The sequence below is a fragment of the Nonomuraea sp. B19D2 genome, assembly GCF_040137845.1.
GTDB lineage: Bacteria > Actinomycetota > Actinomycetes > Streptosporangiales > Streptosporangiaceae > Nonomuraea.
The window spans coordinates 55270-166474 of the sequence record NZ_JBEFAK010000005.1; the positions used below are offsets into that span (position 1 = coordinate 55270).

Consider the following 111205-nt stretch of genomic DNA (forward strand, 5'->3'; position numbering starts at 1 on the left):
CCCGAGCCGCTCGGCGTGCCCGAGGTCGAGCGCCTCGCGGATGCTGGCGGCGCCGGCCGCCTCGCCCGCGTGGTGCACCAGGTGCAGCCCGGCGTCCCTGGCCGCCTCGAACACCTCCGCGAACGGCGCCAGCGGGTAGGCCTCGTCACCGGCCAGCCCCAGGCCGATCACCCGGTCGTAGCGGCCGGCCAGCTTGAGCGTCTGCCACAGCCGCTCCACCGGCCGCCGCCTGGAGTGGTCGAGCAGCACCCGGCACTCGATCCCGAACCTGGCCTCGCCCTCGGCCAGCCCGTCGAGCACCGCCTCCAGCGGCATCTCCGGCTCCCCCACCCGCTCACCGTGGGAGGCGGCGGTGAAGGTCACCTCCACGTAGCGGGTGCCCTGGGCGGCCTCGTCCTCGCAGAACTCCACCGCGATCCGCCGGAAGTGCTCGGCCGTGCGCAGCAGCGAGCGCACCCGCGCCCGCTCGTCGGCGAACTCCCTGAAGGTCCCGAACATCTCCGCCCGCTCTGACGTGCCGCCCAGCTCGCGCACGGTCTCGGGCCGTACGGTGCTCTCCAGGTGAACGTGCAGGTGGGCCTTGGGCAGCGTCCGTACGTCTCTCACTCCCGACACATTAAAGGGCGGGCCCCGCCGTATGCATTCGGATATTCACCGAAACCTCCGGAGGAAGCCCGGTCCTTCAGGGCCGGGAGGGATCCGGACCCCCTGCGAAGCAGGTCAGCTGAGTTTGGTGACGCGGATCTTCGACTGCTTGTGCGGTCCCTGCTCCCAGTCCGCCATGAACGTCGCCCGCAGCCCGTGCCTGCCGGCCAGGGCCACGAGCGTCTCGGTGCGGTAGTAGAAGTCCTCCCGCAGCACCTGGTGCTCCCTTCCCTCGGTCCGGTCGAAGGTGAAGTCGAACCACGCGTCCGGCTTCATGACCCGCCCCACGTGAGCGAAGCATTCCTCGATGACGTGCAGCGGCGAGTGGGAGAACACGCTGTGCGCGTGCACGACGTCGAAGTGCTCGTCGGGCAGGAACGCGAACCGCAGATCGCGTACGGGCGTGAGATGGGGCAGCTTGTCGTGCAGCCCGTGCTGGACGATCGTGTCCTGGGCGGCCATGAGGATGTCGGGCGAGATGTCGATGCCGTAGTAGTTTCCGGCGTGCAGGTAGTCGATGAACAGCCGCCCGGCACGCAGGTTGCCGCACCCGATCTCCAGCATCCGGCATTCCGGCTTGAGCCCGTGCCCGACCAGGTAGTCGAACTGCATGCGGCCCAGCGCCAGCCACCGTTTGTGGTTGTGCGAGCCGACCGCGCCCTCGGGATCGCGCGCGGTGTCGGACTTCATGACGGCACGGTAGTAGGAGATGTGGTCACGCGTACGCAGCCGGTACCACGTGTCGCGTGCCAGCCGCCGGAGGTGGGGCGCGATCTTGTCCGGGTGCTTGACCGCGTAGCCGACCTGGTGGACGAGGCTCGAACGGGAGCGTTTCACGTCTGGGAATCTAGGCATCGCCTGGGGCCCTCCACCCGCACTTGGCCACAGTCTTGAGTCTCCGTTTGCGCAGCCTTTCAGACTGGCGGGTCAGCTCAGGTAGTCGCGCAGGGCCAGGGAGCGGGACGGGTGGCGGAGCTTGGACATGGTCTTGGCCTCGATCTGCCGGATGCGCTCCCGGGTGACGCCGTAGACGCGGCCGATCTCGTCGAGCGTCCTCGGCTTGCCGTCGGCCAGGCCGTACCGCATGCTGATCACGCCCGCCTCGCGCTCGGACAGCTGGTCGAGCAGGGCGTGCAGCTGCTGCTGGAGCAGGGTGAAGGAGACCGCGTCCGCCGGGGAGACGGCCTCGGTGTCCTCGATGAGGTCGCCGAACTCGCTGTCGCCTTCCTCGCCCAGCGGCATGCTCAGGGAGATCGGCTCGCGGCCGTAGCCCTGGACCTCGATGACCCTGTCGACGTCGAGCTCGGTCTCCTTGGCGATCTCCTCCGGCGTGGGCTCGCGGCCGAGGTCGCTCTGCAGCCGGCGCTCCATCCGCGCCACCTTGTTGATGAGCTCCACCATGTGCACGGGGATGCGGATCGTCCGGGCCTGATCGGCCATGGCCCTGGTGATGGCCTGCTTGATCCACCACGTCGCGTACGTGGAGAACTTGTAGCCGAGCCGGTAGTCGAACTTCTCGATCGTCCGGATCAGCCCCAGGTTGCCCTCCTGGATCAGGTCGAGGAAGAGCATGCCGCGGCCGGTGTAGCGCTTGGCGATGGAGACGACCAGCCGCAGGTTGGCCTCCAGCATGCGGCGCTTGGCCAGCTCACCGTCGTCGGCGATCCACTCCAGATCGGCGCGCAGCTCGGCGGGCAGGCACGGCTCGGTGTCGAGCCGCTCCCTGGCGAACAGGCCGGCCTCGATGCGCTTGGCCAGCTCGATCTCCTGCTCGGCGGTGAGCAGCGGCACGCGCCCGATCTCCTTCAGGTATGCCTTGACCGAGTCGGCACCGACGGCCGTGCCACCGTCGGCGACGTTGTCGTCGAGTTCGAGAACCTCTGCTGCTTCGGACAAAACACTCTCCTCGCTCGCTTTGGACACACGACGTATGAACGTGGGCCGGACCTAAACCATGGAGACTCGGGCCATCGCCACCTTGGGTCTGTTTCGAGGGACGGAAAACACGGGAGACCAGGTGGGCCTCCCCTGACCACGCTACCCAACAGTTCCTAGAACGTGACTTCGACGGGGATGGCGATTCGCCGCAACGACGATTACGCCGCCCGCCGACCCACCACGCTCACCGCGTCCATCAGCGGGGTAACGACTCCACGTAATCGGCTGCCTCGGTCATCAGGCGGCGCCAGACGGCCTCGTCCGCCACCGGCAGCGCCACCCACTCCCGCATCCGCCGCGCCCCCATCACCATCGCCTCGGCCGTGCCCTCCCCCACCAGCTCCCCCGCCCGAGCGGCCGGGAGCTTGAGCACCACGCCACCCTTGGCTTTGGAGAAGAACGCGTAAACCTTGCCGTTGACCTTGAGGCCCTCGGCGTGGAACATGCGCCCCAGGCTCACCTCGGGCCGGGCGAGGTGCTCCATGATCAGGTCGTCGTAGAGCTCCTGGGCGGTAGCCATGTGATGCTCCCTTCCTCGACACCCCCGAACGCCATCAGGCGCGCCCCCTCTACCGCCAGCTCCTCCGTCACGCCGTCGGACAGCGGGTGGAAGGGCTCGATCGTCAGCACGCCGTTCTTAAGGTCCCACATGCCACCGACAGTTCCGTCGACGAGGAAGGTGGGGTAGATGACGGCTCCCACGCAGATCGCCTTGCGCTGCTCGGGGGTCATCAGGCGGCCGCGGTCGTGGAAGGCGACGATGAGGTTGTCGAACCAGGGCAGGAAGCGTACGGGAGCGGGCACGTCCTCGGCGGTGAGCGGAGCATCAGGCAGGTCATAAAGGACACGGCCCTCGGTGTCATGAAATTTCCGTAAAAACGGCATCGACTCCACCACGGATCGCAGCCGCGTCAACCCCGACCACATCTGCACGTCCATGACGCTCGCCGGCCCGAACGCCGCCAGGTACCGCACCACCAGCCGCTCCACGGACGGCGACGCCTCCAGCGGCCGCCCGAGCCACTCCTCGGCCAGCGTGAACGGCGTGGCCCCGCCCGTGCCCCAGATGCCGTTCGGCGGCGTGTGCACGACCGGCACCAGCGCCTGCGCCGACCACGCCAGCGCCGTCGGATCCACCGAGGGCCACCGCTCGCGCAGCAGGTCGCGCAGCTGCGGCCGGGTGAGCGTACGCCCGGCCAGGTGCTTGCGGGCGAGCCCGGTCAGCTCGTCCAGGTCGACGTCCCGCATCACCCGCCCGAACGCCGCCTGCCTGCTACGTGCGAGCACCACCTGCACCAGCGGCCGGATCCACAGGTAATCCTCGGCCGGCGCCAGATGCTGGGTCCCGCGCAGCAACGACCCCCGCACCACCTGCTTCCCGTACAGCAGCGCGGACAGGTCGGACTGGGTGAAGGAGGCCAGCCGCGACCACAGCCCGATGTACGGCGCGTCGATCTCCTGTCCCTGCACGGCGACCAGGCGCTCGATGGCCGCCAGCGGGGACAGCGGCGAGCGGCGGAGCAGGAGCTGGCGGTCGAGGGTGGTACGGGCGAGGACCCGGCGGTTGAGGATCATGCGAGCAGCGTACGAACCAATGCGGCAAGAAAGCTTCCGCATTGCGCGGCTCATCGAGACCGGTCAGGCCCCGTCCACGACCTCGAGGGACGGGGCCGCGTCGGGCTCGGCGAAGGCCAGCAACCGCAGCCCCTCCTCCTCGAGCAGGGCCGGCGAGGTCGAGGTGAACGGGCTGATGAGCAGCTTGGCCCGCTTCCCCGTGCGCTTGATCTGCCACGTCCCGGCCGCGAAGCCGTCCACCAGGTAGACCGCCTTGATCCGGAGGTTCTTGGTGGCGACCAGGCCCTTGTACTCCTCGGCCAGCACGCGGGTCCGGTCGGCGTGGCCCAGGATCAGCGTGTCGAAGTCGGGCAGGAACCGCACGGGCGCGGGCACGTCGCCGCCCGGCCTGGGCGCTCCCGGCAGGTCGTACAGCTCCCTGCCTGTGAAGTCCGTGAGCCTTTCCAGGTCCATGCCGGACATGATCCGCTTGAGGCCGCCCAGCCCGGACCAGGTCTGCACGTCGGCGGGCGTGGCCGGGCCGAACGCGGCGAGGTAGCGCTCGATCAGCGTCTCCACGCCGGCGGGTTCCAGGTCGATGCCGGGCAGGCCGAAGGCGGACTCGCGCGGGAAGCTCCACCGGTCCTCGGTCGGCACCATGATCAGCGGGGTGAGCATGCGTACGGCGTACCCGAGCGCCCGGTCGTACGCGCCGGGGAACTCCTCCAGCAGCCGGGGCCGCAGCTCGTTGAAGGTCATCGGCCCCGCCGCCAGCAGCCGGTCGGCGGCGGCCACGACGGCGTCGAAGTCGATCCCCTCGAAGCGACGGGCCGCGGCCGCCAGCACGGGCGCCACCACCGGCCGGAACGCGGCGAAGTCCGCGGCCGTCACCAGGTGCAGCGTGGCCCGCCACATGGTGGCCCGCACGAGCGTGCGCGCGTGCAGCGCCGCGTGCAGGTCGTCACGCGCGAAGCCCGCCAGCCTGGACCACACGCCGAGGTACGCGGGCCGCGGCTCCTGCGCCTGCAGCCCCACCAGCCGGTGCACGACGTCCGCCACGTCACCCTTGTGCCGGTCGAGAAGGTGCTGGCGGGCCAAAGTGGCCCGGTTGAGGTCTCTGAGGGTGAGCATTTACATATCATGCCTTTCCCCACCGAATCGGTACGTTCGTCCTACCCGGCGCTGGCCGACGGCTTCGCCTACCTCGACGGCGCGGCCGGCACCCAGACCCCTCAATCGGTGCTGGACGCCATCTCCGCCGCCTACCGGACTGGCATCGGCAACGTCGGCGGGGCCTTCCCCGCCAGCCACCGCTCCGACGCCATCGTGGCGGGCTGCCGCGCCGCCGTGGCCGACCTGGTCGGCGGCCACCCGGACGGCGTGATATTCGGCCCGAACATGACCACCCTGACGTACCGGCTGGCCAGGGCCATCGCGGGCCCGGGCGACGAGGTGGTCGTCTCCAGGCTCGACCACGACGCGAACGTGCGCCCGTGGACGCAGACCGGGGCCACCGTCCGCTGGGCCGAGGTGGACCCGGTCACCGGGGAGCTGCCGGTCGAGCAGTACGCGGAGCTGATCGGCGAGCGTACCCGGGTGGTCGCGGTGACGGCGGCCAGCAACATCCTCGGCACCCGACCCGACGTGCCCGCCATCGCGGAGCTGGCGCACCGGGCGGGCGCGCTGATGTACGTGGACGGCGTGCACGCCACCCCGCACGGTCCGGTGGACATGCGCGCGCTCGGCGCCGACTTCTACGCCACGAGCGCCTACAAGTGGTCGGGGCCGCACATCGGCGCGGTCGTGGCCGATCCGGCGCTGCTGGAGACGATCAGGCCAGACAAGCTGGCCTCCTCCCCTGACACGGTGCCGGAGCGGTTCGAGACGGGGACGGCGGCCTTCGCCGACCTGGCCGGGGTGACGGCGGCGGTGTACCACCTGGCCGCCATGGTGCCCGGCACGGGCACCCGTCGCGAGCGCCTGCTGGCCTCGATGGCCGCGGTGGAGGAGCACGAGCTGGGGCTGTTCGCGGTGCTGATCGAAGGGCTGGAGACGATGCCGCACGTCACGGTGTACGGCAAGCCGGCCAGGCGGACCGCCACGGCCTACTTCAACGTGGCCGGGCGCACCCCGCGCCAGGTGGCCGAGCACCTGGCCGGGCTGGGGGTGAATGTCTGGAACGGCCACAACTACGCCTGGGAGCTGACCGGCGCGCTCGGCATCCGCCACTCGGGCGGTGCGGTCCGAGCGGGACTGGTCCACTACAACGACCGCTCCGACGTGGACCGGCTGCTCGACGGGGTGGCCCAATTGGCCTGAGCAAGGTGGGACCCCACCCGGCGGCGGCTGGGTGGGGTCCCGTTCAGGGCCACACCCGGCGGCGGCAGGGTGGGGCCCCGTCTAGGGGCGGGAGGTTACCTGGGCGCGGTGCAGCTGTTGAAGCCCGAGTTGTAACCGTCCGAGAAGCCCATCTGGTAGTCGTTGCTACCTGTGAACTTGAGGTTGTACGGCTTGTTGGCCGAGCAGGCGGCTCGACCCTCGATGTAACCGGTCTCCCTACCCCGGTCGTACTGCCGCTGCCGCTGCCGCTCCCGCGGGGGCTGGCTCACGTGCGTGCTCGTCTGCGCGCCGATCACAGTCGTCTCTGCGAGGGTCTGCGCGGCCGAGGCCGGTGAGGCCGCGACCGGTGTGAGTGCGACAGCGGTGATAAGCGCTGGACCAGCCAGCATCAGGCTCTTCTTGATGCGCATCCTGGTCTCCCTTCCGGTCACCACCCAGACTGGCCGGGCCCGTGTCACCACGCCGTGATGGCGGCGTGACGGTGGCGTCACCGGGGCCCGCTCAGCGGCCGCGCGCCGGCCGCAGACCCGCGACCAGGTCGCACAATCGGGGAGTCGGCTGGAGGCCGAGCTCGGTGTGGAGATTTCGCTGGTAGAGCTGGAAGTGGCGCAGAGCCTCCGCCTGGTTACCCTCCGCGAGATGGGCCTCGATGAGCGCGGCGCACGCGCTTTCCCGCAGGGGCTCGGCGTGCGCGGCCACGTTCGCGGCCGTCACCGCCTCGGCGAACCGCCCCTGCCGGACGAAGATCCCCGACAGCGCCTCCAGTGCGTGCAGCCGCAACTGGTGCCACTCGTCCGCGGCGGCGAGGACCCATTCCTCGTACCAGCCGGGCAGCAGGCCGTCGGACAGCACCTCGACGGACTGCGCGCTGACCTCGGGCTCCCCGAGCTCGGCGGCGGGGTCGAGCAGGCGCTGCGCCAGCGATCGGGCCTCTTCGAAGTCCACGCCGGTCTCCGCGCACAGCCCTATCTCGCTCGCTCCGACCTCGAGCATCCGCCGTCCGGCGTCGTCGAGGCGGGCCAGCGCGGAACGCAGGTTGGCCTGCGCGCGCTTCTCCGGCGCGTCGGGCCAGAGCGTGGTCGCCATCATGCTCCGGGGAACCGTCCTGCGGCTGATGGCGAGGAACGCGAGCAGGCGTTCTGACCCGCTGGAGACCGCGAGCTGCTCGCCTCCGGCCAGCAGCCGGAAGCCGCCCAGAAGCGTCAGACGAAAAGGTCGCTCCACCATCTTCCGGTCCCCTCGTGGTGCGGGATCAGTCGGGGAGCCGTTCTTCACTTACCCTCCGTCCGCCGGAATGAACGGCGGCCCTCCGGTGCCTGCGGCGATCCGCACGACCGCGCGAGTGGGACCTCGGCATTGTTTGCCTGCCCGACAAGGGCTGCCAAACAATCTGGCCGCCACGATCCTGCTGGCACAGGCCGCCGGTGGGAGCGGTCCGCGACGCCGCCTGCGACCACCGCCGCACCCACATCGTCGGATACTTCCTGATCGCCGGAGAGGCGGTTCGGAGTGATCATGTAGTTGACGGCTGGATGGTGATTGTGATCATCTCGACGGCCCATAGGCCGGAGGCAGGGCCCCCTGATCCGTCGGTGGCCGGGTCGGCGGCGGAGTTCGTGGTGAAACTGCGCGAGCTCAAAGCGTGGGCGGGGCTGACCTATCGGGACCTGGAAGCGCGTGCCCGGGCTGCGGGTGATTCCCTGCCGTACACCACGCTGTCGTCGGCTCTGGGCCGCAAGACCTTGCCGCGGGAGCGGCTGGTTACGGCGTTTGTCCGGGCGTGCGGCATCGATCAACAATCGACTTCAGTATGGGTGGCGGCGCTGCGTCGCCTGTCGATGGAGGCCGCTGCGCCGCGCGCCGGGCGGGTGTCGTGGCCTGCCGCGCGGGAAGATGAGCGGTCGGCAGGCGCACACGGACGGCTGGGGCAGGGCGCTGTCAATCGCCTCAGGGCGGTGACCGGCGTGTTTCAGTCGATAGGTGACAGGTACGGCGGGCATGCCGTCGTCGATCAGATGCTGAGCAATCATGAGCGCGCCAGCCGTTTTCTCACCACCGGGAATGGCTCTCTGGATGATCGCCGGCGGCTCCTTGCCGCTCTGGCTTTTGACGCCGCAGGCACCGCGTTCAGCTGCTTTGATGCCGGACGATTGCCGGCCGCGCTGCGATTGTATGAGCGAGCCCTGGAACTGGCCGAGAGCGCGGGCTCGGTCGATGTACAGGTTTGTGCCCTGATGGATCTGGCGTTCGTCCCGGTCCGCTTCGATGCCACGGCCGGCGATCTACGCCACGCGGCGCAGGCGGCCGAGCGCGCCTGCCAGCTCGCCGAGGGTCTCGGATCCGCACGGGTCCGGGCCGCCTGCGCGGCCCGGGAAGCTTACGCGAGCGCCCGGCTTCACGATCGGCGTGGTTTCGAGCGGGCGATGGGCCGCGCCGTGACCGCGCTGGAGCGCGGGTACGACGACAATGACCCGCCCTGGCTCATGTGGTTCACCGAGTCCACCATGCATTGCACCCTCTCCGAGGGATGGGCTGCCCTCGGCGAACACGACAAGGCCCTCGATCATGCCGAGCGGGCTGTGGGTGTTGCGGACGCTCACCATGATGCCCACTACGTGCGCTGCGCCACTTGGCGCTGGCTCGAGCTGGCGCTTGCCCGCGTCGCCGCAGGGGAACCGGATCAGGGTTGCCACGATGCGCTCACCGGACTCCGACTCAGCCGGCCGGTCATCCTGTCTGAACTGAACGTGCGATTGGCCGCTCAGTTCGCCACGGCCATCAGCGGCTTCCGCACGCGCACCACCCGGGATTTCCTCGCTCAGCACCATCACATTGCCGGCCCATGGACATAAGCATGCGACAGAACTGACTGGAACTCCAGGAGCACGCCATCCGCAACGCCTCCGGCGCACGGAACGTGCAACTCCCCACTTTTTCGTACAAGTTCGTACAGCATAAATCCTTGACTCAATGCGATGGACCAGCAAACAATGTTCGTGATCCACTCAGGCCATATTCGCTTCAGTCCGGCGAATTGATTAGCGGCCGTCGCGGACAAGGAGTGGCAGTGGGCTACGTTGTCGTAGGTTGCCAATTGCTGATCGGCCTGGTATTCCTCGTCGCTTCCGTGAGTAAGCTGCGCAGCGGCAGAGCGTTCGCCGAATTCAACGATGTTCTCCTGGAGGTGCGAGCCCTGACGCCTGCCTGGGTACGGCCGGTCGCGTTGTCATTGACGCTGAGCGAACTGGCTGTTGCCGCGCTCCTCATTGTTCCGTTCATCACAGGATTGCCCGAAGGAGCACGATGGCACCTGGCGGCCGGCGGCGGTTTTGCCATTGCCGTGGCACTGTTAATTGCCTTTACCGCATATATTTTCACGGCGTTGCGACGCGAAGTGCGGGCCTCTTGCCGGTGTTTCGCCCTCAGCTCGGCACCGCTCGGTGTGCCCCATATGGTGCGCAACGGCCTGCTCGCCGCGGCAGCCCTCACAGGACTGCTCGCACCGAGGTCCCCGGATGCACTCGATCCGGCAGGGCTTGTGGTCACCGCGACGGTGAGCGTGGTCCTCGCCGTGCTCGTGATGGTTTTCGACGAGATCGTGTCATTGTTCGCGCCGGCCGGCCTCGCCGCCCGGGGCGTGCCGCCGACCAACTGAGGAGGATGGAGATGCCCTACGTCGTCGCCGCAACAGTGGCGGTCGGTCTGTTGTGTTTCATCGATCTGGTGCTCACCGTCGGCGTCATCAGGCGCTTGCGGGAGCATACCCAGCTGCTCGCCCAGGGCGCGGGAGCGCCGATTCCCTTCAAGGACATGACCCTGCCGGTGGGGGCGTCTCCACCGCCCTACTCGGCGTTGACCATTGACGGCCGGCACGTGTCTCTGAGTGCTCAACGCGGACCCACCGTGGTCGGATTCTTCATGCCAGGGTGCGACGCATGCGAGGAAGAGATTCCCGAATATCTCCGCTATGCCGCCGAATTGCCGGACGGCCAGGCCGACGTTTGGGCCTTCGTCATCGCCGACGAGGACGACGAGGCGGCGGAGGTGAAGGCTCAGCAGCTGGCAACGGGTGCGCGAGTCATCCGGGAGACCGACAAAGGCCCGGCGACGGCGGCATTCGCCGTACGCGCCTTCCCCGCCTTCTGCGTGGTGAGCGAGGATCGTGCCGTCACGGCCACGGCGGGAAGGGTCGCCGACCTGCCGAAGCCTTCCGGCGGACCAGCCGATAACCGCCGCCACGCCACCACCGGCCTCTAGCAGCGCACCGGATTCCGTCATGCTGACTCAGGCGATCATTACCGCGGCAGGCACCGGCCTCCTCCTGATTCTCGCCGTGATGACGCTACGAGCCCGGTTCGTGATCGTCACGGTCGATGGTGACAGCATGGCCCCCCTCCTCCGCCCGGGCGACCAGCTCGTCGTCCGCAGGAGGGGCTTGGACCGGATCCGCGCCGGAGACATCGTCGTCCTTGAACCGCCTGACTCACGCGGGGGCGCCGGCCGATCCGAGTCCGTGGGCCTGCGGGGACGGCATTGGGTCATCAAGCGAGCCGCAGCGCTGCCCGGAGAACCGGTGCCGGAGGGGCTGACCTATGCCCCCGACGTGCCCCGGGAAGCCATCGTGCCCGCCGGCCGGCTTTTCGTCCTCGGGGACAACCCGATCAACAGCATCGACTCACGCGCCTACGGAAGCGTACCGGGCCGCGACGTCCTGGGAGTCGTCATACACGTCCGGGCCTTTCGCCGAGAACGATCGAACGCCGCCTCACGTACCCGTCCATAGCGATGCGTGAACGCGCCCGTACGACCCTTGCCGCAATCCAGTGTCACCTACGAAAAGGAAGGAGTGGAATGGTAAGAGTAATCGCCTCCCTAGGCGATCGACTGCTCGGACTTCTCGTCCCGAAGGTCGTCGGCCAGGCCGCCGCATGCAACTCCGCCAATTGCGACAGAGGTGTCGGAGCATGCTGCGGCGGCAAGCGGACGAGAACGTGCTGCTACCAGAGCGGGCACGACGTCTGGTGCTACTGCGGCTGCCGAACCGGCTGCTGGGACTGCGCAATCGGCTGCTGACGAACCAGGCCGATGCGTGAACGCGCCCGTACGACCCTTGCCGCAATCTGGTGTCACCTACGAAAAGGAAGGAGTGGAATGGTAAGAGTAATCGCCTCCCTGGGCGACCGACTGCTCGGACTTCTCGTCCCGAAGGTCGTCGGCCAGGCCGCCTCATGCACCTCCGCCAATTGCGACAGAGGTATCGGAGGATGCTGCGCCAAGCGGAAGAGAAGGTGCTGCTACAAGAGCGGGCAGGACGTCTGGTGCTACTGCGGCTGCCAGGTCTTCGGCGACGACTGCACATCCGCCTGACGAGCAACCAGGCCCGATGTTGACGCCCAAGCCGGGGCAGCTCTCGGCAGAGTATGCCCCGGCCTCCTCTTGGACCATCATGATTCGCATAGCCGTTGTCGCAGCAGGCCTGGCTTCCCGGGCCGCGCTGTTTCACCTGACGCTGTATGGGCTGCTCGTCGTCATCATGGCCGCCGTCCCGGTCGCCACCGCCTGGCTGATCAAACTCATCCTGGACCGGCTTGGCGGGTCGGTGTTCGGCCCGGGCCTCTACTGGCTAGGAGCCGGCCTCGCGATCATCGGATTGATCACCGCACTGCTGCCGAAGGCGGTTCAGTATCTCCGGGGAGAGATGGAGCGCAGGACCGCCCTGCTGGCTCAGGACCGGCTCTACACCGCGGTCGGGGGGTTTCCCGGTCTCGGACGATTCGAGGATCCGCGCTTTCTCGACCGGCTGCGGCTCGCTGAACAAGCCGCCGCCAGAACCTCTGGCCAGTTGTTCGACGGCCTGCTCGGAGTCACCGCCGGAGCTCTGACGACCGGTGGATTCATCGCCTCTCTTGCCGTGCTGGACCCAGCCGTCACCGGCGCACTACTCCTCTCCATGATCCCGATTCTGCTCGCCGAGATCTCGCTCAGCCGGAGCCGGGCGAGGATGTTGTGGTCGGTGAGTCCCACCGAGCGACGGGAACTGTTCTACGGCTGGTTGCTGAGCAACGTTGACGCGGCCAAGGAAGTCCGGTTGTTCGGGGCCGGCACATTTCTGCGGAAGCGAATGCTGGCCGAACGGCAGGCGGCGAATGCGGCGAAACGCCGTATGGATCGGCGGGAACTCGTCATCCAGAGCACGTTGAGCTGGCTCAGCGCCACGGTCGCGGGCGGAGGCTTGCTTCTGGCCATCCACGCAGCCGGCCAGGGGAAGCTGACAGCAGGCGACATCGCGCTGTTCATCGCCGCGGTGGCCGGCACCCAGGCATCCTTGACGAACATAGTTTCCGAGATCGCTACGGCACACCATGCCTTGCTGCTGTTCGGCTATTACCGAGACATCGTCAGCACGGAACCGGACCTCAAGTCTCCTGCCCAGCCTCTGCCGCTGCCTGTTCTCAGCCAAGGCATCAGGTTCCGTGACGTCTGGTTTCGCTACAGCCCGGATCATCCCTGGGCGCTGCGCGGCGTCGACCTGTTCGTTCCACACGGCCGGGCAATCGGGCTGGTGGGACCCAATGGAGCGGGTAAGAGCACCTTGGTCAAGCTGCTGTGTCGCTTCTACGATCCCGAACGAGGCGTAATCCTTTGGGACGGAGTCGACATCCGTGATGTTCCGGTGGACGAACTGCGCACCCGGATCTGCGCCGTCTTCCAGGACTACATGTGCTACGACCTGACTGCCGCCGAGAACATCGCCATCGGCGACGTCCGGGCACTGGGCGATCGACCCAGCATCGAGCAGGCGGCGCGGAACGCCGGCATCCACCGCCGGCTCGCCGAGCTGCCCCACAGCTACGACACCATGTTGAGCCGCACCCATCTCAGCGCCTTGGAAAACGCCGAAACCGGAGTGCTGCTGTCCGAAGGGCAGTGGCAGCGGCTGGCACTCGCCCGCGGGCTTCTACGGGAAGGACGCGAGCTGATGATCCTGGATGAGCCGAGTTCCGGCTTGGACGCCGAGGCAGAGCATGAGATCCACATCCAGCTACGTGAGCACCGGCACGGCCAGACCAGCCTGCTGATCTCCCATCGCCTGGGAACGATCCGCACCGCCGATCACATCGTGGTGCTGGCCGACGGAAGGGTTGCAGAAGAGGGCACACACGAGCAGCTCATGGCGTCAGGTGGCATGTACGAGCGACTGTTCAGTCTGCAGGCCGAGGGCTACCAGCCCGGCAATTCGGGCGAGACCGATGACGCGGAGTCCGACCTGCGGCAACAGCCGGTACCGCGGAACCGGTCTACCACCATGTGATGTCGCGCGGTGATGGTGACGCTGCCGGTGGCGTTCGGAAGCGCGAGGGCGCCCGCGGTCCAGGTCGGCGTGGTCGTGCCGTCGGCGTTGCGGGTCTACGAGGCGCCGCCACAGCCACCTCGGCAAACGCTCAGGCCTGATCGCGGTGCCGGTCGACTACTCGGCGAGCCTGGAGCTGACCGACAAGCTGGGCGAGCTCACCGGCCCCTTCTGATCGGGTTCAAAGGCTCAGCGCCACGATCCCCGCGCCGAGGATGAAGTCGAGGACCATGCAGAACTCCGCCAGCGACCGCGCCACGACCTGCTTGGCCCGCCAGACAAGCACGTCCTGTACGGCGTGGCCGATCAGCGCCGCCGCGACCAGGAAGCCGCCGGCCTGGGGCGACAGGGTCAGCGCGAGCACGGCCGCCCCGCCGAAGACCAGCATGGCCGGGACCTGCGCCGCCGTCAGCAACGGCTGGCGCAACAGCCCGCCCGCCAGTCCGAGGACGATGAGGGAGATCGCGCCGCCGATCAGGCCGGGCCAGGGATCGATGCCGAGCTTGTCCAGCACCACCCACGCCACGGTGCTGACGATGAACAGGGCCCAGACCGTGCCGGGCTTGCCGAGCACCGCCGTACCGAGGTAGATGAGCGCTGCCAGGAAGACGACGAACCCCAGGCTGCGGCCGTCCTCGAAGTCCAGGAGGCTTAAGGTGGCGAAGCCCAGCCCGAGCAGGGTGGGCCAGCGATGGGCGATGGCCGGCAGCGTGCGGGAAGGCGCAGAAGATCGGGTCATGCGCCAAGTGTCGCCGGTGGGCCACCGGCGACACAGATCTCGCGCGCTCGAGGTCCGGATTCTTGGTGACCAGGTCCCGAAAGGCACGGCGGCTCGGCGGCGGTGCGGGCCGTAAGATCGGCGAGGTGAGCCTGCCCGCCGTCCCCGAGGTGCTGGCGCCGCCGGTCGAGCCGGCGCGCGACCCCTACCACGTCTATCTCGACTCGCTCACCAGCCCCGAGTCGCGCCGCACGATGCGCGGCTGCCTCGACCGGCTGGCCCGGCTGCTCACCGGCGACGAGAGCGCCACGGGCGCGGGCCAGCCGTGGCATTTGCTGCGGTACGAGCACACGGTCCGCATCCGTACGATGCTCACGGACCAGGGCTGGTCGGCGGCCTACGTGAACAAGCACCTGGTGGCGCTGCGGCGCGTGTTGAAGGAGGCGTGGCGGCTGGGCCAGACCAGCGCCGAGGACTTCGCCCGCGCCTCCGACCTGGCCCCGGTACGCCAGAGCCGCCTGCCCATCGGGCACCACGTGCCGCCCGAGGTGGTCGGGGCGGCCCTGTCAGCCTGTGACGACTCGCCGGCGGGAGTGCGGGACGCGGCGCTGATCGCCGTCCTCTACTCCACCGGCTGCCGGCGCGCCGAGCTCGGGGGCCTGTCGCTGGCCGACTACGACCCGGGCAGCCGGTCGCTGCGGGTGCGCGGCAAGCGCGACAAGGAGCGCCTCGTCTATCTCACCGCCGACGCGATCGGGCTGGTGGAGCGGTGGCTGGCGATCCGGGGGAACTCGCCTGGGGCGCTGTTCAGCCCGATCAGCAAGGTGGGCCGGCTGCGCATGCGCGACGGGCGGCCTGTGGGGCTGACCGGGCAGGGCATCGCCGACATCCTGGCCCGCCGCCTGGCCGAGGCGGGGGCGTCCCGGCGTACCGCGCACGACTTCCGGCGCACGTTCATCGGCGAGCTGCTGGACGCCGGGGTGGACCTGGCCACGGCCCAAGCCCTGGTCGGCCACTCCTCCCCCGCCACGACGGCCCGCTACGACCGCCGCCCGGAGAAGACGCGCCGCGACGCCGTCGACCGCCTCCGCCTTCCCGCCCCCCGCCCCCTGTCCTGAGGATCACACCCCTCGCGCGCCCGTCCCACCACCTGTCGGCTGAGGAGGCCAGGGGAGACAGTGCGCCTCCCCCGCCGTTGGCGGACGAGGTGGGCGGGCGGGTGGAGTCGTGGCGATCGGGCGGGGCGGGCGGTGGGTCAGCCGGCGAGGTGGGGAAGCACGCCGGTGTTGTGGAGACGGTCGCGGGCGGCGGCGATGGCCTCGTCGGTCGTGGCGAACACCTGCCCCGCCCGGTCGAGCCGGGCCAGCACCCCGAGGGCCTGCAGCGGCTGGTGGTGGCGGTCCGGGATGCCCGAGACGTACACGCTGATGCCGCGCCGCTCGAGCCGCTCGATCGCGTTCCCCAGGACCAGCGCGCCGCTGGCGTCGATGGTGGTGACGCGGGACATGCGCAGCACCACCACGGACACGTCCGTCACCTCAGACAGCTCCATCAGCAACCGGTGGGCCGCGGCGAAGAACAGCGGCCCCGCCAGGCGGTAGGTGACGATGTGCTCGGCGAGCTGCGCGTGCTCGTCCTCCGTGTGATGGGGCTGCAGATCGTGGCGGAGCGGCTCCGCGTCGAGGCGCGCGTTGCGTGCCATGGCGCGCAGGGCGAGCGCCCCCGCCACCACCAGGCCGAGGATGACGGCGAGCACCGTGTCGAGCGTCAGCGTGGCGACGGCCGTCAGCACCAGCACCGCGGCGTCGCCCCGGGTGGACCTGAACATGCCCCTGACCGTGTCGACCTCCACCATGCGCACCGACGTGGCCAGCAGCACCCCGGCCAGCGCGGCCAGCGGGATCTTGGCGACCAGCCCGGCCGCGGTGTAGACGATCGCGGCCAGGATCGCCGCGTGGGCCAGCGCGGCCAGCCGGGACTGGGCGCCGGAGCGGACGTTCACCGCGGTGCGCACGATGGCGCCCGTGCCGGGCATGCCGCCGAACAGCGGGGTGACGAGGTTGGCCACGCCCTGACCGAACAGCTCCCTGTCGGGGTCGTGCCGGTGCCCGCTGCTCAGCCCGTCGGCGACGGAGGCCGACAGCAGCGACTCCAGCGCGGCCAGGGCGGCCACCGCGACGGCCGGGGCGATCAGGGCGGGCAGCGCGCCCGGGTCCAGGAACCCCAGCGACGGCGCGGGCAGGCCGGCCGGCAGGTCGCCGATCCTGGCCAGCGGCAGCCCGGTCAGCTCGGCGACCACGGTGACGACGGCCACGGCGAGCAGCGCGAAGGGCAGGCTCGGCCGCACGCGCGCGGCCAGCAGCACCGCCGCGGCCACCGCCACGGCGACGAGCATGGCCCACCAGTGCGGCCGGCCGAGGAAGTCGAGGACGGCGTGCCAGGCCACGATCGCGACCTTGTGGCTGTCCTCCGGCTCGACGCCGAGCGCGTGGGGCACCTGCTGCAGGCCGATCACGCAGGCGATGCCGACGGTGAACCCCGCCACGACCGGGGCGGGGACCAGGGCCATGCAGCGGCCGGCGCCCGTCAGCGCGAGCATGACGAGCAGCAGCCCGGCCAGCACGCCGACGGTGAGGACACCGGTGGCGCCGTGGGTGTCCATGATCGGCATGAGCATCACCGTCATGGCGCCGCTCGTGCCCGACACCTGCAGGTCGGAGCCGCCGAACAGGGCCGCCAGCGACCCGGCGACCACGGCCGTGGCCAGCCCGGACGCGGCGCCGAGCCCCGAGGACACGCCGAACCCGAGGGCCAGCGGCAGTGCGACGACCGCCACCGTGAGCCCGGCGAGCAGATCCTGGCGGGGACGGCGGCACATGGCGGCCAGCGCCGCGCGCTCCGGCAGCACGGCCCGCAGCCGCCCCCAGGCGAAGGTCAGCGTGCCCGTCACGTTACGTCACCTCTTGGTGCCAGTCTGTGACCGGCCATGAGCGTGAAGCGTCGTCTCACTGTCACTCCCTTGAGTAAAGCCCGCCCCGCAATGCCCCAAATTGCAGCTTTCTGCAATTGGTCAAGCGGTTGTCACCGTATGAATTACACCCCTTCTCAGCTGCCTAAACGGGATGTTCGCGAGGCGAGAAACGGGAAGTTCACGCGCCGGCGGAAAGGAGCGAGAAGGCACGCTCGGCCGCCCGCACCGCCTCCTGCTCCACCTCCGCCAGCGGCCGCCCCTCCGCCAGCAGGTCCACGTTGCGCCGGGCCAGCACCCGCTGGGCGGCCAGCACCTGCCCGGCGACCAGATCGGCAGTCAGGTCGTCGGTCGTCTCCGCGAGCGCCTCGGCCAGGGCCCGCTCGTCCAGCGACATGTGCTGGAACAGCCGGGCGGCCAGGCTGGGCGTGGAGAACACCATCCGGTTGTAGGCCAGCACCTCCGGATCGTCACTGAGCCCCGTGACGGGGTCATGCCTGGCGAGCCCGTCGAGAAAGTGGCGGCGCAGCGCCTCCAGCGGCCGCTCCCCTGGCTCCCGCCGCCGCACGACGCGGGCGGCCTCGCCCTGATGGTCGGCGATCCGGTGCAGCACGAGGTCTTCCTTGGTCGGGAAGTACTTGAACAGCGTCGGCTTCGACACCCCCGCCGCCGCCGCGATCTCCGTCACGGGCACCTCGTCGAAGCCGCGCTCCAGGAAGAGCGTGATGGCCGCCGCCGAAATGGCCTCGTGGACGCGCTGCCGCTGGAGCTCTCGTAGTCCCGTCATGAGCACACCCTAGCAAAAGTGTTAACCTGGTTAATCTCTTAACCGAGTTAACACTTTGCGGGGAGGTGCGAGTGGGCACGCTCGACGACGAGAGGCAGTACGTCGAACGCTGCAAGGCCGGTCTGCGCAGGATGCTCGAAGGCGCGCGCGACAACGTGATCGTCGGTGAGACCGTGGCCGGCGACCGCTACAGCGCCGAGCGGCTGGGACGCCAACTCAAGAGCCTGGCCAAGGAGCTGAGCGAGGCGCCCGACGGGCCGCCGTTCTTCGGCCGGCTGGACTTCGGCCGGGGCTCGGCCGAGCACGGCGGGCGCGCGTACCACATCGGCAGACGGCACATCACCGGCGAGCACGGAGGCCCGCCCGTGGTGATCGACTGGCGTGCGCCGGTCGCGCGGGCGTTCTACCGGGCCAGCGCCCGCGACCCGCAGGGCGTCGCGGTGCGCCGCCGCTTCGGCTGGTCGGGGACGACGCTGACGAGCTTCGAGGACGAACGGCTCGAGCAGGGCGAGGAAGGCAGGTCGCGCATCCTGGCCGCCGAGATCGAACGCCCCCGCGTCGGCCCCATGCGCGACATCGTGGCCACCATCCAGCCGGAGCAGGACGACCTCGTACGCACCGGACTGGACGCCTCGATCTGCGTCCAGGGCGCGCCGGGCACCGGCAAGACGGCGGTCGGGCTGCACCGGGCGGCGTACCTGCTGTACGCGCACCGGCAGCGGCTCGAACGCTCCGGCGTGCTGGTGCTCGGCCCCAACCGGGCCTTTCTCGGCTACATCTCCGCCGTGCTGCCCGCGCTCGGCGAGATGGACGTCGAGCAGACCACTCTGGAGCGCCTGCTCGCCACCGTCCCCGTCACCGCCGTGGACAGCGAGGCCGCCGCGATGATCAAGCACGACGTCCGGATGGCGGAGGTCCTGCGCAAGGCCCTGTACGAGCGGATCAGCAAACCGGTGGAGCCGGTGGCGGTGCCCGACGGCTCCTACCGGTGGCGGGTGCCGGAGGACGAGCTGCGCCGCATCGTGGACGACACGCGCCGCGAGTCGCTGCCGTACGGGGTGGGCCGGGAGCGGGTCCTGGCCAGGGTGGTCTCCGCGATCCGCCGCCAGGCGGAGGCCAGGGGGCGGACGGCCGACGCGGCCTGGACCCGCAAGATCGCCCGCGGCGTCACCCCGTTCCTGGACGCCGTCTGGCCCGCCGTCAAACCGGAAGAGGTCCTGTACGGGGTCCTGCGGGGCGAGGCGGTCGCAGGGGTGCTGACGGACGCCGAGTGGGCGGCCATCACCTGGGCCAGGCCGCCCCGCAGCGTCAAGAGCGCCAAGTGGACGGCCGCCGATCTCGTGCTGCTCGACGAGATCGCCGGCCTCATCGAGCGCCCGCGCGGCTACGGCCACGTCATCCTCGACGAGGCCCAGGACCTGTCGCCCATGGAGTGCCGGGCCGTGGCCAGGCGCAGTGAGCACGGTTCGCTCACCGTGCTCGGCGACCTGGCCCAGGGCACCACGCCCTGGGCGGCCTCCTCGTGGCCGGAGCGCATGGCGCTGCTGGGCAAGCCGGCGGGCCAGGTCATCGCCCTGACCACCGGCTTCAGGGTGCCCGCTGCCGTGGTCGAGCTGGCCAACACCCTTCTGGCGGCGCTGGCCGTCCAGGTGCCCGCGACCCGCTCGTACCGCTCGGACGGCCGCCTGCGCGTCACCCACGTGACCGGGCTGGAGAAGGGAGTGGTGGCGGCGGCGCGCGAGGCGCTGGCGTTCGAGGGGTCGGTCGGGGTGATCGCGGCGGACGCCGACGTCGAGGCGCTCACGTCCGCACTCTGGGACGAGGGCATGGACGTGGACGGCCGCCTGAGCGTGCAGCCCGCCTCGCTGGTCAAGGGCCTGGAGTACGACCACGTGATCGTGGCCGAGCCCGCCGCCATCGCCGCGGCCGAGCGGCGCGGCCTGAACCGCCTGTACGTCGCACTCACCCGCGCCGTCTCCCGGCTGGACGTCGTACACGCCAGAGCTCTGCCGCCCCAGCTTTCCCGCCCGGCAGAAGCCAGTTGAATTCCCTACATATCCCGGTACGTCGGCTCGACAGGACGGGCGCCTTCGGTGTGTGATGTTGTTCACGTCTCGAGAGGAGCCCGTCAGTGACCTCTTCGCAGGATCCGTCCCAGGGCGACGACGCGCCGCACGCGCGCGACGAGCAGTGGCCGCAGCCGCCGCCATACCCGCCGCCGCCTCCCCAGAAGCAACCACCGAGCAACCAGGTCCTGTCGATCATCGGGTTCGTCTGCGCGGCGGTGGCCGTGCTGTTCATCCCGATCCTGTTCGGGCTGGCCGGCATCGTGCTCGGCGTCGTCGGCCACACGCGGGGCGAGCCCCTGGGCAAGTGGGCCGCCGTCGCCGCCGGCGTGGGGATGGTCCTGGGGATCGTGCTCGGCGCCATCATCGTGAGCAGCATGTCGACCTGACGTCGACCGCCTCGGGGCTGCCGCCCTGAGTTCAGTGCGCCCGGAGCCCGGGCCGCCGCATGGACGAGCCCGGGCACGGCGGGTTCCGGGGCCCGCCGGACACCTCAGGTGGCGGCGAGGTCGACCGTGGGAGACAGCCGGTTGACGTGCTCCTCCCCATGTATGAATGGGGAGGATTCTCATGGCCGTCATGCGGCCACCCCCTGCGGGGCGGTGCGGTTAGTCCCGCCATGAGGTGCTTGACTCGGCGGTCCCGCTCGTCACGGCGTCGGGGATTTGGCACCCTCCCCGAACATGGTCTGGCCGGGCGCGACCGTAAGCAGGTTGGTCCCGAGCTTGTCGAGCTGGCGCAGGAGCTGCTCGCGGGCGGAGGACGAGATCCGCGTTAGCCCCTGTAAGCGCTCCAGCGCGGGGGCGCCGTGCGATCCTTGAGGTGTGCTGTCGCCGATCGATCAACTGCGCGAGCAGATCAAGTCCCATCTGACCGCCTTCGACCGGCGGGAGGTCCCGCCCACCGGCGGGGTGCGCAGGGCCGCCGTCACCGTGTGCGTGCTGGAGGACGCCGAGCGGGTCCCGTACACGGTCCTGATCAAGCGGGCCGCCCGCGGCCGCAATCCCGGGCAGTGGGCGCTGCCCGGCGGGCGGCTCGACGACGGGGAGCGGCCGGTGGACGCGGCGCTGCGCGAACTGGAGGAGGAGACGGGCGTCACCGGGGTCGAGGTGGCCGGGCTGCTCGACGACTTCGTCACCGACTCGGGGTTCGTGATCACGCCGGTGGTGGCGTTCGGCGGCACGCAGGAGCCGGTGGCGGACCCCCGTGAGGTGGCCTCGGTGCACGCCGTGCCGCTGGAGTGGTTCCTGAGGCCCGGGGTGCCACGCTGGCAGGGGGAGCTGCTGCAGATGCCGCTGGGGCCTGCCATCGTGGTGCACGCACCGACTGGGGCAATTTTGTGGCAGTTCGCGGAGGTTGCGCTTCGTGGCCGCGAGCAGCGGGTCTTCGACGTGGTTCAGCCCCGCTGGACGAGAACCTGACCGAATCTTGGGGCCCGATGGAATAGCGATCGCCGGATGTCGGTTAGCATCAAAAGGCCGATGTGGTCTGTGTCCCCCGGGCCGCAAATTACCGCCTTCACGGAATACCGTTCGGCTGGAGCCGTGTTGTGCATCTCGCCGAGGAGGCGACCGCCACATCGGCCTAGACGGCTTTTCCCAGGCGTCCCGCCCTCGGGCGGGACGCCTGCTTTATGGTGGGGTGGCCGACCGCCCGATGATCAGGAGAGCTCGTTGCTGTACGAAGTGGTCAAGTTCGCCGCCGCGCCGCTCGCCCAGGCGATGTGCCGGCCGCACATCTCCGGCGCGGTGCATGTGCCCAGGAGCGGGCCCGCGATCCTGGCCGCCAACCACCTCTCGGTGCTCGACTCGTTCCTGCTGCCGGCGCTGCTGCCGCGGCACGTGACGTTCACCGCGAAGAACGAGTACTTCGAGGGCAACCCCGTCTCCGGGTTCTTCATGCGGCTGGGCGGCAGCCTGCCGATCGACCGGGAGAGCGCGCACGCCGCGCAGGCCATGCTCGACGCCGCCGCCGAGCTGCTGGAGCGGGGCGAGCTGTTCGGCATCCACCCGGAGGGCACCCGCTCCCCCGACGGCCGCCTCTACCGCGGCAAGGTCGGGGTGGCCTGGCTGGCGCTCAAGACGGGCGCGCCGGTGCTGCCGGTGGCGCTCACCGGCACCGAGAAGGTGCTGCCTCTCGGCTCGAAGGTGCCCAGGCCCGCGCGGATCGGCATCTCCATCGGGGCGCCCATGCGGTTCGAGGGCGACCACACCAAGGCCCGCGACCGGCGGCAGGTGACCGACGAGATCATGGCGGCCATCCAGAAGCTGTCCGGCCAGGAATACGTGCCGGCCTACGCCGCCAGCGTCAAGGCAGCCAACGGACAGTCCTAATGTCGTCGAGGGTCAGGGGGATCTAGTGGCGCGGGGTCGTACCATCGCGATCGTGTCCGGCGCCGTCGTGCTCGCGGTGGGGGCCGCGGCCGGTGGCGCGTACTACGTGCTGCACACGAGGGGCACACCGGCTGAGACGGCGCAGCGTTTCGCCGCCGCGTGGCAGGCGGGCGACAAGGCCGCCATGACGGCCCTGCTGGCCAAGCCGCAGCAGCTCAGCGCGTACGACCAGCAACGCAGCGCGCTCGCGGTCGAGTCCACCGCGATCCAGCTCGGCAAGATCACCGAGATCGACGACCGGGCCCGCGCCCCCTACACCGCGACCCTCACCCTCAAGAACATCGGCAAGTGGTCCTACCAGGGTCAGATCGAACTCATGGTGGCCGACCGCACCTGGAAGGTGGACTGGAAGCCCACGACGCTGCATCCGTCGATGACGGCGGGAGCCACCTTCGGGATCAAGACACGCTGGCCCGACCGGGCCGAGATCACCGACGCCGACGGCGGCCGGATCGACACCGGCACGGTCGGCGGGTCGGTGCAGCAGCTGGTCGGCTACCTCGACAAGGCCGGCAAGAAGGACGTGACCCGGCTCGGCTCCTCCTACAAGGTCGGCCAGGCCATCGGACGCGACGGGCTGCAGGAGACGTTCCAGAAGCAGCTGGCGGGCACGCCCACCACCGAGATCCAGCTCGGCGACAAGACACTGCAGACCATCGAGGGCACCGACGGCAAGCCCGTGCAGACCACGCTCGACCCCCACGCGCAGGCCGCGGCGGTGGGGGCGGTCAAGGACATGAAGAAACTCACCTCGATGGTGGCGATCAAGCCGTCCACGGGCGAGATCCTGGCCGTGGTGAACAACCAGGGCGGCTTCAACCGGGCGCTGGACGGCCGCTACCCGCCCGGCTCGACGTTCAAGGCGGTCACGGCGATCGGCCTGCTCGCGGCCGGGATGACCCCTCAGGACACGGTGACGTGCCCGATGTACTCGACCGTCGGCGGCCTGAAGATCCGCAATTCCGACAAGGAGGCGTTCGGGTCCCTGTCGTTCCTCGACTCGTTCGCACACTCGTGCAACACCACGTTCGCGCCGCTGGCCCAGCAGAAGCTGGGCGCCGGCAAGCTGCTCGATGCGGCCGAGGACGTGGGCTTCAACCAGCCGCTGAACATCGGGGTGCCGGCCACCAAGGCCAGCTTCCCCAGGGCCCAGTCCGACGCCGAGCTGGCCGCGGAGGCGTTCGGGCAGGCCAGGATCACGGCCAGCCCGCTGACGATGGCCTCGGTGGCCGCCGCCATCGCCGACGGCACCTGGCGGCCGCCGACGCTCGTGCCCTCGCTGAAGCAGAAGGCCACGGAGCGGCAGCTGCCCGACGGGGTGAAGGAGCAGCTGCACGAGATGATGGCGGCCGTGGTGTCCAAGGGCACGGCCAAGGCGGCGGGGCTGCCCGCCGGCACGCACGGCAAGACCGGCACAGCCGAGTACGGCACCGGCGACGACCTGAACACCCACGCCTGGTTCATCGGGTTCAAGGGCGACGTGGCGTTCGCGGTGGTCGTGGAGGGCGGCAGCGCGGGCGGCAAGGTCGCGGCGCCTGTGGCGGCGGCGTTCCTCAAGGGGCTGTGAGACTCTCCTGCTCGGTACCTTCCGGGGTCTGCGCGGGCGGCCGGCCGGCGTGAGGTGAGCCCGCGCCGGTGCTGGGCAGGGGTCGATTGTGCGGGGAATCGGTGCCGAGGAGTACGCGGCGCGGCAGGAGGCGATGAGGCGGCGGGCCGCGCGGGAGGGCTTCCACGGGGTCGTGGCCTGGTCCAGGGGCGGATCCGGGCAGGACCGTTATGCCGACGTCCACCACCTCACGGGCTTCTACCAGCACCAGCCCTTCGTCCCCGACGCTCCTGGCCACTGGCGGGCGCGGGGCCACGCGGCCGTCGTGCTGCCGGTGGACGTTCCCCCGGCGATCTCGAACGGCCACGCGGCCCGTACCGGCTGGGAGGGCCACGGTCGTGTCGCGGCCATGCTGATCACCGACTCCGGGAATCTCCAGGAGCCGCGGCCGGTGGCACGCGTGCGGGTCGCGGCCGACCTCGTGGACGCGCTCGCCGAGCAGATCAGGGCCTGGATCCGGCCCGGCAAGGTCGCGTTGATCGGCTGCGAGGCGATGACCGCGCCCTGGTGGTGCCGCCTGCGCTCGGTCCTGCCCGGCCACGAGCTGGTGTGCGCCGACGAGCTGGCCTGGGAGGCGCGCCGGATCAAGAGCCCGGCCGAGCTGGACCTGCTGCGCGCCTCCGGAGCGCTGGGCGTGCGCGCGATGGCCGCCGCCCGGGACGCCGCCGCGCCGGACGCCACGGAGGCCGACGTGGCGGCCGCCGCCGTCGCCGAGATCATCCGGGCGGGCGGCGCCTACTACGGCATGGGCATCTCGTCCGGCGCCGAGTCCCACACGTTCGCCGCCTCCGATCCCGCCCCCTACTCCGCCGACCGGCGGCTCGCGGCGGGCGACCTGCTCAGGATCGACCTGTACGGGTCGGTGCACGGCTACCTGTTCGAGCTGGCCCGTACGTGGGTCGTCGGCGAGGAGCCGACCACGGAGCAGCGGCGGCTGCTCGACGCGGTCCGCGACAGCGTCCTGGCCGGGATCGAGCTGCTGCGGCCCGGCCGGCCCTTCGGCGAGGTGGCGCGCCGGTGCCAGCAGGTGTTCGAACGGTCGGCGTTCGCTACCCACCACGGGCTGCCCGAACCTGAGATGCACGGGGGCTGGGGGCACGGGCTGGGGCTGTCGTTCGAACCGCCGTGGATCATCGAGGACGGGCCGCACGCGGGCGAGCGGGCCGAGGCCGGGATGTGCCTGGCTCTGGAGCGCAGGCTCGCGGTCCATTCGGTGGGCGGGGCCGGGTACGAGGAGGACGTCATCGTCACGGACGCGGGACCGGAGCTCACCACAGTAAGCCACCGCGCCCCCGAACCGGCCGCACGCCGGCCGTGAAACCGGCCTCCCGGCACAAGCCCCGCCGTGGGTTCTCATCCGAAGTGGCGAGTTCTCAGCCCTACGGCGAGGTACGGCTGGATGTGGCCGAGCGTCTGCCGCCCGGCGGCGCTACTCAGGCTCCGTGGGCCGGCAGCCCGGAGTAGCTTCACGATCAGACATGGGAGAGGGGCGTCGGAGCCCAGCCGGCAGACGCGTTCGGGCGGTGGCGGGCTGTGGCGGGCCGCCTCATGGCCTCATGCCGTCGGGGAACCCGGTCCAGCGCAGGTCTGCAGGGAGATGACTCATGTCGTTGAACATCACGAGTGTCGGCGGCAGGCCGGTGCGGTAGTCGATGACCGTCAGTGCGGCGTTGGCGCTGTTCAGGCCGAGCCACCGCGATGGCGGCGCGTCCATGGCGTGCCGCACCAGCCACGCGATCTGGTAGGCGTGCGTCACCAGAACCTCGTGGGTGTCGCGCCGGGTTCCTGTCGCGGTTGTGTCGGGGACCTTGGCGAACCGGGCGACCAAGGCGTCGGCAAGTTTCCGGCCCGAGGCCGCCTCGGCGCCGTCGTAGCCGTCGAAGAAGCCGTCCCAGGACGGTGGTGTTTCGGCCGCGGGAGGAACGTAGGGCACATGGTCGATGAGTTCGGCGGCCTCGGCGACGGGCGCGTTGTGCAGGTGGCGGGCGAGTTCGTGCGCGCTGGCCATGGCGCGCGGCAGCGGAGAGTGCCACACGGCGTCGACGGGAAGGCCGGCGAGCCGTTCGCCCAGCAGGCCCGCCTGCCGGCGACCGATGTCGGTGAGGTTCCCGAAGGCGTCGGCCGCGCCGTGGCGTACCAGGTAGAGGTGTCGCGTGGTCATGAGCAACCGGGGCGCGGTGCCCGCGTGGGCCCGCTTCCCGTCTCCTTTCGATCGTGGGTGACGTGGGGGTGAGTGCGGCTGTTCGATGCGGCGGAGGGCGAGGAGGCCGTGCGCCGCCGGATGGGTGGAGTCCATGCCGTGGCGGTCGCCGGTACTCGTGCTTCGTCGGCGGTGTGTGGCTCGCGGGTGATGGCTTGTCAGCCGGAAAGGCAGAGGATTGGTCACGCATCGGCCGCCGTGACGGTGCCGGTGGTGCCGTCGATGGTGACGGTGGCGTCGTCGTGGAGTCTGCTCGTCGCGTTCGGGATGCCGAGGACCGCGGGGATGCCGTGCTCGCGAGCGACGATCGCGGCGTGGGAGAGCACGCCTCCGGTTTCGGTGATGACGCCGGCCGCGATGCGCAGCAGCGGCGTCCAGGCGGGGTCGGTGAAGGGGCAGACGATGATGTCGCCGGGGCGCGCGCGGGTGAAGTCGCGGGGACCGCGGATGATCCTCGCGGTCCCTGTCACGACTCCGTGGCTGCCGGGCGTTCCGGTCAGCGTGGGCGCGGCAGCCGGGGCGGGGCCGGCAGGCGAAGGCCACGCCAGGGGTACGGCAGCCGGGGTGGTACCGGCAGACGCCGGCCAATCCGGGGGTGCGGCGGTGACCGGCCGTGCCTGCAGGATCCAGGTACGGCCGTCGGCGATCGCCCACTCGACGTCCTGCGGTCCGCCGCGTACGGCGGCGATCTCCTTGCCAAGCTCGGCGAGCAGTTTGGCGGTCGCGTCGTCGATTGCCGGCCGGTCGCGGGCACGGGTGGGCACGTCGGACATGACGAGCTGCCTGCCGCGCCGGTCGAGGCGGGTCCGTTTGTGCGCGACCGTGCGGGTGACCGACCCGTCCTCGGCGACGCGGTAGGCGTCAGGGGTGACCGTGCCGCCGACGATGCTGGGGCCGAGCCCCCAGGACGCCTCGATCCGGGTCGCGTCGTGCGGGTCCGCGGGGGTGAACATGACCCCGGACACCTCGGCGTCCAGATGGCGTTGCACGAGGACGGCCATGACGAGATCGTCGAAGGGCCGGCCGCCGCGGCCGGAGGCGCCCCGGTAGTCGATGGCGCGCGACGTGAACAGCGAGGCCCAGCAGGCGCGGATGGCGTCGGTGACCGCGCCGGCCCCACGCACGGCGAGAAAGCTGTCGTGCTGCCCGGCCGCCGACGCCTGGCCGGTGTCCTCATGCGCGGCGGATGATCTCACCGCGACGGGCGGATCGCCGAGCTCGTCGAGCGCGCGTCCGAGCGCGCCGATCACGGTGGCGTGGACCGGGCGGGCCTCGATCGCCCGCCGCACGGCGCCGAGGTGGCCCGGCTCGCCGGCGAACCGCTCGAGGTCCAGGTCGCGGACGGCGGCGCGGTAAGCGGCGAACGGCACGACGAAGCCGCCGGGAACCGGCAGTCCCGCGCGAAGCAGCGCACCGAGCGCACCGGCCTTGCCCCCGCACGTATCGGCGGCAGCCGACATGAGGGGTACGATCATCCACTTCGCCTTTCAACGAAACATTGACAACAATTTCTTGATTGTGAATCATGAACGGCATGTCACGCAAGCAGGACCTGACGCACACCGGGCGCGCAGACCACGCCCAGGCCGACCGCGAGCACGACGCGAGCCAACGCCTTCTGCGCCTGGGCGCGGACGCGCTCGACACCCGCCCATGGCGCCCCTCGCCGGCCTTGCCGTCGGCGGTCGACCTTGTCCAATTCGCCGTCTGGCGCAACGCCGACCTGGACCCGGAGGACGTCCTGAGCGCGCTGGCCCTCCTGCCCGCCGCACGCGCCGAAGTCGAAGGACTCGAATCCGCCCTGCTGTTCATTGCCCGCAGCGCCGGACTGACCTGGGCACAGATAGCGCACCAGATGGGATTCAACTCCCCGCAGGCGTGCCAGCAGCACTACACCCGCCTGACAGCGCGGCAGGACGCCGGCTCGTGACGCGCGACTCCCCTCCCGACCTGCTGGTCCTGCACGCGGTGCGCATCCTCGGGTTCGCGGACACCCCGCTGATCGCCAAGCGGTACGAGCTCGACGCGGCCCAGACCGAAGAGCTGCTGCACTACGCCGAGGCACGCGGCTGGGCCGGACACGCCGCCTTCGCCGGCACCGCGGGCTGGTCGCTGACCGAACCGGGCCGGGCCGAGAACGAGCGCCAGCTCGCGGCCGAGCTCGCACGCGTCGGCGGCGCCGAGGAGGTCCGTGACGTCTACCGCGAGTTCCTCCCGCTGAACGCCCTCCTGCTCCGCGCCTGCACCGACTGGCAACTCCGGCCCACCGCGGGCGACCGGCTCGCCGTCAACGACCACTCCGATTTCGCCTGGGACGCCCGAATCCTCTACGAGCTCGCCGGCATCTCCCGCGCCCTCACGCCACTGGCCGACCGGCTCGGGAGCATCCTGACCCGGTTGCGCGGATACGACACCCGATTCGCCGCGGCCCTGGCGCGCGCCCGAGCCGGGGAAAGCGCCTGGGTGGACCGCACCGACGTCGACTCCTGCCATCGTGTCTGGTTCCAGCTCCACGAAGACCTCATTGCCACGCTCGGCCTCGACCGGCACGCGCAACCATGACCGCGTCGCAGGCGTACGTCCGCTCAGCTCCCTGGCCAGAGGTTTGCCGAGTTCACCTGATAAATGGGACGGGACACCCGCCGCCGCGGTCCGTCCTCACAGCGAGTCGGTGGAGACACCGATCGAGGAGTGTCATGACCGTCATCCTGTCCGTGGAGCCCACTGCGTCCGCGCCTGCGTTGCGCCTGCGACCGTGGAGAGGTGAGGACGCGGTGGCCCTCATGGCGGCTCATCGTGATCCACTTCTGCGCCGCTGGCTGACCGCCTCTCTGGTCAGCGAGGCGGACGCCCGCCGATGGATCGATGATCAGAATGAAGGGTGGCTCGCAGGCGTCCGATTCAGCTTCGCCGTACTGGAGCGCAGCAGCGGCAAAAGCGAAGCCGACCAGCCAGTCGGCCACGTCGTGGTCAAGGGAGGCGTCGATCCCGCGGACGCCTCAGCGGAGGTGGGTTACTGGACCTCGGCTCAGGTCCGAGGCCGGGGAATCGCTTCGCGCGCCCTCGAGGCCATATCGCGGTGGGCGCTCGGCCCGCAGTGCGTGATGCCTCTGACACGCCTCAATCTGCTTCATGCCGTGGACAACCATGCCTCTTGCCGCGTGGCAGAGAAATGCCGATACGTCCTCCGCTCCGTACTCCCCGCTCAACCCCCCGCCTTCCCAACCGAGGGGCACCTGCACGTACGCACGAACGCGGCGGCTGGATCCGTGAGTGTGGAGTAGCAGCGTCCCGCTTCCCGGAATCCGCCATTCCACATGAGACAGCAAGACCAGTGATCGTCCTGAATGCGAATGGCGAACCCGGTCCGGCCCCACGCCCGTTCCGGACACCCGCTCTGGCCTTGATCGGCAACCGCATGCCAAGCTGAAGGCGTTTCCGCCGTTTCCACCAGTTGATCGCGGAGCTGGCGGGCAACTCGATGGCGCTGCACGCGTTGGAGCGGATCTGGGACCAGATCCAAGTGTGCACGTTGCGTTCACTCGCGCCGCCGTCGCGGCCCGCGCACACGTACTCGACACCCGTACCATCACCACCAGCGATGAGGAGCGATCATGACCCGCCAGCACACCTATCCGGTCGTCGTGACCTGGACCGGCAACAAGGGCACCGGCACCAGCGGCTACCGCGACTACAGCCGTGAGCACGAGCTGACCGCCGAGGGCCCGCAGGCCATCGCGGCCAGCTCCGACCCCGCCTTCCGCGGCGACCCGTCGCGCTGGAACCCCGAGCAGTTGCTGGTCGGTTCGCTCTCGCAGTGCCACATGTTGTCGTATCTGCACAAGTGCTCCGTCGCCGGCGTCGTCGTCACCGAGTACGTCGACAACGCGGTCGGCACCATGGCCGAGACGGCGGACGGCGGCCACTTCACCGAGGTGGTGCTGCGCCCGGCGGTCACCGTGGCGTCGCCCGACATGGTGGACGCCGCCGTCAAGCTGCACGAAGACGCCCATAGCGTGTGCTTCATCGCCAGTTCCGTGAATTTCCCGGTACGCCACGAGCCGACCATCCGCAGTGAGGGCCAGGACGCCGCGGCCTCGTGAGCCGAGGCCGCGCACGGCATCCCTGAACCGGCGGGGCAATCCCGCGGCGGCGGGACCTCACACGGTTTGCGAGGCGAGACCTCACGCCGCACCAGGCCGCATGCCCCTGCCGGGCCTCACGCGGTGGTCGCCTCCTGGAGGGGGAAGTGGCACGCGGCCGCGTGCGGCGAGTCGTTGCCGGACGGCTCGAGAGGCGGCGCCTCCTGGGCGCAGATGTCCTGCGCCTTCCAGCAGCGGGTCCGGAACCGGCAACCCGACGGCGGGTGGAGCGGGGAGGGCACCTCGCCCTTGAGCAGGATCCGTTCGCGCCGTCCCTCAGGGTTGATGTCGAGCACCGGCGCCGCGGACATCAGCGCGGCGGTGTAGGGATGGCGCGGCTGGTCGAACACCTGCTTCGTCGGCCCGGTCTCGACGATCTTGCCGAGGTACATGACCGAGACGCGGTCGGCGACGTGCCGGACGACGGACAGGTCGTGAGAGATGAAGATGTACGACACGCCCAGCCTGGCCTGCAGATCGGTGAGCAGGTTGAGCACCTGCGCCTGGACCGACAGGTCGAGCGCGGACACCGGCTCGTCGCACACGATGACGTCCGGTCCGAGGGCGAGCGCTCGGGCGATTCCCAGCCGCTGGCGCTGCCCGCCGGACAACTCCTGCGGATACCGGCGGGCGTCGCTTGCCCGCAACCCCACCATCTCGAGGAGTTCGGCCACCCGCTTGCCGCGCTCCTTCACCGGCACCAGGTCCCGGTGGGTGCGCCACGGCTCGGCGACGATGTCCTCGGCGGACAGCCGGGCGTTCAGTGACGCGAACGGGTCCTGGAACACCATCTGGACCCGGCGGCGCCACTTGAGCAGTTCCTTGCCGCGCAGCTCGAACGGGTCCGTGCCCTCGAACCTGACGTGGCCCTGATCTGGGCGCTCCAGCATGAGCAGTATCCGGGCGAGGGTCGACTTGCCGCAGCCGGACTCGCCGACCAGGCCCAACGTCTCGCCTCGCGCCAACCGCAGGTCGACTCCGTCGATCGCGCGCAGGCGCCTGCGGCCGGTCACGTGGAAGGTCTTCGTCAGCCCCGCCACCTGCAGCAGCGGGACGGCGGCCTGCTGCACAGCGGGCGCCGACGTGGCGGGCTCAGTCATCCGTCAGCTCCTTCCAGTGGTGGCAGGCGGACAGGCGGCCCGGTCCTGTCTCGACGAGGACGGGGCGCTGATCCGCGCACACGTCGGTGGCCATCGGGCAGCGCGCGCGGAAGGCGCAGCCCGAGGGCACCGAGTGCAGGTCGGGCGGGCTGCCGGGGATGGACTTCAGGATGGTGCCGCGCGCCACCTCCGCGGGCATCGAGTCGAGCAGCCCTCGGGTGTACGGGTGGCGTGGCCGGGAGAACACCTCCGCCACCCGGCCGGTCTCGACGATGCTGCCCGCGTACATGACGGCGACGTGGTCGGCCTGCTCGGCCACGACGGCGAGGTCATGGGTGATCAGGATCAGCGCCGTCTGCTGCTCGGTGCGCAGCTCCCGCAGCAGTTCCATGATCTGGGCCTGCACGGTGACGTCGAGGGCCGTGGTCGGTTCGTCGGCGAGCAGGACCTTGGGGTGGAGGGCGACCGCCAGCGCGATGAGCAGCCGCTGGCGCATCCCGCCGGAGAACTGGTGCGGATAGGCGCCGGCCCGGGCGCCCGGCTCGGGGATGCCGACCCGCTCCATCAGTTCGACGGCCCGCTTCCTGGCCGCGCGGCGGGACAGGCGCTCATGGATCCGGAACGGCTCGGCGAGCTGGGCGCCGACCGTCTGGACGGGATTGAGCGCGGTGAGCGCGTCCTGGAACACGATGGCCAGGCCGGGCCCGGCCAGCCGCCGGCGCTCCTGCGGGGTCAGGGTCAGCAGGTCGGTCCCCTCCAGGCGCACGGCGCCGCCCGCCACATGCGCCACCGGGTCGAGCAGGCCGGCGATGGCCTGCGCGGTCATGCTCTTGCCGCAGCCCGACTCGCCGAGCAGGGCCAACGTCTCGCCGGAGCGGACGGAGAAGCTGACCTCCCGCACGGCGCGTACCGTCCCGGATGGGGTACGGATGTCGACCGCCAGCCGATCCACCTCCAGCGCCGGGGTCACGGCTTCACCTCCTTGACGCGGCGGGAGCGGGGCAGGGTGAGCCGCCACCGCTGTCCGGGGTCCATGGCCAGGCGGGCCCAGGACGCGAGCACGGTCGCCGACACGGTGGTCACCACGATGGCGAGCCCCGGGAAGACGGCGATCCACCAGGCGCTCTGCAGCACCTGCCGGCCCTGGGCGACCATCAGGCCCCAGCTCATGTCGGGGGGCTGGATGCCGATGCCCAGGAAGCTCAGCGACGATTCGGTCAGCATCACGAAACAGAAGTCCAACGTTGCGACGGTGAACAGGGTGGGCAGCACGGTCGGCGCCACGTGCCTGCCGATGATCGCCCAGCTCCTGGTGCCGAACGTGCGCGCCGCGTCGACGAACAGCCGGCTCTGCAGCTCGGCCGACTCCGCGCGGGCGGCCCGCAGGTAGATCGGGATCCGGGCGATCGCCAGGACCAGGATGATGTTCCCGGCGCTTGGCGAGAAGACGTACAGCACGACCACGGCCAGCAGCAGCGAGGGGAAGCTGAGGATGACGTCGGCGATGCGCATGGAGACGTTCTCCCGCCACCCCCGGTGGTAGCCGGCCCACATTCCCCAGATCGACCCGATGACGAGCGAGATCACCACGGCCGGGATCGCCACGGAGAGCGTCGTACGGCTGGCCACGATGAGCCGGGCGAGCACGCTGCGCCCGAGCGAGTCGCTGCCGAGCACGAACGCCCAGCCGTCGTCGAGGCTGAACGGCGGCCGGTTGGCCGCCCGCAGGTTCTGTCCCACGGCCAGATCGCTGAGCAGCATCGGCCCCACGAGGGCGGAGGCGGCCACGATCAGCAGGATCACCGCCGCCACGCAGGCGAACCGGTCCCGCAGCAGCAGTCGCCACCAGCCGGTACGCCGGGCGAGGGGCGTGTCGACGAGGGTCATGCCGTCACCCCCTGACGCACACGCGAGTCGAGAAGCGCGTAACAGGCGTCGATGACGATGTTGAGCGCGAAGATGGTGACCGCGGTCACCAGGACCGCGGCCTGCAGCACCGCGAAGTCGCGCTGCAGGATCGAGGTGATCATCAGCTTGCCGATGCCCGGCCAGCCGAAGATGGTCTCGACGACCACGGCCCCATTGACCAGCCCGACCGCGAGGTCGCCGGCCACGGTGAGCGCCGGAGGGGCGGCGTTGCGCAGCGCGTGGCCGAAGACCACCCGCAGCTCTCCCGCGCCCTTGCTCCGGGCGACCTTGATGTACGGGGCCGACAGCGCGGAGACCATCGCCCCGCGCACCACCTGCACCAGCACGCCGAACGGCCGGACCAGCAAGGTGACCACCGGCAGCACCCACGCGGCCGCGCCTTGCGTGCCCGACGTGGGCAGCCAGCCGAGGGCCACGGCGAAGACCAGGACACCCATGATGGCGAACCAGAAGTCCGGCATGCTCGCCGCGGTGGTCGAGGTGAAGCTGGCGATCCGGTCGGCCAGGGAGTTCGGGCGGTAGGCCGCCCAGCTTCCGACGACGACCGCACCGAGGATCGCCAGGACCATCGTGGTGCCCGCCAGCTGCAGTGTCGCCGGGAACGCCCGCAGCACGGCCGCGGCGGCGGGTTCGGCGGTCCGCAGCGACTCGCCGAAGTCGAGCCGGACCACCTGAGCCAGGTAGTCGCCGAACTGGACGAGCAGCGGCTGGTCGAATCCGTGCCGGGCGGCGAACTCCGCCCGCATCTCCGGGGTGGCGCTGAGTGGCAGGTAGAGGTTCGCCGGGTCGCCGGTGAGGCGGGCCAGGCAGAACACCCCGAGGATCACGACGACCAGCGGGATCGCACTTGATGTGATGCGACGCCGCAGGAAGGTCAGCACAACTGCTCCTCTCAGCCGGCCGGGTGCATCTCGGCGAGACGCATCTCGTCGTTCGTGGCGGCGTTGGGCTGGTAGGTGACCTTCTTCGACAGGGCCAGGATGCCCGTCATGTGTGCGAGGACCGCGTCACGTACGACGTCCTTGCCCTGGTACTCCAGCGCCTTGGCGAACGCCGCCTGGCGCTCCTCGCCCGAGGCCTGCTCGGCGGTGGAGATCAGCTCGTCCAGTTCCTTGGTGCCGTAGCTGCTCTGCGCGCCCTTGGTGCCGTAGATCTGGCCCATCGTGAAGGCCGCGTCGCCGGCCTGGTTGCCGTGCTGAGCCTGCAGCAGGGTGGGGCCGGCGTCCTTGGGGAACGGCGCCAGCAGGTACTCCAGCCAGGCGTTCACGTCGAGCATCTGGATCTTCACCGAGAGCCCGGCCTGCGTCAGCGCGTTCTGCACGACCTCCATCGCCTCGGCGGCCTTGGGGTAGATCCCGTTCCTGCCGATGATCGTGATGGGCGTGTCCGTGGGGACGCCGTCGGCCTTGGCGTCCGCGATCAGCTTCTTGGCCTGCGCCATGTCGTACGGCCAGGGCTGGATGGCGGAGCTGTGACCGGTCACGCCTTCGGGGACGAGCTGGCCGGCCGGCTTGCCGAGCCCGGCGAACACGGAGGCGACGAGTCCGTTCTTGTCGATGGCGTAGTTGATCGCCTGCCGCACGCGGATGTCGTTGAGCGGCGCCTTGCCGGCGTCGATGCGCAGGTAGGAGGTCTCGTTGTTGGGGAACTCCACGGCGGCTTCGCCCGCGCCGTCCTCGGGGGCCAGGCCGATGGCGACGTCCGCCTCGTCGCTCTGGATCATGGCCGCCCGGATGCTGCCTTCGGCGCGCCAGACGTACTCCGCCGCGGCGAATTCCGGTGCCTTGCCCCAGTAACCGACATACCGCTCCAGCCGCAGGCTGCGCCCGGAGTCCCACTTGGCGATCTTGTACGGGCCGGTGCCGACGGGCTCGCGTACCTTGCCGGTCATGCTCGTCGTGGCCGGCACGATCTCGATGAAGGACAGCCGCAGCGGCAGGATCGGGTCCGGCTTGGCCGTCTTCACCTTGAGGGTCGCCTCATCCGCGGCCGTCGCCGTGAGCTCGATGCCGCCGAAGACGTAGCCCTTCACGTTGCAGTCGATCTTGGAGGCGACGGTGCGCTCGATGGAGAAGGCGGCCGCCTTGGCGTCGAACGCCGTGCCGTCGTGGAACTTCACGCCCTTGCGCAGGGTGAAGGTCCACTCGGTCGGCGAGTCCTGCTTCCACTCCGTGGCCAGCGCCGGCTGGAGCTGTCCGGTGCCGGGGTCGCGCTCGGTGAGCGCCTCGGTGATGTTGGCCCGGGTGACGCGCCCCGTCGCGGTGAGCGAGGCGTCGCACGGCTCCAGCGTCGGCGGCTCCTCGGGCAGCACGATGCGGACGGTGCTGGCCGCCGCGCCGGACGAGGGCTCAGGACCGCTGTTCGCGACCGAGCAGGCGCCTGCTGACAACATGGCGCCCAGCGCCAAGAGGGCGGAGGCTGCCTGGCGGCGGCGGGGAGTGATGGTGGTGATCATGGTACCTCCGAAATCGCCTGCTACCGGTGCCGGAGCAGGCCGTGGTGCTATGCGACAGGCGTCGCGCCGAGGGCGGCCAGGCCGCGGTCGATGATGCGGGCGAGCTGCTCGCGTTGCTCAGGAGTGAGCTCCGCCAGCGGCGCGCGGACGGGTCCGGCGGAGCGGCCGCGGATGTCCGACCCGGCCTTGACGAGGGAGACGGCGTAGCCGGGGTCCTCCGGCGCAGCGCGGCGAGCGGGGCGAAGACCTCGGCGAGCTCGGCCACCGCCGCGGGAGAGTGAGGCGGCGGCCCGCGGAGCGGTGGGGGATATCAACAGCAACCTCTTGTCTACATATGGAGACAGCGTCTATATTTGTAGCCGAGACATTAAGTTGATGTTTCCGTGAACGTCAAGAGTGTGAGCAATGGCGCAACACATCCCGGATCCATCACCCCAGCTCATCGGCACCGGAGGAGGCGTCAGGAGCGTCAAGTCAGCCGAGCGGACCATCGCGGTGCTCGAATACCTGAGCTCCGCCACGCATGCGTGCTCGCTGCGCGAGGTGGCCACCGACCTCGGCCTGCCCCGGGCCAGCGCGTACGCGCTGCTCACGACGCTGGTGAACACCGGCTGGGTCGAGGCCGACGGCGCCGGCCGCTATCGGATCGGCATCCGCGCGCTCCGCGCCGGCGCGGCGTACGTCGAACGGGACGACGTCGTCCAGCGGGCACAGCCCGTGATGAACCTGCTGAACGACGAGCTCGGCGAGACCGTGCACCTGGCCCGGCTCGACGGCGCGGAGATCGTGTACCTGGCCACCAACATCTCCCGGCACTCCCTCGCCGTCGTCTCCCGGCCCGGCCGTCGCCTGCCGTCATGGGCGACCGGGCTCGGCAAGGCGATCCTCGCCGGGCACCCCTGGCGGGAGGTCGACGAGCTCCTGCCGGAGAACCTGGAGCCGCGTACCGTCAACACCATCACCGACCGGACGGCCCTGCGTGCCGAGCTCGAGGAGATCAGGCGCCGCGGCCATGCCGTCGACGAGCAGGAGTCGACCATCGGCCTGCGCTGCTTCGCCGTCGCCCTCGACTTCGGGTCTCCCCCGAACGAGGCCCTCAGCTGCTCCGTCCCCGTCGTCCGCCTCGACCCCGAACGGGAGAAGGTGATCGTGGCCGCGCTGCTCCGCGCCGCCGAGCGCATCATCCGCTGAGCACGCGGCCCCGACCTTGGATCTCGTGCCGCGAAAACCGGTGGATACCGTCCTTCGCGACCGACAGTCTGGGATCATGGACGCACTCCTGGGATTCGAGCGTGACGCGCGCCTGCTGATCGTGAACAACGACGACTTCGGGATGTACCGTGCCGTCAACGAGGCGGTCGTGCGCTCGGTCGAGGAGGGGATCTCCAGTTCGTGCAGCCTCATGCCGCCCTGCCCGGCTGCGGGACACGCCATGGAGCTGCTGCGCCGGCGGCCGGAGCTGCCCTTCGGGATTCATCTGACGCTGGTGTGCGACACGCCTCGCCGTCGGTGGGGGCCGTCGGCGGGGAAGGAGAAGGTGCCGTCCCTGCTCGACGGGACGGGCGAGCTGTTCACGCCGGACCGCGTACCGGAGTTGCTCGCGCAGGCCCGGCTGGACGAGGTGGAGCGGGAGTTTCGCGCGCAGATCGCCGCGGTGACGGACGCCGGGCTGGCGCCGACCCACCTCGACTGGCACTGCCTGGCCGACGGCGGACGTGCCGACATCTTCGATCTGACGGTCGCGCTGGCCGACGAGCACGGCCTGGCAGTGCGGGCCTGGCTCGACCCGGCGCGCCGGAAGCTGCGGGCGCGCGGGCTGCCGGTGGTGGAGCACGACTTCCTGGACAGCTTCCGGCTCGGCCTCGACGACAAGGCGGCCACGTACGCGAGGCTGCTGCGCGAGTTGCCGCCCGGGCTGAGCGAGTGGGCCGTCCATCCCGGACTGGGGGACGAGGAGGCCAGGGCCATCGACCCTGACGGGTGGCGGGTGCGCCGGACCGACTACGAGTTCCTCACGTCGCCGGAGGCGCGCGAGCTCCTCCGGCAGGAAGGGATCGTCGTGATCGACTACCGGATGCTCCAGGCGGCTTGGACGGCCTCGGCGAGGAGCGGGGACGCAGCGTAAGCACGGCGGCATGTGGACGGACCACGCCGTCAGCCGATGGGACGGGGAAGGGCCCAGAAAGCGCCGCCCGAGGAGCTTGCGAAGACGGCGACCGGGAAGTGGCGGCGCGCGGTCGTCAGACGAGGGGGCGGGGTGGGGAAACGGGGCGGGGAAGCGGGGTGGTCAGAAGGCGGCGGCCAGGGCCAGCGCGGCGGCGGCCTCGTGGCGGAGAACCATGATCAGAAGCGTGGCGACCAGCGTGGCGATGAGGAGCCAGCTGATCAGGATGATGACCGTCGAGCGGCGCGGCCGGTGCCTGCGGACTCGCTGCCCCTGGGCCTTCTCCTCGCTGCGACGCACTCGCTCGTTGAACGACTCCAGCCGTGCGACGAGTCGCGGATCGTCGTCGACGAGGTGCTGCTCGATCTGGGCGAGCATCCGTTCCTCGTCCTGCGACCAGGCCATAGGTGCACCTCCCGAACGCAAGCTCTGCGACGTCTTTCTGCCCAACCCTGAAGATCATTAGCCCCCACCTGACTACCTAATTGCAACCTCTTTTCGGTTTGCGATCAAGCTCGAACCTTTGTTCTAATCATGGCATGCGCTGGGACAACCTGCGCCTGGCCGGGGCCGGCCGGGACGACCCGGCCGTGCCGCTGTTCGCCCGCGGCGCGGTCACCCGCACCTTCGACACACCCGAGTTCAAGGGGATGACCTTCTACGAGATCCGGGCCAGATCCCTCATCAACCGGGTCCCCGGGGCCAGCCGGGTCCCGTTCGAATACACGATCAACCCCTATCGCGGGTGCACTCATCGCTGCATTTACTGTTTTGCCCGAAAGACGCACGAGTATCTAGATTTTGATGCCGGTGCGGACTTCGACTCGAAAATTGTCGTCAAGGTCAACGCGGCCGAGCTGGCCCGCAAGGAGCTGGCCTCGCCCCGCTGGGGCGGTCACCACGTGGCCATGGGCACAAACGTCGACTGCTACCAGCGCGCGGAGGGCCGCTACCAGCTGATGCGCGGCATCCTGTCCGCGCTGCGCGACGCTCGCAACCCGTTCTCGATCCTGACCAAGGGCACCCTGATCCTGCGTGACCTCGACCTGCTGACGGAGGCCGCGGACGTCACGGAAGTGGGCGCCAACGTGTCCGTCGGCTTCGTCGACCCGGCGCTGTGGCGCGCGGTGGAGCCGGGCACGCCCAACCCGCGCAGACGCCTGGAGACGTGCGCGACGCTCAACGACAACGGCATCGCCTGCGGCGTCCTGATGGCCCCGATCCTCCCGCACCTCACCGACTCCCCCGCCCAGCTGGAGGCCACCGTCAAGGACATCGCCGCCTCCGGCGCCACCCACATCGCCCCGATCGTGCTCCACCTGCGGCCTGGGGCGCGGGAGTGGTGGCTGGGGTGGCTGTCGCGCGAGCACCCGCGCCTGGTGCCGCGCTATCTGGAGCTGTACGGGCGGGGCGCGTACGCGCCGAAGGCGTACCAGGAGCGGGTGACGGGGCTCGTCAAGGAGCTGGCCGAGCGTCACGGAGTCGGCCGCGCGACCCCTGCCATGGCCCGCCGCATCCCGCCACGCCGTGCACCGATCCCCGAGGAGCCGGAGCAGCTACGCCTGCTGTAGGCCCGCCGCCGGTCGCGCCTCGCGTGCCGCTCCGGGGATACCCGGCTATGGGAGACGTTGACCGCACGCGCGATCTGAGCCACTGTCAGCGCTTCGGCCAGGTGACCCGTTCCAGCAGGCCGGTCAGCGAGGCCAGCTCGCTTCCAGCAGCCTGGACCGCAGGGAAGGTCCGCACCGCGCCGTCGGCGCACGCGCGGAAATGGACGTAGAGGTGTTCCGAGCGTCCCACGTAGCGGTACTCGACCGCGGATCCCGGCGGAGCGAGGCGGGCGCGGTGGCGGTCAGGGGGTCTTGTGGCGCTGGTAGTGCCGGGCGACGCGGGTGCGGTTGCCGCAGCGCGTGGCCGAGCACCAGCGGCGGCGCGGGTGGGCGGGCAGGAACAACAGCACGCAGTCGTCGGCCTCGCACTGGCGCACCTTGACGACCGCCGGGTCGGCGAGGAGGCCGGCCGCGGCCTCGGCCAGCCATGCCCCCAACCGCGCCACGGCGGAGCCGGTGCGGCGGCGGGTCGCCGTGACGGCCGCGCCGTTCCAGCCCAGCTCGCTGATGGCGGGCGCGTCGCGCTGGGCCTGGTTGAGGGCTTCCAGGTCGCCCGCCGGCGGTGGGACGGCGTGGCGGGCGTGCTCAACGGCGCGCGTCACGTGCTCGCGGACGGCGCGCACGGCGGCCAGGTCGGCGTCCGTGAACGTGGCGGCGGCGAGCTCGCGCGCCTCCGGGAACCGGTCGGCCCGCAGGACCAGCCATGCCCGCAGGTCGTCGGGCGTGGCCAGCAGGTCGCCGAGGGCCGGGCGGGTGTTGACCAGATCCAGCGCCAGCGGCTCCCCGGTCAGAGGCGTGAGATCGCTCATGCGCCTAATGGTACCTAACGGAATTGACACATTAGAGCGTCGATGGCTATACCTAATGCATCTCTCCCGTTGAAAGGCATTAGCAGTGGCCATCTCCCGTACCGTCCACCGCCACCTCGACGTCGACGGCGTCCAGGTCTTCTACCGCGAGTCACTCCCCGACCGGGACGACGCGCCCGTGCTGCTGCTCCTGCACGGCTTCCCCTCGGCGTCACACCAGTTCCGCCGCCTCATCGACGCCCTCGGCGACCGCTACCGGCTGATCGCCCCCGACTACCCCGGCTTCGGCCACACCCAGACGCCCGGCGACTTCGCCTACTCCTTCGACCGCCTCGCCGACGTCATGGAGGGCTTCGTCCAGCGGCTCGGCCTGGCCAGGTTCGTCATGTACGTCTTCGACTTCGGCGCCCCGATCGGGTTCCGCCTCGCCGAGCGGCACCCCGAGTGGATCGCGGGCCTGGTCGTCCAGAACGGCAACGCCTACTCGGAGGGCCTGTCGCAGGGCGCCCGTGACTTCATCGCGCTGCGCCCCGAGACCCCCGGCTCCGACAAGTCCATCCGCGACCTGCTCACCCCGTCCGGCACCCGCGCCCAGTACGAGACCGGCGTCGCCGACCCCGGCCTGCTCGCCCCCGACGGCTGGACCCTCGACCAGCACTTCCTCGACCTGCCCGGCCGCAAGGAGGCCCAGGTGGCGCTCGCGTTCGACTACCACACCAACGTCCAGCGCTACGACAGCTGGCAGGCGTGGCTGCGCCGGCACACCCCACCCACCCTCATCGCCTGGGGCACCGGCGACCCGTTCTTCCTTGAGCAGGGAGCCCGCGCGTACCTGCGCGACGTGCCCGACGCCGAGCTCCACCTCTTCGACACCGGCCACTTCGCCCTGGAGACCCACCTCCCGCAGATCGCCCCGCTCATCGCCGGCTTCCTCGACCGCGTCTGGACGTAGCCGACGATCCCCTCCTGCGTCGGTCCCCATTCGGAAGAAGGGCGGCCGGTGTTCCCCCGAGTTGGGAGTTAACGTGTAATCCTGTAAGCAAAGGAGGGCACGTGATGGCGGATCCCCTCGACGCCTACTCGCGCGTCGTCTCTTCCGTGGCGGCCGAGTTGCTGCCGAAAGTGGCCAGCGTGCGGGCGGGCCGGGGCAGCGGGTCCGCGGTGGTGTTCACCGCCGACGGGTTCCTGCTGACAAACGCGCACGTGGTCGGGTCCTCGCGGGACGGCACCGTCGCGTTCGCCGACGGGAGTTCGGGTGACTTCACGGTGGTCGGGCGGGACCCGCTGTCGGATCTGGCGGTGATCAGGGCGCAGGCGGCCACGCCCGAGCCCGCCACGCTCGGCGACAGTGACGAGCTGGTCGTGGGCCAGCTCGTGGTGGCCGTGGGCAACCCGCTCGGGCTGGCCGGGTCGGTGACGGCCGGCGTGGTCTCGGGGCTGGGGCGGTCGCTGCCTGCGCGCAGCGGCTCGGCCGTACGGCTCATCGAGGACGTGATCCAGACCGACGCCGCGCTGAACCCGGGCAACTCCGGCGGCGCGCTGGCCGACTCGCAGGCGCGGGTAGTCGGGATCAACACGGCAGTGGCCGGAGTGGGTGTGGGGCTCGCCGTGCCGATGAACGGCACGACCCGCTCCATCATCGCCGCCTTGATCAGGGACGGGCGGGTCAGGCGGGCATTCCTCGGGCTGGTGACCTCGCCCGCGCCGCTGCCCGAGCCGTTACGGCGGCGTACCGGGCAGGCGGGGGCGCTGCGCGTGGTGGAGGTGGTGCCGGGCTCGCCCGCTCACCGGGCCGGGCTACGCGCCGGCGACCTGGTGCTGAGCGCGGGCCGCAGCCCGGTGGGCGACGCACAGAGCCTGCAGCGGCTGATGTTCGCCGACGCGATCGGACGGCCGCTGCCGATCACCGTCCACCGGAACGGCGCGCTCGTCGATGTCATCGCCGAGCCGGTGGAGCTCACCGGGTCTGGCGTCTGAGCGCGTTGATCACTTCACGGATGTCAGCGTTCCCGACTGGCGAGCCGGAGCCGGTGGCAGGTCACCGGCTCTGGCCTACACGCCGGTGATGGTCATGGCCGCTCGCCGCTGACCCCGCTGACCTTGCTGACGTGCGGCGTGCCGGTGGGCGACGCTTCTGCCTGTGCGGCGGCGTCCGACGGCGTGGGGGGCGTCTCGGTGGGTGGGCGCTGGGGCCGGACGTAGGTGCCGTCGCGGCGGGCCAGCAGCTCCGCCAGCAGCGCGTCCCACTTCTCCCCGATCGCGTCCACGTCGTACGTGCGCGCCGTCTCCAGCGCCCCCGCCGCCAGGCTGCGCCGCAGCGGCTCGTCCTCGATCACCCGGATGATCGATTCCGCCAGGTTGGCATTGGTACGCGGCTTGACCAGCAGCCCGTCGACCTCGTTCGTGATCATCTCCTTGGGCCCGTGCGGGCTGTTGAAGCTGACGATCGCCAGCCCCTTGCCCATGGCCTCCAGGATCGTCATCGGGAAGCCCTCGTGCCGGGAGCTCAGCACGAAGATCGACGCCTTCTCCAGCTCGGCCCCCACGTCGGAGGTGGGCCCGGGCAGCTCGACCTTGTCCTCCAGCCCCGCCTCCCTGATCTGCTGCGCGAGGTTCTCCTCCTGCGGCCCGGTGCCGTAGATGCGCAGCTTCCAGTCGGGGTGGGCGGCGGCGACCGTCTCCCAGGCGGTGATGAGCCGGTGGAAGCCCTTGATGCGGGTCAGCCTGCCGACCGCGACGGCGACCTTGGCGTCCAGCTTGGACACGCCGCCGGACATCGGCGGTACGGCGTTGGGGATGCGGGCCAGCTTGCGCGGCTTCTTCGGCAGCGTCTCACGGTAGTCGCGCAGGTCGGCCTTGGTGAGCGTGACCAGGGCGTCGAGGCGGCGGTAGCGCCACTTGATGAGCTCCTGCATCGACTCGGCCTGGGTGCGCAGCGCCACGTGCTCCTGCCCGATCGTGATGACGCCGGGCTGCGCCAGCTGGGCCACCGCCAGGTTGAGCCCCGGGCGGGTGGCCATCAGCACGCCGGTGTCGAGCGAGCGGATGTAGCGGGCCAGCCTGAGGTCGGTCCACAGGTTGAAGCGGTGGTACGCCGACTCCTCCTTGGGGATGAGCCGGCTCGGCATCTTCGACAGCATCGCGCGCACCGGGTCGGGGCTGGGATGGAGCCGGTCGTCCAGGAAGCGGAACTTCACCCGCGGGTCGATGGGGAAGAACGGCTCCTCGGCCTCCTTCAAGATGCTCACGATCTCGACGTCGTGCTCCTTGGCCAGGTAGCTGGCCAGGTTGAACACGGTCCTGATCGTCCCGCCCATCCCGTAGGCGTGCAGGAGCAGAATGCGGACCTGCCCGGTCGACGGCGGTGGCGCGTTCCGTGCCTTGCGCCGGTTGTACCCCCGATACAGCCGGACCACAGCCGACTTTCCCTTGCGTGCCAGTGCGCGCACCTGACAAATCCCCTTTTATCGCTGGAAGGAGTCCAACACACATGGCCGACGGCGAGGAGTCTCACCACCGGCTTATTGTCCCGCTTCGGCGGAGTGCACGTGTTCATCCCCTATGCGCTAACCCCACCTATGATCTTTAGACGCCCGTTACGCCCCTAAGGTTGCATGCGCGGCCGATGCCGGAGATCGGGAGTATGCGGCGGTCGCTCGGCCAGCAGGTCGAGCGCGACGTCGATAGCTCGCTCTAGCTGCGTGTCCATGCCTCTGGCGTAATCCTGCGGAGTGATGTCGACCTCGATGTCGGGATCTGTGCCGTAGTTCTCGACCTGCCAGCCGACGTCGTCGAAGGCGAAGGAGAACTCCGGCTGCGTCGTCACCGTGCCGTCGGCGAGCTGGTGGCGCGGCCAGATGCCGATGACACCGCCCCAGGTGCGCTTGCCGACCAGCGGGCCCAGCTCCAGCAGCTTGAAGGTGTGGCTGAAGATGTCGCCGTCGGAGCCCGCCCACTCGTTGGTGATCGCCACCAGCGGCCCCCGCGGCGATTCCGGCGGGTACGGCTCCGGGTCGCCCCACCGCGGATAGTCGTAGCCGAGCCGCCGCCGGGCCAGCTTCTCCAGCAGCAGCGCCGAAACGTGCCCGCCGCCGTTGAAGCGCACGTCCACGATGAGCGCCTGGCGGCCGTACTCGGCCAGGAAGCCCCGGTGGAACTCCCCGAACCCCTCGGCCCCCATGTCGGGAATGTGCAGGTAACCCACGCGCCCGCCGGAGCGCTGGTGGCACTCGGCGCGGTTGAGGTTCACCCAGTCGCGGTAGCGGGCCGGCTGCTCGTCGGCGAGGGCGCGCACGGTGACCGTGAACACCCGCTCCTCCCGGCGCAGCGTCAGCTCGACCTCCTCGCCGGCCTGGTTGACCAGGCGCTCGTTCGGGGTCGCGGCCGTGCCGATGGGCGCGCCGTTGATGGCCAGGACCGCGTCGCCCGCACGTACGTCGAGACCGAGCCGGTTCAGCGGCGAGGTCGCCTTGGGATCCCATGGGTCACCGGTCACGATGGAGCGGATGTGGTAGACGCCGTCGCGGTAGTCCCAGTCGACGCCCAGCTTGCCCTGGCTGTACTCGGGGCCGGGGCGGTATTCGCCGCCGCTCTCGTAGGCGTGGCTCGTGGCCAGCTCGCCGTGCAGCTCCCACAGCAGGTCGGAGAACTCCCCGCGGGTCGTGACCCGCTCCACCAGCGGCCGGTAGCGGTCGTAGACGGCCGGCCAGTCGACGCCCGCCATGTCCTCGGTCCAGAAGTTCTCCAGTTGCAGCCGCCACGCCTCGCGGAACATCTGCCGCCACTCCGACTCCGGGCCGACCGACACCTTGATCCGCGACAGGTCGATCCAGCCGCTCTCGCGCCCCGGCGTCTCCTCGTCGCCGGGCGCCTCCCCCGCCTTGACCACCCGCAGCCTGGAGCCCGCGCGGTAGAGCAGGGTCTTGTGGTCGCGGCCCAGCTCGAAGTCGGTGACGCCGTCCGCGAACGGCTCGTTCTTGCCCTTGGCGAAGTCGTACAGATGCAGGGAGTTCTCGCCCTCGAGCGGGCTGGTGAGGATCAGCACCTTGTCCTTGAGCCCGGCCACCCGCTCGTAGCGGCCCTCGGGCAGCGGGAACGCGGTGACGCGCCGGGCCAGCCCCTCCAGGTCCACGCGCAACGGCTCCGGCTCGGAGTCGTCCTCGTCCTTCTCCCCCAGGGGCCGCTGCACGGGCACGAACGGGTCGGGCGCGTCGGCGCGCAGCGCCACCGCGTACGGGCGGGTGCCGAGCGGGAAGCCCAGGTCGAACTGGAGCTGGTCGTAGACGGGCGAGAAGATCCGCTGGCCGATGAAGTAGAGGTAGCGCCCCTGCGGGTCGAACGCCGGCATCGAGTCCTTCAGCACCGGCTCCGTGGCCTGCACCGTCCGCCCCGTCTCGGGGTGGTGCAGCTTGATCGCGCTGGACCGGGAGTTGAGCGGGCTCGTGTACGCCAGCCACCGCCCGTCGTGCGACCAGGCCGGTTCCTCCGGCGCCCCGTGCGGGTTGGCCTCGACCAGGTCCGCCTGGCCCGTGCCGAGGTCGAGCAGGTGCAGCTCGTGGCGGTGGTTGGCGACGGCCACCCGGTCGTGCGCCGGGTCGGGGACGAGGGCGTTGATCCGCCCCAGCCGGGCCACCTCCGTGCCGCCGCCGCCCTCATGACCCTCCAGGATGACCAGGCGCTCCTCATCGCCGTCGTCGCTGGCCGCCGCGATCAGCCGGGCGCCGTCGTTGAGCCAGGTCAGGAACCGGTAGCGGATGCCGTCGGGCGAGCCGTACTGCTGCACGGGCCCCTCCCAGTCGGCCATCGCGTACGCCTTGCCGCGCGCCGTGACGGCCAGCGCGCTGCCGTCGGGGCTGAGCGTGGCGCTGTCGAGGTAGTCGGCGGGATCGACGAACCTGCGGTTGCGCTGCGTCCTGGAGCTGGCCAGCAGCACGTCCAGCTTGCGGGCCGGCTCGCCGGGCTCGAGCAGGTAGAGGTCGGCGCCCGCGTGGTAGACCAGCCGGTGCCCGTCGCCGGACAGGTTGCGCGCGTAGTAGTCGTCGTGGTGGGTGTGCTTGCGCAGGTCCTGGCCGTCGGGGGTGCACGAGTAGACGTTGCCGACGCCCTCGTGGTCGGAGATGAAGCACACCCGGCCGCCGCTCCAGCAGGGCGAGGCCAGGTTTCCCGGCAGCCTGATCAGCCGCCGGAACTCGCCGTCGCCGCGCGGGTCGATCCACAGGTCGCCGACCGTGCCGCCGCGGTAGCGCTTCCACCGCGCGGGGTCGGCGGTGTTGCGGCCGAGCACGATCATGCCTTCGGGCCCGTACGCGATCGAGTTGGCCGGTCCGTACGGGAGCCGCTCCGGGACCCCGCCGGGCGCGACGCGGTGCAGCCATTTGCGGCCCTCGAACGGCTGGGCCGCGTCGCTGGCGTAGAGGATGCGCCCTTCGGGGTCCCAGCCGGTGACCGTGCAGCGGGCGCCGTGGAAGGTGACCCGGCGGGCCGCGCCGCCGTTGGACGGCATGACGTACACCTCTTCCGGGCCTTCCTCGCGCCCGACGAACGCGAGCTGGTCGCCGCGCGGCGAGATGCGCGGGTAGCCCGCCTCGGCGAGCCCGGTGGTCAGCCGGAAGGCCCGCCCGCCCTGGGCGGACACCATCCACAGGTCGTCCTCGGCGGCGAAGACGACCACGTCCTGGAAGACAGCCGGGAAGCGCAGGTAGGCCGACATGAGGGCAGCTCCAGATCGAACCGACAGCCGGGAGCGCGAGGCCCCCGGCTGTCAGATCACGTCTCTCGGGTCAGACGAGTTGCCGCTGCTGCCCAGCCGTCCGGCCGGGCAACCGGGAGGGGTCACTCTTCGTCCGTGGACGACTTCCGCGTCTCCCTCTTGGTCTCCTTGGCCTGCCTGCTGGTCTTGATGGACTGCTTCTTCGACTTGCCGGACTTGGCGGCGGGTTTCTTCTTCGTGTCTGCCATGGGAATCCCCCCTGTACGGACGTGTGCCCCCGAATGGTGCACTGTGCCCCTTAATACCCATCTCACGGCGAAACCCGACATACCGCCTATCGAGTAGGCCGGTCCCCGGCGGACGCGGACCACCACACGCCCTCGCCGTGCGACAGCCCCGGCAGCCGCCGCTCGAACTCGTGCACCGCGGCCGCCGGAATCTCGCCCGCCAGGACCCAGGTGTCGTCGCGCCTGTCGGCGTCGCGTACCTCGCCGCCCAGCGCCGCGAGCGCGGCGGTGACCGCGCTGAACGCCTCCAGCGGCACCTCCAGCTCGAAGCGGTGACACGGCTCGTACACGGTGGTGCCCGCCAGGCGCAGCGCGCGCATGAGCACGATCGGGGTGCGGCCGCGGAAGTCGGCCGCGACCGTGACGGGCGCGTCGTAGCCGGTCCTGGTCAGCGTGACCAGGACGTCGGTGACCGGCCAGCCCCGCGGGCCCTCGCGCAGCGCCAGGTGCACGCTCTCCTCGATCGCCCGGTGGAACGCCAGCGGCAGCGACCCGAGATCGACCTCCAGCCGGTAGCCGACGCCCGACCCTGTCACGCCCGGCTCGACGCGCAGGCCGACAGTGGCCATGAACTCGTTGCGACCGTGCCGCTGGATCTCCTCGACGGCCTCCGCGGCGCCCGACGGGCGTTCGAAGTAGACGGGGCGGCTCGGCTCGAAGACCGCCTCGACGCCGAAGTCCCTGGCCAGGGTCTCGCCGATGACCTCTTTCTGCACCTCCCCGTAGAGCAGGACCGAGGTCTCGCCGCCGGCCAGCGTGCGGGTGCCGATGAGCGGGTCCTGCTCGGCCAGCGCGACGAGGGCGGCGTGCAGGCGCGGCTCCTGGCCGGGGACGCGGGGCCGTACGACGGTCTCCAGGCTGGGCGGGGTGAAATGGGCCTGATTGACCCGCCCCGGCTCGCCCACGGTGTCGCCGACGCGGATCTCTGGCACGCCCCAGACCTTGACGATGTCCCCCGCCACCGCGTGCCGTCGTCCGGGCGCGCCGGCCACGGCGAGCGCGGTCAGCCGCCCGTCGTAGGCCTCTCGTCCCCGGTGGAAGGTCAGGTGCTCGCGCGCGCGGAGCGCTCCCCCGCGTACCCGCAGATAGGCGGCCTTCTCGCCAGAGGGGGCCCGCTCGATTGCGAACACCGACGCGCGCGCCGCCTCCTCCGGGTCCGCGTCGGGCTGGCGCACGGCGGGCAGCAGGTGGATGGCGTCGAGCAGCTCGGCGACGCCCTGCCCGGTCAGCGCCGAGCCGAACAGCACCGGGTACGCCTCCCCGACGGCGCACTGCCGCGCCAGCGCCGCGCGTACCTGGCCGAAGTCGGGCGTCTTGCCCTCGACGAGCAGCTCCAGGAGCCCGTCGTCCCCCTCGGCGAGCACCTCGGCCGCCTCCTCCGGGAAAGCGACCTCCGCGGTGGTGGCCGCCTTGGAGCCCAGGCGCCGCACGGTGTTCAGTGCGACGCTGTACGGCGAGAGCCGCCGCCGGATGTCGGCCAGCAGCTCCCGCTCCCTGGCGCCCGCCCGGTCGATCTTGTTCACGAAGATCAGCGTGGGCAGGCGCAGCCTGCGCAGGGTCTTCATCAGAACCCGGGTGTGCGGCTGGACGCCCTCGACGGCCGACAGCACCAGCACGGCGCCGTCGAGCACGCCGAGCGCGCGCTCCACCTCGGCCACGAAGTCGCTGTGGCCGGGCGTGTCGACCAGGTTGACCCGCAGGTCACCCAGGGCGCCAGAGAGGGGGAACGAGGCGACCGCCGCGCGGATGGTGATGCCGCGACGGCGCTCGATCTCACCGGTGTCGGTCTGTGTGCTGCCCTCGTCGACGCTGCCGAGCCGGTCGATGACGCCGGTCTCGAACAGCAGCCGCTCAGTGAGACTGGTCTTGCCCGCGTCTACGTGCGCGAGGATGCCGATGTTCAGGATGTGCATGGGTGATGGAGCCCTCGGGAACTCTCGTGCCAATGGGGCGCTGGGAGATTCCGAGGCACCGCATCTCATGCTCCTGATCGTCGGCGGGCGACTGCGCGCCCATGGTGCCACCGCGCACCGGGCGGAGGCCAACGATTTTCACCGGCTGCCGCACCTCGGTCGACGTCCGGGTCGGTCGGGCGATCAGTCACATAACCCTCCCCGTGTCAAAACACCCGATGACGGGAATTTCTCTAGACAACCTTGGATGTTCGGAGGCCTGCTTGAGCGCGAAGGACGCCATCGCCCTTCTGGCGGGAGCCATCATCGTCGCTTCCTTCGTCGGCAGCACCAAGACCCATCCGGCCACCGCGGCGAGCCCGCTCGGCAACGCGAGCGGCACGCTGCCCGGCCTGGCCCCCCTCGTCTCCGACGCCGACAAGGCCAGAGCACGCGGCCTCATCAAGCGCCTGCGCGTCAAGGGCTTGGGCCCCAACATCGGTTACGAGCGCACCCGGTACGGCGAGAACTGGGCCGACAGCGCGACCGGCGTGCCGTACGCGCGCAACGGCTGCCGCACCCGCGACGACCTGCTGGCGCGCGACGGTCAGAACGTGACGTACCGGGCGGGCTCCAGCTGCGAGGTCGTCTCGATGGAGCTGACCGACCCCTACACCGGCAGGACCATCTACTGGCACAAGGACAATCCCGACGAGGTGCAGGTCGATCATGTGGTGCCGCTGAACTACGCCTGGCGCATGGGCGCGCCGCGCTGGGCGATGTCCAAGCGGCTGGACTTCGCCAACGACCCGCTCAACCTGCTGCCCGTGGACGGCGACGCCAACGAGCAGAAGGACGCCTCGGGGCCGGCGAGCTGGCTGCCGCCGCAGCGGCGCATCCGGTGCGCGTACGTCACCCGCTTCGCGCAGGTCGCGCTCAAGTACGACGTGCCCGTGCGGGCGGCCGACAAGAAGATGATGCTCACCCAGTGCCGCTGACCATTCAGCGGACCGGGCTGAGGTCGTCAGCGGGGGTCGAGCCAGGTGAAGCCGTGCTCGAACGTCAGCTGCGCCAGGATCCGCTGCCCGTCCGTGTTCGGGTGGAAGTAGTCCCACCGGCTGAGGTGGTCGAACGTGAACCGGTAGGAGAACACCGCGCCCCCGTCGGTGTGGCAGGCCGGGCCGAAGGCGGCGCACGCCTCGGCCGCCGCCTTGTTGTAGGCCACGACCCGCGCCCGCACCCGCTCGCGGCGCTCGGTGTCGGCTCGCGCGGTGGAGTCGGGCTTGGCGAGCATGGTCTGGCAGATCCGCCCCACTGTCCAGAACGTGCGGGCGATCGCGCTGGCCTTGCCGACCTGCCACAGCCGCCGCAGATCGGGGATGCTGGCGATGAGCACCCTGACCGTGGGCATGCCGGCGCGCAGCTCGGCCAGGGCCGCGTCCAGCCGCTGCCGGTACGTCTCGACTGGCGTCATGGCCTGCTCGGTACGGGTGCACGCGTCCTGGGCGCCCACCAGGATCGTCACGTAGTCGGCCTTGGCCTCGACCGCCTTGCGGACCTGGCCGAGCAGGTCGGCGCTGGTCGCTCCGGGGGCGGCGAAGTTGAGGTTGTGCTTGTGGAGCGTTCCAGACATCTTCGACAGGCGCAGGTAATGGCTGGACACCTGCGGGTTGTCGCCGACCGACCACGAGCGCGCGCCGCAGCGGACGTACCAGCCGCAGGCGTTGAAGCCGCTGGAGATCGAGTCGCCGAGCGCGGCCATGATCGCGGGCACCGGCTGGGCCTCGGGAGCGGCCTGGGCCGGACCGGCGAATGAGGCGAGAATCACTGGAGCGAGCACGGAGCCCAGGCGATCGATCATGGACCCAAGGTAGGAAGTGGATCATCGACCGGCTATGGCGTTCCGGCAAGGTCTGTGATTTCAGGACCGACTTCATATCGCCGCTTGACAGGCCGGACGCGATCAGGTCGGGGCGAATACGGCTCAGCGTCCGGGTTTTTCCGGGTTCATTGTCCGTAACCTTGCATTCACGGGGGTCCGAGTCGAACGTGTTCAGTTCCCGCATAGAGTGTCTTGGGTGAGTGTCGCGCTCGGAACAACCCGCCCGCTGCCGGTTCGCACCACCCCCGTCGGTGACCCGGGCGATCTGCTGGCATCCCTGCCCAGAACGGCGCCCTACGCCTGGGTCAGGAACGGCGAAGGGCTCGTCGGCTGGGGTGAGGCCGCGCGGGTGGCGGTGCCCCCGGGCCCTGGCCGGTTCGCCTGGGCCCGCCAGTGGCTGGCCACCGTGTTCGGCGACGCCCATGTCGACGACGCCGTGCGCACTCCCGGCTCCGGCCCGGTCGCCTTCGGCAGTTTCACCTTCGACGAGGACGCCCACGGCTCGGTCCTCGTCGTCCCGCGCGCCGTGCTGGCCCGCCGCGGCGGCCACGCCTGGCTCACCACGATCGGCGACGCGCCGCTGGAGAGGTTCTCCCCCGTCCGCGACCCCGGCCGCATCCGCTACGGCGACGGCAGCCTGACCGCTCCGGAGTGGGAGGAGGTCGTGGCCAGGGCCGCCAAGCGCATCCGTGACGGGGAGCTGGAGAAGGTCGTGCTGGCGCGCGACCTGGTCGCCACCGCCGAGCGGCCCATCGACGTGCGGCTGCTGCTCACCCGGCTGGCCCGGCGCTATCCGGAGTGCTACACGTTCTCCGTCGCGGGGCTGGTCGGGGCGACGCCCGAGCTGCTGATCCGGCGTACCGGCCAGGAGATCGAGTCGCTCGTGCTGGCCGGCACCACCGCCCGCGGCACCGGCCCGGCCGACGACTTCGCGCGCGGCGCCGCGCTGTTCGCCTCGCCCAAGGACCGCCACGAGCACGAGTGCGCGATCGCCTCGGTCCGCCAGGCCCTCGCCCCGCTCTGCTCCTTCCTGGAGACGCCCGACGAGCCCGAGCTGCTGATGCTGCCCAACGTGCAGCACCTGGCCAGCCACGTCAGCGGGCGGCTGGCCGACGGGGCGTCGGTGCTGGACGTGGTCGCGGCCATGCATCCCACGGCCGCCGTCGGCGGCACCCCGACCCGCACCGCGATCGAGGTCATCCGGGAGCTGGAGGGCATGGACAGGGCGGGATACGCCGGGCCGGTCGGGTGGATCGACGCCCACGGCGACGGCGAGTGGGGCATCGCGCTGCGCTCGGGGCTCGTCCAGGGCCGCCGCGCCCGCCTGTTCGCGGGCGGCGGCATCATGGGCGACTCCGACCCGGCCGCCGAGCTGGCGGAGGCCCAGGCCAAGTTCCGCGTGATGCAGTACGCCCTGGAGGGGTGATCAGGCGGGGACGTGGATGTCGTCGCCCACGTCCACGCGCGCCCGCCCGGCGGTCAGCGCGGCCATCCAGTCGGCGAACGGCGCCACCTCGTCCTCGCCCACGGCGACGGCGAAGGTGACCTCGCCCGCGTACGTCACGTCGCGCACCGGGTGGCGGGAGGCCCGCAGGTCGTTCTCCACCCGCCCGGCCTGGTCGTGCGCCACCGCGACGCGCACGAGCTTGGCCGGCACCATTCGCACCGGCTCGGCCCGGTCGAGGGTCTCGGTCACGGCGGAGCCGTACGCGCGCACCAGGCCGCCCGCCCCCAGCAGGGTGCCGCCGAAGTAGCGGGTCACCACCGCGACCACGTCGCTGAACCCCCTGCCCACCAGGGCCTGCACCATCGGCGTGCCCGCGGTGCCGCCCGGCTCGCCGTCGTCGTCGCCCTTCTGGATGCGCGCGCCGATGACGTAGGCGGTGCAGTTGTGGGTCGCGCCGGGATGCTTCTGGCGCCGCCCGCCGATGAACGCGACCGCCTCCTCGACGCTGCGCGCGGGAGCCAGGGCGCAGATGAAGCGCGAACGCTTGGCCTCCGTCTCGTGTTCGACGACGGTGGCGAGGGTGAGGTACGGGGCGGGCACATTCGACAGCGTATTCGGCTGCGGTGGCGGCGCGGGCACCGCCCGCGCCCTGTGACGCCCGCCTGCCGCGTGGCATGCTCGTAGTCACGCGCGAAGGAGGTACGCCCGTTGCCCAGACAAGGCGAGAGCAAGTTGCTGGCCATCAGCGACCTGCACGTCGGCTACGCGGAGAACCGGGCCATCGTGCAGGAGCTGAAACCGGCCACCCCCGGTGACTGGCTGCTGGTCGCGGGCGACGTCGGCGAGCGGCTGGCGGACATCGCCTGGGCGCTGGGGCTGCTGGCGGGCCGGTTCGAGCGGGTCGTCTGGGTGCCGGGCAATCACGAGCTGTGGAGCCCGCCGGACGAGTCGCCGGACCTGCGCGGAACGGCCCGCTACGAGCACCTGGTCGGCATGTGCAGGGACCTGGGCGTGCTGACCCCCGAAGACGACTATCCCGTGTGGGAGGGGGCGGGCGGACCGGTCAGGATCGTGCCTCTCTTCCTGCTCTACGACTACACGTTCCGGCCGGCCGGCCACCACACCAAGGAGAGCGCGCTCGCGTACGCCCACAGCACCGGGGTGGTCTGCACCGACGAGTACCTCCTGCACCCGGACCCCTACCCGAGCCGTGAGGCGTGGTGCCAGGCCCGGGTGGAGCTGACCGAGCGGCGGCTGGCCGGGCTCGACAACGTGCCGCTGGTTTTCGTGAACCACTATCCCTTGGTACGCGAGCCGACCGACATCCTGCATTACCCCCAGTTCGCGCAGTGGTGCGGCACGACGGCCACCCGGGAGTGGCACACGCGCCACCCGACCGCCGCCGTGATCTACGGCCACCTCCACATCCCCCGCGTCACCTGGTACGACGGCGTGCGTTTCGAGGAGGTGTCGCTCGGCTACCCGAGGGAGTGGCGCCGCCGGCCGGGCGGCCCCATGCTGCTGCGCGACGTGCTCGTCGAGGAAGGCCGTCAGTAGCCTCTGGTGACCTTCACCCCTGGCCCGATCTTGCGCGGCACCCCGATGCCGTCGATCAGGTTGCCGCTGGAGGCGACGGACATCGACTTGCCCTCCCCGTCGCCCTTGGCCAGCAGGATGCCCGTCTCACGCTTGGTGCCGTGGCCCAGGACGGTGTTGCCGGTGATCGCCGCGTGGCCGGTGCCGTAGTTGACCGCGTCCAGGGCGAGGTAGACGAAGTTCACGTCGGGGGGCAGCGGCCCCGAGTCGGTGTACGTGCGCTCCGGCGGCGCCGAGCCCTCCCGCCTGGCCTCGCCCAGTGCCTTGCGCAGTGCCGACAGCCCGTCCGGCGGCGGCAGGAACTTGTGGATCCGGTTGGCGTTGATCGTCGTGTTCGCCTCGCCCTGCAGGTCGCAGCGGATGCCGTAGTACGTCTGGTTCGCCGTGCTCTCGGCGCCGAAGTCCTCGATGTAGTTGTTCTGGATCGAGGTGCCGAAGCAGCGGTGGGCGTCGATGGCGTTCTTCGGCGTCGCGTACAGGTGCAGGTCGCTGAACGTCCAGCCGGCCGCGTTGTCGCTCTGGATGGCGTGCGTGCCGCTGAAGCCGATCCAGGAGCGCTGCAGCGTCCAGTCGGTGACCGAGTTGCCGGGGTCGACGACCCGCAGTCCGGCCTCGGCGGCGCCCTCGATGTAGACGTCGCTGATGACGCTGTTGACCATGGTGTTCTTCAGCAGCGTGCCGTTCTGTGACGGGTTGCTGATGCGGATGCCGTCGGACGGCGTGCCGTAGATGTCCACGTCGTACACGCGGGTGTTCCACGAGCGCAGCAGCAGCCCCACGGTGCCGGTGTTGTTGTCCCGGTTGCCGTCGATCGTGAGCTTCTCGACGCGGATCGTGCTGCCGCTGTAATCGGTGTTCTTCACCCACCCCTCGGAGGCGAGCACCGCGGGCAGGTTGGCGCCGTCGGCCTGCCTGAGCACCGCCCCGGCCTTGGCGTCGCCCCGGTACGTGCGCCGGTCCTCCAGGCTGATCGTGGCGTCGATCAGGCACGTGCCCTTGATGACGATCTCGTCGCCCTCCTTGGAGGAGTCGATCGCGGCCTGCAGCGTCTTGGCGTCGCCGGCGGTGTTGGCGCAGGCCGCCTCCACCCTTGAGGCCGCGGCGGGCGGCACCGGCATGAGGATGGCGGCCCCCGTCACGGCCATGGCGAGAGCGGCGCCGCCGGCGAGCAGGCGGGTCGGTGAATGACGCACTGTCGGTCCTTCCGTCAGAACGATGTCCCCGGAGACGCGGCACCCCCGAGCGCCCCCGTGTCGATCATTCTCACCGGGCCGGGCGCGGTTCGTGATCTCTTTTCGGGCGCGAAAACCGCAAACACTTCTTCGCGAAGAACTCTTTGCGAAGAAGTGTTTGTGGTTTACCTTCGAAGCATGACTCGATCCCATGAGAGCGTGGTCGTCCTCGACGCCAAGGGCCTGCGGGCCCTCGCCCACCCCCTCCGGGTGCAGCTCGTGGACCTGCTGCGCAAGCACGGCCCGTCCACCGCCACCCGGCTGGCCGAGCGCCTGGGGGTCAACTCGGGGACCGCCAGCTACCACCTGCGCAGGCTGGGTGCCGCCGGGTTCGTCGAGGAGGACACCGAGCGGGGCAACGCGCGGGAGCGGTGGTGGCGCTCGGTCCACCGGGGGACGCGTCTCACGGACGAGGACGGGCTGGCCGAGCGCGAGCCCGAGGCGGTGCTGGCCTACATGCAGTCCGTCGCCGCCCTCTACAACCTACGCGTCCAGCAGGCGCTCAACGAGCTGCAGACCATGCCGAAGCCGTGGCGGCGCGTGCTCGACCTCAGCTCCTACGCGTTCCGCCTCACCCTGGAGGAGGCGGAAAAGCTGCGGGAGGACCTGATCGAGGTCGTCGAACGCTACCGGCGTGACGGTGAGGAGGCGCCGCCGGACGCGGTCCGGGTCTACCTGATACCGCAGGTGCTGCCCGAACTGGACGATCCGGAGGAGTCGTGACGGAGCCGCGCCGGTCCTTACGGCCGCTGGCCGGGGTGCTCGCGGCCATGACCGTGTCGATGACCGCGACCCGCGTGTCGGCCATCGCGCTGCCCTGGTTCGTGCTGACGAGCACCGGGAGCGCCGCGTTGACGGGGGTGGTGGCGTTCGCGGAGATGGCCCCGTACGTGCTGGTCAAGGCGCTGACCGGGCCACTCGTCGACCGGGCGGGGCCGCGCCGGATCTCATGGGTCTGCGACGTCGTGAGCGCCTGCGCCGCCGCCGCGGTGGTCCTGCTGCACGCGGCTCATCTGCTGCCACTGGGCGCGCTCATCACACTGGTCGCGTTGATCGGCGCGGCCCGCGGGCCCGGAGACCTGGCCAAGGAGATCATGGTCCCGGAGGCGGCCGAGCGCGGGCGGGTGCCGCTGGAGCGGGCCACCGGGCTGATGGGCGTGACGGAGCGGCTGGCCTCGACGGTGGGTCCCGGGCTGGGCGGCGCGATGGTGGCGCTGCTCGGCCCGCTGGCCAGCCTGGTCATCAGCGCGGTCTGTTTCGCGCTCGGTTCGGTGGTCGTGGCCGCGGCGCTGCCGCGCGGCATGGGGCACCGCGCACCCGGATCGGGTGAGCAGCAGGAGGGGTACTGGCGGCGGTTCGGCCAGGGCTTCGCGTTCCTGCGCGGCGAGCCGCTGCTGCTCGCGATCATCGTGATGGTCGGCGTCACGAACCTGCTGGACGCGGCCTTCAGCCAGGTGCTCGCGCCCGTATGGGCGAAGGAGTCCGGCCACGGCCCCGCCGTCCTCGGGCTGAACAGCAGCGTGATGGGGCTGACCGCGATCGGGGGCAGCCTGGTGGCCGCCGTGATCGCGCACCGGATGCGGCGCAGGCCGGTGTTCTTCGTGGCGTTCCTGTTCGCCGGGCCACCGCACTTCCTCATCCTGGCCACGGATGTGCCGGTGTGGGGGCTGGTGTCCGTGTTCGCGGTGTGCGGGTTCGCCAGCGGTTTCCTGAACCCGATCCTGGGCGCGATCTCGTACGAGCGGGTGCCCCGCCATCTCCTGGGCCGGGTGAACGCCCTGCAGAGCTCGCTGGCCTGGGCCGGCATCCCGCTGGGCGGGCTGCTGGGCGGAGCCGCCGTGACGGCGGTGGGCCTGGTGCCCGTGCTGCTGGTGTCCGGGGTCGCCTACGCGCTCACCACGAGCCTGACCGGGCTGCGTCGCGAATGGCGGGAGATGGATCGGCTGCGGGGGCAGGGGCCTGCAGCCGTACCGGCGCCGGAGGAGAGCACCGGTACGGTGGGTGGCCGGCTCAGCGGGTGATCACGCCCTGGGTCAGGTCGGCGGCCGTGGCCGTGTGGGAGCGGCGCTCGGCGGGGCCGTAGCCGCCGCCACCGCCCGACTCGCAGCGCAGCACGTCCCCCGCCGTGACCGGCAGCGCGTTCACCTTGAGCATCTCGCGCGCGTCCGGGGTGCCCGGGTTGAGGGTGACGCGCGGCGGCGCGCCCGGCTCGCCGCCCGCCAGCGCCGGGGTGACCGGTGAGGTCGTGCCGCCTCGTCACCGCTACGCTGGCCACGAGGTCTCCGGTGTTCGTTCTTCTTGGTCGTTGAACCAACTACCGGAGACTTCTTCATTTCACGATCATCGACGCACCCAACACGTCGTGATCTTTTGAAACACGACCGAGAGCGCTCCCCATGCCGCGGCCCTGTGCACGCCGCAATGACGGGCCGCACCCTCTGTGCGGCCCGCCCTGCGGCCCAGGCGTAATAAGGGCCCCGGGGGCACTGCCGCGAGCGTGTAGATCAAGGCTCGATCCACCGCCGCGGCGCCCGCCTGCTGATCATCGTGGTCACGTGAACCCCTCGGATGAAAGTCACGCCGAGGGTTTTGTGCCTTTTTGTTCCTCCAGGCCACCGCCCGAAATGGTCAAATTCCCGGCAAGCGGTTCACTCCCGCTTCAGTTCGTGCGCCAGCTCCTCCAGCTCCGCCCCGCCGGCCATGAGCGCGGTCAGCTCCTGCGGGGTGATGTCCGCCTTGCCGTACTCGCCCAGACCGGCACCCCGGTTGAGCAGCAGGAACCGGTCCCCCACCGGGTAGGCGTGGTGGGGGTTGTGGGTGATGAAGACGACGCCGAGCCCGCGGTCGCGGGCCCTGGCGATGTAGCGCAGCACGACTCCGGCCTGCTTGACGCCGAGCGCCGAGGTGGGCTCGTCCAGGATGAGGACGCGGGCGCCGAAGTGGACGGCCCTGGCGATGGCCACCGACTGCCGCTCGCCGCCGGACAGCGTGCCGACCGGCTGGTCCACGTCGCGGATGTCGATGCCCATGGCCCGCAGCTCCTCCCGAGCCACGCGACGCGCCTTGGCCACGTCGAAGGCCAGGCCCTTCTTCGGCTCGGAGCCGAGGAAGAAGTTGCGCCACACCGACATGAGCGGGATCATCGCCAGGTCCTGGTAGACGGTGGCGATGCCGCGGTCGAGCGCGTCGCGGGGGCTGGCGAAGCGCACCTCCTGCCCGTCCACCAGGAGCGTGCCCGCGTCGTGCTGGTGCACCCCGGCGAGGATCTTGATGAGCGTGGACTTGCCCGCGCCGTTGTCGCCGAGCACACAGGTGACCTCGCCGGCCCGCACGCCCATCGACACGTCGCGCAGCGCCAGCACCGAGCCGAACGTCTTGCCGATGCCCCTGGTCTCGAGGATCAATGCCGCACCTCCTCGGCGTATCGCCTGACCAGGCGGTTGGCCAGCGTCGCCAGCAGCAGCATCGCGCCCAGGAAGAACTTGAACCAGTCGGCGTCCCAGCCCAGGAACACGATGCCCTTGTCGGCCATGCCGAAGATGACCGCGCCGATGGCCGCCCCGATGGCGGAGCCGTACCCGCCGGTGAGCAGGCAGCCGCCGATGACGGCGGCGATGATGTAGATGAACTCCTGCCCGATGCCGATGTTGGCCTGCACGGACGTGTACCGCAGCGCGAGGATCGAGCCGACCAGCCAGGCGGCGAACGCCGTGGTCATGAACAGCGCGATCTTCGTGCGGGCGGCGGGCACGCCGACCGCGCGGGCGGCCTGCTCGTTGCCGCCCACCGCGAAGATCCAGTTTCCGGCCGTGGAGCGCATGAGCACCCAGGTGGCGCCGGCGGTGACCAGGATCCACCACAGGATCGCCACCCGGAAGGAGGTCCCGCCGATCTCCACGGTCCCCGCGAAGATCGCGTTCGCGCCCTCGAAGCCCGGGGCCCGGCGCAGGCCGCTGACCTGCACGGTCCCGGTGATGGCCTTGGTGACGCCGAGATTGACGCCCTGGAGCATGAGGAACGTGCCCAGCGTGACGATGAAGCTGGGCAGCTTGGTCCTGGTGACGATCAGGCCGTTGGCGAACCCGACGCCCAGCGCCACGACCAGCCCGACAAGCATGGCCGGCCACACGCTGAACCCGAAGCGGGTGGCCAGCGTGACGAGGATCAGCCCGCTCGTACCGGTCAGCACGCCCGCCGACAGGTCGAACTCGCCGCCGATCATCAGCAGCGCGACCGCGACCGCCATGATGCCGAGCGTGGCGGCCGGGTCGAGCCAGTTCGCGATGCCGGCCGGCGACCGGAACACCGGCGACTGGGCGGCGAAGAACACGAACACCACGACCAGGCCGACCACCGCGCCCAGCTCGGGCCTGATCAGCAGGCGGCGGGCCAGGCCGACGTCGGCGACCCGCTCGTCGGCCGTGATCGTCATCGCGTGCCCGCCTCGGCCAGCTTGGCCACCTGGTCGGCGTTGTCCTTGGTCACGAAGCCCGGCCCGGTGTTGACGGGCAGCCCGCCGCCGACGGTGTTGAGGTTGTTCTTGTACAGGTTGAGGAACGTGATCGGCAGGTAGCCCTGCAGGTACTGCTGCTGGTCCACGGCGAACAGGACCTCACCGTCCTTGATCGCGGACACCACGTCGCCCGACAGGTCGAACGTGGCCAGCTTCGCCTGCGACCCTGAGTCCTTGACGGCGTCCCTGGCGGCGACCGCGACGGCGGGGTTGAGCGCGAGCACGCCGTTGACCTGCTTGTCCGACTGGAGCTTGGCGGTGACCTTGGAGGTGACGTCGGCCAGGTTGCTCACGTCCACCTGCAACCGCTCGACCGTGCCGCCCAGCGTCTGCTCGGCGCCCTTGCAGCGCTGGTCGAGGCCGACGTTGCCGGCCTCGTGGATGACGCACAGCAGCCTGGTGACGCCGGCCGCCTTGAGCTGCTCGCCCGCGCCGCGCCCGGCCACGTCCTCCGACTGGCCGACGTGCGTGATGGCGCCGAACGCCTTGGAGGAGTCGGCGCCCGAGTTGATGGTGATGACCGGGATCTTCGCCGCGACGGCCTTGCCGATGGCCTCCTTCAGCGCGTCGGGGTTGGCCATGGAGACCACGATGCCGTCTGCCTTCTCCGAGACGGCCTGGTCGATGAGCTGCGACTGCTTGGCCGGGTCGCCGTCGCCCTGGTAGGTGACCTGCACGCCGTACTGCTTGCCCGCGGCCTCGGCACCGTTCTTGACCACGTCCCAGAAGGAGTCGCCGGGGGCTCCGTGGGTGATGACGGCGTAGCTCGCGCTCGCCGTGGCCGCGCCGGCGGCGGCGGAGCTCGCGGGTGCGCTCTGCGCGCTCTGCCCTCCCGAGGAGGAGCAGCCGGCGACGGTGAGCGCGCCCAGCAGGGCCAGCACGATCGGGGTACGTCTCATAGGACACCTCCAAGACCAACAGGCTCGCCCCGGTTGTATCCCAATATCATCTCTATGTATAGACATGCTGACTTATCACCAGTAGAACGGAATCATACGTTCCCTATACTGTGAGGTATGACGAGCGCACCCATGAGTGGCCGCAAGGCACAGGCGGCCCGCAACGACGAGTTGATCCTGCAGGCGGCGCGGGCGGTCTTCACCGCCGATCCCGGCGCGCCCATCGCCGCCGTGGCCGAGAAGGCGGGCGTCGGGATCAGCGCACTCTACCGCCGCTACCCCAGCAAGGAGGCGCTGCTGCAGAAGCTCTGCGGCGACGGACTCAAGCTCTACATCGAGATCACCGAGCGGGCGCTGGCCGAGGAGGGCGATGCGTGGGAAGCGTTCGCCGGATACCTGCGCGGCATCGTGGACGGCGACACGCACTCGCTGACGATCAATCTGGCGGGCACGTTCACGCCGACGGAGGAGCTCGGCCGCGACGCCGCCAGGGCCTCGGCCCTGGCCACCGCGATCCACCGCCGGGCGGTGGGGGCGGGCGTGCTCCGGCCCGACGTGACGGTCGTGGACATCGCCCTGCTGTTCGAGCAGATGGCCTCGATCAAGCTGGGCGACGAGGAGCGCACCGCGCAACTGCGCCACCGTTACCTGGCGCTCGTGATGGACTCGCTGCGGGTGCCGCCGGCCCATCGGGAGCTGCCGGGTCCCCCTCCGGTGGACGAGGAGCTGTCGGCGCGCTGGCACCCGTCCTAGTCCTCACCGCCGGTCCTCCGGAGGCGGGTCGGCGAGGTGGTGGGCGAGGGCCAGCGTGCGGCGGGCTCTGGCGACGATGGGGGCGTCCACGAAACGGCCGTCGGGCAGGGCGACCGCGCCGGCACCTGACCGCTCGGCCTGCTCGGCCGCCTCGACGATCTCGGCCGCGCTGGCCGCCTCCTCCTCGGAGGGGCGGAACGCGCGCCTGATCACGGGGATCTGCCGCGGGTGGATCGCGGTCCTGCCGAACAGGCCGAGCGCGCGGCCCGCGAGGCAGGAGGCGAGGAGCCCGGCCTCGTCCTTGACGTTCGGGTAGACGGACATGGGTACCGGCGGCCGGCCCGCCGCGGCGGCGGCGAGGATCACCTGGAGCCTGAGGTGGTCCATGGCCCGCTCGTCGGTGACGGCCAGCTCGGCGGCGAGGTCCTGCTCGCCGAGCGCGACACCGGCGGCCTTCGGGTGTGCCGCGATCTCCCGGGCCGCGACGATCCCGGCCGCCGACTCCAGCAGCGCGTACGCGGGAGCGCCGGCGATCGCGTCGAGCACGGCGGCCGACTCGACCTTGGGCAGCCGCACGGCGTCGGCGAGGTCCCCGACGGCCTCGAGGTCGGCCTGCCCGCGCTCGGTCGCCAGGTCGTTGACCCGCACGTGCACGCCGACGCCGCTCTCCGGGCGGGCGCGCAGGTAGGCGGCGGCGTTGGCACGGGCCTCATCCTTGCGGGCGGGCGCGACCGCGTCCTCCAGGTCGATGATGACCACGTCCGCCCCGGAGGCGACGGCCTTGTCGAAGCGCTCGGGCCGGTCGCCGGGCACGTACAGCCAGGTGACGGGCCAGGTGAGGGGCCAGGCGAGGGGTGCGTTCATGCGATCACCCCGGCCTCGCGCAGGGCGGCGATCCGCTCGCCGGAGTAGTCGAGCTCGCCGAGCACCTCGTCGGTGTCATGCCCGAGCGACCGCCCCGGCCAGCGGATCTCGCCGGGCGTGTCCGACAGGCGGAAGAGCACGTTCTGCATGGCGAGCGAGCCGAGCTCCTCGTCGGGCACCTCCACGAACGTCCCGAGCGCCGCGTACTGCGGGTCCTCGGCGAGGTCGCTGACGTCGTAGATGGGCGCGACGGCGGCCTGCACCTCCTCGAAGCGCGCGATGACCTCCTCGGCGTCCCGCTCGGCGATCCAGGTGGCGACGGCCTCGTCCAGCTCGTCCACGTGCTGCACGCGCCCGTGCCCGCTGGCGAACCACGGCTGCGCCACCAGGTCGGGCCGTCCCACCAGGGTGACCACCCGCTCGGCGATGGGCTGGGCGCTGGTGGAGACGGCCAGCCACCGCCCGTCGCGGGTCCGGTACGTGTTGCGCGGCGCGTTGCTGCTGGACCGGTTGCCGGTCCGCCGCGGCACGACCCCGAGCGCCTTGTACGCGCTCATCTGCGGCCCGAGCAGGCCCAGGATGGGCTCGATGATCGCCAGGTCGATGACCTGCCCGCGCCCGGTCTGCTCACGGGCGCGCAGAGCCACCATGATCGCGTACGACATGGCGAGCCCCGCGATGCCGTCGGCCAGGGCCAGCGGCGGCAGCGTGGGCGGCCCCTCGGGCTGGCCGGTCATGGCCGCGAACCCGCTCATGGCCTCGGCCAGCGTCCCGAACCCCGGCCGCTTGGCCATCGGCCCGAACTGCCCGAACCCGGTCATCCTCGCCACGATCAGCCGCGGGTTGAGCTTGAGCAGATCTTCGGGGGCCAGGTTCCATCGCTCCAGGGTGCCCGGGCGGAAGTTCTCGATCAGCACATCGGAGCGTCCGGCCAGGTGGCGCAGGATCTCCTGGCCCTCGGCGTGCGACAGGTCCACGGCCGCGGTGCGCTTGTTGCGCGAGAGCGTCTTCCACCACAGGCCCACCCCGTCCACGGAAGCGCCGTGCCCGCGCGAGGGGTCGCCGCGCCGGGGGTGCTCGATTTTGATCACGTCGGCGCCGAAGTCGCCCAGCATCATCGCGGCGGAGGGACCGGCGAACAGGGTCGCCGCGTCGATGACCCGCAGGTCGGCGAGGCTTGTCATGGGTATGTAACTTATAAGAAATATGTCATAGGTCAACCAGATGACCGATCTGCGAGACACTTGGGGACATGTCGCCCACGGAGCCGCGGCCGCCCATGAGCAAGGCCGACTACGTCTACAGCGTGCTGCTCGAGGAGATCCGTACCGCGCGGATCCCGGGCGGCACTGCGGTGCGCGCCGGGGAGGTGGCCCGCCGGCTGGGCGTCTCGGTGACGCCCGTGCGCGAGGCGCTGCGCAGGCTGGAGAAGGACCGGCTGATCAGCTACGAGGCGCATCACGGCGCGACCGTGGTGGACCTGGGCGACGAGGCCCTGGCCGAGTACTACGGCCTGCGCGCGGTGGTCGAGGGGCTGGGCGCGCGCCTGGCTGCGGAGAAGATCACCCCTGAGGAGCTGGCCGGGCTGCGCGACCTGCACGCCTCGATGGCCGACGACGCCGCGCACGGCAGGTACGACCGGCTCGGGGAGCAGAGCGCGCGCTTCCACCTGCGCATCGTGGACATCGGCGGCCCCGCGTTCCTGGGCGCGCACGCAAGGGCGGTGCGCAACAGCTTCCCCGTGCCCGCCGAGGCGTCGCTGTGGCTGGCCGAGACGCAGGTCAAGGCCCAGCTCGAAGCGCACGAGGGCATCCTGGCCGCTCTGGAGTCCGGCGACGCCGCCACCGCGGAACGCATCATGATCGAGCACGTGCGCCGCGCCGGGGAGCACCGCAAAGAGCACTGACCGCATGCGTACGTTCACGGAGATGACGGCGCTGGAGGTGGACCGCTTCGTCCTAGGATGAGGGGATGTCCCTTCCACCTCGGAGCCTCGCTGTGACCGCGACCGGAACGGCCCTGCCGGGCATCAAGGGTGTGCTGTTCGACCTGGACGGCACGCTGTTCGACCATCGGGGCGCCGCCGACGCCGCGATCGTCGCCTGGGTGTCGGCGCACTCGCCAGGCCATCCGCGGCTGGCCGAGGTCGCCCTGCTGTGGGCCGGGCTCGAAGGACCTTACCTGGCGATGTGGCAGGCGGGCGAGTGCTCGGTGGAGGAGCAGCGCCGGCGGCGTCTGCGCGCGCTGTGCCAGGAGCTGGCCGTGCCGGAGCCCGGCGATCTGGACGCGGCCTACGCCGACTTCGCCGAACGCTACCGGCAGCAGTGGACGGCCTTCCACGACGCGGCGCGGGCGGTGGCGGAGCTGGCCGGGCTCGCGCTCGGGGTGCTGACCAACGGGGCGCAGCGGATGCAGGAGGCGAAGGTCCGCGCGATCGGGCTGGCCGGCCGGGTCGGGCCGGTGCTGACGGGCGAGGTGCTGGGCGGCCACTTCAAGCCGTCGCCCGCCGCCTACACGGGCGCCGCGGCGGCGCTCGGGCTGGCGCCGGAAGAGGTGCTGCTGGTGGGCGACGACGTGGGCAACGACGTGACGGGGCCAGCGGCGACCGGGATGCGGTCGGTCTGGCTCGACCGGCTCGGCGTCGAGCCGCCACCCGCCGGGTTCCCGCGCATCACCTCTCTGGCCGAGCTGGCGCCGCTCATCCGCTGACCACACGAACCGCCCGGCTACCTGGGCGCCACCTCGGCCAGCGCCGAGTGGTCCAGGTCGAACCCGCCCACATACGCCAGATAGTCGCCCTTGGCCAGCGGGTCGCCCAGGTACACGCCGCCCGCCTGGCGCACCAGCAACGCCCCCGCCGCCACGTCCCAGGGGTTGGCTTTGGTGCCGTACGCGGCGTCCGACCAGCCGGCGGCCACGTATGCGAGCTTGAGCGCGGCGCTGCCGGGCCGGCGCACGGCGGAGAACGACTTCAGGAACCGCCCGTAACGCCGCAGCGCCGCGTCCATGTCCAGCTCCATGTCGAGGGCCGTCGGATAGCTCGTCAGCAGCATCGCCTCCCGGTCGGTCGAGGCTCCCACGCTCCGCAGTGGCGCGCCGTTGCACCAGGCGCCCTCGGTTGAGGCGCTGAACTCGTCCTCGCGCACCGGGTCGTACACCACGCCCGCCACCAGCTCCCCGCGCACGGCGGCGGCGACGGACACGCAGAAGAACGGCAGCCCGGTGGCGAAGTTCGCGGTGCCGTCGATGGGGTCGACGTACCAGACGAGGTCGCCGGAGCCGGTGGAGCCGCCCTCCTCGCCGACGATCGCGCTCTCGGGCAGATGGGAGGTGATGACCGCGCGGATGATCTCCTCGGCGGCGTGGTCGTGCTCGGTCACGGGGTCGTGGAAGTCGAGTTTGGTGGCCACGTCGGGCCGGGATCTGAACGCCTTGCGCAGCCGCGGCCCGACGGCTCTGGCCGCCTCGACGGCGATGCCGAGCAGGTTTGTCACGTCCATGTCTTCTCCAGCGCGGGGTCCAGCGGGGCGTAAAGTCATCAGGACCCTGTATGCCCACTCCACGCCCGCGCACCAGCCGCCGCCTTCCCCGGACCCCGTCGCCGTCCGCCCCCGAGGCACCGTCCCGGGCTCAGCGGCGCAGGGCGGTCTCCCGCTCCATGTGCGAGAGCTTCTCGGGGTTGCGTACGGCGTAGAGCCCGGTGATGAGGCCGTCGTCGACGCGCACCGCCACGACGGAGTCGAGCTCACCGTCGAGCCGGACGATCAGCGCCGGGTAGCCGTTGACCTGTGCCGGCAGCAGCGACGCCACGTCGGCGATCCTGCCCAGCACCTCGGCCACCCGGTCGGCGCCCAGGACGGGCTCCAGCGCGGCCCGCTTGATCCCGCCACCGTCGGCCAGCAGGACGACATCCGGCGCGAGGACGTCGAGCAAACGTTGCAGATCGCCGGTTTCGACCGCCCGCTGGAACGCCGTGAGCACGTCTCGGGACTCGGCCGGGGAGACGACTTCGCGTGGCCGGCGGGCGGCGACGTGCGCCCGTGCCCGGTGGGCGATCTGGCGGACCGCGGCCGGGCTCTTGTCGACCGCTTCGGCGATCTCGTCGTAGTCCAGGTCGAACACCTCACGCAGGACGAACACCGCGCGCTCGGTCGGCGCGAGAGTCTCCAGCACCAGCAGCATGGCCATCGAGACGCTGTCGGCCAGCTCGACGTCCTCGGCCACGTCGGGCGCGGTCAGCAGCGGCTCGGGCAACCAGGGGCCGACGTAGGACTCCTTGCGCCGGCCGAGCGTACGCAGCCGGCCCAGCGCCTCCCGGGTGACGATCCGGACCAGGTACGCACGCTGGTCCCGCACGGTGCCGAGATCGACGCCCACCCACCGCAGCCAGGCCTCCTGCAGGACGTCCTCGGCGTCGGCGGCCGAGCCGAGCATCTCGTAGGCGACGGTGAACAGCAGGTTGCGGTGGGCGACGAAAGCCTCGGTGGCGGAGTGCACGCGGTCGTCCCGGCCCATGCCCCCGCCGCGATCTCCGGGCGTGGTCTGCGACGTACCGGCCATGGGCGACTCCACTTCGCTCTCGACTGTGTCACCCACCAGACGCCGGACCGTGCCGTTTTGTGACACCCACGATCGGTGGCGCACGTCACATCACCGCCCTGTCACAAGGATCGGGCCGTCGGCATCTTGTGGTCATGAGTTCAGCGCTTGAAACCCTTCGCCGTGACTTCGGCGGCGACATCATCGAACCGGAAGCGGCGGAGTACGCATCGACCAGCCGCTCGGTATTGGCCTCGGGCAGTCCGGCCTGTGTTCTGCGGCCCAAAAGCGCCGGGGACGTGCAGGCGGGTGTCAGATTCGCGGCCCGCGCAGGGCTTGTGCTGTCCGTGCGAGGCGGCGGCCATGCCTTCGCGGGCTTCGGCACCAACGACGGCGGCGTCGTGATCGACCTCAGCCTGCTCGCGAACGTCGAGATCATCGACAAGGAACGTCACCTCGTGCGGATCGGCGGCGGCGCCACCTGGGGGCAGGTCGCGGCCGCCCTGGCCCCGCACGGCCTGGCGATCTCCTCGGGCGACACCAAGAGCGTCGGCGTCGGTGGGCTGACCTTGACCGGCGGCATCGGCTGGAAGGTCAGGAAGTACGGCCTGGCCCTGGACAACGTGGTCGCCGCAGAGGTGGTCACGGCCGGCGGAGAGGTCGTGCGTGCGGACGCGGAGCAGAACCCGGAGCTGTTCTGGGCCATCCGCGGTGGCGGCGGCAATTTCGGGATCGTGACCGCCTTCGAGTTCGCGGCGCACCCGACGACAGACGTCTTCTACGGCAAGATCACCTTCCCGGCCCCGGAGGCGGCCACCGTGCTCCAGGGATGGGCGGACCACCTCCGCACCGCCCCCGAGGAGCTCACCTCCATCGCGTACTTCGCCAATCCGTTCGCCGGCGGACCCGAGGCGCCGGTCGAGATCCAGGTCGCCTTCGACGGCGACGACCCGCAGCTCGCGGCCGAGGCGATCGACCCGATCCGCCGCCTCGGCACGGTGATCGCCGACGACGTCGCGCTGAAGCCCTATGCGGACACGCTCGTGGACGGCGCCGCCCCGCCGCCCGGCATCCAGCTGGTCACCCGCAGCGCATTCGTCCACAAGGAATCGGTGCCGGCGGTCCTTCGGATCCTCGCCGAGGCCGGGGCGTCGGCGGGGGCGCCGTTCATAGCCGTTCGCAGCGTCGGCGGTGCGGTGTCCCGGGTCCCCGGCGACGCCACCGCCTACGCGCATCGCCGAGCGGAGCTGATGTTCGTGACGACCACCGTGGGCCCGCCGCCGGTCGTGGAGGCCGCCCGTCCAGCTCTGGAAGCGATCTGGCGAAGACTGGCGCCGCACGTCAACGGCGCCTACGCGAACTTCCTCGCTTCCGCCACCGCGGAGGACGTCGCCGCGATCTATCCGGCGGAGACCTATGAGCGGCTCGCGGCGATCAAGCGTCGGTACGACCCCGGCAATCTGTTCGCCCGCAACCACAACGTCCGGCCTCGGTAGTCCTTGCGGCGCCCGGATCATTTGTCAGGACATTCTGACCTGGGCTAAGCTGATCAGCATGACCGCGAACCTGGCCATCGACCTGGATCGATCCAGCCCCGTGCCGCTCTATTTCCAGGTCGCCGAGCAGATCGCCGAGGCGATCCGGCGAGGGGACCTGGCGCCCGGCTCCCGGCTCGACAACGAGATCCTGCTGGCCGACAAGCTGGGCCTGTCGCGGCCGACGATCCGCCAGGCCATCCAGTATCTCGTGGACAAGGGCCTGCTGGTGCGCAAGCGCGGCGTGGGCACACAGGTCGTGCACGGGCAGGTCAAGCGCTCGGTCGAGCTGACGAGCCTCTACGACGACCTGCGCAGGGCCGGCCAGGAGCCGGCCACGCAGGTGCTGGCCCTCGAGCCGCGCCAGGTCGCGGAGGAGGTCGCCCCCATCCTGGGCGTGGAGCCGGGCACCGAGGTCCTCTACCTCGAGCGCCTGCGGTTCGCGGCCGGGGAGCCGCTGGCGGTGCTGCACAACTGGCTGCCGCTCGGCCTGGCCCAGCTCACCACCGCCGACCTGGAGAGCCGCGGCCTGTACGAGCTGCTGCGCGCCGCGGGCGTGCGGATGCGGGTGGCCAACCAGCGCATCGGCGCGCGGGCCGCGACCCAGGCGGAGGCCAGGCTTCTGGAGGAGCGCCGCGGCGCGCCGCTGCTCACCATGCTCCGCACCACGTACGACGACCAGGGCCGGGCCGTCGAGCACGGCTCACACGTCTACCGGGCCTCGCACTACTCCCTCGAGGTCACCCTCATCGAGCGCTGAGGCGACCCGCCGCTTGAGGTAGAGCGTGGTGCAGATCCCGAACACCACGGCCACCCCGAGCCCCACCCAGGAGAAGCCCTTCAGCCATTTCTCGGCGACGAGCCCGAGATAGTAGATCACCGTGGTGGTGCCGCCCGCCCACACGATCCCGCCGAGCACGTTGGCGACGGCGAACTTCCAGTACGGCATGCGCAACGCTCCCGCCAGCGGCCCGGCGAGGATGCGCAGCAGCGCGATGAAGCGGCCGACGAAGACCGCCCACACGCCGAACCGCTGGAAGTACTGCTCGGCCTTGGCCACGTGCCGCGGGCCGAAGTGCTTGGGGAAGCGCCGCCCGAGCCGCTCGAACAGGGGCGCGCCGCCCCTGCGCCCGATCGCGTACCCGGCGGAGTCACCCACGATGGCTCCGGCGCTCGCGCACACGCCCACCCAGACCGGGTCCACCACGCCCTTGGCGGCCAGGATCGCGGAGCTGACCAGCACGATCTCGCCCGGCAGCGGGATGCCGAGGCTCTCGAACCCGATCACGAGCGCGACCATGGCGTAGAGCCATCCGGCCGGGATCGCCTCCAACCACACGTCGATATGCACGCGCGCAACCCTAGCGCCGCCACATCACCACAAGGACCGCCGTCGAGACCCTCCCGCCGGACGGTCAGCGTTCGCTGTCGAGCATGGCCAGCTGCGCCTCGTGGTAGCGCTCGCCCGCGGCCGCTCCCGCCGGGACGGCGGCCTCGATCGCCGCCAGGTCCTCCGCCGTCGGCGCCACGCCGAGGGCCCCCAGCGCCTCGGCGAGCCGCTCGCGCCGCCGCGCCCCGATGAGCGGGACGATGTCGCCGCCCTGGGCCAGCACCCAGGCGATGGCCAGCTGCGCGACCGTGACCTCCTTGGTCTCGGCCAGCGCGCGGAGCGCGTCCACCAGCGCCAGGTTGTGCGCGAGGTTGTCGCCGGAGAAGCGCGGACTGACGGCGCGGAAGTCCTGCTCGCCCAGCTCGCGGTCCTTGGACCAGTGCCCGCTGAGCAGGCCCCTGGACAGCACCCCGTACGCGGTCACCGCGATCCCGAGCTCGCGGCAGGCGGGCAGGATGTCCCGCTCGATCCCCCTGGACAGCAGGGAGTACTCGAGCTGCACGTCGGCGATCGGGTGCACGGCGTGTGCCCGCCGGATCGTCTCGGCCCCGGCCTCGGACAGTCCCACGTGGCGCACGTGCCCCTTCTCGACCTCCTCGGCGATGGCGCCGACGGTCTCCTCGATGGGCACATTCGGGTCCACGCGGGCGATCCGGTAGACGTCCACGTGGTCGGTGCCGAGCCGGCGCAGGGTGTAGGCGAGCGAGGTCTTGACGGCCGCCGGCCGGCCGTCGTAGCCGAGCCAGTTGCCGTCGTAGTCACGCTGCGCCCCGAACTTCACGCTGATCGTCACGTCGTCGCGCGAGCGGCCCTTGAGCGCCTCGCGGATGAGCAGCTCGTTGTGGCCCATCCCGTAGAAGTCGCCGGTGTCGAGCAGCGTGATGCCGGCGTCGAGGGCGGCGTGGACGGTGGCGATGGACTCGGACGCGTCGGCCGGCCCGTACAGGTCCGACATTCCCATGCAGCCCAGCCCGAGGTCGGACACGACCGGGCCGCCGGTTCCCAGAGTTCTCATGCGGCCAGTATGCCTGTTGGGCTGACAGATTTCAATTTTTGTCAGTCGTGGGCTCCGGCGGCGTCACAGCGGCCTCAGGGTGTTGTCCCAGAAGTTGTCCCGCACGACGGCGGCTTTGCGGCAGTCGGTCCACGCCCCGTACGCGCCGCCTTTGCCGGAGAAATTACGGCCGAAACGATTTCCGATCACGCGGTAGGCGCGGCTGCGGTCGCGCGGGCAATAGAGCGTGAACGCGCCGCCGGCGAGCAGGTTGTTCTCGACGAGCACATTGGCGTTGTTCGTGGGATGGCTGATGATCGCAGAGGTGCCGCCGGGCGCGTAAATCGTGTTGCGCATGATCCGGATATTGGAGCCGCCGGCGAGCTGGATGCCGTCGGCGTGCCCCGTGGCGCCCTCATAAAGGTCGTGGATATAGGAGTCGAGCACGCTGGTGGTGTCGTCGATGTCGAAGCCGTTCTCGCAGCCGTGGACGTTGAGCCGCCTGGCGGTCGTCCCGTACGAGCCGACGCCGGTGGTGTTGTGGTTGCGGCAGTCCACCTCGACGTCCTCCAGCAGCAGGCCGCCGCCCTTGTACGTCTCGATGAAGCTGCCGATGGCGTAGTGGCCGGTGCAGGTGACCTTGGAGCGGCGGATGGTCACGTTCGGCGCTTTGACGAGGACGCAGCCCCGGATGTCCTTGCCCTCGATCACCGCGCCCGCCTTGGCGACGGTGAGATCGCCGTTCACCACCTTTAATTTCGTCCCGGCCGGAACCCCGGTGTTCGTGGCGTCGGGATAGCCGCACCGGCTGGGTTTCAGTGCGCAATTGGCCGGCCGTGTGCTCGTATTCGGCGGGGCGGCCTGCGCGTTTCCGGTGAGGCCCAGATGTGTCGTGGAAATGATCAGCAGCAGCGCGGCGGCAGCGCGCGGATCGAATGGCATGATCGGCTCCGGTGAAGGCCGGCAATAGGGACGTCGCACACCATAGAACGCAGCCATCTCGATGGGCTCGAAAACACGATTTTCCATCTATGTGTAGACCGCTCCCCCACGTCCGGATCCATGGGCATCCGATGGTTTCGGTCCTGTTACGTTCGCAGACGCCCCATCGGTAACCCTTGGCAACACGGCTCCCAGAGACCTAAGGTGCAGTGCAATGCCACACATTACTGGGATGGTTCATGACGTCTAAGCAGGTCAAGCCCCTGGCCGGCGCCGTGCGCACCGCGTCGGGGGCCGTGCGGCCGGTGTCCGGAGTGCGCATCACCGGCGGTCTGCTCCACCACTGGCAGCGCCGCAACAGCACGGACACGATCCCGCACACGATCGAGCAGCTCCGCGCCGCGGGCAACGTGGCCAACCTGAGCCGCCTGCTGGAGCAGGACCCCGCCCCGTATCAGGGCCGGTACCCGTTCCTGGACACCGACCTGTACAAGACCCTCGAGGGCCTGGCGTACGAGCTGGGCGACGGCGACACGGCCACCAGGGAGTTCTTCGACGAGGTCGTCGGCCTGCTGGAGCGGGTCCAGGCCGAGGACGGCTACCTCAACTCCTTCTTCCAGGACCCGGCGGCGGCCAGGAAGCCGTGGGAGGACCTGACCTGGGGGCACGAGCTGTACAACCTGGGCCACCTGATCCAGGCCGCCGTCGCCGCCAACCGTAGGATGGGCGACGACCGGCTGCTGCGTGTGGCGGTGCGCTTCGCCGACCTGGTGCTGGACAGGTTCGGGGACAAGGGCATCTGCGGCCATCCCGAGGTCGAGATGGCGCTGGTCGAGCTGTTCAGGGAGACCGGCGAGCGCGGCTACCTGACCATGGCGGCGGCGTTCGTCGACCGCAGGGGCACGGGGCAGCTCGAGCACAAGATCTTCGCCGGCGACTACTTCCAGGACCACGTGCCCTTGCGCGAGCTGCCGTCGGTGACCGGGCACGCCGTGCGCATGGCGTACCTGGCGGCGGGCGCGGCCGACGTCTTCCTGGAGACCGGTGACCGGTCGCTGTTCGAGGCGCTGGAGCGGCTCTGGGACGACATGGTGGCGACCAAGCTGTACGTCACGGGCGGCCTGGGCAGCCGGCACTCCGACGAGGCCATCGGCGACAGGTACGAGCTGCCGTCCGAGCGCGCCTACAGCGAGACGTGCGCGGCCATCGCCGTCATGCAGTGGGCCTGGCGCATGTTCCTGGCCACCGGCGGCGCGAAGTACCTCGACGTGTTCGAGCGCGTGCTCTACAACGCCTACGCCGTGGGCCTGTCGGCGGACGGCAGGGCGTTCTTCTACGACAACCCGCTCCAGCGCCGCCCCGACCACGAGCAGCGCAGCGGCTCGGAGCCGGACGGCGAGCCGCTGCGCCGCGCCTGGTTCGGCTGCCCGTGCTGCCCGCCGAACATCGTGCGCTGGATGGCCCAGCTCGCCGACTATGTGGCGGCCGAGCGGGACGGCGCCGTGCTGATCGCCGCCTACACGGAGGCCAGGATCCAGACGGCCGAGCTGGAGCTGGCGATGCAGAGCGCGTACCCGTGGGACGGCGACGTGCGCATCGCCGTCGAGCGGGCCCCGGACGGGCCCTACGGGCTGGTGCTGCGGATCCCCGGCTGGGCCCGCAACGTGACGATCACCGTCAACGGCGAGCCCTGCGACGCGCCGGAGTCCGGCGGCTGGGTCACCCTGCACCGCGCCTGGTCGGCGGGCGACGAGGTGCGCCTCACCCTGCCCATGCCGGTCAGGGCGCACGGCTCGCACCCCTACCTCGACGCCACCAGGGGCGCGGCCAGCCTGGCCCGGGGGCCGCTCGTGTACTGCGTCGAGCAGCACGACAGCCCGCAGGCCGCGGTCGACGATCTGCTGGTCGGGGCCCATGACGCCGTCGGCGCGGACATCGAGCGGCGGGAGGAGGCCGTCGTGCTGCGCGTGGCCGCGAGCGCGGCGCCCCCGCCCGCCACCGAGCTCTACCCCGAGCTCCCCCTGGACGAGACGCTCCCGGAGACGAGGGTCGCGACGATCTTCGTCCCCTACTTCCTGTGGGGCAACCGCGGACCCCAAGCCATGCGGGTCTGGGTCAGAACCCCCTGAACCAACGGAAAGAAGGCAACATGAGGAGATCTGCGGCGCTCGCGAGCGTCACCATGACCGCCGTGCTGGCGCTCACCGCATGTGGCGGGGGCGGCGGCACGGCGGGCGCCGGCACGGGCACGGGCACCTCGAGCGGGCCGGACGCGCCCGCCGCGACCGGCGGCACCGTGCGCATCCTGGCCAAGGCGGACTTCTCCCACCTGGATCCGGTACGCGGCTGGGACGGCGGCGTCAACAACTTCTACCGGCTCATCTACCGGGGGCTGACGATGTTCGGCGCGGGTCCGGGCGCCGAGGGCACGAAGGTCGTGCCCGACCTGGCCACCGACACGGGCACCCCGTCCGACGGCGGCAAGACCTGGACGTTCAAACTGAAGGACAACCTGTTCTTCGAGGACGGCACGCCGATCAACAGCGAGGCCGTGAAGTTCGGCTTCTCCCGCACGTTCGACCCGGAGGCCGGGATCGGCTCGCCGTACGGGAAACTGCTGCTGGACGCGCCGAAGGACTACAAGGGCCCGTACCTGGACGGCGATCTGAAGACCATCGAGACGCCCGACGACAAGACGGTCGTCTTCCACCTGAAGAAGCCCTACGCCGACTTCCCGAGCGCGCTGGCGATGGTCAACTTCACGCCCTTCCCCAAGGGCACGGGGGCGGGCGCGGCGTTCGACACCAAGCCGATCGCGAGCGGGCCGTACAAAGTGGCGAGCTACCAGCGCGGCGCCTCGCTGAAGCTGGTACGCAACCCGCAGTGGAAGCGTGAGACCGACAGCGTGCGGGCGGCCAAGCCGGACGCGTTCGAGTGGACGTTCGGCCTGGACCCGGCCACGATCGACGAGCGCATGCTGGCCGGGCAGGGCACCGACACCGACGCCCTCGGCCCGTCGATCCAGGCGGCGACCGTGGCGCGGGTGCAGCAGCCGCAGATCAAGCAGCGCACGCTGTCCGGGCTCAACGGCTGCACCACGTACATGGGCCTGAACACCACCAAGAAGCCCCTGGACGACGTGCGGGTGCGCCAGGCGATCAACTACGCGATCAACAAGGACACCGTGGTCGCCGGGATGGGCGGCGGCGCCCTGGCCGCCAAGGGCACGTCGATCCAGCCGCCGACGATCGCGGGCCGAGTTGACTACGACTTGTACCCGCACAACCCCGAGGAGGCCAAGAAGCTGCTGGCCGAGGCCGGGCTGGCGGACGGGTTCTCCCTGACGCTCGACACCCGCCCGGACCCGAAGATGGCGGCGGTGGCGGTGGCGATCCAGGACGCGCTCAAGCAGGTGAAGATCGACGTCAAGATCAACAACATCGACACCTCGACGTTCTACGAGGTCATCGGCACGCCGGCGCAGCAGCACGACGCCGCCGTCACCGGCTGGTGCCCCGACTGGGCCTCCGGCGCGACGTTCCTGCCCCCGCTGTTCGACGGCCGCAACATCACGGCCAAGGGCAACTCGAACCTCGCGCAGATCAACGACAAGGGCATCAACAAGCGGATCGACGAGATCGCCGCGATGACGGACGTCAACCAGGCCAACGCGGCCTACGGCGAGCTGGACAAGGAGATCATGAAGCTGGCGCCGGTGGTGCCGCTGGCGTACGAGAAGCTCATCCTCCTCGTCGGCTCGAACATCGCGGGCGCCTACCAGTCCAACTCGTTCTCCGGCGGCATCGACCTGATCTCCGTCGGACTGGCGAAGCCGTCGAAGTAGATGACCGTCGCAGCTCTTTCCCCTGCCACGTCGGGCCGGCGGGTCGCGGACGCGCTGCTGCGTGATCGGGGCGCGGTGCTGAGCACCGCGTTCCTCACGCTGATCGTGCTGATGGCGATCTGCGCGCCGCTGATCAGCGCGATCACCGGCCACGGGCCCAACGACTTCGACACCGCCGCCGTCAACACCGACCTGGGCGGGGTGCCGCACGGGTCGCTCGGCGGCATCAGCGCCGACCACCTGCTGGGCGTCGAGCCGCAGAACGGCCGCGACATCCTGGCCCGCATCGCCTACGGCGCGCGCGTCTCACTGCTGATCGCGGCCGCCGCCACGGCGCTGACGACCCTGCTGGGCGTGGTGCTCGGCATGCTGGCCGGGTTCTACCAGGGCTGGGTGGACCAGGCGATCTGCCGGGTCATGGACTTCCTCATGGCCTTCCCTGCGCTCATCTTCATGATCGCGATCCTGTCGTCGCTGCCGCAGGGGAACCGGTCGGTGCTGCTGGTCGTGGTGATCAGCGTGTTCGGCTGGCCGTACCTGGCGCGGGTGGTGCGCGGGCAGACGATGACGCTGGTGAACAGGGAGTTCGTGGAGGCCGCCCGCGCATCGGGCGCCTCCACGGGCGCGCTGGTGTTCAAGGAGATCCTGCCGAACCTGCGCAGCTCGCTGATCGTGATGACCACCCTGGCCGTGCCCGGCTACGTCGGCACCGAAGCGGGGCTGTCGTTCCTCGGCGTCGGCGTGACGCCGCCGACGCCGTCGTGGGGTCAGATGATCGCCGGCTCGGTCGGCTGGTACGCCGTCGATCCGATGTACTTCGCGATCCCCGGCGCGTTCCTGTTCCTCACGGTGCTGTCGCTGACGGTGCTCGGCGACCGGCTGCGGGCCGCCCTCGACGCCGGGGAGGCCTCCTGATGGCGCGTTACCTGGCCGGACGGCTCGCCGGGGTGGTGCTGATCCTCTTCCTGGTGTGCCTGTTCACGTTCATCATCTTCTTCACGCTCTCGCCCGACCCGGCGGTGATGATCTGCGGGAAGACGTGCACGCCCGAGCGGATCGACCAGATCCGCGCCGTGCTGGGGCTGGACAAGCCGTTCCTGACGCAGTTCTTCACCTTCCTCGTCGGGATCTTCGCCGGGCGCGACTACGGCGAGGGCGCGAACCTGGTGCACTGCGCGGCCCCGTGCCTGGGCTACAGCTTCCAGACCAACCAGTCCGTGTGGGACATGGTGGTGGAGCGGCTGCCGGTCAGCGCCACGGTCGCGGTCGGTGCCGCGGTGCTGTGGCTGCTCATCGGGATCGTCGCGGGCCTGCTCAGCGCGGTCAAGGAGGGCACCTGGTGGGACCGCGCGGCCATGGGGCTGGCGCTGGGCGGCTCCAGCATCCCCAACTACGTGCTGGCGCTGGCGCTGCAGTACGTTCTGGTGGTGCAGTTGCAGGTGCTGCCGTTCCCCCAGGCGGTGGCGTTCGGCGACGATCCGGTGGTGTGGTTCCAGTCGTACCTGATGCCATGGGTCGTGCTGGCCACCGTCTACGCCTGCCTGTACGCGCGGCTGACCAGGGCGAACGTGATCGACACGCTGGCCGAGAACTTCATGCGCACGGCCAGGTCCAAGGGGCTGAGCCCGGCGCTGACCATGCGCAGGCACGCCCTGCGCCCGGCGCTGACGCCGATCGCCACGATCTTCGGCATGGACTTCGCGGCGCTGCTGGGCGGCGCGCTGATCACCGAGACGGTCTTCGGGCTGAACGGGGTCGGCAAGATGGCCGCCGACTCCATCGCCAAGAACGACCAGCCGGTGATCATGGCGGTGACGCTGCTGGCGGCGTTCTTCGTGGTGGTCGGGAACCTGGTGGTGGACCTCGTCTACACGAGGCTGGACCCGAGAGTGAGGATCACGGCGAAATGAGCGAACTGCTTGTCGTGGAGGACCTCACCGTCACCTTCCCGACCACGCGCGGCCCGGTGGACGTGGTCAAAGGCGTGTCCTTCACGGTCGGAGGTGACGAGACTGTCGGCATCGTCGGCGAGTCGGGCTCTGGCAAGTCCATGACCAGCCTGGCGGTCATGGGGCTGCTGCCCAAGGGCGCCCGCACCAGCGGGAGCATCCGGCTGGCCGGCGAGGAACTGCTCGGCCGCCCCGATCGGGACCTGCGGCGGCTGCGCGGCGAACGGATGTCGATGATCTTCCAGGACCCGCTGTCGTCCCTGAACCCGTACTACACGGTCGGCCTGCAGATCGAGGAGATGTACCGCGCCCACCGCGGCGGCTCCAGGAAGGCGGCCAGGAAGATCGCGATCGAGGCGCTCGAACAGGTGGGCCTGCCGGACGCGGAGCGGCGGGTGGACCACTACCCGCACCAGTTCTCCGGCGGGCAGCGGCAGCGCATCATGATCGCCATGGCTCTGGTCTGCTCCCCCGCGCTGCTGATCGCCGACGAGCCGACCACGGCGCTGGACGTGACCGTGCAGGCACAGATCCTGAAGCTGCTGGCCGGCCTGCGGCAGGAGAGCGGCATGGGCATGGTGTTCATCACGCACGACCTGGCCGTGATCAGCTCGATCGCCACCCGCGTCCTGGTGATGCGCCAGGGCGAGCCGGTCGAGTACGGCACGGCCGAGCAGGTGTTCGCCGAGCCGGCCCACGACTACACCCGGATGCTGCTGGAGAGCATTCCGCGCATCGACGATGAGGTGATCGCATGACGCTGCTGCGGGCCAAGGACCTGACCAAGCGGTTCGTCTCGCGTGGGCCGCTGGGCGCGAAGGCCGAGTTCACGGCGGTCGACCAGGTCAGCTTCGACGTACGCCTCGGCGAGACGCTGGCGGTGGTCGGCGAGTCCGGCAGCGGCAAGTCGACGACCGCCCGCATGATCGCCAAGCTGATGGACCCGAGCGAGGGCACGCTGGAGTTCGACGGCGCGGACGTCACCCGCGCCAAGGGGGCCGATCTGGCCCGCTTCCGCGCCAACGTCCAGGTCGTCTTCCAGGACCCGTTCTCCTCGCTCAACCCCCGCCACACGGTGGAGCGGATCCTGATGGCGCCGCTGGTCTACCAGGGCATCGCGCCCAACGGCAGCCGGCGGGCGCACGCCAAGGAGCTCATGGAGCGCGTCGGGCTGAACCCCGACCACTCCCTGCGCTACCCCGGGCAGTTCTCCGGCGGGCAGGCGCAGCGCATCGGCATCGCCCGCGCGCTGGCCGTCAACCCCAAGCTGGTGATCTGCGACGAGGCCGTCTCGGCGCTGGACGTGTCGGTGCAGGCGCAGGTGCTGGAGCTGCTGCGGCGGCTGCAGCGCGAGAGCGGCTTCAGCTACGTGTTCATCGCCCACGACCTGGCCGTCGTCCGGCAGATCGCCCAGCGGGTCGCGGTGATGAGCAAGGGGAAGATCGTCGAGCTGGGGGACACCGAGCAGGTGTTCGGCGATCCCCAGCACGAGTACACGCGGACGCTGCTGGCGGCCATCCCCCGCATCAACCCGGAGTGGGACCGCCGCAGGAGGGAGAGGCTGTGATCACCGCGACCTACACGATTCCCGGGATGCGGGTACGCGACCACGTCGTGGAGGTGCCGCTCGACTGGTCCGACCCCGAGGCCACGATCAGGGTGTTCGCCAGGGAGCTGGTGGATCCCACGCGGGACGGCGACGACCTGCCGTGCCTGCTCTACCTGCAGGGCGGCCCCGGCGGCAAGGGGCCGCGGCCGGTCGGCACGTCGGGCTGGCTCGGCAAGGCGCTGGAGACGTACCGGGTGATCCTGCTCGACCAGCGGGGCACGGGCCGCAGCTCGCGGATCGACGGGCGGGTGATGAGCGCGCTCGACCCGCAGGAGGGCGCCGACTACCTGGCCCGCTTCCGCGCGGACTCGATCGTGGCCGACGCCGAGCACCTGCGCAAGACCGTCTTCGGCGGCCGGCGCTGGTCGACGCTCGGGCAGAGCTACGGCGGCTTCCTGACGCTGACGTACCTGTCGAAGGCGCCCGAGGGCCTGAGCGCCTGCTACGTGGCGGGCGGACTGCCCTCCCTGGACCCCGACGCAGCCGAGGTCTACCGGCGCACTTATCCGCGGGTCGCGGCCAAGAACGCCGAGTTCTACCGCCGCTACCCGCACCACGTGGAGACCGTGGCCCGCCTGGCCGACCGGCTGGCCTACGGCGACGTGCTGCTGCCCGACGGCGACGTGCTGACCGTACGGCGGCTGCAGTCGCTGGGGATCGACTTCGGCATGAAGCCGGGCTACGAGCGCATGCACTGGCTGCTCGACGAATCCGCCGAGCTGCCCGAGACGTTCCTCCACCAGGTGCTGGCCCGCTCCTCCTACGCCGACAACCCGCTGTTCGCCGCGCTGCAGGAGAGCATCTACGGGTCCGGGCCCGGCGCGACGGCCTGGGCGGCGCAGGAGGAGCGCGCCCGGCACCCCGCCTTCGCCGAGGACGCCAGGCCGCTGCTGTTCACCGGCGAGATGATCTATCCCTGGATGTTCGAGGAGATCCGCGCGCTGCGCCCCTTCCGCCCCGCCGTCGAGCTCCTCGCCGCGCGCACCGACTGGCCCGTGCTGTACGACCTGGACCGTCTGGCGGCCAACGAGGTGCCGGTGGCGGCGGCCGTCTACTTCGACGACATGTACGTCGACTCCGGCCTGCAACTGGACACCGCCTCCCGGGTCGGCAACACGCAGGCCTGGGTCACCAACGAGTACGAGCACGACGGCATCGGCGAGGAACGGGTCTTCGCCCGGCTGACCGGCCTCGTGCGCGACATAGGAGGAGGAATCACCGGTGAGTGACGGCAAGCCCCCCAAACTGACCGAGATCCCCGCATTCGTCGACTACATCTCCCAGGGCTGGGACGCCCCCGCCCGCACCCCGGCGCTGGTGCCCGGCGCGGCCGAGGCCGCCGCCGCCCACCGGGAGCGGCTGGCCGCCGCGCTGCCCGGCAGGACCGTGGTGGTGAAGGCGGGCCGGGCACCCGTACGCAGCAACGACACCGCCTACGACTTCCGCGTGGACAGCGACTTCTACTGGCTCACCGGCTGCGCCGTGGAGAACGCCGTGGCCGTGATCGCCGACGGCGCCGCCACCCTCTACCTGCCGCCGCCCGCCCGCCCCGGCGAGACCGGCTTCTTCGCCGACGCGGCGTACGGGGAGCTGTGGGTGGGCCCGTCCCCGTCCCTCGCCGAGTGGTCGGCGGCGCTGGGCGTCGACGTGCGGCCGCTGAGCGACTTCACGGACTCCCCCGAGCCGCAGGACGACCTTCCACGCGTGCTGGCCGAGCTCCGCATGATCAAGGACGAGTGGGAGATCGGCCGGCTCCGCGAGGCCGTGGACCGGACGGTCGAGGGCTTCGCGGCGGTGCTGGCCGAGGTCCCGGCGGCCGTCGAGGGGGCGGGCGAGCGGTGGCTGCAGGGCACATTCGACCGTTACGCCAGGGCGTACGGCAACGGCCCCGGCTACCCCACCATCGTCGGCAGCGGCCCGCACGCCCCCACGCTGCACTGGGTGCGCTGCGACGGCCCCGTCCTGCCCGGCGACCTGCTGCTGCTCGACATGGGCGTGGAGGTACGCAGCCACTACACCGCTGACGTCACCCGGACCTTCCCCGTCTCGGGCGCCTTCTCCCCGGCCCAGCGGCAGGTGCACGACCTGGTGGAGAAGGCGCACCGGGCGGGCATGGCGCAGGTCGGCCCCGGCCGCCGCTTCACCGACTTCCACCACGCGGCCATGGAGGTCATCGCGCGCGGGCTGGACGACTGGGGGCTGCTGCCGGTCTCGGTGGACGAGGCCCTGTCGGACCACGGCCAGCACCACCGCCGCTACCTGATCTGCGGCATCGGCCACCACCTGGGCCTGGACGTGCACGACTGCGCCCAGTCCCGCCCCGAGGCGTACCAGGGGGCCGTCATGGAGCCCGGAATGGTGCTCACCGTCGAGCCCGGGCTGTACTTCCACGCCCACGACCGCACGGTCCCGCCGGAGCTGCGCGGGCTCGGCGTGCGGATCGAGGACGACCTGCTGGTCACCGCGTCCGGCACGGAGATCCTTTCCGACGCCCTGCCCATCGACGCGAGCGGCCTGGAACGCTGGGCCAAGGAGGCGACCACGTGACCCATCGGCCGTGATGGAGGCGAGCGGCGGTGCGGGCGCCGCTCCGGCCGCGGGCCCCGAACACCGTCACCGCCTCCCGGGTTGCGCACGGCGGCACGCGCTCACTCAGAGGCGCTGTAGCGGGCCTGGCGGACGGCGGCCGTGAGAGCGGCGGCGCGGGCGGCCTCGGTCGGCGTGAACGGCAGTTCCGGCCGCCGGATCAGCAGGGCGCGGTCCGGGTTGACGGAGATCACCATGGTGGTGTTGAGCTCGGCCCCCTCGTCCACCGTGTCGCCGGGCCGCCGCCACTCGACCTGCGACACCCGCAGCAGCTCCGCCATCGCCTCAGGCAACCGGTCCGGATCCGCGCTCACCCGCTGCGCCAGGACGAGGGCCTGCACGCCGGGATCGGTGAGGTCCTTGACCTGGGCGGGCACGATCACCACGTCGTGCCCGCCCGCCTCGGTCAGCGCCCCGGCCAGCGCGTCGAGCGCCAGCCCCGGCGGCGCCTCGATGACGAACTCGTCCAGCGCGTCACACCCGGCGGGCGTGATGGCGCTGCTGCCGGTCGGCGCGATGTGCAGCGCCAGGATGTTGCAGCCCAGCCGCCCGAACGCTCCCGCCACGGTGGCGAGCCGGCCCGGCCGCTCCACCACCCGCATGCGGATGCGCCACAGCACCATGGGCGAGCCCGCGCCGCCCTCCACGGGCAGCGGGGCAGGCTTCCGTACCGTCCTGCGGCTCAGCCGCCTGTGCAGCGCGGCTCCGGCGATCAACGCCGCCCCCAGCCCGACCAGCACGACCGGACCCGGTTCGTGGTGGCCGAGCAGGGTCGCGAGCAGGTGCGCCAGGCCGACCGCGAGGAACAGCGCGGCCAGCTCGGCGATCTCCCGCCGCCAGGAGCGCCGGTTTCCGTCCAACTCCTTGGGTGCATCGCTCATGCCGCCCAGTGTGTCCGCGGCTTGTTACCCGAGCACGAACGGCGCGGTTGCGGCGGCATTAAACCGCCTTCACCGCATGACCCTTACGTGACCCGGCTTCAGACCTTCTCGACCTCGATGACGAGCGCCGTGGCGGGCCGCAGAGCCGGGGCGGGCAGTCCCAGCTCGCCCAGGACCGCGCCGGACAGCCGCACCGGGCCGGCCATCCACTGCGGTGTCGTCCACTGCGGCATGTTCGACGCGGGGGTCTTGGGCACGGCGACGCGCACCTCGTACGTGCCGGCCGGGTCGAGCCCCGGCAGGCGCAGCGGCGCGGGGCCGATGGAGACCCTCGAGGTGAGCTGGACGAACGCGAACACCCCGCGCTCGGGCAGCACCACCCCGTGCAGCAGCGCCGTCGGGTCGGGGTGGTCGGCCCGCACCACGCGCCCCGAGTGCAGCACCGGGCGCAGCCGCTTGTGCAGCGCGATCCACTCGGCCAGCTCCTCCAGCTCCGCCTCGCTCGCCGAGGTCAGGTCCCACTCCACGCCCATGTGCCCGAACAGCGCGGTCGCGGCGCGGAAGGCCAGCGGCAGCGAGCGCCCCGTGCAGTGGTCCTGCGGGGCGCCGACGTGGCTGCCCATCCGCTCCGGCGGCACGAGCAGCCCGGTCCAGCGCTGGATCGCCTGCCGGTCGAGCGCGTCGTTGGAGTCGGACGTCCACACCCGGTCGGTGCGGGCGAGCACCCCGTAGTCGATGCGCGCGCCGCCCGACGAGCAGGACTCGATCTCCAGCTTGGGGTGGCGGGCGCGCAGCTCGTCCAGCAGCCGGTACGCGGCCAGCGTCTGCGCGTGCACTCCAGGCACGCCGTCGTGCACGGGCTCGGCGATGTCGCGGTTGTGGTCCCACTTGATGTAGTCGAGCTCGTACTCGCCGACCAGGCTGTCCAGGCGCTCGAGCAGATAGTCGTACGCCTCGGGCTTGGCCAGGTCGAGCACCTGCTGGTTGCGCTGCGGCGGCGGCATGCGCCCAGCCTGGCCGAGGACCCAGTCGGGGTGCGCGCGCAGCAGGTCGGAGTCCGGGTTGACCATCTCGGGCTCGAACCACAGCCCGAACTGCATGCCGAGCTTGCGCACGTGCTCGGCCAGCGGGTGCAGGCCGTTCGGCCACACGCCCTCATCGACGTACCAGTCGCCGAGCCCGGCCCGGTCGTCGCGGCGGTGGCGGAACCAGCCGTCGTCGAGCACGAACCGCTCGATGCCGGCCGCCGCGGCCTTGTCCGCCAGCTCCAGCAGCCGGTCGAGGCCGTGGTCGAAGTAGGTGGCCTCCCAGTTGTTCAGCGTGACGGGCCGGACCGGCAGCGGCCGGGCGGCGCGCAGGTGGTCGTGGAGCCGGGCGCTCGCCTCGTCCAGGCCGCTGCCCGACCAGGTGAAGTACACCAGCGGCGTGCGGTAGCTCTCCCCCTCGTCCAGCACGATCTCGCCGGGCTCGAGCAGCTCGCCCGCCGCCAGCAGCGCCGGGCCCTCGGGCACCCGCTCGGCGTAGTGGATGTGGTTGCCGCTCCAGCCCGCGTGCACCGCCCATACTTCACCGCTGCCGAACCCGAACCCGGCGGTCCCGGCCACCAGCAGCCCCGTGCCGTCGTGCCCGGTCCGTCCGCGCCGGTTCTCCCTGGACCACACGCCCTGGGCGAACGCCGTGCGCTGGGGCACCTTCTCCAGCGCCCACCGCCCGGTGAAGTCCAGCAGCTCGCCGGCGCGCGCCGGCACCGGCAGGGCGCAGGTCAACCCCTCCAGCCGGTACGGCGTCGCGGCGGTGTTCGTGACCGTGTGCCGCAACGTCACCAGCCCGCCGGCGTCCATGGCCAGCTCGCTCACGAGCTCCAGCCCCGCCCTGGCGTCGGAGGCCACGACGGTCACCGTGCCTCCCCGGCCGGGCGTGGCGTCCACGTCGAGCCGGTCCAGCGTCCACCGCACCGGCCAGTGCTCGCCTGCCCGGCCTCCCGACAGGCCCGGCCGGCCGTACCAGCTGTCTCCCTGGGCGGGCAGCAGCGGCAGCGCCGGGGTCAGGGACGCGAGCGCGGGCAACAGGTCGGACCCGGCGGCGGGCCCGAGGTCGGCGCCGAAGTGGCGCACCTGCGGCAGCCCCGACCCGTCGAGGACGAGGGCACTGCCTGCGGCGGAAAGGATGAGGGGTGTCAAGTCAGGCTCCTCACTCAGCAAACGCTGGTCGATACGACGCGAACCTACAGGAATGAGGCACTTGCCCTGATCACGGGGCCCGCCCCTCTGGAGGGGCGTATGGCGGCTTGCCGTAGCCGGAGGTCAACCGAGCTCGTGCGCGCCGCCCAGGACGACGCGCAGGTCGTTCTGCGTGGGCGGTTTCGTCCACGTGAGCCCGGGACCGCCGGCGGCGATCAGGCGCGGCGCGACGTCCCGCAGCAGCGCCTCCGCCGTGGCGTCCGGCTGCTTCTCGCGGGCCTCCCGGTAGCGGTCGAGCAGCCTGGCCAGGTCCAGCATCATGGTGTTGGCCTCGCCGGTGGCGACCTGCAACGCTCCAACCGCCTCGTCGGCGGACCAGGCGCCCTCGGGGCAGACGACCTCGCGCACCGCCTCGGCGAAGCGGGCCCGGTCCATGCCGTCCACCTCGCCGTCCAGCCAGTCCTGGCGCAGGTGCAGCACCCCGGGCCGCTCCACCGCCGCGAGCTGGGCGACCAGGGTGGTGACCGCGCCCTGCGGATCGTGCAGGGCCGCGTCCCCGCTGGCCGCGAAGGCGTCGGCGAGCAGGTGCAGGGAGATCAGCCGGGGCGGCTCGTACGTCATGAGCACCCCGCGCCACACCCCTGCCCGCAGCGGGTAGGCCCGCAGGCCCTCCATGAACGCGGGCTCGGCCTCGGCCGGGATACCGAGGTCCACGTCCATCTCGAACGTGTCGTCGGCGCCCCCGCCGACCGGGTCACGGCGGAGCCACCAGACCACCACGCCCACCACGACGGCGGCCAGCACTGCGACTGCGATCCACACGATGTTGTTTGCTTTCCCCTCGTACCTGACAGCGGTAGCAGCGTAGTGTCACCGACCCCGATTAAGTGGCATTTATCCGCATAAGATCCGCAGCATCACGCATAGCCATTCGCCTGACAGAATTGGAAAGGTGACAGACGGCATCCTGACGGCGGAACAGATCCTCACGGCGGCCCAAGACGTCCTGCGCCGCTACGGTCCCGCCAAGGCGACGGTCGTCGACGTCGCACGGGCGCTCGGCGTCAGCCACGGCAGCGTCTACCGGCACTTCCCCAGCAAGACGGCCCTGCGCGAGGCCGTCACCCAGCGCTGGCTGGAGGAGTCGCACGCCGAGCTGGGCATCGTCCTGGCCTCCGACGCCCCGGCCCCCGTACGGCTGCGCGAATGGCTGGGCGCCCTGTTCCGCGCCAAGCGCAAGAAGGCGCTCGGCGACCCCGAGCTGTTCGCCACGTACACGGTGCTGGTGAGCGAGTCCAGCAAGGTCATCGACCGGCACATCGCCGACCTGGTCGGCCAGATCCGGCAGATCGTCGAGGCCGGCGTCGCGCGGGGCGAGTTCGCCGCGCCCGACCCGGCCGCCGCGGCCCGCGCCGTCTTCGACGCCTCCGTCCGCTTCCACAACCCGGCGCACGCCGCCGACTGGAGCCTGCCGGACATCGAGGATGCCTTCGCCGCATTGTGCGATCTCATCCTTCGCGGACTGGAACCCCGCTGATGGCGTGATGTTTCTACATCTAGGTGACCACAATTGTTTTCCTGAGGATTCCTCTTGTCCTCCTGCATCACCGTTCACGCCTGACCGGACATGTACACTGAGAGTCAACCACCGTCGCACTGAGTGACGAGTCATGGCATCTGGTGCCCAAGGCAAGGGCTGGCCCGCGCAACCGGCAGGAGGTTCCCGGCCCTGACAGAGCGCGGAGCCTCAATGGAGCCACTTCACCTGACCACCAGCCACCGCAACGGGACCCTGACCGTCAGCGTGTCCGGAGAGCTCGACATCGCCACCACCGAGCAACTGCGCGGCTACCTGCTCGAACTGCTGCGAGAGGCGGCGAGCGCCCGGCGCGGGCAAGCCACGCTCGTCGTCGAGGTGAGCGGGCTCACCTTCATCGACGCGGCCGGGATCGGCACCCTGGTCTCGGTCCGCAACCACGCCGTGCGCCAGCGCATGCCGATGCGCCTCGCGGGCGTCCCGCCGACGATGCGGCGGCTGCTGCGGATCACCGGCCTGGAGGGCCATCTCACCTGACCGCCCTTCGCCTGTAGGTTGTCAGGCGTGATCCAGGTTCCTGATCAGATACCCCTGAAGCTCGAAGACGGGTTCGAGCGCGTCAGGCGGGAGCTCGGCCTGCCGGGCGACTTCCCCAGCGCCGTGCTCAACGAGGCCGCATGGGTGGCGCAAGTGCCCCGGCTCGACGCCAAGGACCTGTCCGACGTTCCGTTCGTCACCATCGACCCGCCCGGCTCGATGGACCTCGACCAGGCCGTCCACCTGGAACGGCTGCGCGGCGGCTACCGCGTCTGGTACGCGATCGCCGACGTCGGCGCGTTCGTGCGGCCCGGCGGCGTCATCGACGCCGAGGCCCGCGCCAGGGGCGAGACCGTCTACCTGCCCGCGGGCAAGGTGCCGCTGCACCCCAGGGTCCTGTCGGAGGACGCGGCCAGCCTGCTGCCAGGCGCGCTGCGCCCGGCCGCGGTGTGGCGGATCGACCTCGACGCCGACGGCCGCACGATCGGCGCCGACGTGCAGCGCGCGCTCGTCCGCAGCCGCGAGCGCCTCGACTACGCCTACGTGCAGGCGGCCGTCGACACGGGCACCGCCGACGGCGTGCTGGGGCTGCTGGCCGAGATCGGCCGCCTCCGGCTGGCCCTCGAGCGCGAACGCGGCGGCGTCACCCTGCCCACCCCCGAGCAAGAGGTGGTCCCCGACGCCGACGGCGCCTACCGGCTGGAGTTCCGGCTGCCGCTGCCCGCCGAGGCGTGGAACGCGCAGATCTCGCTGCTGACCGGCATGGCCGCGGCGGCGATGATGCTCGACGCCGAGATCGGCATCCTGCGCGTGCTGCCCCGGCCGCACGGCGACGACCTGGCGAAGGTCCGCAGGGTGGCCCGTGCGCTGGACGTGCCGTGGCCCGACGGATCCTCCTACGGCGCCGTGGTGCACGACCTGGACCCGAAGAACGCGCAGCAGGCGGCGTTCCTGCACGAGTCGAAGGTGCTGCTGCGCGGCGCGGGCTATGTGGCCTTCGACGGCGCGCCGCCCAAACTGGCCGAGCACGCGGCGGTGGCGGCGCCGTACACGCACGTCACGGCGCCGCTGCGGCGCCTGGCCGACCGGTACGCGACGGAGGTGTGCCTGGCCGTCGCGGCCGGCGAGCCGGTGCCGTCCGACATCCGTGCGGCACTCCCGGGCCTGCCCGGCATCATGACCACGACCGGTCGGCGGGCCGGGGCGGTGGAGCGGGCATGCGTGGACCTGGTGGAGGCGTTCCTGCTGCGGGAGCGGATCGGGCAGGCGTTCGAGGTGGTGGTGATCGACGTGGACGAGCGGCGCGGGGGCGGACAGGTGCAGCTCTCCGACCCGGCGGTGATCGCCCGCTGCGACGGCCCGCTCCCCCTGGGAGAGCAGGTCACGGTACGCCTGACGCAGGCGGACCCGGCGACCCGCGAGGTCCGCTTCACGCTGGCGACCTGACCCGTGAAGAAGCCGCGCGCGGACGCCCCGCGCGCGGCTCCCGAGCAGGTGTCACTTCTTCAGCGGGGTCCACCCCGCGCCCACACCCATCAGGTGCAGCGCAACACAGAGCAGCCCGGCGGTGCCGAGCGTGGTGACCGTGATCACGCTGCCGACGGCGAGGCCGGCGATCTCGAAGATGAGCGCGAGCACGAACAGCAGAGCGGCGACGAGGGCGAACATGGCTACCTCCGAACAGGCCGGCCCGGACGCCGCGACACCCGAGGGGACTGGCCTCGGCGGGTGCGTCCGAGGATGTCTCTGACATGGGGATTTCCATCGCCATCGGCCGAAAAACTCCCCCGAAGGTGACGATGTGTGAGCGTCCGACAACAAGATCTTGACCGACCGGTCAGTTCACATCCGTGGTGGACCCCGCCGCGGGCCGGCCGTCATCACGGTAAAGAGTTGCCGGTGCCTCAGGTCACGCCCGCCACCACAGAGCGGAGGCATGGTCTACCTCCGCATCACCTGACGGGCCGGCCTGGAGATCGGAATGGCGCAGATAATTCGACGTCGCCTTTTCCTCCGGCGTCCGCGGGACGGCCGGGCCGCTTTACCCGCATTCGGCTTTTGACCGGGAGAACCGGTTGCCAGACAGGGGAGACGGCAGAAAACTCCGCCGCCCGCGGGGAGGACCGTTCCGCAATATGACCGTGCATGTCAGGGGCATAGCAGAGCGTAGTTGAATACCCTCCAGCCATTCTTGAAACGCGCTTCAGCGCAATCTCTGGCTGCCGAGACTTTTGCCTCTGCCGGATGACTCCGACCACCCCCGCAATTAGCTTGAAAGTGATCCCCGGGCCATATCGATGGTCTGCATGCGACCGATACGGCCTTCCGAGTCCGGGCATCGCCCGGAGTTCATCGCAAGAGGTGGTCTCATGAGCAAGACCCGCACCCTTCTCGCCGCTTGCGCGATGACGGCCACGGCTGTCGTCGCCCCTGAGGCCGTTGTCGTCCCTTCGGCGGCATCGGCTCAGGCTGCCACCGCGACCCAGCACATCATCGATCCCGGTAACGGAGGCGGAGGCGGCGGCGGCGGAGGCAATGGAGGCGGCGGCGGCGGAGGCGGCGGACGTAACGGCGGCGGCGGAGGCGGCGGAGGCGGCGGCAACAACAACGATAACGGCGGCGGAGGCGGCGGAGGCGGCGGAGGCAACGGTGGCGGAGGCGGCGGCGGAGGCGGCGGACGTAACGGCGGCGGAGGCGGCGGCGGAGGCGGCGGCAACGGTGGCGGAGGCGGCGGCGGTGGCGGCGGCGGTATCCGCGATGGCGGCGGCGGCGGAGGCGGCGGAGGCGGCGGCGGTCAGATCAAGAAGAAGAAGAAGCGCGGTGGCGGCGGCGGCGGTGGCGGCGGCGGTGGCGGCGGCGGTGGCGGTGGCGGCGGCGGTGGCGGCGGTGGCGGCGGCGGTGGGCGTCGGTGACTGACCCATCACCCGTAGAACAAAGGGGGCCGCACCGAGTCTCGGTGCGGCCCTCTCACCATGCGCGCCGGGTCGGTCATGTGGCACGGGAGTGGGTCAGCGGGTGCGACCGGGCACGTGCGACGCGCTTCAGGCGGATGCGGTCCGGGGGCCGGGGCACGGGCGACAGCTCCACCACGCGCGCGCCCTCCGGCACGTGCCGCAGGTCGTGGGTGATCAGGAGCGTGGTCCGGCCGGCCATGAGCTGCCACAGCGGCTGCATGACCTGCTCGGCCGTGGCCTCGTCCAGCCCGGTCACGGGCTCGTCGAGCACCAGCACCGGCGAGTCGCGCAGGATGGCCCTGGCGATCGCGATCCGCTGCCGCTGCCCGCCGGACAGCAGCCGGCCCCGCTGCCCCACCGGGGTGTCGTACCCCTGGGGCAGCGCCTTGACAAACTCGTGCACGCCGGCCGCCCGCGCCGCCCTGATGACCTCGTCCAGCGAGGCGTCAGGCCGCCCGTAGGTGATGTTGTCGCGTACCGATCCCGAGAACAGCAGCGTCTCCTGGTGCAGGATCGTGATGTTCTCGCGCAGCGACTCCCGTGTCAGACCCCGGATGTCGGCCCCGTCCAGCAGGATGCGGCCGGCGTCCGGGTCGTAGAACCGCAGCAGCAGCTTGACCAGTGTGGACTTGCCGGCCCCGCTGGGCCCGGCCAGGACGACGACCTCGCCGGGCGAGGCGGTGAACGTCATGTCCCGCAGCACCTGCCGGCCCCGCCTCGGGTACGTGAACCCGACCCGGTCGAACTCGACCAGGCCCCGGCTCCTGCCCAGGGACACGGCGTCGGCGGCGTCGGTGACGGCCGGCCTGGCCCGCAGGATCTCGATGACCCGGTCGGACCCCGCGGCCGCCTCGGACACCGTCAGCGCCAGCTCGCCCAGCGCCTGCACCGCCGGGTACAGCAGTGCCAGGTACGCCGCAAAGGCCAGCAGGCCGCCCAGGGTCAACCGGCCGGCGGCGATCTCCCAGGCGCCGAACCCGAGGATGACGATCAGGCAGACGGTCTCGATGATCTGGACGGCGGGGCCGTACAGGCTGGACAGCCAGGCCTGCGCCATGTTGGCGCGCAGCCACGTGCGGCCCTCCCCGTGCAGGCGCCGCGACTCGGTCCGCTGCCGGTTGTAGGCCTGCACAAGTGGCTGGTTGGCCAGCCCTTCCTCCAGGACGCTGTTCATGGCCCCGTTGCTGTGGCGCTCGCGCGCCGCGGCGGTCCTGAACCTGGTCGCGAACACCTTGGAGACCACCAGGAACAGCGGGATCAGCGCCATCGTGACGAGCGCGAGGTCCCAGCGGATGAAGAAGGCCGCCCCGGCGAAGAACACCACGCTGGCGCCGGTGGTGAGCGCCTTGACCAGCCCGGACCCGACGAGCTCCTCGATGGCCTCGATGTCGTCGGTCAGCCGTGCCATCAGGTCGCCGAGGCGCCGGTTCTCCGAGAAGTCCGGCGCCAGCGTCTGCAGGTGCGCGTACACCCGGTCACGCAGGGCCAGCAGGAACCGTTCCGCGCCCAGCGCGGTGACGTACGTCGCCGCGAAGGACGTCACCCCGGCGATCGCGGCGAGCCCGAGCCAGGCGGACGCCGGAACCCAGAACTCGTCCAGTTGCCGGGTGGCGAGCACCTGGTCGGTGATGTGACCGAACAGGCGGATGGCGGCGACCTCGCAGAGCGCGGCCAGCAGGGCGAACCCGACACCGGCCGCGAACAGCCGCCGCAAACCGCGGGTGTCCGGCCAGAACTCGCGGAAAGTCCGGCGAATGGAAATCGCCGGTGCGAGTTCGCGGCCGGAGACAGTCAATGAGAGCCGGCGGCTGTGCCGCCGGCCCTCACGGGTGTTCGACACCCTCACCTAGCACCCCCACCACCATCTGCGGCAGCACCCGTCCGACCACTTACGGCGACAGCAACGCCGGCGGCGGTGACAGCCCCAACCCTGCTTGAAGTCGATGCGTGCGAGCTGAGTGCCAGCCATGATTCCTCCCCCGTTTGGTGACTTGCACAAATCGCACGTTATCACCTGATTTGCGATAAAGCAGCAGAGTTCGACAATTCAAAAGAGACTTGACCAGTAAAACCAGAAGGCAACGGCCATTCGGCGCGGCCGTTAAATCACTTGCAAACGAACACAACCGCTGATCGGAGTAACGGAAATGCTAAGGATGCTACTAAGAACTGGTTCCAAGGATGTATTTCACTCGATACTTTGGTCCGATGGATCGGAGGGCTCCGGCCGGGATCATTGACGCATGGCATTCATCGGCGTTGTTCTCATGATCCAGGGCTTCGGCGGCCTCGTCGCCCAGCACGTCTTCGGCCGCAACTTCGGCCTGCTCCACCACTGGCTCCAGGGCACCGCACTGACCACCGTGAGCGTCATGGTGGGCATCGCGGGCCTGGCACTGACGATCTCCGGCGTCCGCAAGGAGTCCTAGCGCCGGGCTCTGGCCCGATGACGCCGGCGCCGGTCCGACCAGCGCAGGATGCCGGACCCTCGGCGCCCGCCCCGGCGCTGTGGCGATGCCGGCGCCGGGCGGCCAGCGCGGCCAGGACCGTCCAGACCGCGCTTCGGCTGCTTATAGTGCTTGTGCCCGGGTCTGGGCAATGTCTACTCAGGTGAGCGAAGAGTAGGCCACCACGCCGCGACGCATCGCGTCGATCGCCTTGCCCGCCGTCTGCCTGATCTTGCTGCCGTCCGGAGCCGCGTTGCCGAGCTGGCTGAGCAGGTCCATGAGCTGCTTGATCCACCGCACGAAGTCGCCGGCCGCCAGCTCGTTGCCGTTGATGCCGTCCATGAGCACGGCGTCGAGGCTGTGCCCCTTCGTCCAGCGGAACGCCGCCCAGGCGAACCCCAGATCGGGCTCCCTGATCGTGGACAGCCCGTGGTCGGACTCGATGCCCTCCAGCTCGCCCCACAGCCGGATCATCGCCGTCAGCGCGTCCTTCGTGCTCCCGGCGGGGACCTTCGGACGGCGCGCGTCGTCGGACGCGCGCGACTCGAACACCAGCGCCGACACGCACGCCGCCAGCTCGGCCGGGTCGAGCTCCTCCCACAGGCCCTTGCGCAGGCACTCGGCGGTCAGCAGGTCGAGCTCGGTGTAGATGCGGCCCAGGCGGCGGCCCTCGTCGGTGACGGTCTCGCCCTCCAGGTAACCCAGCTGCTCCAGCACCGAGCAGATGCGGTCGAACGTACGCGAGATGACGTGCGAGCGGCCCTCGACGCGGCGGCGCAGCCCTTCGGTGTCACGCAGCAGCTTGTAGTAGCGCTCGGCCCAGCGGGCGTGGTCCTCGCGCTCGTCGCAGCCGTGGCACGCGTGCTGGCGTATGCGCCGGCGCAGCTCGTTGACCTCCTCGTCCTCCACCGTGTGGTCGCGCGCCCTGACCGGCTTGCCCAGGTCGCGGTCGCCGATCTTGGCGAGCAGCGTGGAGACGAGGTTGGCACGCTCCTTGGGCGAGCGGCCGTTGAAGTTCTTCGGGATGCGCAGCTTCTCGATGGGCTCGACCGGGACCGGGAAGTCGGCCGCGTCGAGCTTCTTCACCTGCTTGCCGATGGTCAGCACGAGCGGGCTCGGCCCGGTGCCGGCGGCCCGGCCGCGCGGGTTGCGGCCGGGGTCGAGCACGATCGCCAGCCCCGCCCGGCGCCCGCCGGGCACCCGGATGACGTCGCCCGGCTCCAGCGCCTCCAGCGACCGCACGGCGGCCGCCCGGCGGGCCGCGCCGCGCTGCCTGGCGAGCTCGGCCTCCCGGTCGGAGAGCCGGCGGCGCAGCTCCGCGTACTCGGGGAAGTCGCCCAGGTGGCACGTCATCGCCTCCTGGTAGCCCTCCAGGGCGTCCTCGTGCTTGCGCAGCTGCTTGGCCAGCCCCACGACCGCCCGGTCCGCCTGGAACTGCGCGAACGACTCCTCAAGCAGCGTCCTGGCCCGCTCCCTGCCGAACTGGCCGACGAGGTTGACCGCCATGTTGTAGGAGGGCTGGAAGCTGGAGCGCAGCGGGTAGGTGCGCGTCCCGGCCAGGCCCGCCACCGACAGCGGATCCATGCCCGGCTGCCACAGCACCACCGCGTGGCCCTCGACGTCGATCCCCCGCCGCCCGGCCCGCCCGGTGAGCTGGGTGTATTCGCCGGGCGTCAGGTCGGCGTGGGTCTCGCCGTTCCACTTGTCGAGCTTCTCGATCACCACGCTGCGGGCCGGCATGTTGATGCCCAAGGCGAGCGTCTCGGTCGCGAAGACGGCCTTGACCAGGCCGCGCGTGAACAGCTCCTCCACGACCTCCTTGAACGCCGGCAGCATCCCCGCGTGATGCGCGGCCAGCCCGCGCTCCAGGCAGTCACGCCACTCCAGGTAGCCCAGGACGGCCAGGTCCTCATCGGGCAGATGCGCGGTGCGCTCGTCCACGAGCTGCCGGATCTCGTGCCGCTCACGGTCGGAGGTGAGCCGGATCCCGGCGTACAGGCACTGCTGGACGGCGGCGCCGCACCCGGCGCGGGAGAAGATGAACGTGATCGCCGGCAGCAGCCCCTCGGCGTCGAGCTTCTCGATCACCTGCACCCGGTCCGGCGGGCGCGAGCGCTGCGGCCTGCCGTAGCCGCGCCTGCCGCGACCTGCCATCAACCGCTCGGCGTCGCGCGTAACCCGCATCAGCGTGGGGTTGATGCGCAGCGTCAGGTCGTCGTTCATGAACATGTCGTAGAGGCGGTTGCCGACCATCATGTGCTGCCACAGCGGCACCGGCCGGTGCTCGTCGACGATCACCGTGGTGTCGCCGCGCACCTCGCCCAGCCACTCGCCGAACTCCTCGGCGTTGCTCACCGTCGCCGACAACGCCACCAGGCGCACCGACTCCGGCAGGTGGATGATCACCTCTTCCCAGACCGCGCCGCGGAACCGATCGGCCAGGTAGTGGACCTCGTCCATGACCGCGAACCCGAGACCGCCCAGCGTCGCGGACCCGGCATACAGCATGTTGCGCAGCACCTCGGTGGTCATGACCACGATGGGGGCGTCGCCGTTCACGCTGTTGTCGCCGGTCAGCAGGCCGACCTTGGCGGTGCCATACCGTTTGACCAGGTCGTTGTACTTCTGGTTGGACAACGCCTTGATGGGGGTGGTGTAGAAGCACTTGCGGCCCTGCTCCAAGGCCAGGTGTACGGCGAACTCGCCGACGACCGTCTTGCCCGACCCCGTGGGCGCCGCAACCAGCACACCGTCGCCGGCCTCCAGGGCGCGGCAGGCGTCCAGCTGGAAGTCGTCCAGCTCGAAGTCGTAGAGACCTCGGAACGATCTCAGCGCGGCCTCGTCGTCCCCGTGTCTCTGACGGAAGGCCGCATAGCGTTCCGCTGGCGTTGTCATACCCGCCAGCCTACCGAAATCGCCATTCCGGTCCGTCCCACCGGAGCCCGCCAAGGCCCTTCCAGCCGCGCCAACCGGGCGCCTTTACGATGTAGATCTCAAACGATGACCCGCAGCGCCCCAGGTCGGACCGCGCAGTGCACCGGCGCCGGCCCCACGCGTTCACCGTCGGCGTAGGCGATCACGTCGGAAGCCTCCAGCCGCACGCTGCGCACCCGCCGCACCGACACCGCCGGGTGCCCCACGTGCGTCCCCCGGTACACGCTCGGGAAGACCCGCAGGAACTCGGCCTTGGACACGGCGTCCAGCATCATCACGTCCAGCAGCCCGTCGTCGGGCCGGGCGTCCGGGCACACCCGCATCCCGGCCCCGTAGGAGCGCGTGTTGCCCACGGCGACCAGCATGACGTCCCGCTCGACGACCTCCTCCTCGTCCAGGGTCACCCGGAACGGGATGGGCCGGAAGGAGCGCAGCTCCTCCACCATCGCCACCACGTACCGCCCCATCCCGGGCGGCCAGGTCCGCTGGTTGGCCCGCTCGTTCACCCGGGAGTCGAACCCGCAGCACACCACCCCGGCGAAGAGCTCATCGGAGGACCCCGCCACGATCCGGGCGGCGTCGACGGCGCGCGACTTCATGCGCAGCACCGTGCGGGCCGCGGCGACGGGGTCCTTGCAGGGCAGCCCGAGCGCGGCCGCGATGTCGTTGCCGGTGCCGGCCGGGATGATGCCGAGCGGCACGCCGGTGCCGGCCACGGCCTGCACGGCCAGGTGGACCAGCCCGTCGCCGCCGAAGGCCACGAGCGCGTCGGGGCGTTCGGCCACTGCGGTGCAGGCGCGTTCCAGCGCGTCGACGGCGTCGTCACCGACGATCACCGACAGCTCGGCCCCTCCGGCGCGCAGCCGGCGCGCCACGGGCTCGAGCATGCGCAGCGTACGGCCGCCGCGGGCGCTGGGGTTGACGAGCAGGGCGAGTTGAGGGGCCACGCCCGGAACTTATCGCCTATCGCGTGGAACCGGAATCCTCCCCGGGTCGCTCGTCCTCGAGCGGGGCGGAGTCCTCCACCAGCGGGGAGGCCTCGTCGTCGGACAGATGGGAGAAGTCCTCGGTGGCGGGCATGCGCTTCTCGCGCATGAACATGAAGAACTCGGCCAGGAAGTACAGCACGACCATGGGCGCGGCCAGCGCCATCATCGTCAGCGGATCGCCGCCGGGCGTGATGACCGCGCCGAAGACGAACATGGCGAAGACCACCCAGCGGCGGTTCTTCTTGACCGTGGCGTGGGAGAGCACGCCGATGATGTTGAGGAACACCAGCAGCAGCGGCAGCTCGAACGAGACGCCGAAGATCACGATCATGATCAGCACGTAGTTGACGTACTCATCGATCTGGATGATGGCCACGGCGTCGCTCGGCGCGAACCCGAGCAGGATGGCCAGGCTGGTGTCCATGATCACGTACGCCAGGAGGGCGCCGACCATGAACAGCGGGATCGCCAGCCCGAGGAAGGCGATCGAGTAGCGCTTCTCGTTGCGGTAGAGGGCCGGAGTGACGAAGGCCCAGATCTGGTAGAGCCAGACGGGTGAGGACACGACGACGCCGACCATCGCCGAGACCTTCAGCGTCAGGAAGAAGGACTGGAAGATGCCGCCGTAGGTCAGCGTGCACTCGCCGACACGCAGCTGCTGGGCCTGCGGCGTCTCGCAGAACGGCTCCTTGATGAACGCCCAGACCGGATCGAAGACGATCCACCCGATGATGATGCCCACGACGACGGCGATCGTCGCGATGAGCAGCCGGTTGCGCAGCTCGCGCAGGTGCTCCATGAGGGGCATGCGGCCCTCAGGGTCAGGCGCGGGCTGACTCGACCGTTTGAGCAGCGCCATCTAACAGTCCAGGTGACGAGGAGGGATGGGGGTCAGGCGCGCTTGTCGGCCTGGGAGGCGGCGCCGGCGCGCAGCTTGGCGGCCTGCTCCTCCAGCTGCCTGGCCTGCTCCTCGGCGGAAAGCGCGGGCGCGGCCTGGAGCTGCGGCGCAGGCGCGGGCTGAGGCTGCGGCTGGGCGGCGGGGGCGGGCTGCGCCTGGGCCTGGACGGTGTGGGTGTCGTCGTCGTCCTCGCGGAGCTTGGCCGTCTCGGACTTGAAGATGCGCAGCGACCTGCCGACGCCACGGGCCATCTCGGGCAGCTTCTTCGCGCCGAACAGCAGGACGAGCACCAGTGCGATGATCAGAAGTTCGGGGACTCCGAGTTGCGACATGAAACGCCCTTTTCTAGCGAGTTCCTTTTTTCAGCCCCGATCGTACGCTGCCAGGGCCGTGGTCTCATCCCCCTGGTGCGTCAATCTGGCCAGCCTCGGCTCCAGCTGCGCCGTCGCCTCGGCGATTTCCCTCTTCAGAGTACGTGCCGCCACAACGACACGGGCACCCGCGAACCCGAGCACCGCCAGCCCGCCCGCGCACAGCCCGATCGCCACGTAGATCCACGTCATGACTGGTGAGCGTACAGCGCGAGGGCACGCTCGGCCTCCTGCCGTACGGTCTCGGCCATCTCGGGCGGCGACACGACCCGGCCGGTGTCGCCCAGGCGCAGCGCCAGCTTGAGAATCCAGTCCTCGTCGCGGGCCCGCAGCGCCACCCGCAGCCGCCCCTCGCCCAGCTCGGTGACCTGCTCGCACGGGTAGTACTCGGCCACCCACCGCCCGGCGGCGCTGAGCTCCAGCTCGACCAGCTCGTCGGTCGGCGAGGGCCGGAAGACGCCCTGGGTGACGTCGATGGGCTCGGCCTCCTCCGGCGGGTCGGCGGGCACGTCGAGAACGTCCACGCCGAGCATCCGGTCGAGCCTGAACAGCCGCATCGCCTCGGCCCGGTAGCACCACCCCTCGAGGTAGGTGCGGCCGTCCACGACCACGATCCGCGTGGGATCGACCTCGCGCGGCGTCACCTCGTCGCGCCCTGGCACGTAGTAACGCAGCGACAGCCGCCGGCCCCTGGTGAGGCCCTCGCGCACGCGCGGCAGGGCGTCGGGGGCGGCGTCCACGTCGACCGCGAGCTGGCTGCTGACGGTGGCGGCGCCCTCCCCTGCGGCCCGCTCCAGCTTGGCCACCACGCGGGGCAGCGCGTCGCCCGGCACCTCGGCGAGCTCGGGGGTGGCGGCCAGCATGCGCAGGGCCACCAGCAGCGCGCTGGCCTCGTCGATGCCGAGCCGCAGCGGCCTGGCGATGGTGTCGGCGTTGTCGATGATGATCTCGCCGCCGTCCCAGGACACGTCGATGAGGTCGCCCGGAGTGTGCCCGGGCAGGCCGCACATCCACACGAGCTGCAGGTCGTCGATGAGCTGCTTCTCGCTCAGCCCGAACACGCCGGCCACCTCGCCGACCTGCGCCCCCGGGTGGGACATCAGGTACGGCACCAGCGCCAGCAACCTAGGCAGCCTGTCGGCGGAGCCACTCATGACGTGATTGCCCCTTTCAGTCGGCGAATGACGGCCTCGCGGGCGTCCGGCGGCTCGGCGACCTGCACGTCGGCGCCGAGGCTGGCCATCCAGCCGGCCAGGCGTTCGGGGTCGGAGAAGGGCAGCTCGGCCTCGTCCCACTCGCCGTCGCCCTCGCGTACGGCCGTGGCCAGCCGGCGCAGCCCTTCGCACGTCCCCCGGCGTACGCGGACGACGGCCACGCGCTCATCCGTCGAGTCGTCGGGAAAGCCGACCATACCCCGTAGATCGACTCCTTCGGGCACCTCGAACGCCCCCGCCTTGCCGACGACGGTGACCTGCCCGGTGATCCGGCTGAGCCGGAAGACGCGCGGCGCGCCCCTGTCACGGTCGAACCCCGCGAGATACCAGCGGCCGTTCCTGCTGACCACGCCCCAGGGCTCCACGGTGCGGGAGCGCACGTTCTCGCTGCCGGCGCTGCGGTAGTCGAAGCGCACCACGCGCCGGTCGCGCACGGCCTCCCACAGCGCGGGGAAGGCCGGATCGCGGGTGTCGACCCGCAGCTCCAGCGCGCCCCCGCCGATGGACCCGCCGATGGACCCGCCCACGGGCTGGTCGGTGGCCACGCCGCCGGCACGCAGCTTCAGCAGCGCCCCCGAGGCGGCCTCGGCGAGGCTGGCCCGCTGCCAGACCTGCGCGGCCAGGCCCAGCACGGCGGCCTCGTCGGGCTCCAGGGTGATCTCGGGCAGCTCGTAGGACTGGCGCTCGATCCGGTAGCCCGGCTCGTCCTCCCAGGGGTCGCGCACGACGTCGATGGGGATGCCGATCTCGCGCAGCTCGTTCTTGTCGCGCTCGAACATGCGCTGGAACGCCTCGTCGCCGTCGCGGTCGTAGCCGGGGACGGCCTGGCGGATCTGCTCGGCCGACAGCGGCCTGCGGGTGGCGAGCAGGCAGATCACCAGATTGAGCAACCGTTCTGTCTTCCGGCGCGACATCTGCCTCACTCCTCTTCCATCGACGCTACCCTGCCCCCGTGATCAGATGGCGCAAGGGCGAGGTTGTACGGATCCGACGCGAGTGGCCGGGAGCGGTGGAGCTGGACGTCGCCGTCCCCGAGGGGGAGTGCCGGGCGCTGGCGTATCCGCCGTTGGTGGGCCGCCCGGAACCCGGCGACGAGGTGCTGCTCAACACGACCGCGCTCGCGATGGGTCTCGGTACGGGAGGTTACGCCATGGTGGTGGCCGTCCCTAACCGTTTGCCGCAAGATCCTGAGGGTCCTGGGCACCTGGTGAAGGCGCGGTACACGCCGCTGCAGGCCACCGTGCTGGGCGCGGACGAGCAGGACTCGCCGCATCACGAGCGGTTGCGCGAGGCCGACTCGGTCGACGGCATGCCCGTGGTCGTGGCCGACCTGCACTCGGCGCTGCCGCCCATCCTGTGCGGCCTGTACGCGGACCGGCCCGGCACGCGGGTGGCGTACGTGATGCAGGACGGCGGGGCGCTGCCGGCGTGGTTCTCGATGGCGGCGGCCCGGCTGCGGGAGATCGGCTGGCTGGCGGGCGTGGTGACGGTCGGGCAGTCGTTCGGCGGCGATGTGGAGGCGGTCACTGTCCACACCGGCCTGCTGGCGGCCAGGCACGTGCTGGAGGCCGACGTGGCGGTCGTCGCCCAGGGCCCCGGCAACCTGGGCACGGGCACCAGGTGGGGCTTCTCGGGGGTGTCGGCGGGCGAGGCGGTGAACGCGGCGGGCGTGCTGCTCGGCCGGCCGGTGGCGGCGCTGCGGGTCAGCGAGGGCGACAAGCGCGAGCGCCACTACGGGGTCTCGCACCACTCGCTGACCGCCTACGGCCGGGTCGCCCTCTCCCCCGCCGACGTGCCGGTGCCCGTGCTGCCCGGGGAGTTCGGCGAGCGGGTCAGGGACCAGGCCGAGCTGCTGGCCGTACGGCACCGCCTGGTGCCGGTGCCGGTGGACGGCCTGCACGAGGCGCTGCGCGAGTCCCCGGTGCGGCTCTCGACGATGGGCAGGGGGCTGGAGGAGGACCTGGCCTACTTCCTGGCCTCGGCGGCGGCGGGCAGGCTGACGGCCTCGCTGCTGTCGTAGGAGTCCTTGAACGTGAACGCCTCGGGGCTCGGGCCCTCGGCCTTGAGGCGTTCCAGCCGCCGTATGCCTTCCGCCAGCGACGGGATGTGGCCCTCGGGGATCCACCACATCACCATGTACGGCTCGGCCATGCGCAGGAACCACTCCCTGCGCCGGCGCAGCACGCCCAGGTGGGCGCTGCGGTAGACGTAGTTCCACAGGGTGTCCAGCGACTCCCACACCGAGAAGTTGATCAGCAGGTGGTCGCCGTACCCGTGGATGACGGTGGCGGTGGGGTCGTCCTCGCTCTCCTTCAGCCGCCACACGAACCCGGGCGCTTCGTCGGCGAGGTCGTTGATGGGCTCCAGGAGTGCGACGAACTCGGCGAGTTCGGGGCTGTCGATGGGCGCGCGCAGGTGGGCGACGTTCAGCTCGGCGAGATGCATGCCGCTCAGCACACCATCACCCGCCTTCTATATCAATATTCGTTTGTTTTAGAGTGACGCAGCACTCCCCCGGCCTCGGGTCGAGCGCGGCCCTGGCCGGATCGTCGCCGAGCCCTTCGAGCAGGCCCTGGCACAGGGCCAGGTTCATGGAGCACACCAGCAGCGGCTGCTCCTGGGCGAGCACGTGGAACGGGCAGTTGCGCAGCCGCAGCGCGCCCCCCTCCTCGTACGGCTCGTAGCCACGCGCCTCGAGCACCTGCTCGACCGGCTCCCCCGCGTGCTTGCCGGCCATCTTCGCGCCGGCCTCGCGCGCGGACCGCTCGGCCTGCTCCTCGGCCCCCAGCGCGTCCACGACGCCGGCCAGGACGGAGGCGAGGGTGGCGTAGTCGCGCGGCGGCAGGCTCACCGACCGCTCGCCCCTGGCCCGGCGGTAGACCTTGGCGGGCCGGCCACTGCCCGGCCCCTTCTTGTCCTGCGGGCGGAAACCGCTCTCCAGAAGCCCGGCCTCGACGAGCTTGTCGAGGTGGTGGCCCGCGAGGGTTCTGGACACGCCAGCGGCCTCGGCCGCCTCTCCCCTGCCCACGTCGCCGCCGCGGGCCGCGACGACCGCGTACAGGCTGCGGCGGACGGGGTCGTGCAGGAGCGCCAGCGCGTCCAGGTCATCGCTACTCACAGCGGGAGTCTATGAAAGCTTCCGCTCGACGTGCTTGTGGGTGCACCCGCGGCTGGGCTTGATCTCGGCGCCGCCGTACTTCCGCCAGCACGCGCCCTTCTTGATCACCCAGATGTCGATCCACTCGGGGGCGTGGTAGCGCCGGTGCACGTCCCTGGCGTTGCGCAGCAGCCGGGCGGCCACGCGGCCCGCGTCGGCCTTCGAGGCGGAGACGTGCACCCACGTCTGGCCGGCGTCCCCGCCGAAGACGCAGTCCATGGTGCTCAGTACGCGGCCAGCACGTCCACGACGAACACCAGCGTGTCGGAGCCCATGACGCCGTGGGCGGGATCGCCGGCGGCTCCGTACCCGTAGGAGGGCGGCACGATCATCAGGACGCGGCTGCCGGCGGGCACGCCCACCAGGGCGCGCTCCCAGCCCTTGATGACGCTGCCGTCGCCGATCCTGAACGCCTTCGGCCGGCCGGTCGTCCAGGTGGTGTCGAAGACGCGGCGGCGGCTCCAGCTCGCGCCCTCGTACTGGGCGACCACGAGCTGCCCCGCCTGCGTCGCGCGCCCGTCGCCCCTGGCCAGCACCTTGACCGCGAAGGCGGCCGGCGGCGCGGTCGCGGGCACCGCCAAGGCGGGCCGGCTGCCGCCGGTGACGCGCACGCCCGCCAGCGTGCCGCCGCCCGCCCCCGCCGAGGCGCCCCTGGAGTGGGCGCCGAGGATGTCGACGACGTAGAGGAGCTCCTCCCCCGGGCCGCGCGGCTCGGCGGGAACGGCGGCGACGACCCTGCTGCCCACCCGGTGGCCCCGCAGCGCCCCGGCCAGCCCCTCACTCACCGGGAAGGCGGCGGGGACGCCGCGGTCGAAGGTGGAGTCGACCAGGCGATTGTCCTTGCCGTCCCAGACGTGCGCGGTGTACTGGACGATCGCCACATCGTCCGCCGCCAGGGGCGGGCCGGCGCCGGTGGCCGGCTCGTCCACCTGGAGCCCGGCGGCGGGCTTGCCGCCGGGGAAGGTGATCGTCGGCCTGGCGCCGAACGGGCCGGCCACCCTCATGTCGCGGCCGCCCACCGTCACATCGAGGCCTGCCGCCATGCCTGAGCCGCCCGCTGTCAGGCCAGCGCCGCCCGCTGCCATGTCCGGGCCGCCCGCGCAGCCGGCAAGCAGCACGAGTGCCGGCAACAACGCGGCGGTGCGGTGGCGGCGCATCGGTCCTTCCAGGCGGCCGGGGCTGGGGCTGGCGATGCTACCGCCTCGCCCAGACCCGCGTCAGTAGGCCGCCAGGACGTCCACCACGAACACCAGGGTGCTCTTGGCGGGAATGCCCTGCTGCTCCTGGTCGCCGTAGCCCAGGTCCGGCGGGATGCTCATCACGACCCGGCTGCCGACCGGCACCCCGGCCAGGCCCTGCTGCCAGCCCTTGATGACGTTCCCGAGCGGGAACTCGGCCGGCTGGCCCCGCTCCCAGCTGGAGTCGAACTGCTTGTCAGTGCCCCAGATCTTGCCCGTGTAGTTCACGGTGAGCGTCTGGCCGGGCTGCACCTTCGCGCCGGTGCCCTCGATCAGGGTCTTGACGACCAGCTTGTCCGACGGCTTGTCCTTCGTCTTCGTGGACAGCGTGGGCGCCTTCTCGCCGCCAGGGCTCTCGACCTTGACGCCCTTGATGCTCTGGCCGGTCTCCTTGCCGGCGGCGGCCTTCAGCGGCGTCGGCGCGGTGGCGACGACGTCGAACACGAACACCTTGGTCGGCTCGGCCGGCGCGGTCGCCTGCTGCTGGGCGGCAGAGTCGTTGGCCAGCACGGCCAGCAGCCGGCCGCCGTGCTTGACCTTGGTGAAGCCCTCCTGCAGCACCTGCGGGATCTGCTCGTTGACCGCGATCGTCTCGGGCTGCTTGGTGTCGTAGGAGGAGCCCTGGACGGCGTTGCCCTTGCCGTCCCAGTTGTAGACGGTCAGGTTGACGATCACCCGGTCGCCCGCCTTGACCCCGCCTCCGGTGCCCGGCTGGACCACCGAGTACGAGGACGTGGTGGCGGGTGAGCCGGACGGGAAGGCCACCGTGGGCTTGGCGCCCACGTTCCCGGTGACCTTGAACCCCGACGCTCCCGCTCCCGGCGCGCTGGACGCGCCGGTGCTCGCGCTGTTGTCGGAGCCGCAGGCTGCGGCGAACAAGATCAAAGGCACGGCGGCCACTACGGCCAGAGCGCGGCGCATGGGTTTCCCTCGGAAAGACGGCAGATTCGCGTCACCATACCCGACTTGAAGGTAGGCCCGAGGTAAACCCCGCGCTACATCCCGGCTATGAGCTTGTCCACCCGCTCGTCCACGCTCCGGAACGGGTCCTTGCACAGCACCGTGCGCTGCGCCTGGTCGTTCAGCTTGAGATGCACCCAGTCGACGGTGAAGTCGCGCCGCTTCTCCTGCGCCTTGCGGATGAACTCGCCGCGCAGCCGCGCCCTCGTGGTCTGCGGCGGCACCGACTTGGCCTCGAAGATCTTCAGGTCGGACGCCACCCGCTCCACCGAGCCGCGCTTCTGCAGCAGGTAGTACAGGCCCCGCTTGCGGTGCACGTCGTGGTAGGCCAGGTCCAGCTGGGCCACCCGCGGCGAGGACAGCGGCAGGTCGTACTTCTTCCGGTAGCGCTCGATGAGCTGGTATTTCGTCACCCAGTCGATCTCACGGGAGACCAGGTCGAGGTTGCCGGTGTCGACGGCGTTCAGCGTGCGCTCCCACAGCTCCAGCACCCGGTGGGCGATGGCGTCGCCGCCGCGGCGGTCGACGAAGTCCTTCGCCTTGGACAGGTATTCCTGCTGGATCTCCAGGCTGGACGCCTCGCGCCCGTTGGCCAGGCGCACCCTGCGCCGGCCCGTCATGTCGTGGGAGACCTCGCGGATGGCCCTGATCGGGTTCTCCAGCGACAGGTCGCGCATCACGGTGCCCGACTCGATCATGCGCAGCACCAGGTCGGTGGCGCCGACCTTGAGCAGCATGGTGGTCTCGCTCATGTTGGAGTCGCCCACGATGACGTGCAGGCGGCGGAACCGCTCGGCGTCGGCGTGCGGCTCGTCCCGCGTGTTGATGATGGGCCTGGAGCGGGTGGTGGCGCTGGAGACGCCCTCCCAGATGTGCTCGGCCCGCTGTGAGACGCAATAGACGGCGCCGCGCGGCGTCTGCAGGACCTTGCCGGCCCCGCACACGATCTGGCGCGTCACCAGGAACGGGATCAGCACGTCCGCCAGCCGCCCGAACTCCCCGTGCCTGCCGACCAGGTAGTTCTCGTGGCAGCCGTAGGAGTTTCCGGCTGAGTCCGTGTTGTTCTTGAACAGATAGATGTCACCGGCGATGCCCTCCTCGCGAAGCCGTTTCTCGGCGTCGACCAGGAGGCCCTCGAGAATGCGCTCACCCGCCTTGTCGTGGGTGACGAGCTCGATGACGTTGTCACACTCGGGTGTTGCGTACTCAGGATGGCTGCCCACGTCGAGGTAGAGACGTGCGCCGTTGCGGAGGAAGACGTTGCTCGATCGGCCCCAGGACACGACCCGCCGGAACAAGTAGCGCGCGACCTCGTCGGGCGACAGCCTGCGCTGCCCCCTGAACGTGCAGGTCACGCCGTACTCGTTCTCCAGCCCGAAGATGCGACGATCCATCACCTCACACTATGCCCATGGATCGGCGAGCGGGAGAGATCCTCCCAGGTGTTTTCACTCGGCGCGCCGTGCCCGCGCCCGCCCCCACGGGGCGCGGGGCGCTGGCGCTCGCGATCAGGGGGTATAGATCTCCTGAACTTTGACGATTTTTCCCTTGTAGACGGTGATGAGCGAGGGATGGCCCTGGTCACCGTGGCGCTTGATCAGCACGCTCCTGGAGCACCGCTTGGCGCCGAGGCCCGTGTTCCTGTTGACCGTCATGTCGCTCATCGACGCCTTGCAGCCGTAGGCGGACAGGAAGACCACGTCCTTGGCGATGGGCGAGGCGTACGCCGTGACGTCGCCCTTGGGCGGGCCCACGAAGAGGCCCTCGGTCTCGGTGCCCTTCTTCCACCTGATCGGCTCGTACTCGGCCACACCACCCCGGATGTGGGTGATCCAGCCGCGCAGGATGCCGTTGTGGCGGGAGTGGATGCCCTTGGTGAAGTCGTGCTTCGGGTCCTTCTGGAAGGTCGTGCCGAAGATCTTGGGCGCCTTGTAGTCGGGGACCGCGGCGGCAACCGTCGCTGCCTGGGCCGCCACACCTGAGCTCAGCACCACGGCCACGGCGGCACCGGCCGCCAGGAGGCCACGCTTGGGAATGTTCACGGATTCTGAGATTCTCGATCAACCTGTGAAGTTCGCCCGAACCATAGTGAAACAGGTCACATCGCACGCGTCGCGCCGCACATGACATCGCGGGAGAGCCTTGTGGCAGCGGGCCGCGGAGACGCAGAAGACCCGCCACATGCCAATGCATGGCGGGTCTCCGGAAACCCCGTCAGGGGCCGCCGTGGCGGCCCCTGACGGGTGTGCAGCGCGCGGCCCTACAGCGGCGAGGACCCGTCGTCCACGTCACCCTCAGGTCCCGTCGGGGGCGGCGTGTCCCCCGAGGGAGAGGGGGCGGCCGGGGGCGCGGCGGCCGGGGTGGAGGTCTGGGCCAGGAGACGCTCCAGGCGGGCGCCCGTGAGACGGAGGAACTTGCGGTGCTCACGGTTGCGGTCGAGCACCGCGACCTCCAGCTGCGCCACCGGCGGCCGCTCGCCGCCGGGCTCGGTGAGCGCCGTCAGCGCCACCTCCAGCGCGTCGGCCAGCGACATCGACTCGCGGTAGCGCTCCTTGAGCCGCGTGGCCACCGCCTCGGCCTGGCCGCCCATGGCGGCGAAGCCGTGCTCGTCGAAGACCGACCCGTCGAAGGTGAGCCGGTAGATCGCGTCGCCGTCCTTGGTCTCGCCCACCTCGGCGACGACGACCTCCACCTCCAGCGACTTGATCGACTCGGTGAAGATGCGGCCCAGGTTGGACGCGTACAGGTTGGCCAGGCCGCGGCCGGTCACGTCGGAGCGGTCGTAGGTGTAGCCGTTGATGTCGGCGTAGCGGATGCCGCCGAGCCGCAGCTCCTCGAACTCGTTGTAGCGGCCCACGGCCGCGAACCCGATGCGGTCGTAGATCTCGCTGATCTTGTGCAGCGCCCGCGACGGGTTGGGCGCGACGAACAGGATGCCATCGACGTACTGGAGCACGACGACGGAGCGGCCCCGCGCGATGCCCTTGCGCGCGTAGTCGGCCTTGTCCCGCATGATCTGCTCAGGGGACGCATATCCGAAAGGCATGGACACGGTGGTGATCCCTTTCTAGCGCAGCGGGGCGATGGGGCCGTCGGGCGAGATCAGCCGCGCCTCAAGCATCTGCTCGACGTAGGCGGAGACCTGCTCCTCGGTCAACCTGCGGAAACCATCGGCGTCGATCACCGACACGATCGGCCAGATCTTCCTCGTGACGTCGGGCCCGCCGGTCGCCGAGTCGTCGTCGGCCGCGTCGTAGAGGGCCTGGATGAGGGTCATCACCATGTCGTCGGCCGAGGCGCCGTCGCGGTAGAGCTTCTTCAGCGACCCGCGCGCGAAGATCGAGCCGGAGCCGATGGCGTCGAATCTCTCGCGCTCGTAAGGTCCGCCCGCCACGTCGTAGCTGAAGATGCGCCCTTCATCCTTGTCAGGGTCGTACGCGGAGAACAGCGGCACCACCACCAGCCCCTGCATCGCCATGGCGAGGTTGCCCCTGATCATGGTGGCCAGGCGGTTGGCCTTGCCCGCCACCGACATCGTGCGGCCCTCGAGCTTCTCGTAGTGCTCCAGCTCCACGCGGAACAGCCGGGCGAACTCGATGCCGGTGCTGGCCGTGCCCGCGATGCCCATGCACGAGTAGTCGTCGGTGCGGAACACCTTCTCCACGTCGCGCTGCGAGATGATGTTGCCCGACGTGGCCCGCCGGTCACCCGCCATGACCACGCCACCGGAGAAGGTGGCGGCCACGATCGTGGTCGCGTGCGGAACCTGGTCGCCGATCGGGGTGGCCAGCACCTCATCCCGCTGCGGCAACAAGTCAGGCGCATACGAGCTGACAAACTCCGTGAACGAGGAACTTCCGGTGTTCTGGAAAAGCTGGTTGACCAAGCCGACGGGCAGATCCCTGTGCGATGCCACGCGACTCCCTCCAAACGTCAATGTTCCTAGGGCGACCCTACTCATGTTGCGTTGCTGTCTGCACTTCCCACGATCAGCTCACGGCGAACCCACCTGATCACGCGCCGCCGCGTTCCGTGCCCAGATCGTTTCCTTACGGGCGCCACCCGCCATGCGACCGTCGCATGTCTGCACGTCCCGAACGGGAGGCCGACATGAGATCACCCGGCCGACGTGCGGTGATCGGGGCCACCATCCTCCCGGCGCTCACGTCCTGCGGCACCGGCACGGAGACCAGCGGGGGCGGCATCACCCTGACGATCGCGGCCAGCTCCATCATCGGCGGCAAGTGAACCGGCGCGACGTGCTGGGCTTCTACCGGCAGCTCTACGGCGGCAACGGCCTCGGCGGCCCCGCCTGCGCCGTACCGCTCCGCGCCCTCATCCACCGCGACGACGAGCCGCTCACCACATCACGACATACTTGGGAGCATGAGGGACTGGATCCTCCACGTCGACCTCGACCAGTTCATCGCCGCCGTCGAGCTCCTCCGCCACCCCGAGCTCCGCGGCAAACCCGTCGTCGTCGGCGGGTCAGGAGACCCCACCCAGCCCCGCACCGTCGCCGCCACCGCCACCTACGAAGCCCGCGAATACGGCATCCACTCCGGCATGCCGCTCCGCACCGCACTCAAACGCTGCCCCGACGCGATCTTCCTGCCCAGCGACCCACCCGCCTACGAAGCCGCCTCCGCACGCGTCATGGCCGTCCTGCGCGAATTCCCCGTCCTCGTCGAAATCTGGGGCTGGGACGAAGCCTTCCTCGGCGCCACCACCGACGACCCGGAAACCCTCGCCGCCGCCATCCAGCACGCCGTACACGCCCGCACCCAGCTGACCTGCTCCGTCGGCATCGGCGACAACAAACACCAGGCCAAACTCGCCTCAGGCCTCGCCAAACCCGCCGGAATCCACCGCCTCACCAGCGACAACTGGGCCGAGACCATGAACGACCGGCCCACCCACGCCCTCTGGGGCATCGGCGCCAAAACCGCCAAAAAACTCGCCGGCCTCGGTCTCCACACCGTCGCCCAGCTCGCCGCCGCCGACCCCGCCCACCTGGCCCGCCACTTCGGCCCCACCAACGGCCCCTGGTACCGCTACCTCGCCCTCGGCAAAGGCGAAGCCGAAGTCGTCACCACCCCCTGGATCGCCCGCGGCCACAGCCGCGAAACCACCTTCCGGCACGACCTCACCGACAAGGCCGACATCGCCCACCACGTGGCCGCCCTCGCCACCCAGGTCGCCCACGACGCCGACAAAGCAGGCCGCCAAGTCGCCCGGGTATCGGTCAAGGTCCGCTTCACCCCGTTCCTGACCCGCACCCGCCAGTCGAAACTCGCCACACCCACCACGGACCCGGCCACCATCGAACAAGCGGCCCTCACCATCCTCGACCGCTACGACCTCACCCGCCCCGTCCGCCTCCTCGGCGTCGCCGTCGACTACACCCTCCCGCCGAGAGATGATCAGCCCACCCTCGAGGCCCTGGAATAGAAATCCGCCCGAAGCTCCTCCTCGGCCCGGATCAACTCCCGCAACTCCTCCTCAGAAACCTCGACCTCGTCGAATCCCCCGAGAGACGCCTCCACATACGAAAGCGCCCGCCACACCACACCCGGATCATCCCTGAACTGCCCGATCCCGGTATTGCACGGCAAACACAGCGCATATCGCACATCACCCGTGCGATGACAATGATCCACATGCTCGGGCGGCCGACCCCAGCACACCACACACAAACTGTGCTGGGCCGAAATCATCCGCTCGACATCCTCATGCCGCACCTGATAGCGCTGCGTGAGGTGATAAGTCCTCGTGCGCGCAACTTCACCAACGGCGCGCTGCTCCGGGAGGATCACGAACTCCGGCCAGAGAATCTCCCCGTCCAGATAGAGGGCCGCCAACTCCAGCAACACGAGGTTGTCGCCGAAGTGGCCCAGCCCGTTGTTGCAGTTGAAACAGAGAACGCCCCGGACCTGGCCGGTCTCGTGGCTGTGGTCGACGAACGTGCCCGGCACGACCTGGCAGATGGCGCAGAGCCCGCCCTGACGGGCGAGCATGCGCTCAAAGTCGTCCTCGGTGATGCCGTAGCGGAGCTTCAGCTTGTAGTTGCGATCGCTCCCATGATTCTTGATTCTGTTGTCGAGCGTCACACGCGCGTGACACGGCTTGCAGTAATTGGTCAGGCCATCTTTGGCAGACCGATTACTACCGAAGTCGTGCCTCGACTTGATCTCGGAACACCGAGGGCAGTATTTGTGCCCCTCAGGAACCTCAACCCGTTCACGCACAGTTTTCCCTTGTTCGGCCATGCGCTTGCGATAGCTCTGAGTGGACCGCCCACGGAAGCAGACTTTGCAATATCGCGCCCGCCCATCGGCCATGCGCTTATTGAGCCCGAACTCGGAGACCGGCTTGGTCTCACCACAGTCCGGGCACTGCTTCATTTCGTCCGGCGTTTCCACCCGATTTACTCCTTTTGGATGTCCGTTTTGCCCTACTCTCCGCCCTTTTGCACATAACTGCGCACGAATTCCTCTGCGTTCTCTTCGAGAACTTCGTCTATTTCGTCCAGAATTGCGTCGACATCGTCCGTGAGCTTCTCCTGCCGCTCCTGAACGTCCGGCGCCGCCGAGGCCTCGGTCTCCTCGACTTCGCTCTCGCGCCGCCCGGTCTGCTTCTGGCCGCCGGTGTCCTTGGTTGCCATGTCCTAC

The 111205-nt window shown here is 70.7% G+C and carries 111 protein-coding genes and 2 pseudogenes (1 of these 113 cut by a window edge); 50 read left to right on the forward strand and 63 right to left on the reverse strand.

Annotated elements, in window-relative coordinates:
* From add to ABN273_RS11505, 6 genes and pseudogenes are all read right to left on the reverse strand, one after another.
* On the reverse strand, positions 1 to 606 hold the 5' portion of the coding sequence (gene add / locus ABN273_RS11480) for an adenosine deaminase (protein WP_349448692.1). Its footprint begins 342 nt before the window's first position; the window shows 606 of its 948 coding nt (coding positions 1-606); the start codon lies at positions 604 to 606; its stop codon lies beyond the left edge, outside the window.
* 114 nt (positions 607 to 720) lie between these two features.
* Positions 721 to 1500, reverse strand: a complete 780-nt coding sequence (locus ABN273_RS11485) for a class I SAM-dependent DNA methyltransferase (RefSeq protein WP_349448693.1) — start codon at positions 1498 to 1500, stop codon at positions 721 to 723.
* A gap of 72 nt (positions 1501 to 1572) precedes the next feature.
* Positions 1573 to 2523, reverse strand: a pseudogene (locus tag ABN273_RS11490) (RNA polymerase sigma factor); the annotation flags it as partial.
* A 256-nt stretch (positions 2524 to 2779) separates the two neighbouring features.
* Entirely contained in the window at positions 2780 to 3103 is a 324-nt protein-coding gene (locus ABN273_RS11495) for a hypothetical protein (RefSeq protein WP_349448694.1), read from the reverse strand.
* On the reverse strand, positions 3070 to 4158 hold the full coding sequence (locus tag ABN273_RS11500) for a winged helix DNA-binding domain-containing protein (protein WP_349448695.1): 1089 nt from the start codon (positions 4156 to 4158) through the stop codon (positions 3070 to 3072). The genes ABN273_RS11495 and ABN273_RS11500 overlap by 34 nt, the downstream gene beginning before the upstream one ends.
* A gap of 63 nt (positions 4159 to 4221) precedes the next feature.
* Positions 4222 to 5268: a winged helix DNA-binding domain-containing protein gene (locus ABN273_RS11505; protein WP_349448696.1), complete on the reverse strand. Its 1047-nt coding sequence runs from the start codon at positions 5266 to 5268 to the stop codon at positions 4222 to 4224.
* 9 nt (positions 5269 to 5277) lie between these two features.
* Here ABN273_RS11505 and ABN273_RS11510 point away from each other — a divergent pair, with 9 nt between their 5' ends.
* Positions 5278 to 6456 (forward strand): cysteine desulfurase-like protein, encoded by a 1179-nt coding sequence (locus tag ABN273_RS11510; protein WP_349448697.1) that lies wholly within the window; start codon positions 5278 to 5280, stop codon positions 6454 to 6456.
* Between the two features lie 95 nt (positions 6457 to 6551).
* On the opposite strand, the gene ABN273_RS11515 is transcribed toward ABN273_RS11510, so the two are convergent.
* Together ABN273_RS11515 and ABN273_RS11520 are read right to left on the reverse strand one after the other, a co-directional pair.
* A complete protein-coding gene (locus ABN273_RS11515; RefSeq protein WP_349448698.1) occupies positions 6552 to 6887 on the reverse strand; it encodes a hypothetical protein in 336 nt (111 codons plus the stop codon).
* A 91-nt stretch (positions 6888 to 6978) separates the two neighbouring features.
* Positions 6979 to 7704 carry an AfsR/SARP family transcriptional regulator gene (locus ABN273_RS11520; protein ID WP_349448699.1) on the reverse strand — a complete coding sequence of 242 codons (726 nt, stop codon included), beginning with the start codon at positions 7702 to 7704 and terminating at the stop codon, positions 6979 to 6981.
* Between the two features lie 197 nt (positions 7705 to 7901).
* On the opposite strand from ABN273_RS11520, the gene ABN273_RS11525 reads away from it, so the two are divergent.
* The 6 genes from ABN273_RS11525 (at position 7902) to ABN273_RS11550 (ending at position 13789) form a co-directional block, all read left to right on the forward strand.
* Positions 7902 to 9329 (forward strand): NsdA family TPR-like regulatory protein, encoded by a 1428-nt coding sequence (locus tag ABN273_RS11525; RefSeq protein WP_349448700.1) that lies wholly within the window; start codon positions 7902 to 7904, stop codon positions 9327 to 9329.
* A 215-nt stretch (positions 9330 to 9544) separates the two neighbouring features.
* On the forward strand, positions 9545 to 10132 hold the full coding sequence (locus tag ABN273_RS11530; protein ID WP_349448701.1) for a MauE/DoxX family redox-associated membrane protein: 588 nt from the start codon (positions 9545 to 9547) through the stop codon (positions 10130 to 10132).
* Positions 10133 to 10143: 11 nt separating this feature from the next.
* The gene (locus tag ABN273_RS11535) at positions 10144 to 10734 is read left to right on the forward strand and encodes a TlpA family protein disulfide reductase (protein WP_349448702.1); all 591 of its coding nucleotides are present in this window, start codon (positions 10144 to 10146) and stop codon (positions 10732 to 10734) included.
* Positions 10735 to 10753: 19 nt separating this feature from the next.
* Positions 10754 to 11260 carry a signal peptidase I gene (gene lepB, locus ABN273_RS11540; RefSeq protein WP_349448703.1) on the forward strand — a complete coding sequence of 169 codons (507 nt, stop codon included), beginning with the start codon at positions 10754 to 10756 and terminating at the stop codon, positions 11258 to 11260.
* Between the two features lie 181 nt (positions 11261 to 11441).
* Positions 11442 to 11570, forward strand: a complete 129-nt coding sequence (locus ABN273_RS11545) for a hypothetical protein (RefSeq protein WP_349448704.1) — start codon at positions 11442 to 11444, stop codon at positions 11568 to 11570.
* A 290-nt stretch (positions 11571 to 11860) separates the two neighbouring features.
* Positions 11861 to 13789 (forward strand): ABC transporter ATP-binding protein, encoded by a 1929-nt coding sequence (locus ABN273_RS11550; protein WP_349448705.1) that lies wholly within the window; start codon positions 11861 to 11863, stop codon positions 13787 to 13789.
* 220 nt (positions 13790 to 14009) lie between these two features.
* Here ABN273_RS11550 and ABN273_RS11555 read toward each other — a convergent pair whose 3' ends face one another.
* Positions 14010 to 14567 carry a hypothetical protein gene (locus ABN273_RS11555; protein WP_349448706.1) on the reverse strand — a complete coding sequence of 186 codons (558 nt, stop codon included), beginning with the start codon at positions 14565 to 14567 and terminating at the stop codon, positions 14010 to 14012.
* A gap of 65 nt (positions 14568 to 14632) precedes the next feature.
* On the opposite strand from ABN273_RS11555, the gene ABN273_RS11560 reads away from it, so the two are divergent.
* Positions 14633 to 15664 carry a tyrosine-type recombinase/integrase gene (locus ABN273_RS11560; RefSeq protein WP_349448707.1) on the forward strand — a complete coding sequence of 344 codons (1032 nt, stop codon included), beginning with the start codon at positions 14633 to 14635 and terminating at the stop codon, positions 15662 to 15664.
* 137 nt (positions 15665 to 15801) lie between these two features.
* Here ABN273_RS11560 and ABN273_RS11565 read toward each other — a convergent pair whose 3' ends face one another.
* Complete coding sequence (locus ABN273_RS11565) at positions 15802 to 17424, reverse strand: SulP family inorganic anion transporter (protein ID WP_349449002.1); 1623 nt, start codon at positions 17422 to 17424, stop codon at positions 15802 to 15804.
* A 271-nt stretch (positions 17425 to 17695) separates the two neighbouring features.
* Entirely contained in the window at positions 17696 to 18301 is a 606-nt protein-coding gene (locus tag ABN273_RS11570) for a TetR family transcriptional regulator (protein ID WP_349448708.1), read from the reverse strand.
* Between the two features lie 71 nt (positions 18302 to 18372).
* Here ABN273_RS11570 and ABN273_RS11575 point away from each other — a divergent pair, with 71 nt between their 5' ends.
* The 6 genes from ABN273_RS11575 (at position 18373) to ABN273_RS11600 (ending at position 25684) form a co-directional block, all read left to right on the forward strand.
* Positions 18373 to 20346, forward strand: a complete 1974-nt coding sequence (locus tag ABN273_RS11575) for a HelD family protein (RefSeq protein WP_349448709.1) — start codon at positions 18373 to 18375, stop codon at positions 20344 to 20346.
* An 86-nt stretch (positions 20347 to 20432) separates the two neighbouring features.
* Complete coding sequence (locus tag ABN273_RS11580) at positions 20433 to 20756, forward strand: hypothetical protein (RefSeq protein ID WP_349448710.1); 324 nt, start codon at positions 20433 to 20435, stop codon at positions 20754 to 20756.
* Between the two features lie 435 nt (positions 20757 to 21191).
* Entirely contained in the window at positions 21192 to 21788 is a 597-nt protein-coding gene (locus tag ABN273_RS11585; RefSeq protein ID WP_349448711.1) for an NUDIX hydrolase, read from the forward strand.
* A 252-nt stretch (positions 21789 to 22040) separates the two neighbouring features.
* Positions 22041 to 22700, forward strand: a complete 660-nt coding sequence (locus tag ABN273_RS11590) for a lysophospholipid acyltransferase family protein (RefSeq protein ID WP_349448712.1) — start codon at positions 22041 to 22043, stop codon at positions 22698 to 22700.
* Positions 22701 to 22752: 52 nt separating this feature from the next.
* Positions 22753 to 24327: a penicillin-binding transpeptidase domain-containing protein gene (locus tag ABN273_RS11595; protein WP_349448713.1), complete on the forward strand. Its 1575-nt coding sequence runs from the start codon at positions 22753 to 22755 to the stop codon at positions 24325 to 24327.
* Between the two features lie 88 nt (positions 24328 to 24415).
* A complete protein-coding gene (locus ABN273_RS11600) occupies positions 24416 to 25684 on the forward strand; it encodes a M24 family metallopeptidase (RefSeq protein ID WP_349448714.1) in 1269 nt (422 codons plus the stop codon).
* A 228-nt stretch (positions 25685 to 25912) separates the two neighbouring features.
* Here the strand turns inward: ABN273_RS11600 and ABN273_RS11605 are convergent, their stop codons facing one another.
* Both ABN273_RS11605 and ABN273_RS11610 read right to left on the reverse strand, forming a co-directional pair.
* Entirely contained in the window at positions 25913 to 26527 is a 615-nt protein-coding gene (locus ABN273_RS11605; RefSeq protein WP_349448715.1) for a histidine phosphatase family protein, read from the reverse strand.
* Positions 26528 to 26748: 221 nt separating this feature from the next.
* Complete coding sequence (locus tag ABN273_RS11610) at positions 26749 to 28041, reverse strand: PEP/pyruvate-binding domain-containing protein (RefSeq protein ID WP_349448716.1); 1293 nt, start codon at positions 28039 to 28041, stop codon at positions 26749 to 26751.
* Between the two features lie 59 nt (positions 28042 to 28100).
* Between ABN273_RS11610 and ABN273_RS11615 the strand changes: the two genes are divergently transcribed.
* From ABN273_RS11615 to ABN273_RS11635, 5 genes and pseudogenes are all read left to right on the forward strand, one after another.
* A complete protein-coding gene (locus ABN273_RS11615) occupies positions 28101 to 28496 on the forward strand; it encodes a DNA-binding protein (protein WP_349448717.1) in 396 nt (131 codons plus the stop codon).
* On the forward strand, positions 28493 to 29128 hold the full coding sequence (locus ABN273_RS11620) for a transcriptional regulator (RefSeq protein WP_349448718.1): 636 nt from the start codon (positions 28493 to 28495) through the stop codon (positions 29126 to 29128). Before ABN273_RS11615 ends, ABN273_RS11620 begins: the two co-directional genes overlap by 4 nt.
* A gap of 134 nt (positions 29129 to 29262) precedes the next feature.
* Positions 29263 to 29850: a GNAT family N-acetyltransferase gene (locus ABN273_RS11625; RefSeq protein ID WP_349448719.1), complete on the forward strand. Its 588-nt coding sequence runs from the start codon at positions 29263 to 29265 to the stop codon at positions 29848 to 29850.
* 167 nt (positions 29851 to 30017) lie between these two features.
* Positions 30018 to 30269: pseudogene (locus ABN273_RS11630) on the forward strand (hypothetical protein); the annotation flags it as partial.
* Positions 30181 to 30669 carry an OsmC family protein gene (locus ABN273_RS11635; RefSeq protein ID WP_349448720.1) on the forward strand — a complete coding sequence of 163 codons (489 nt, stop codon included), beginning with the start codon at positions 30181 to 30183 and terminating at the stop codon, positions 30667 to 30669. The pseudogene ABN273_RS11630 and the gene ABN273_RS11635, both read left to right, overlap by 89 nt.
* 116 nt (positions 30670 to 30785) lie before the next feature.
* Here the strand turns inward: ABN273_RS11635 and ABN273_RS11640 are convergent, their stop codons facing one another.
* Genes ABN273_RS11640 through ABN273_RS11665 form a run of 6 tightly spaced genes read right to left on the reverse strand, consistent with a single transcriptional unit; the run spans position 30786 to position 36506 of the window.
* Positions 30786 to 31808: an ABC transporter ATP-binding protein gene (locus tag ABN273_RS11640; RefSeq protein WP_349448721.1), complete on the reverse strand. Its 1023-nt coding sequence runs from the start codon at positions 31806 to 31808 to the stop codon at positions 30786 to 30788.
* Positions 31801 to 32778, reverse strand: coding sequence for an ABC transporter ATP-binding protein (locus ABN273_RS11645; RefSeq protein ID WP_349448722.1), 978 nt, complete (start codon positions 32776 to 32778; stop codon positions 31801 to 31803). The genes ABN273_RS11640 and ABN273_RS11645 overlap by 8 nt, the downstream gene beginning before the upstream one ends.
* Positions 32775 to 33695 carry an ABC transporter permease gene (locus tag ABN273_RS11650; RefSeq protein ID WP_349448723.1) on the reverse strand — a complete coding sequence of 307 codons (921 nt, stop codon included), beginning with the start codon at positions 33693 to 33695 and terminating at the stop codon, positions 32775 to 32777. The genes ABN273_RS11645 and ABN273_RS11650 overlap by 4 nt, the downstream gene beginning before the upstream one ends.
* Positions 33692 to 34618, reverse strand: coding sequence for an ABC transporter permease (locus ABN273_RS11655; protein WP_349448724.1), 927 nt, complete (start codon positions 34616 to 34618; stop codon positions 33692 to 33694). The genes ABN273_RS11650 and ABN273_RS11655 overlap by 4 nt, the downstream gene beginning before the upstream one ends.
* Positions 34619 to 34629: 11 nt before the next feature.
* On the reverse strand, positions 34630 to 36192 hold the full coding sequence (locus ABN273_RS11660; protein WP_349448725.1) for an ABC transporter substrate-binding protein: 1563 nt from the start codon (positions 36190 to 36192) through the stop codon (positions 34630 to 34632).
* A gap of 47 nt (positions 36193 to 36239) precedes the next feature.
* Positions 36240 to 36506 carry a hypothetical protein gene (locus ABN273_RS11665; RefSeq protein WP_349448726.1) on the reverse strand — a complete coding sequence of 89 codons (267 nt, stop codon included), beginning with the start codon at positions 36504 to 36506 and terminating at the stop codon, positions 36240 to 36242.
* Positions 36507 to 36597: 91 nt separating this feature from the next.
* Here ABN273_RS11665 and ABN273_RS11670 point away from each other — a divergent pair, with 91 nt between their 5' ends.
* Together ABN273_RS11670 and ABN273_RS11675 are read left to right on the forward strand one after the other, a co-directional pair.
* The gene (locus ABN273_RS11670; RefSeq protein ID WP_349448727.1) at positions 36598 to 37383 is read left to right on the forward strand and encodes an IclR family transcriptional regulator; all 786 of its coding nucleotides are present in this window, start codon (positions 36598 to 36600) and stop codon (positions 37381 to 37383) included.
* Between the two features lie 76 nt (positions 37384 to 37459).
* Entirely contained in the window at positions 37460 to 38317 is an 858-nt protein-coding gene (locus ABN273_RS11675; protein ID WP_349448728.1) for a polysaccharide deacetylase family protein, read from the forward strand.
* Between the two features lie 162 nt (positions 38318 to 38479).
* Here ABN273_RS11675 and ABN273_RS11680 read toward each other — a convergent pair whose 3' ends face one another.
* Complete coding sequence (locus ABN273_RS11680) at positions 38480 to 38761, reverse strand: DUF3040 domain-containing protein (RefSeq protein WP_349448729.1); 282 nt, start codon at positions 38759 to 38761, stop codon at positions 38480 to 38482.
* A 134-nt stretch (positions 38762 to 38895) separates the two neighbouring features.
* Between ABN273_RS11680 and ABN273_RS11685 the strand changes: the two genes are divergently transcribed.
* Positions 38896 to 39927 carry an Rv2578c family radical SAM protein gene (locus ABN273_RS11685; RefSeq protein WP_349448730.1) on the forward strand — a complete coding sequence of 344 codons (1032 nt, stop codon included), beginning with the start codon at positions 38896 to 38898 and terminating at the stop codon, positions 39925 to 39927.
* 85 nt (positions 39928 to 40012) lie between these two features.
* Here ABN273_RS11685 and ABN273_RS11690 read toward each other — a convergent pair whose 3' ends face one another.
* Entirely contained in the window at positions 40013 to 40156 is a 144-nt protein-coding gene (locus tag ABN273_RS11690; RefSeq protein ID WP_349448731.1) for a hypothetical protein, read from the reverse strand.
* A gap of 52 nt (positions 40157 to 40208) precedes the next feature.
* On the reverse strand, positions 40209 to 40775 hold the full coding sequence (locus ABN273_RS11695; RefSeq protein ID WP_349448732.1) for a CGNR zinc finger domain-containing protein: 567 nt from the start codon (positions 40773 to 40775) through the stop codon (positions 40209 to 40211).
* Between the two features lie 85 nt (positions 40776 to 40860).
* Here ABN273_RS11695 and ABN273_RS11700 point away from each other — a divergent pair, with 85 nt between their 5' ends.
* Together ABN273_RS11700 and ABN273_RS11705 are read left to right on the forward strand one after the other, a co-directional pair.
* Positions 40861 to 41727 (forward strand): alpha/beta fold hydrolase, encoded by an 867-nt coding sequence (locus tag ABN273_RS11700; RefSeq protein WP_349448733.1) that lies wholly within the window; start codon positions 40861 to 40863, stop codon positions 41725 to 41727.
* A 104-nt stretch (positions 41728 to 41831) separates the two neighbouring features.
* A complete protein-coding gene (locus ABN273_RS11705; RefSeq protein WP_349449003.1) occupies positions 41832 to 42752 on the forward strand; it encodes a S1C family serine protease in 921 nt (306 codons plus the stop codon).
* Positions 42753 to 42844: 92 nt separating this feature from the next.
* Here ABN273_RS11705 and ABN273_RS11710 read toward each other — a convergent pair whose 3' ends face one another.
* The 4 genes from ABN273_RS11710 to ABN273_RS11725 form a co-directional block, all read right to left on the reverse strand.
* Positions 42845 to 44224: a glycosyltransferase family 4 protein gene (locus tag ABN273_RS11710; protein ID WP_349448734.1), complete on the reverse strand. Its 1380-nt coding sequence runs from the start codon at positions 44222 to 44224 to the stop codon at positions 42845 to 42847.
* A gap of 155 nt (positions 44225 to 44379) precedes the next feature.
* Positions 44380 to 47484, reverse strand: coding sequence for a S41 family peptidase (locus ABN273_RS11715; protein WP_349448735.1), 3105 nt, complete (start codon positions 47482 to 47484; stop codon positions 44380 to 44382).
* A gap of 122 nt (positions 47485 to 47606) precedes the next feature.
* Positions 47607 to 47732, reverse strand: coding sequence for a hypothetical protein (locus ABN273_RS11720; protein WP_349448736.1), 126 nt, complete (start codon positions 47730 to 47732; stop codon positions 47607 to 47609).
* Positions 47733 to 47818: 86 nt separating this feature from the next.
* Positions 47819 to 49684, reverse strand: a complete 1866-nt coding sequence (locus ABN273_RS11725) for a GTP-binding protein (protein ID WP_349448737.1) — start codon at positions 49682 to 49684, stop codon at positions 47819 to 47821.
* A 263-nt stretch (positions 49685 to 49947) separates the two neighbouring features.
* Here ABN273_RS11725 and ABN273_RS11730 point away from each other — a divergent pair, with 263 nt between their 5' ends.
* The gene (locus ABN273_RS11730) at positions 49948 to 50661 is read left to right on the forward strand and encodes an HNH endonuclease family protein (protein ID WP_349448738.1); all 714 of its coding nucleotides are present in this window, start codon (positions 49948 to 49950) and stop codon (positions 50659 to 50661) included.
* 26 nt (positions 50662 to 50687) lie between these two features.
* Here the strand turns inward: ABN273_RS11730 and ABN273_RS11735 are convergent, their stop codons facing one another.
* Complete coding sequence (locus tag ABN273_RS11735; protein WP_349448739.1) at positions 50688 to 51524, reverse strand: GDSL-type esterase/lipase family protein; 837 nt, start codon at positions 51522 to 51524, stop codon at positions 50688 to 50690.
* 217 nt (positions 51525 to 51741) lie between these two features.
* Here ABN273_RS11735 and ABN273_RS11740 point away from each other — a divergent pair, with 217 nt between their 5' ends.
* Complete coding sequence (locus ABN273_RS11740) at positions 51742 to 52971, forward strand: isochorismate synthase (protein ID WP_349448740.1); 1230 nt, start codon at positions 51742 to 51744, stop codon at positions 52969 to 52971.
* On the opposite strand, the gene ABN273_RS11745 is transcribed toward ABN273_RS11740, so the two are convergent.
* A complete protein-coding gene (locus tag ABN273_RS11745) occupies positions 52972 to 53592 on the reverse strand; it encodes a YigZ family protein (RefSeq protein WP_349448741.1) in 621 nt (206 codons plus the stop codon).
* Positions 53593 to 53700: 108 nt separating this feature from the next.
* Here ABN273_RS11745 and ABN273_RS11750 point away from each other — a divergent pair, with 108 nt between their 5' ends.
* Complete coding sequence (locus ABN273_RS11750) at positions 53701 to 54549, forward strand: metallophosphoesterase family protein (protein ID WP_349448742.1); 849 nt, start codon at positions 53701 to 53703, stop codon at positions 54547 to 54549.
* On the opposite strand, the gene ABN273_RS11755 is transcribed toward ABN273_RS11750, so the two are convergent.
* Positions 54543 to 55781, reverse strand: coding sequence for a right-handed parallel beta-helix repeat-containing protein (locus ABN273_RS11755; protein ID WP_349448743.1), 1239 nt, complete (start codon positions 55779 to 55781; stop codon positions 54543 to 54545). The genes ABN273_RS11750 and ABN273_RS11755 overlap by 7 nt on opposite strands.
* A 177-nt stretch (positions 55782 to 55958) precedes the next feature.
* On the opposite strand from ABN273_RS11755, the gene ABN273_RS11760 reads away from it, so the two are divergent.
* Both ABN273_RS11760 and ABN273_RS11765 read left to right on the forward strand, forming a co-directional pair.
* The gene (locus ABN273_RS11760; protein WP_349448744.1) at positions 55959 to 56543 is read left to right on the forward strand and encodes an ArsR/SmtB family transcription factor; all 585 of its coding nucleotides are present in this window, start codon (positions 55959 to 55961) and stop codon (positions 56541 to 56543) included.
* Positions 56540 to 57841 carry an MFS transporter gene (locus ABN273_RS11765; RefSeq protein WP_349448745.1) on the forward strand — a complete coding sequence of 434 codons (1302 nt, stop codon included), beginning with the start codon at positions 56540 to 56542 and terminating at the stop codon, positions 57839 to 57841. The genes ABN273_RS11760 and ABN273_RS11765 overlap by 4 nt, the downstream gene beginning before the upstream one ends.
* Here the strand turns inward: ABN273_RS11765 and ABN273_RS11770 are convergent.
* From ABN273_RS11770 to ABN273_RS11785, 4 genes are all read right to left on the reverse strand, one after another.
* A complete protein-coding gene (locus tag ABN273_RS11770; protein WP_349449004.1) occupies positions 57831 to 58043 on the reverse strand; it encodes a hydantoinase B/oxoprolinase family protein in 213 nt (70 codons plus the stop codon). The genes ABN273_RS11765 and ABN273_RS11770 overlap by 11 nt on opposite strands.
* Before the next feature lie 425 nt (positions 58044 to 58468).
* A complete protein-coding gene (locus ABN273_RS11775) occupies positions 58469 to 59224 on the reverse strand; it encodes an ATP-binding cassette domain-containing protein (RefSeq protein ID WP_349448746.1) in 756 nt (251 codons plus the stop codon).
* Positions 59221 to 60252: an ABC transporter permease gene (locus ABN273_RS11780; RefSeq protein WP_349448747.1), complete on the reverse strand. Its 1032-nt coding sequence runs from the start codon at positions 60250 to 60252 to the stop codon at positions 59221 to 59223. The genes ABN273_RS11775 and ABN273_RS11780 overlap by 4 nt, the downstream gene beginning before the upstream one ends.
* Positions 60249 to 61232, reverse strand: a complete 984-nt coding sequence (locus ABN273_RS11785) for a sugar ABC transporter substrate-binding protein (RefSeq protein ID WP_349448748.1) — start codon at positions 61230 to 61232, stop codon at positions 60249 to 60251. The genes ABN273_RS11780 and ABN273_RS11785 overlap by 4 nt, the downstream gene beginning before the upstream one ends.
* Before the next feature lie 117 nt (positions 61233 to 61349).
* On the opposite strand from ABN273_RS11785, the gene ABN273_RS11790 reads away from it, so the two are divergent.
* Positions 61350 to 61985 (forward strand): TetR/AcrR family transcriptional regulator, encoded by a 636-nt coding sequence (locus ABN273_RS11790; protein ID WP_349448749.1) that lies wholly within the window; start codon positions 61350 to 61352, stop codon positions 61983 to 61985.
* 3 nt (positions 61986 to 61988) lie between these two features.
* Here ABN273_RS11790 and ABN273_RS11795 read toward each other — a convergent pair whose 3' ends face one another.
* Both ABN273_RS11795 and ABN273_RS11800 read right to left on the reverse strand, forming a co-directional pair.
* Entirely contained in the window at positions 61989 to 62849 is an 861-nt protein-coding gene (locus tag ABN273_RS11795; protein WP_349448750.1) for an HpcH/HpaI aldolase/citrate lyase family protein, read from the reverse strand.
* Positions 62846 to 64033, reverse strand: a complete 1188-nt coding sequence (locus ABN273_RS11800; protein ID WP_349448751.1) for a CaiB/BaiF CoA transferase family protein — start codon at positions 64031 to 64033, stop codon at positions 62846 to 62848. The genes ABN273_RS11795 and ABN273_RS11800 overlap by 4 nt, the downstream gene beginning before the upstream one ends.
* A gap of 68 nt (positions 64034 to 64101) precedes the next feature.
* Here ABN273_RS11800 and ABN273_RS11805 point away from each other — a divergent pair, with 68 nt between their 5' ends.
* Both ABN273_RS11805 and ABN273_RS11810 read left to right on the forward strand, forming a co-directional pair.
* Positions 64102 to 64755 carry a GntR family transcriptional regulator gene (locus ABN273_RS11805; RefSeq protein WP_349448752.1) on the forward strand — a complete coding sequence of 218 codons (654 nt, stop codon included), beginning with the start codon at positions 64102 to 64104 and terminating at the stop codon, positions 64753 to 64755.
* 92 nt (positions 64756 to 64847) lie between these two features.
* On the forward strand, positions 64848 to 65558 hold the full coding sequence (locus ABN273_RS11810) for an HAD family hydrolase (RefSeq protein WP_349448753.1): 711 nt from the start codon (positions 64848 to 64850) through the stop codon (positions 65556 to 65558).
* Between the two features lie 17 nt (positions 65559 to 65575).
* Here the strand turns inward: ABN273_RS11810 and ABN273_RS11815 are convergent, their stop codons facing one another.
* Entirely contained in the window at positions 65576 to 66349 is a 774-nt protein-coding gene (locus ABN273_RS11815) for an inositol monophosphatase family protein (protein WP_349448754.1), read from the reverse strand.
* 130 nt (positions 66350 to 66479) lie between these two features.
* Complete coding sequence (locus tag ABN273_RS11820) at positions 66480 to 67409, reverse strand: RNA polymerase sigma-70 factor (RefSeq protein ID WP_502911001.1); 930 nt, start codon at positions 67407 to 67409, stop codon at positions 66480 to 66482.
* A 134-nt stretch (positions 67410 to 67543) separates the two neighbouring features.
* Here ABN273_RS11820 and ABN273_RS11825 point away from each other — a divergent pair, with 134 nt between their 5' ends.
* Both ABN273_RS11825 and ABN273_RS11830 read left to right on the forward strand, forming a co-directional pair.
* Positions 67544 to 68884 (forward strand): FAD-binding oxidoreductase, encoded by a 1341-nt coding sequence (locus ABN273_RS11825; RefSeq protein ID WP_349448755.1) that lies wholly within the window; start codon positions 67544 to 67546, stop codon positions 68882 to 68884.
* A 58-nt stretch (positions 68885 to 68942) separates the two neighbouring features.
* The gene (locus ABN273_RS11830) at positions 68943 to 69683 is read left to right on the forward strand and encodes a GntR family transcriptional regulator (RefSeq protein ID WP_349448756.1); all 741 of its coding nucleotides are present in this window, start codon (positions 68943 to 68945) and stop codon (positions 69681 to 69683) included.
* On the opposite strand, the gene ABN273_RS11835 is transcribed toward ABN273_RS11830, so the two are convergent.
* The 3 genes from ABN273_RS11835 to ABN273_RS11845 all read right to left on the reverse strand — a co-directional run bounded on the left by ABN273_RS11835 (position 69627) and on the right by ABN273_RS11845 (position 72336).
* A complete protein-coding gene (locus ABN273_RS11835) occupies positions 69627 to 70274 on the reverse strand; it encodes a DedA family protein (RefSeq protein WP_349448757.1) in 648 nt (215 codons plus the stop codon). The two genes, ABN273_RS11830 and ABN273_RS11835, sit on opposite strands and share 57 nt — an antisense overlap.
* 64 nt (positions 70275 to 70338) lie before the next feature.
* Positions 70339 to 71328, reverse strand: a complete 990-nt coding sequence (locus ABN273_RS11840; RefSeq protein ID WP_349448758.1) for an aldo/keto reductase — start codon at positions 71326 to 71328, stop codon at positions 70339 to 70341.
* A gap of 63 nt (positions 71329 to 71391) precedes the next feature.
* Positions 71392 to 72336 carry a right-handed parallel beta-helix repeat-containing protein gene (locus ABN273_RS11845; protein ID WP_349448759.1) on the reverse strand — a complete coding sequence of 315 codons (945 nt, stop codon included), beginning with the start codon at positions 72334 to 72336 and terminating at the stop codon, positions 71392 to 71394.
* A 152-nt stretch (positions 72337 to 72488) separates the two neighbouring features.
* Between ABN273_RS11845 and ABN273_RS11850 the strand changes: the two genes are divergently transcribed.
* The 8 genes from ABN273_RS11850 to ABN273_RS11885 are packed head-to-tail and all read left to right on the forward strand — an operon-like array spanning position 72489 to position 82198.
* Positions 72489 to 74378, forward strand: coding sequence for a glycoside hydrolase family 127 protein (locus tag ABN273_RS11850; protein ID WP_349448760.1), 1890 nt, complete (start codon positions 72489 to 72491; stop codon positions 74376 to 74378).
* 20 nt (positions 74379 to 74398) lie between these two features.
* Positions 74399 to 76093, forward strand: a complete 1695-nt coding sequence (locus tag ABN273_RS11855) for an ABC transporter substrate-binding protein (protein ID WP_349448761.1) — start codon at positions 74399 to 74401, stop codon at positions 76091 to 76093.
* Positions 76094 to 77008 (forward strand): ABC transporter permease, encoded by a 915-nt coding sequence (locus tag ABN273_RS11860; RefSeq protein ID WP_349448762.1) that lies wholly within the window; start codon positions 76094 to 76096, stop codon positions 77006 to 77008.
* A complete protein-coding gene (locus ABN273_RS11865; protein ID WP_349448763.1) occupies positions 77008 to 78003 on the forward strand; it encodes an ABC transporter permease in 996 nt (331 codons plus the stop codon). Before ABN273_RS11860 ends, ABN273_RS11865 begins: the two co-directional genes overlap by 1 nt.
* The gene (locus ABN273_RS11870) at positions 78000 to 78800 is read left to right on the forward strand and encodes an ABC transporter ATP-binding protein (protein WP_349448764.1); all 801 of its coding nucleotides are present in this window, start codon (positions 78000 to 78002) and stop codon (positions 78798 to 78800) included. Before ABN273_RS11865 ends, ABN273_RS11870 begins: the two co-directional genes overlap by 4 nt.
* Positions 78797 to 79609 carry an ATP-binding cassette domain-containing protein gene (locus ABN273_RS11875; protein WP_349448765.1) on the forward strand — a complete coding sequence of 271 codons (813 nt, stop codon included), beginning with the start codon at positions 78797 to 78799 and terminating at the stop codon, positions 79607 to 79609. Before ABN273_RS11870 ends, ABN273_RS11875 begins: the two co-directional genes overlap by 4 nt.
* A complete protein-coding gene (locus ABN273_RS11880) occupies positions 79606 to 80880 on the forward strand; it encodes an alpha/beta fold hydrolase (RefSeq protein WP_349448766.1) in 1275 nt (424 codons plus the stop codon). The genes ABN273_RS11875 and ABN273_RS11880 overlap by 4 nt, the downstream gene beginning before the upstream one ends.
* Positions 80873 to 82198, forward strand: a complete 1326-nt coding sequence (locus ABN273_RS11885) for an aminopeptidase P family protein (RefSeq protein ID WP_349448767.1) — start codon at positions 80873 to 80875, stop codon at positions 82196 to 82198. Before ABN273_RS11880 ends, ABN273_RS11885 begins: the two co-directional genes overlap by 8 nt.
* A 101-nt stretch (positions 82199 to 82299) precedes the next feature.
* Here the strand turns inward: ABN273_RS11885 and ABN273_RS11890 are convergent, their stop codons facing one another.
* From ABN273_RS11890 to ABN273_RS11900, 3 genes are all read right to left on the reverse strand, one after another.
* Positions 82300 to 83118: an ACT domain-containing protein gene (locus ABN273_RS11890; RefSeq protein WP_349448768.1), complete on the reverse strand. Its 819-nt coding sequence runs from the start codon at positions 83116 to 83118 to the stop codon at positions 82300 to 82302.
* A 98-nt stretch (positions 83119 to 83216) separates the two neighbouring features.
* Complete coding sequence (locus ABN273_RS11895) at positions 83217 to 85298, reverse strand: alpha-galactosidase (RefSeq protein ID WP_349448769.1); 2082 nt, start codon at positions 85296 to 85298, stop codon at positions 83217 to 83219.
* 123 nt (positions 85299 to 85421) lie between these two features.
* The gene (locus tag ABN273_RS11900) at positions 85422 to 86120 is read right to left on the reverse strand and encodes a hypothetical protein (RefSeq protein WP_349448770.1); all 699 of its coding nucleotides are present in this window, start codon (positions 86118 to 86120) and stop codon (positions 85422 to 85424) included.
* Positions 86121 to 86250: 130 nt separating this feature from the next.
* Between ABN273_RS11900 and ABN273_RS11905 the strand changes: the two genes are divergently transcribed.
* The 3 genes from ABN273_RS11905 (at position 86251) to ABN273_RS11915 (ending at position 88818) form a co-directional block, all read left to right on the forward strand.
* Positions 86251 to 86835, forward strand: a complete 585-nt coding sequence (locus ABN273_RS11905) for a TetR/AcrR family transcriptional regulator (RefSeq protein ID WP_349448771.1) — start codon at positions 86251 to 86253, stop codon at positions 86833 to 86835.
* Between the two features lie 213 nt (positions 86836 to 87048).
* On the forward strand, positions 87049 to 87372 hold the full coding sequence (locus ABN273_RS11910; RefSeq protein WP_349448772.1) for an STAS domain-containing protein: 324 nt from the start codon (positions 87049 to 87051) through the stop codon (positions 87370 to 87372).
* 27 nt (positions 87373 to 87399) lie between these two features.
* Entirely contained in the window at positions 87400 to 88818 is a 1419-nt protein-coding gene (locus ABN273_RS11915) for an RNB domain-containing ribonuclease (protein WP_349448773.1), read from the forward strand.
* A 51-nt stretch (positions 88819 to 88869) separates the two neighbouring features.
* Here the strand turns inward: ABN273_RS11915 and ABN273_RS11920 are convergent, their stop codons facing one another.
* The gene (locus ABN273_RS11920; protein WP_349448774.1) at positions 88870 to 89040 is read right to left on the reverse strand and encodes a hypothetical protein; all 171 of its coding nucleotides are present in this window, start codon (positions 89038 to 89040) and stop codon (positions 88870 to 88872) included.
* Between the two features lie 867 nt (positions 89041 to 89907).
* Between ABN273_RS11920 and ABN273_RS11925 the strand changes: the two genes are divergently transcribed.
* Positions 89908 to 90288, forward strand: a complete 381-nt coding sequence (locus tag ABN273_RS11925; RefSeq protein WP_349448775.1) for a hypothetical protein — start codon at positions 89908 to 89910, stop codon at positions 90286 to 90288.
* Positions 90289 to 90360: 72 nt separating this feature from the next.
* On the opposite strand, the gene ABN273_RS11930 is transcribed toward ABN273_RS11925, so the two are convergent.
* Positions 90361 to 92166, reverse strand: coding sequence for an ABC transporter ATP-binding protein (locus tag ABN273_RS11930; RefSeq protein WP_349448776.1), 1806 nt, complete (start codon positions 92164 to 92166; stop codon positions 90361 to 90363).
* A gap of 403 nt (positions 92167 to 92569) precedes the next feature.
* On the opposite strand from ABN273_RS11930, the gene ABN273_RS11935 reads away from it, so the two are divergent.
* Positions 92570 to 92755: a hypothetical protein gene (locus tag ABN273_RS11935; protein WP_349448777.1), complete on the forward strand. Its 186-nt coding sequence runs from the start codon at positions 92570 to 92572 to the stop codon at positions 92753 to 92755.
* Between the two features lie 177 nt (positions 92756 to 92932).
* Here the strand turns inward: ABN273_RS11935 and ABN273_RS11940 are convergent, their stop codons facing one another.
* From ABN273_RS11940 to ABN273_RS11970, 7 genes are all read right to left on the reverse strand, one after another.
* Positions 92933 to 95668 carry a DEAD/DEAH box helicase gene (locus ABN273_RS11940; protein ID WP_349448778.1) on the reverse strand — a complete coding sequence of 912 codons (2736 nt, stop codon included), beginning with the start codon at positions 95666 to 95668 and terminating at the stop codon, positions 92933 to 92935.
* Between the two features lie 98 nt (positions 95669 to 95766).
* On the reverse strand, positions 95767 to 96654 hold the full coding sequence (locus ABN273_RS11945) for a diacylglycerol/lipid kinase family protein (protein ID WP_349448779.1): 888 nt from the start codon (positions 96652 to 96654) through the stop codon (positions 95767 to 95769).
* Positions 96655 to 96670: 16 nt separating this feature from the next.
* Complete coding sequence (gene tatC / locus ABN273_RS11950; RefSeq protein ID WP_349448780.1) at positions 96671 to 97555, reverse strand: twin-arginine translocase subunit TatC; 885 nt, start codon at positions 97553 to 97555, stop codon at positions 96671 to 96673.
* A 32-nt stretch (positions 97556 to 97587) separates the two neighbouring features.
* Entirely contained in the window at positions 97588 to 97926 is a 339-nt protein-coding gene (gene tatA, locus ABN273_RS11955; RefSeq protein WP_349448781.1) for a Sec-independent protein translocase subunit TatA, read from the reverse strand.
* Between the two features lie 30 nt (positions 97927 to 97956).
* The gene (locus tag ABN273_RS11960; RefSeq protein ID WP_349448782.1) at positions 97957 to 98157 is read right to left on the reverse strand and encodes a hypothetical protein; all 201 of its coding nucleotides are present in this window, start codon (positions 98155 to 98157) and stop codon (positions 97957 to 97959) included.
* On the reverse strand, positions 98154 to 99119 hold the full coding sequence (locus ABN273_RS11965; RefSeq protein ID WP_349448783.1) for a helix-turn-helix transcriptional regulator: 966 nt from the start codon (positions 99117 to 99119) through the stop codon (positions 98154 to 98156). The genes ABN273_RS11960 and ABN273_RS11965 overlap by 4 nt, the downstream gene beginning before the upstream one ends.
* Entirely contained in the window at positions 99116 to 100093 is a 978-nt protein-coding gene (locus ABN273_RS11970; protein WP_349448784.1) for a helix-turn-helix transcriptional regulator, read from the reverse strand. The genes ABN273_RS11965 and ABN273_RS11970 overlap by 4 nt, the downstream gene beginning before the upstream one ends.
* A 38-nt stretch (positions 100094 to 100131) precedes the next feature.
* Here ABN273_RS11970 and ABN273_RS11975 point away from each other — a divergent pair, with 38 nt between their 5' ends.
* Positions 100132 to 101199: a DUF3866 family protein gene (locus ABN273_RS11975; protein WP_349448785.1), complete on the forward strand. Its 1068-nt coding sequence runs from the start codon at positions 100132 to 100134 to the stop codon at positions 101197 to 101199.
* Here the strand turns inward: ABN273_RS11975 and ABN273_RS11980 are convergent.
* The 9 genes from ABN273_RS11980 to prcB all read right to left on the reverse strand — a co-directional run bounded on the left by ABN273_RS11980 (position 101145) and on the right by prcB (position 108450).
* A complete protein-coding gene (locus ABN273_RS11980) occupies positions 101145 to 101624 on the reverse strand; it encodes a DUF3291 domain-containing protein (protein WP_349448786.1) in 480 nt (159 codons plus the stop codon). The two genes, ABN273_RS11975 and ABN273_RS11980, sit on opposite strands and share 55 nt — an antisense overlap.
* A gap of 16 nt (positions 101625 to 101640) precedes the next feature.
* Complete coding sequence (locus ABN273_RS11985) at positions 101641 to 102297, reverse strand: helix-turn-helix transcriptional regulator (RefSeq protein WP_349448787.1); 657 nt, start codon at positions 102295 to 102297, stop codon at positions 101641 to 101643.
* 9 nt (positions 102298 to 102306) lie between these two features.
* On the reverse strand, positions 102307 to 102555 hold the full coding sequence (locus ABN273_RS11990) for a hypothetical protein (protein ID WP_349448788.1): 249 nt from the start codon (positions 102553 to 102555) through the stop codon (positions 102307 to 102309).
* A gap of 5 nt (positions 102556 to 102560) precedes the next feature.
* Positions 102561 to 103493, reverse strand: coding sequence for an FKBP-type peptidyl-prolyl cis-trans isomerase (locus ABN273_RS11995; protein ID WP_349448789.1), 933 nt, complete (start codon positions 103491 to 103493; stop codon positions 102561 to 102563).
* Positions 103494 to 103553: 60 nt separating this feature from the next.
* The gene (locus tag ABN273_RS12000; protein ID WP_349448790.1) at positions 103554 to 104495 is read right to left on the reverse strand and encodes an FKBP-type peptidyl-prolyl cis-trans isomerase; all 942 of its coding nucleotides are present in this window, start codon (positions 104493 to 104495) and stop codon (positions 103554 to 103556) included.
* A 74-nt stretch (positions 104496 to 104569) separates the two neighbouring features.
* Positions 104570 to 105928 (reverse strand): Pup--protein ligase, encoded by a 1359-nt coding sequence (gene pafA / locus ABN273_RS12005; RefSeq protein ID WP_344995632.1) that lies wholly within the window; start codon positions 105926 to 105928, stop codon positions 104570 to 104572.
* Positions 105929 to 106042: 114 nt separating this feature from the next.
* A complete protein-coding gene (locus ABN273_RS12010; protein WP_349448791.1) occupies positions 106043 to 106576 on the reverse strand; it encodes a hypothetical protein in 534 nt (177 codons plus the stop codon).
* A 218-nt stretch (positions 106577 to 106794) separates the two neighbouring features.
* Positions 106795 to 107580 (reverse strand): proteasome subunit alpha, encoded by a 786-nt coding sequence (gene prcA / locus ABN273_RS12015; RefSeq protein WP_349449006.1) that lies wholly within the window; start codon positions 107578 to 107580, stop codon positions 106795 to 106797.
* A 21-nt stretch (positions 107581 to 107601) separates the two neighbouring features.
* A complete protein-coding gene (gene prcB, locus ABN273_RS12020; protein WP_502911004.1) occupies positions 107602 to 108450 on the reverse strand; it encodes a proteasome subunit beta in 849 nt (282 codons plus the stop codon).
* Positions 108451 to 108644: 194 nt separating this feature from the next.
* On the opposite strand from prcB, the gene ABN273_RS12025 reads away from it, so the two are divergent.
* Together ABN273_RS12025 and ABN273_RS12030 are read left to right on the forward strand one after the other, a co-directional pair.
* Complete coding sequence (locus ABN273_RS12025; RefSeq protein ID WP_349448793.1) at positions 108645 to 108782, forward strand: hypothetical protein; 138 nt, start codon at positions 108645 to 108647, stop codon at positions 108780 to 108782.
* 138 nt (positions 108783 to 108920) lie between these two features.
* A complete protein-coding gene (locus ABN273_RS12030; protein WP_349448794.1) occupies positions 108921 to 109985 on the forward strand; it encodes a DNA polymerase IV in 1065 nt (354 codons plus the stop codon).
* Here the strand turns inward: ABN273_RS12030 and ABN273_RS12035 are convergent.
* Together ABN273_RS12035 and ABN273_RS12040 are read right to left on the reverse strand one after the other, a co-directional pair.
* On the reverse strand, positions 109958 to 110956 hold the full coding sequence (locus ABN273_RS12035; RefSeq protein ID WP_349448795.1) for an endonuclease domain-containing protein: 999 nt from the start codon (positions 110954 to 110956) through the stop codon (positions 109958 to 109960). The genes ABN273_RS12030 and ABN273_RS12035 overlap by 28 nt on opposite strands.
* Before the next feature lie 32 nt (positions 110957 to 110988).
* Positions 110989 to 111198, reverse strand: a complete 210-nt coding sequence (locus tag ABN273_RS12040) for a ubiquitin-like protein Pup (RefSeq protein ID WP_148031422.1) — start codon at positions 111196 to 111198, stop codon at positions 110989 to 110991.
* Between the last annotated feature and the right edge of the window lie 7 nt (positions 111199 to 111205).

What these genes read in the sequence shown, in the direction of transcription:
- ABN273_RS11800 (WP_349448751.1), bottom strand. Translation starts at nt 64,033, where the DNA reads ATGACAAGCCTCGCCGACCTGCGGGTCATCGACGCGGCGACCCTGTTC.
- ABN273_RS11735 (WP_349448739.1), bottom strand. Translation starts at nt 51,524, where the DNA reads ATGATCGATCGCCTGGGCTCCGTGCTCGCTCCAGTGATTCTCGCCTCA.
- ABN273_RS12040 (WP_148031422.1), bottom strand. Translation starts at nt 111,198, where the DNA reads ATGGCAACCAAGGACACCGGCGGCCAGAAGCAGACCGGGCGGCGCGAG.
- ABN273_RS11635 (WP_349448720.1), top strand. Translation starts at nt 30,181, where the DNA reads ATGACCCGCCAGCACACCTATCCGGTCGTCGTGACCTGGACCGGCAAC.
- ABN273_RS11965 (WP_349448783.1), bottom strand. Translation starts at nt 99,119, where the DNA reads ATGAGTGGCTCCGCCGACAGGCTGCCTAGGTTGCTGGCGCTGGTGCCG.
- ABN273_RS11680 (WP_349448729.1), bottom strand. Translation starts at nt 38,761, where the DNA reads ATGGCCTGGTCGCAGGACGAGGAACGGATGCTCGCCCAGATCGAGCAG.
- ABN273_RS11715 (WP_349448735.1), bottom strand. Translation starts at nt 47,484, where the DNA reads ATGTCGGCCTACCTGCGCTTCCCGGCTGTCTTCCAGGACGTGGTCGTC.
- ABN273_RS11505 (WP_349448696.1), bottom strand. Translation starts at nt 5,268, where the DNA reads ATGCTCACCCTCAGAGACCTCAACCGGGCCACTTTGGCCCGCCAGCAC.
- ABN273_RS11675 (WP_349448728.1), top strand. Translation starts at nt 37,460, where the DNA reads ATGGACGCACTCCTGGGATTCGAGCGTGACGCGCGCCTGCTGATCGTG.
- ABN273_RS11780 (WP_349448747.1), bottom strand. Translation starts at nt 60,252, where the DNA reads ATGACGATCACGGCCGACGAGCGGGTCGCCGACGTCGGCCTGGCCCGC.
- ABN273_RS11960 (WP_349448782.1), bottom strand. Translation starts at nt 98,157, where the DNA reads ATGACGTGGATCTACGTGGCGATCGGGCTGTGCGCGGGCGGGCTGGCG.
- ABN273_RS11670 (WP_349448727.1), top strand. Translation starts at nt 36,598, where the DNA reads ATGGCGCAACACATCCCGGATCCATCACCCCAGCTCATCGGCACCGGA.
- ABN273_RS11815 (WP_349448754.1), bottom strand. Translation starts at nt 66,349, where the DNA reads ATGGACGTGACAAACCTGCTCGGCATCGCCGTCGAGGCGGCCAGAGCC.
- ABN273_RS11860 (WP_349448762.1), top strand. Translation starts at nt 76,094, where the DNA reads ATGACCGTCGCAGCTCTTTCCCCTGCCACGTCGGGCCGGCGGGTCGCG.
- ABN273_RS11550 (WP_349448705.1), top strand. Translation starts at nt 11,861, where the DNA reads ATGTTGACGCCCAAGCCGGGGCAGCTCTCGGCAGAGTATGCCCCGGCC.
- ABN273_RS11685 (WP_349448730.1), top strand. Translation starts at nt 38,896, where the DNA reads ATGCGCTGGGACAACCTGCGCCTGGCCGGGGCCGGCCGGGACGACCCG.
- ABN273_RS11720 (WP_349448736.1), bottom strand. Translation starts at nt 47,732, where the DNA reads ATGGCAGACACGAAGAAGAAACCCGCCGCCAAGTCCGGCAAGTCGAAG.
- ABN273_RS11495 (WP_349448694.1), bottom strand. Translation starts at nt 3,103, where the DNA reads ATGGCTACCGCCCAGGAGCTCTACGACGACCTGATCATGGAGCACCTC.
- ABN273_RS11705 (WP_349449003.1), top strand. Translation starts at nt 41,832, where the DNA reads ATGGCGGATCCCCTCGACGCCTACTCGCGCGTCGTCTCTTCCGTGGCG.
- ABN273_RS11555 (WP_349448706.1), bottom strand. Translation starts at nt 14,567, where the DNA reads ATGACCCGATCTTCTGCGCCTTCCCGCACGCTGCCGGCCATCGCCCAT.
- ABN273_RS11650 (WP_349448723.1), bottom strand. Translation starts at nt 33,695, where the DNA reads ATGACCCTCGTCGACACGCCCCTCGCCCGGCGTACCGGCTGGTGGCGA.
- ABN273_RS11695 (WP_349448732.1), bottom strand. Translation starts at nt 40,775, where the DNA reads ATGAGCGATCTCACGCCTCTGACCGGGGAGCCGCTGGCGCTGGATCTG.
- ABN273_RS11515 (WP_349448698.1), bottom strand. Translation starts at nt 6,887, where the DNA reads ATGCGCATCAAGAAGAGCCTGATGCTGGCTGGTCCAGCGCTTATCACC.
- ABN273_RS11535 (WP_349448702.1), top strand. Translation starts at nt 10,144, where the DNA reads ATGCCCTACGTCGTCGCCGCAACAGTGGCGGTCGGTCTGTTGTGTTTC.
- ABN273_RS11625 (WP_349448719.1), top strand. Translation starts at nt 29,263, where the DNA reads ATGACCGTCATCCTGTCCGTGGAGCCCACTGCGTCCGCGCCTGCGTTG.
- ABN273_RS12025 (WP_349448793.1), top strand. Translation starts at nt 108,645, where the DNA reads ATGAGATCACCCGGCCGACGTGCGGTGATCGGGGCCACCATCCTCCCG.
- ABN273_RS11510 (WP_349448697.1), top strand. Translation starts at nt 5,278, where the DNA reads ATGCCTTTCCCCACCGAATCGGTACGTTCGTCCTACCCGGCGCTGGCC.
- ABN273_RS11570 (WP_349448708.1), bottom strand. Translation starts at nt 18,301, where the DNA reads ATGACGGGACTACGAGAGCTCCAGCGGCAGCGCGTCCACGAGGCCATT.
- ABN273_RS11980 (WP_349448786.1), bottom strand. Translation starts at nt 101,624, where the DNA reads ATGCATCTCGCCGAGCTGAACGTCGCCCACCTGCGCGCGCCCATCGAC.
- ABN273_RS11910 (WP_349448772.1), top strand. Translation starts at nt 87,049, where the DNA reads ATGGAGCCACTTCACCTGACCACCAGCCACCGCAACGGGACCCTGACC.
- ABN273_RS11865 (WP_349448763.1), top strand. Translation starts at nt 77,008, where the DNA reads ATGGCGCGTTACCTGGCCGGACGGCTCGCCGGGGTGGTGCTGATCCTC.
- ABN273_RS11520 (WP_349448699.1), bottom strand. Translation starts at nt 7,704, where the DNA reads ATGGTGGAGCGACCTTTTCGTCTGACGCTTCTGGGCGGCTTCCGGCTG.
- ABN273_RS11870 (WP_349448764.1), top strand. Translation starts at nt 78,000, where the DNA reads ATGAGCGAACTGCTTGTCGTGGAGGACCTCACCGTCACCTTCCCGACC.
- tatA (WP_349448781.1), bottom strand. Translation starts at nt 97,926, where the DNA reads ATGTCGCAACTCGGAGTCCCCGAACTTCTGATCATCGCACTGGTGCTC.
- ABN273_RS11485 (WP_349448693.1), bottom strand. Translation starts at nt 1,500, where the DNA reads ATGCCTAGATTCCCAGACGTGAAACGCTCCCGTTCGAGCCTCGTCCAC.
- ABN273_RS11935 (WP_349448777.1), top strand. Translation starts at nt 92,570, where the DNA reads ATGGCATTCATCGGCGTTGTTCTCATGATCCAGGGCTTCGGCGGCCTC.
- ABN273_RS11940 (WP_349448778.1), bottom strand. Translation starts at nt 95,668, where the DNA reads ATGACAACGCCAGCGGAACGCTATGCGGCCTTCCGTCAGAGACACGGG.
- ABN273_RS11845 (WP_349448759.1), bottom strand. Translation starts at nt 72,336, where the DNA reads ATGGAAAATCGTGTTTTCGAGCCCATCGAGATGGCTGCGTTCTATGGT.
- ABN273_RS11875 (WP_349448765.1), top strand. Translation starts at nt 78,797, where the DNA reads ATGACGCTGCTGCGGGCCAAGGACCTGACCAAGCGGTTCGTCTCGCGT.
- ABN273_RS11840 (WP_349448758.1), bottom strand. Translation starts at nt 71,328, where the DNA reads ATGAGAACTCTGGGAACCGGCGGCCCGGTCGTGTCCGACCTCGGGCTG.
- ABN273_RS11565 (WP_349449002.1), bottom strand. Translation starts at nt 17,424, where the DNA reads ATGTGCCGCCGTCCCCGCCAGGATCTGCTCGCCGGGCTCACGGTGGCG.
- ABN273_RS11760 (WP_349448744.1), top strand. Translation starts at nt 55,959, where the DNA reads ATGACTCGATCCCATGAGAGCGTGGTCGTCCTCGACGCCAAGGGCCTG.
- ABN273_RS11790 (WP_349448749.1), top strand. Translation starts at nt 61,350, where the DNA reads ATGACGAGCGCACCCATGAGTGGCCGCAAGGCACAGGCGGCCCGCAAC.
- ABN273_RS11970 (WP_349448784.1), bottom strand. Translation starts at nt 100,093, where the DNA reads ATGTCGCGCCGGAAGACAGAACGGTTGCTCAATCTGGTGATCTGCCTG.
- ABN273_RS11890 (WP_349448768.1), bottom strand. Translation starts at nt 83,118, where the DNA reads ATGAGCGATGCACCCAAGGAGTTGGACGGAAACCGGCGCTCCTGGCGG.
- ABN273_RS11500 (WP_349448695.1), bottom strand. Translation starts at nt 4,158, where the DNA reads ATGATCCTCAACCGCCGGGTCCTCGCCCGTACCACCCTCGACCGCCAG.
- ABN273_RS11830 (WP_349448756.1), top strand. Translation starts at nt 68,943, where the DNA reads ATGACCGCGAACCTGGCCATCGACCTGGATCGATCCAGCCCCGTGCCG.
- ABN273_RS11925 (WP_349448775.1), top strand. Translation starts at nt 89,908, where the DNA reads ATGGAGGCGGCGGCGGCGGAGGCGGCGGACGTAACGGCGGCGGCGGAG.
- tatC (WP_349448780.1), bottom strand. Translation starts at nt 97,555, where the DNA reads ATGGCGCTGCTCAAACGGTCGAGTCAGCCCGCGCCTGACCCTGAGGGC.
- ABN273_RS11795 (WP_349448750.1), bottom strand. Translation starts at nt 62,849, where the DNA reads ATGAACGCACCCCTCGCCTGGCCCCTCACCTGGCCCGTCACCTGGCTG.
- ABN273_RS12030 (WP_349448794.1), top strand. Translation starts at nt 108,921, where the DNA reads ATGAGGGACTGGATCCTCCACGTCGACCTCGACCAGTTCATCGCCGCC.
- ABN273_RS11855 (WP_349448761.1), top strand. Translation starts at nt 74,399, where the DNA reads ATGAGGAGATCTGCGGCGCTCGCGAGCGTCACCATGACCGCCGTGCTG.
- ABN273_RS11825 (WP_349448755.1), top strand. Translation starts at nt 67,544, where the DNA reads ATGAGTTCAGCGCTTGAAACCCTTCGCCGTGACTTCGGCGGCGACATC.
- ABN273_RS11615 (WP_349448717.1), top strand. Translation starts at nt 28,101, where the DNA reads ATGTCACGCAAGCAGGACCTGACGCACACCGGGCGCGCAGACCACGCC.
- pafA (WP_344995632.1), bottom strand. Translation starts at nt 105,928, where the DNA reads ATGGATCGTCGCATCTTCGGGCTGGAGAACGAGTACGGCGTGACCTGC.
- ABN273_RS11820 (WP_502911001.1), bottom strand. Translation starts at nt 67,409, where the DNA reads ATGGCCGGTACGTCGCAGACCACGCCCGGAGATCGCGGCGGGGGCATG.
- ABN273_RS11920 (WP_349448774.1), bottom strand. Translation starts at nt 89,040, where the DNA reads ATGTTCGCCCTCGTCGCCGCTCTGCTGTTCGTGCTCGCGCTCATCTTC.
- lepB (WP_349448703.1), top strand. Translation starts at nt 10,754, where the DNA reads ATGCTGACTCAGGCGATCATTACCGCGGCAGGCACCGGCCTCCTCCTG.
- ABN273_RS11605 (WP_349448715.1), bottom strand. Translation starts at nt 26,527, where the DNA reads ATGACCACGCGACACCTCTACCTGGTACGCCACGGCGCGGCCGACGCC.
- ABN273_RS11850 (WP_349448760.1), top strand. Translation starts at nt 72,489, where the DNA reads ATGACGTCTAAGCAGGTCAAGCCCCTGGCCGGCGCCGTGCGCACCGCG.
- ABN273_RS11610 (WP_349448716.1), bottom strand. Translation starts at nt 28,041, where the DNA reads ATGATCGTACCCCTCATGTCGGCTGCCGCCGATACGTGCGGGGGCAAG.
- ABN273_RS11785 (WP_349448748.1), bottom strand. Translation starts at nt 61,232, where the DNA reads ATGAGACGTACCCCGATCGTGCTGGCCCTGCTGGGCGCGCTCACCGTC.
- ABN273_RS11660 (WP_349448725.1), bottom strand. Translation starts at nt 36,192, where the DNA reads ATGATCACCACCATCACTCCCCGCCGCCGCCAGGCAGCCTCCGCCCTC.
- prcA (WP_349449006.1), bottom strand. Translation starts at nt 107,580, where the DNA reads ATGCCTTTCGGATATGCGTCCCCTGAGCAGATCATGCGGGACAAGGCC.
- ABN273_RS12000 (WP_349448790.1), bottom strand. Translation starts at nt 104,495, where the DNA reads ATGCGCCGCGCTCTGGCCGTAGTGGCCGCCGTGCCTTTGATCTTGTTC.
- ABN273_RS11805 (WP_349448752.1), top strand. Translation starts at nt 64,102, where the DNA reads ATGTCGCCCACGGAGCCGCGGCCGCCCATGAGCAAGGCCGACTACGTC.
- ABN273_RS11995 (WP_349448789.1), bottom strand. Translation starts at nt 103,493, where the DNA reads ATGCGCCGCCACCGCACCGCCGCGTTGTTGCCGGCACTCGTGCTGCTT.
- ABN273_RS11545 (WP_349448704.1), top strand. Translation starts at nt 11,442, where the DNA reads ATGCTGCGGCGGCAAGCGGACGAGAACGTGCTGCTACCAGAGCGGGCA.
- ABN273_RS11640 (WP_349448721.1), bottom strand. Translation starts at nt 31,808, where the DNA reads ATGACTGAGCCCGCCACGTCGGCGCCCGCTGTGCAGCAGGCCGCCGTC.
- ABN273_RS11725 (WP_349448737.1), bottom strand. Translation starts at nt 49,684, where the DNA reads ATGCACATCCTGAACATCGGCATCCTCGCGCACGTAGACGCGGGCAAG.
- ABN273_RS11990 (WP_349448788.1), bottom strand. Translation starts at nt 102,555, where the DNA reads ATGGACTGCGTCTTCGGCGGGGACGCCGGCCAGACGTGGGTGCACGTC.